At 53.5% G+C, this 115,343-nt stretch carries 98 protein-coding genes, 2 tRNA genes and 1 pseudogene (1 of these 101 running past the window's edge); 44 read left to right on the forward strand and 57 right to left on the reverse strand.

Features of this window, described 5'->3' with window-relative positions; translation table 11 throughout:
* Positions 1-335: pseudogene (locus CRO33_RS24685) on the forward strand (IS4 family transposase); the annotation flags it as partial.
* A gap of 45 nt (positions 336-380) precedes the next feature.
* Here the strand turns inward: CRO33_RS24685 and agp are convergent.
* The 3 genes from agp to CRO33_RS19645 all read right to left on the reverse strand — a co-directional run bounded on the left by agp (position 381) and on the right by CRO33_RS19645 (position 2,470).
* Positions 381-2,003, reverse strand: a complete 1,623-nt coding sequence (agp, locus tag CRO33_RS19635) for a bifunctional glucose-1-phosphatase/inositol phosphatase (RefSeq protein ID WP_097119293.1) — start codon at positions 2,001-2,003, stop codon at positions 381-383.
* A 256-nt stretch (positions 2,004-2,259) separates the two neighbouring features.
* A tRNA-Ser gene (locus CRO33_RS19640) sits at positions 2,260-2,347 on the reverse strand.
* A 35-nt stretch (positions 2,348-2,382) separates the two neighbouring features.
* Positions 2,383-2,470: transfer RNA gene (locus CRO33_RS19645), tRNA-Ser, on the reverse strand.
* Positions 2,471-2,694: 224 nt separating this feature from the next.
* Here CRO33_RS19645 and yccA point away from each other — a divergent pair.
* Entirely contained in the window at positions 2,695-3,351 is a 657-nt protein-coding gene (yccA, locus tag CRO33_RS19650; protein WP_034820380.1) for an FtsH protease modulator YccA, read from the forward strand.
* Between the two features lie 100 nt (positions 3,352-3,451).
* Positions 3,452-3,778: a sulfurtransferase TusE gene (gene tusE / locus CRO33_RS19655; RefSeq protein WP_038647738.1), complete on the forward strand. Its 327-nt coding sequence runs from the start codon at positions 3,452-3,454 to the stop codon at positions 3,776-3,778.
* Here the strand turns inward: tusE and yccX are convergent, their stop codons facing one another.
* Positions 3,779-4,057 carry an acylphosphatase gene (gene yccX, locus CRO33_RS19660; RefSeq protein WP_097119294.1) on the reverse strand — a complete coding sequence of 93 codons (279 nt, stop codon included), beginning with the start codon at positions 4,055-4,057 and terminating at the stop codon, positions 3,779-3,781.
* An 82-nt stretch (positions 4,058-4,139) separates the two neighbouring features.
* On the opposite strand from yccX, the gene rlmI reads away from it, so the two are divergent.
* Positions 4,140-5,330 (forward strand): 23S rRNA (cytosine(1962)-C(5))-methyltransferase RlmI, encoded by a 1,191-nt coding sequence (rlmI, locus tag CRO33_RS19665; protein ID WP_097119295.1) that lies wholly within the window; start codon positions 4,140-4,142, stop codon positions 5,328-5,330.
* Between the two features lie 58 nt (positions 5,331-5,388).
* Positions 5,389-5,706 carry a heat shock protein HspQ gene (gene hspQ / locus CRO33_RS19670; protein WP_034820407.1) on the forward strand — a complete coding sequence of 106 codons (318 nt, stop codon included), beginning with the start codon at positions 5,389-5,391 and terminating at the stop codon, positions 5,704-5,706.
* Positions 5,707-5,738: 32 nt separating this feature from the next.
* On the opposite strand, the gene CRO33_RS19675 is transcribed toward hspQ, so the two are convergent.
* Positions 5,739-6,161 carry a CoA-binding protein gene (locus CRO33_RS19675; RefSeq protein ID WP_034820410.1) on the reverse strand — a complete coding sequence of 141 codons (423 nt, stop codon included), beginning with the start codon at positions 6,159-6,161 and terminating at the stop codon, positions 5,739-5,741.
* A 175-nt stretch (positions 6,162-6,336) separates the two neighbouring features.
* On the opposite strand from CRO33_RS19675, the gene CRO33_RS19680 reads away from it, so the two are divergent.
* Both CRO33_RS19680 and CRO33_RS19685 read left to right on the forward strand, forming a co-directional pair.
* Complete coding sequence (locus tag CRO33_RS19680) at positions 6,337-6,963, forward strand: YccT family protein (protein WP_097119296.1); 627 nt, start codon at positions 6,337-6,339, stop codon at positions 6,961-6,963.
* 67 nt (positions 6,964-7,030) lie between these two features.
* Positions 7,031-7,492 carry a methylglyoxal synthase gene (locus CRO33_RS19685; protein WP_034820416.1) on the forward strand — a complete coding sequence of 154 codons (462 nt, stop codon included), beginning with the start codon at positions 7,031-7,033 and terminating at the stop codon, positions 7,490-7,492.
* Positions 7,493-7,495: 3 nt separating this feature from the next.
* Here CRO33_RS19685 and helD read toward each other — a convergent pair whose 3' ends face one another.
* Positions 7,496-9,550 (reverse strand): DNA helicase IV, encoded by a 2,055-nt coding sequence (helD, locus tag CRO33_RS19690; protein ID WP_097119297.1) that lies wholly within the window; start codon positions 9,548-9,550, stop codon positions 7,496-7,498.
* Between the two features lie 123 nt (positions 9,551-9,673).
* On the opposite strand from helD, the gene CRO33_RS19695 reads away from it, so the two are divergent.
* Both CRO33_RS19695 and yccS read left to right on the forward strand, forming a co-directional pair.
* Positions 9,674-10,117 (forward strand): YccF domain-containing protein, encoded by a 444-nt coding sequence (locus tag CRO33_RS19695; protein WP_034820431.1) that lies wholly within the window; start codon positions 9,674-9,676, stop codon positions 10,115-10,117.
* 12 nt (positions 10,118-10,129) lie between these two features.
* Entirely contained in the window at positions 10,130-12,268 is a 2,139-nt protein-coding gene (gene yccS, locus CRO33_RS19700; protein ID WP_097119298.1) for a YccS family putative transporter, read from the forward strand.
* A 1-nt stretch (position 12,269) separates the two neighbouring features.
* Here yccS and CRO33_RS19705 read toward each other — a convergent pair whose 3' ends face one another.
* The gene (locus tag CRO33_RS19705) at positions 12,270-12,893 is read right to left on the reverse strand and encodes a TfoX/Sxy family DNA transformation protein (RefSeq protein ID WP_097119299.1); all 624 of its coding nucleotides are present in this window, start codon (positions 12,891-12,893) and stop codon (positions 12,270-12,272) included.
* Positions 12,894-13,114: 221 nt separating this feature from the next.
* Between CRO33_RS19705 and sulA the strand changes: the two genes are divergently transcribed.
* Positions 13,115-13,606: an SOS-induced cell division inhibitor SulA gene (gene sulA, locus CRO33_RS19710; RefSeq protein WP_097119300.1), complete on the forward strand. Its 492-nt coding sequence runs from the start codon at positions 13,115-13,117 to the stop codon at positions 13,604-13,606.
* 349 nt (positions 13,607-13,955) lie between these two features.
* On the forward strand, positions 13,956-15,029 hold the full coding sequence (ompA, locus tag CRO33_RS19715) for a porin OmpA (protein WP_097119301.1): 1,074 nt from the start codon (positions 13,956-13,958) through the stop codon (positions 15,027-15,029).
* 90 nt (positions 15,030-15,119) lie between these two features.
* On the opposite strand, the gene matP is transcribed toward ompA, so the two are convergent.
* The gene (gene matP / locus CRO33_RS19720) at positions 15,120-15,587 is read right to left on the reverse strand and encodes a macrodomain Ter protein MatP (RefSeq protein WP_141399037.1); all 468 of its coding nucleotides are present in this window, start codon (positions 15,585-15,587) and stop codon (positions 15,120-15,122) included.
* Positions 15,588-15,640: 53 nt separating this feature from the next.
* Between matP and CRO33_RS19725 the strand changes: the two genes are divergently transcribed.
* Complete coding sequence (locus tag CRO33_RS19725) at positions 15,641-17,503, forward strand: AAA family ATPase (RefSeq protein ID WP_097119302.1); 1,863 nt, start codon at positions 15,641-15,643, stop codon at positions 17,501-17,503.
* A 67-nt stretch (positions 17,504-17,570) separates the two neighbouring features.
* On the forward strand, positions 17,571-18,089 hold the full coding sequence (gene fabA, locus CRO33_RS19730) for a bifunctional 3-hydroxydecanoyl-ACP dehydratase/trans-2-decenoyl-ACP isomerase (RefSeq protein WP_034820448.1): 519 nt from the start codon (positions 17,571-17,573) through the stop codon (positions 18,087-18,089).
* A gap of 66 nt (positions 18,090-18,155) precedes the next feature.
* On the opposite strand, the gene rmf is transcribed toward fabA, so the two are convergent.
* The 6 genes from rmf to rlmKL all read right to left on the reverse strand — a co-directional run bounded on the left by rmf (position 18,156) and on the right by rlmKL (position 26,107).
* Positions 18,156-18,323, reverse strand: a complete 168-nt coding sequence (gene rmf, locus CRO33_RS19735; RefSeq protein WP_007887362.1) for a ribosome modulation factor — start codon at positions 18,321-18,323, stop codon at positions 18,156-18,158.
* A gap of 269 nt (positions 18,324-18,592) precedes the next feature.
* Positions 18,593-19,159, reverse strand: coding sequence for a membrane integrity-associated transporter subunit PqiC (pqiC, locus tag CRO33_RS19740; RefSeq protein ID WP_034820450.1), 567 nt, complete (start codon positions 19,157-19,159; stop codon positions 18,593-18,595).
* A complete protein-coding gene (pqiB, locus tag CRO33_RS19745) occupies positions 19,156-20,799 on the reverse strand; it encodes an intermembrane transport protein PqiB (RefSeq protein WP_097119303.1) in 1,644 nt (547 codons plus the stop codon). The genes pqiC and pqiB overlap by 4 nt, the downstream gene beginning before the upstream one ends.
* A complete protein-coding gene (pqiA, locus tag CRO33_RS19750) occupies positions 20,771-22,054 on the reverse strand; it encodes a membrane integrity-associated transporter subunit PqiA (protein WP_034820456.1) in 1,284 nt (427 codons plus the stop codon). Before pqiA ends, pqiB begins: the two co-directional genes overlap by 29 nt.
* Positions 22,055-22,070: 16 nt before the next feature.
* The gene (locus tag CRO33_RS19755) at positions 22,071-23,984 is read right to left on the reverse strand and encodes an ABC transporter ATP-binding protein (RefSeq protein ID WP_097119304.1); all 1,914 of its coding nucleotides are present in this window, start codon (positions 23,982-23,984) and stop codon (positions 22,071-22,073) included.
* Positions 23,985-23,989: 5 nt separating this feature from the next.
* Complete coding sequence (gene rlmKL / locus CRO33_RS19760) at positions 23,990-26,107, reverse strand: bifunctional 23S rRNA (guanine(2069)-N(7))-methyltransferase RlmK/23S rRNA (guanine(2445)-N(2))-methyltransferase RlmL (protein WP_097119305.1); 2,118 nt, start codon at positions 26,105-26,107, stop codon at positions 23,990-23,992.
* Positions 26,108-26,204: 97 nt separating this feature from the next.
* On the opposite strand from rlmKL, the gene CRO33_RS19765 reads away from it, so the two are divergent.
* Positions 26,205-27,314, forward strand: coding sequence for a YcbX family protein (locus CRO33_RS19765; RefSeq protein WP_058959667.1), 1,110 nt, complete (start codon positions 26,205-26,207; stop codon positions 27,312-27,314).
* 4 nt (positions 27,315-27,318) lie between these two features.
* On the opposite strand, the gene CRO33_RS19770 is transcribed toward CRO33_RS19765, so the two are convergent.
* The 5 genes from CRO33_RS19770 to CRO33_RS19790 all read right to left on the reverse strand — a co-directional run bounded on the left by CRO33_RS19770 (position 27,319) and on the right by CRO33_RS19790 (position 32,562).
* Positions 27,319-27,861, reverse strand: a complete 543-nt coding sequence (locus CRO33_RS19770; RefSeq protein ID WP_034820471.1) for a cell division protein ZapC — start codon at positions 27,859-27,861, stop codon at positions 27,319-27,321.
* A gap of 149 nt (positions 27,862-28,010) precedes the next feature.
* Positions 28,011-29,021 carry a quinone-dependent dihydroorotate dehydrogenase gene (gene pyrD, locus CRO33_RS19775; RefSeq protein WP_034820474.1) on the reverse strand — a complete coding sequence of 337 codons (1,011 nt, stop codon included), beginning with the start codon at positions 29,019-29,021 and terminating at the stop codon, positions 28,011-28,013.
* A 117-nt stretch (positions 29,022-29,138) separates the two neighbouring features.
* Positions 29,139-30,140, reverse strand: coding sequence for a glycosyltransferase family 2 protein (locus CRO33_RS19780; protein WP_255253300.1), 1,002 nt, complete (start codon positions 30,138-30,140; stop codon positions 29,139-29,141).
* A gap of 2 nt (positions 30,141-30,142) precedes the next feature.
* Positions 30,143-31,660: a lipopolysaccharide biosynthesis protein gene (locus CRO33_RS19785; protein WP_034820480.1), complete on the reverse strand. Its 1,518-nt coding sequence runs from the start codon at positions 31,658-31,660 to the stop codon at positions 30,143-30,145.
* Between the two features lie 95 nt (positions 31,661-31,755).
* On the reverse strand, positions 31,756-32,562 hold the full coding sequence (locus CRO33_RS19790) for a hypothetical protein (protein ID WP_097119307.1): 807 nt from the start codon (positions 32,560-32,562) through the stop codon (positions 31,756-31,758).
* A gap of 744 nt (positions 32,563-33,306) precedes the next feature.
* Here CRO33_RS19790 and ssuE point away from each other — a divergent pair.
* Genes ssuE through ssuB form a run of 5 tightly spaced genes read left to right on the forward strand, consistent with a single transcriptional unit; the run spans position 33,307 to position 37,572 of the window.
* Entirely contained in the window at positions 33,307-33,858 is a 552-nt protein-coding gene (gene ssuE / locus CRO33_RS19795) for an NADPH-dependent FMN reductase (protein WP_097119308.1), read from the forward strand.
* 10 nt (positions 33,859-33,868) lie between these two features.
* Complete coding sequence (locus CRO33_RS19800) at positions 33,869-34,828, forward strand: sulfonate ABC transporter substrate-binding protein (RefSeq protein WP_141399038.1); 960 nt, start codon at positions 33,869-33,871, stop codon at positions 34,826-34,828.
* Between the two features lie 11 nt (positions 34,829-34,839).
* Positions 34,840-35,985, forward strand: a complete 1,146-nt coding sequence (gene ssuD, locus CRO33_RS19805) for an FMNH2-dependent alkanesulfonate monooxygenase (RefSeq protein WP_034820486.1) — start codon at positions 34,840-34,842, stop codon at positions 35,983-35,985.
* Between the two features lie 10 nt (positions 35,986-35,995).
* On the forward strand, positions 35,996-36,784 hold the full coding sequence (ssuC, locus tag CRO33_RS19810; RefSeq protein ID WP_034820490.1) for an aliphatic sulfonate ABC transporter permease SsuC: 789 nt from the start codon (positions 35,996-35,998) through the stop codon (positions 36,782-36,784).
* Complete coding sequence (ssuB, locus tag CRO33_RS19815) at positions 36,781-37,572, forward strand: aliphatic sulfonates ABC transporter ATP-binding protein (RefSeq protein ID WP_058959672.1); 792 nt, start codon at positions 36,781-36,783, stop codon at positions 37,570-37,572. Before ssuC ends, ssuB begins: the two co-directional genes overlap by 4 nt.
* Before the next feature lie 98 nt (positions 37,573-37,670).
* Here the strand turns inward: ssuB and pepN are convergent, their stop codons facing one another.
* Positions 37,671-40,286 carry an aminopeptidase N gene (gene pepN / locus CRO33_RS19820; protein ID WP_097119309.1) on the reverse strand — a complete coding sequence of 872 codons (2,616 nt, stop codon included), beginning with the start codon at positions 40,284-40,286 and terminating at the stop codon, positions 37,671-37,673.
* Between the two features lie 244 nt (positions 40,287-40,530).
* Here pepN and pncB point away from each other — a divergent pair, with 244 nt between their 5' ends.
* From pncB to CRO33_RS19840, 4 genes are all read left to right on the forward strand, one after another.
* Positions 40,531-41,736 (forward strand): nicotinate phosphoribosyltransferase, encoded by a 1,206-nt coding sequence (gene pncB / locus CRO33_RS19825; protein WP_176505803.1) that lies wholly within the window; start codon positions 40,531-40,533, stop codon positions 41,734-41,736.
* A 149-nt stretch (positions 41,737-41,885) separates the two neighbouring features.
* Entirely contained in the window at positions 41,886-43,286 is a 1,401-nt protein-coding gene (asnS, locus tag CRO33_RS19830) for an asparagine--tRNA ligase (protein ID WP_034820510.1), read from the forward strand.
* A 300-nt stretch (positions 43,287-43,586) separates the two neighbouring features.
* Complete coding sequence (ompC, locus tag CRO33_RS19835; protein WP_097119311.1) at positions 43,587-44,693, forward strand: porin OmpC; 1,107 nt, start codon at positions 43,587-43,589, stop codon at positions 44,691-44,693.
* 198 nt (positions 44,694-44,891) lie between these two features.
* Positions 44,892-46,082 carry an amino acid aminotransferase gene (locus tag CRO33_RS19840; RefSeq protein WP_097119312.1) on the forward strand — a complete coding sequence of 397 codons (1,191 nt, stop codon included), beginning with the start codon at positions 44,892-44,894 and terminating at the stop codon, positions 46,080-46,082.
* 42 nt (positions 46,083-46,124) lie between these two features.
* On the opposite strand, the gene CRO33_RS19845 is transcribed toward CRO33_RS19840, so the two are convergent.
* The 7 genes from CRO33_RS19845 to cmoM form a co-directional block, all read right to left on the reverse strand.
* Positions 46,125-46,754: an MBL fold metallo-hydrolase gene (locus CRO33_RS19845; RefSeq protein ID WP_097119313.1), complete on the reverse strand. Its 630-nt coding sequence runs from the start codon at positions 46,752-46,754 to the stop codon at positions 46,125-46,127.
* Positions 46,755-46,790: 36 nt separating this feature from the next.
* Positions 46,791-47,342, reverse strand: a complete 552-nt coding sequence (locus tag CRO33_RS19850; protein WP_034820522.1) for a YcbK family protein — start codon at positions 47,340-47,342, stop codon at positions 46,791-46,793.
* Positions 47,343-47,530: 188 nt separating this feature from the next.
* Positions 47,531-49,321: a L,D-transpeptidase gene (gene ldtD, locus CRO33_RS19855; RefSeq protein WP_441339622.1), complete on the reverse strand. Its 1,791-nt coding sequence runs from the start codon at positions 49,319-49,321 to the stop codon at positions 47,531-47,533.
* A gap of 180 nt (positions 49,322-49,501) precedes the next feature.
* The gene (gene mukB / locus CRO33_RS19860) at positions 49,502-53,968 is read right to left on the reverse strand and encodes a chromosome partition protein MukB (RefSeq protein ID WP_097119315.1); all 4,467 of its coding nucleotides are present in this window, start codon (positions 53,966-53,968) and stop codon (positions 49,502-49,504) included.
* Positions 53,965-54,699, reverse strand: coding sequence for a chromosome partition protein MukE (gene mukE / locus CRO33_RS19865; protein ID WP_097119316.1), 735 nt, complete (start codon positions 54,697-54,699; stop codon positions 53,965-53,967). The genes mukB and mukE overlap by 4 nt, the downstream gene beginning before the upstream one ends.
* Complete coding sequence (gene mukF / locus CRO33_RS19870) at positions 54,680-56,002, reverse strand: chromosome partition protein MukF (RefSeq protein WP_097119317.1); 1,323 nt, start codon at positions 56,000-56,002, stop codon at positions 54,680-54,682. The genes mukE and mukF overlap by 20 nt, the downstream gene beginning before the upstream one ends.
* A gap of 11 nt (positions 56,003-56,013) precedes the next feature.
* Positions 56,014-56,787, reverse strand: a complete 774-nt coding sequence (gene cmoM / locus CRO33_RS19875) for a tRNA uridine 5-oxyacetic acid(34) methyltransferase CmoM (protein WP_097119318.1) — start codon at positions 56,785-56,787, stop codon at positions 56,014-56,016.
* Positions 56,788-56,911: 124 nt separating this feature from the next.
* On the opposite strand from cmoM, the gene elyC reads away from it, so the two are divergent.
* Positions 56,912-57,697, forward strand: a complete 786-nt coding sequence (gene elyC, locus CRO33_RS19880) for an envelope biogenesis factor ElyC (RefSeq protein WP_097119319.1) — start codon at positions 56,912-56,914, stop codon at positions 57,695-57,697.
* Here the strand turns inward: elyC and CRO33_RS19885 are convergent.
* From CRO33_RS19885 to serC, 12 genes are all read right to left on the reverse strand, one after another.
* Positions 57,677-58,570 (reverse strand): YcbJ family phosphotransferase, encoded by an 894-nt coding sequence (locus CRO33_RS19885; RefSeq protein WP_097119320.1) that lies wholly within the window; start codon positions 58,568-58,570, stop codon positions 57,677-57,679. The two genes, elyC and CRO33_RS19885, sit on opposite strands and share 21 nt — an antisense overlap.
* A 110-nt stretch (positions 58,571-58,680) precedes the next feature.
* A complete protein-coding gene (kdsB, locus tag CRO33_RS19890; RefSeq protein WP_034820546.1) occupies positions 58,681-59,430 on the reverse strand; it encodes a 3-deoxy-manno-octulosonate cytidylyltransferase in 750 nt (249 codons plus the stop codon).
* Entirely contained in the window at positions 59,427-59,609 is a 183-nt protein-coding gene (locus CRO33_RS19895) for a Trm112 family protein (protein WP_007887424.1), read from the reverse strand. Before CRO33_RS19895 ends, kdsB begins: the two co-directional genes overlap by 4 nt.
* A 94-nt stretch (positions 59,610-59,703) precedes the next feature.
* Positions 59,704-60,921 carry a winged helix-turn-helix domain-containing protein gene (locus CRO33_RS19900; RefSeq protein ID WP_097119321.1) on the reverse strand — a complete coding sequence of 406 codons (1,218 nt, stop codon included), beginning with the start codon at positions 60,919-60,921 and terminating at the stop codon, positions 59,704-59,706.
* 23 nt (positions 60,922-60,944) lie between these two features.
* A complete protein-coding gene (lpxK, locus tag CRO33_RS19905) occupies positions 60,945-61,946 on the reverse strand; it encodes a tetraacyldisaccharide 4'-kinase (RefSeq protein WP_097119322.1) in 1,002 nt (333 codons plus the stop codon).
* A complete protein-coding gene (msbA, locus tag CRO33_RS19910; protein WP_097119323.1) occupies positions 61,943-63,691 on the reverse strand; it encodes a lipid A ABC transporter ATP-binding protein/permease MsbA in 1,749 nt (582 codons plus the stop codon). Before msbA ends, lpxK begins: the two co-directional genes overlap by 4 nt.
* Positions 63,692-63,725: 34 nt before the next feature.
* Positions 63,726-65,984: a DNA internalization-related competence protein ComEC/Rec2 gene (locus CRO33_RS19915; RefSeq protein ID WP_097119324.1), complete on the reverse strand. Its 2,259-nt coding sequence runs from the start codon at positions 65,982-65,984 to the stop codon at positions 63,726-63,728.
* A 200-nt stretch (positions 65,985-66,184) separates the two neighbouring features.
* Positions 66,185-66,469, reverse strand: coding sequence for an integration host factor subunit beta (ihfB, locus tag CRO33_RS19920; protein ID WP_003849360.1), 285 nt, complete (start codon positions 66,467-66,469; stop codon positions 66,185-66,187).
* Between the two features lie 86 nt (positions 66,470-66,555).
* Positions 66,556-68,229, reverse strand: a complete 1,674-nt coding sequence (rpsA, locus tag CRO33_RS19925; protein WP_034820570.1) for a 30S ribosomal protein S1 — start codon at positions 68,227-68,229, stop codon at positions 66,556-66,558.
* A gap of 122 nt (positions 68,230-68,351) precedes the next feature.
* Positions 68,352-69,032, reverse strand: coding sequence for a (d)CMP kinase (cmk, locus tag CRO33_RS19930; RefSeq protein ID WP_034820574.1), 681 nt, complete (start codon positions 69,030-69,032; stop codon positions 68,352-68,354).
* 197 nt (positions 69,033-69,229) lie between these two features.
* Positions 69,230-70,516 (reverse strand): 3-phosphoshikimate 1-carboxyvinyltransferase, encoded by a 1,287-nt coding sequence (gene aroA / locus CRO33_RS19935; RefSeq protein ID WP_097119325.1) that lies wholly within the window; start codon positions 70,514-70,516, stop codon positions 69,230-69,232.
* A gap of 81 nt (positions 70,517-70,597) precedes the next feature.
* The gene (serC, locus tag CRO33_RS19940) at positions 70,598-71,683 is read right to left on the reverse strand and encodes a 3-phosphoserine/phosphohydroxythreonine transaminase (protein ID WP_097119326.1); all 1,086 of its coding nucleotides are present in this window, start codon (positions 71,681-71,683) and stop codon (positions 70,598-70,600) included.
* Between the two features lie 313 nt (positions 71,684-71,996).
* Here serC and ycaO point away from each other — a divergent pair, with 313 nt between their 5' ends.
* From ycaO to pflA, 4 genes are all read left to right on the forward strand, one after another.
* Positions 71,997-73,757 carry a 30S ribosomal protein S12 methylthiotransferase accessory factor YcaO gene (gene ycaO, locus CRO33_RS19945; protein ID WP_097119327.1) on the forward strand — a complete coding sequence of 587 codons (1,761 nt, stop codon included), beginning with the start codon at positions 71,997-71,999 and terminating at the stop codon, positions 73,755-73,757.
* Between the two features lie 354 nt (positions 73,758-74,111).
* Positions 74,112-74,972, forward strand: coding sequence for a formate transporter FocA (gene focA, locus CRO33_RS19950; RefSeq protein ID WP_034820596.1), 861 nt, complete (start codon positions 74,112-74,114; stop codon positions 74,970-74,972).
* Between the two features lie 67 nt (positions 74,973-75,039).
* The gene (gene pflB, locus CRO33_RS19955; RefSeq protein WP_097119328.1) at positions 75,040-77,322 is read left to right on the forward strand and encodes a formate C-acetyltransferase; all 2,283 of its coding nucleotides are present in this window, start codon (positions 75,040-75,042) and stop codon (positions 77,320-77,322) included.
* 160 nt (positions 77,323-77,482) lie between these two features.
* Entirely contained in the window at positions 77,483-78,223 is a 741-nt protein-coding gene (pflA, locus tag CRO33_RS19960) for a pyruvate formate lyase 1-activating protein (protein WP_097119329.1), read from the forward strand.
* Positions 78,224-78,271: 48 nt separating this feature from the next.
* On the opposite strand, the gene CRO33_RS19965 is transcribed toward pflA, so the two are convergent.
* A complete protein-coding gene (locus CRO33_RS19965; RefSeq protein ID WP_058961785.1) occupies positions 78,272-79,423 on the reverse strand; it encodes an MFS transporter in 1,152 nt (383 codons plus the stop codon).
* Between CRO33_RS19965 and CRO33_RS24645 the strand changes: the two genes are divergently transcribed.
* Positions 79,371-79,598 carry a hypothetical protein gene (locus CRO33_RS24645; protein WP_176505802.1) on the forward strand — a complete coding sequence of 76 codons (228 nt, stop codon included), beginning with the start codon at positions 79,371-79,373 and terminating at the stop codon, positions 79,596-79,598. The genes CRO33_RS19965 and CRO33_RS24645 overlap by 53 nt on opposite strands.
* Positions 79,599-79,735: 137 nt before the next feature.
* Here the strand turns inward: CRO33_RS24645 and serS are convergent, their stop codons facing one another.
* From serS to lrp, 5 genes are all read right to left on the reverse strand, one after another.
* Positions 79,736-81,028 carry a serine--tRNA ligase gene (serS, locus tag CRO33_RS19970; protein ID WP_058961786.1) on the reverse strand — a complete coding sequence of 431 codons (1,293 nt, stop codon included), beginning with the start codon at positions 81,026-81,028 and terminating at the stop codon, positions 79,736-79,738.
* A 96-nt stretch (positions 81,029-81,124) separates the two neighbouring features.
* Positions 81,125-82,471 (reverse strand): replication-associated recombination protein A, encoded by a 1,347-nt coding sequence (locus CRO33_RS19975; protein WP_097119330.1) that lies wholly within the window; start codon positions 82,469-82,471, stop codon positions 81,125-81,127.
* Between the two features lie 7 nt (positions 82,472-82,478).
* On the reverse strand, positions 82,479-83,090 hold the full coding sequence (gene lolA, locus CRO33_RS19980) for an outer membrane lipoprotein chaperone LolA (RefSeq protein ID WP_097119331.1): 612 nt from the start codon (positions 83,088-83,090) through the stop codon (positions 82,479-82,481).
* 175 nt (positions 83,091-83,265) lie between these two features.
* Positions 83,266-86,733 carry a DNA translocase FtsK 4TM domain-containing protein gene (locus tag CRO33_RS19985; RefSeq protein ID WP_097119332.1) on the reverse strand — a complete coding sequence of 1,156 codons (3,468 nt, stop codon included), beginning with the start codon at positions 86,731-86,733 and terminating at the stop codon, positions 83,266-83,268.
* Positions 86,734-86,852: 119 nt separating this feature from the next.
* A complete protein-coding gene (gene lrp / locus CRO33_RS19990; RefSeq protein WP_006118610.1) occupies positions 86,853-87,347 on the reverse strand; it encodes a leucine-responsive transcriptional regulator Lrp in 495 nt (164 codons plus the stop codon).
* A 520-nt stretch (positions 87,348-87,867) separates the two neighbouring features.
* On the opposite strand from lrp, the gene trxB reads away from it, so the two are divergent.
* The 5 genes from trxB to infA all read left to right on the forward strand — a co-directional run bounded on the left by trxB (position 87,868) and on the right by infA (position 93,773).
* Positions 87,868-88,833 carry a thioredoxin-disulfide reductase gene (trxB, locus tag CRO33_RS19995; RefSeq protein ID WP_045834092.1) on the forward strand — a complete coding sequence of 322 codons (966 nt, stop codon included), beginning with the start codon at positions 87,868-87,870 and terminating at the stop codon, positions 88,831-88,833.
* A gap of 146 nt (positions 88,834-88,979) precedes the next feature.
* Positions 88,980-90,749, forward strand: a complete 1,770-nt coding sequence (gene cydD / locus CRO33_RS20000) for a heme ABC transporter permease/ATP-binding protein CydD (RefSeq protein WP_097119333.1) — start codon at positions 88,980-88,982, stop codon at positions 90,747-90,749.
* Positions 90,749-92,479 carry a heme ABC transporter ATP-binding protein/permease CydC gene (gene cydC, locus CRO33_RS20005; protein ID WP_097119334.1) on the forward strand — a complete coding sequence of 577 codons (1,731 nt, stop codon included), beginning with the start codon at positions 90,749-90,751 and terminating at the stop codon, positions 92,477-92,479. The genes cydD and cydC overlap by 1 nt, the downstream gene beginning before the upstream one ends.
* Before the next feature lie 33 nt (positions 92,480-92,512).
* On the forward strand, positions 92,513-93,205 hold the full coding sequence (gene aat / locus CRO33_RS20010) for a leucyl/phenylalanyl-tRNA--protein transferase (RefSeq protein WP_097119335.1): 693 nt from the start codon (positions 92,513-92,515) through the stop codon (positions 93,203-93,205).
* 349 nt (positions 93,206-93,554) lie between these two features.
* Positions 93,555-93,773 (forward strand): translation initiation factor IF-1, encoded by a 219-nt coding sequence (gene infA / locus CRO33_RS20015; RefSeq protein WP_002211347.1) that lies wholly within the window; start codon positions 93,555-93,557, stop codon positions 93,771-93,773.
* Positions 93,774-93,868: 95 nt separating this feature from the next.
* Here the strand turns inward: infA and clpA are convergent, their stop codons facing one another.
* Both clpA and clpS read right to left on the reverse strand, forming a co-directional pair.
* Positions 93,869-96,148 (reverse strand): ATP-dependent Clp protease ATP-binding subunit ClpA, encoded by a 2,280-nt coding sequence (gene clpA, locus CRO33_RS20020; protein ID WP_034820660.1) that lies wholly within the window; start codon positions 96,146-96,148, stop codon positions 93,869-93,871.
* A gap of 55 nt (positions 96,149-96,203) precedes the next feature.
* The gene (gene clpS / locus CRO33_RS20025) at positions 96,204-96,524 is read right to left on the reverse strand and encodes an ATP-dependent Clp protease adapter ClpS (RefSeq protein ID WP_034820663.1); all 321 of its coding nucleotides are present in this window, start codon (positions 96,522-96,524) and stop codon (positions 96,204-96,206) included.
* Between the two features lie 322 nt (positions 96,525-96,846).
* On the opposite strand from clpS, the gene cspD reads away from it, so the two are divergent.
* Positions 96,847-97,068 carry a cold shock-like protein CspD gene (gene cspD, locus CRO33_RS20030; protein ID WP_038647847.1) on the forward strand — a complete coding sequence of 74 codons (222 nt, stop codon included), beginning with the start codon at positions 96,847-96,849 and terminating at the stop codon, positions 97,066-97,068.
* Between the two features lie 89 nt (positions 97,069-97,157).
* On the opposite strand, the gene CRO33_RS20035 is transcribed toward cspD, so the two are convergent.
* Positions 97,158-98,798 (reverse strand): ATP-dependent nuclease, encoded by a 1,641-nt coding sequence (locus CRO33_RS20035; protein WP_097119336.1) that lies wholly within the window; start codon positions 98,796-98,798, stop codon positions 97,158-97,160.
* A gap of 135 nt (positions 98,799-98,933) precedes the next feature.
* On the opposite strand from CRO33_RS20035, the gene CRO33_RS20040 reads away from it, so the two are divergent.
* From CRO33_RS20040 to ltaE, 3 genes are all read left to right on the forward strand, one after another.
* A complete protein-coding gene (locus CRO33_RS20040) occupies positions 98,934-99,830 on the forward strand; it encodes a lysine exporter LysO family protein (RefSeq protein WP_097119337.1) in 897 nt (298 codons plus the stop codon).
* A gap of 110 nt (positions 99,831-99,940) precedes the next feature.
* Positions 99,941-101,662, forward strand: coding sequence for a ubiquinone-dependent pyruvate dehydrogenase (gene poxB / locus CRO33_RS20045; RefSeq protein WP_097119338.1), 1,722 nt, complete (start codon positions 99,941-99,943; stop codon positions 101,660-101,662).
* A gap of 69 nt (positions 101,663-101,731) precedes the next feature.
* Positions 101,732-102,730 (forward strand): low-specificity L-threonine aldolase, encoded by a 999-nt coding sequence (gene ltaE, locus CRO33_RS20050; RefSeq protein WP_097119339.1) that lies wholly within the window; start codon positions 101,732-101,734, stop codon positions 102,728-102,730.
* Between the two features lie 229 nt (positions 102,731-102,959).
* Here ltaE and CRO33_RS20055 read toward each other — a convergent pair whose 3' ends face one another.
* Positions 102,960-103,784, reverse strand: coding sequence for an N-acetylmuramoyl-L-alanine amidase (locus CRO33_RS20055; protein ID WP_097119340.1), 825 nt, complete (start codon positions 103,782-103,784; stop codon positions 102,960-102,962).
* The gene (locus tag CRO33_RS20060; protein WP_038647859.1) at positions 103,784-104,104 is read right to left on the reverse strand and encodes a heavy metal-binding domain-containing protein; all 321 of its coding nucleotides are present in this window, start codon (positions 104,102-104,104) and stop codon (positions 103,784-103,786) included. The genes CRO33_RS20055 and CRO33_RS20060 overlap by 1 nt, the downstream gene beginning before the upstream one ends.
* 97 nt (positions 104,105-104,201) lie before the next feature.
* Here CRO33_RS20060 and CRO33_RS20065 point away from each other — a divergent pair, with 97 nt between their 5' ends.
* The 6 genes from CRO33_RS20065 (at position 104,202) to artJ (CRO33_RS20090) (ending at position 108,766) form a co-directional block, all read left to right on the forward strand.
* The gene (locus CRO33_RS20065) at positions 104,202-104,741 is read left to right on the forward strand and encodes a lipoprotein (protein ID WP_097119341.1); all 540 of its coding nucleotides are present in this window, start codon (positions 104,202-104,204) and stop codon (positions 104,739-104,741) included.
* Between the two features lie 239 nt (positions 104,742-104,980).
* Positions 104,981-105,709: an arginine ABC transporter ATP-binding protein ArtP gene (artP, locus tag CRO33_RS20070; protein WP_097119342.1), complete on the forward strand. Its 729-nt coding sequence runs from the start codon at positions 104,981-104,983 to the stop codon at positions 105,707-105,709.
* A gap of 15 nt (positions 105,710-105,724) precedes the next feature.
* Positions 105,725-106,456 (forward strand): arginine ABC transporter substrate-binding protein, encoded by a 732-nt coding sequence (gene artJ, locus CRO33_RS20075; protein WP_034820697.1) that lies wholly within the window; start codon positions 105,725-105,727, stop codon positions 106,454-106,456.
* Positions 106,457-106,462: 6 nt separating this feature from the next.
* Positions 106,463-107,176 carry an arginine ABC transporter permease ArtQ gene (artQ, locus tag CRO33_RS20080; protein ID WP_097119343.1) on the forward strand — a complete coding sequence of 238 codons (714 nt, stop codon included), beginning with the start codon at positions 106,463-106,465 and terminating at the stop codon, positions 107,174-107,176.
* Positions 107,177-107,179: 3 nt separating this feature from the next.
* Entirely contained in the window at positions 107,180-107,848 is a 669-nt protein-coding gene (artM, locus tag CRO33_RS20085) for an arginine ABC transporter permease ArtM (protein ID WP_097119344.1), read from the forward strand.
* Between the two features lie 186 nt (positions 107,849-108,034).
* Positions 108,035-108,766: an arginine ABC transporter substrate-binding protein gene (gene artJ / locus CRO33_RS20090; RefSeq protein WP_097119345.1), complete on the forward strand. Its 732-nt coding sequence runs from the start codon at positions 108,035-108,037 to the stop codon at positions 108,764-108,766.
* 63 nt (positions 108,767-108,829) lie between these two features.
* On the opposite strand, the gene rlmC is transcribed toward artJ (CRO33_RS20090), so the two are convergent.
* The 7 genes from rlmC to CRO33_RS20125 form a co-directional block, all read right to left on the reverse strand.
* Positions 108,830-109,966 carry a 23S rRNA (uracil(747)-C(5))-methyltransferase RlmC gene (gene rlmC / locus CRO33_RS20095; RefSeq protein WP_097119346.1) on the reverse strand — a complete coding sequence of 379 codons (1,137 nt, stop codon included), beginning with the start codon at positions 109,964-109,966 and terminating at the stop codon, positions 108,830-108,832.
* A gap of 48 nt (positions 109,967-110,014) precedes the next feature.
* Positions 110,015-110,479 (reverse strand): YbjO family protein, encoded by a 465-nt coding sequence (locus CRO33_RS20100; RefSeq protein ID WP_097119347.1) that lies wholly within the window; start codon positions 110,477-110,479, stop codon positions 110,015-110,017.
* Between the two features lie 73 nt (positions 110,480-110,552).
* On the reverse strand, positions 110,553-111,398 hold the full coding sequence (gene potI / locus CRO33_RS20105; RefSeq protein WP_097119348.1) for a putrescine ABC transporter permease PotI: 846 nt from the start codon (positions 111,396-111,398) through the stop codon (positions 110,553-110,555).
* Positions 111,395-112,351: a putrescine ABC transporter permease PotH gene (potH, locus tag CRO33_RS20110; protein ID WP_034820712.1), complete on the reverse strand. Its 957-nt coding sequence runs from the start codon at positions 112,349-112,351 to the stop codon at positions 111,395-111,397. The genes potI and potH overlap by 4 nt, the downstream gene beginning before the upstream one ends.
* A gap of 9 nt (positions 112,352-112,360) precedes the next feature.
* Positions 112,361-113,494, reverse strand: a complete 1,134-nt coding sequence (gene potG / locus CRO33_RS20115; RefSeq protein ID WP_156102820.1) for a putrescine ABC transporter ATP-binding subunit PotG — start codon at positions 113,492-113,494, stop codon at positions 112,361-112,363.
* A gap of 119 nt (positions 113,495-113,613) precedes the next feature.
* Entirely contained in the window at positions 113,614-114,723 is a 1,110-nt protein-coding gene (gene potF / locus CRO33_RS20120) for a spermidine/putrescine ABC transporter substrate-binding protein PotF (RefSeq protein ID WP_097119349.1), read from the reverse strand.
* Between the two features lie 373 nt (positions 114,724-115,096).
* On the reverse strand, positions 115,097-115,343 hold the 3' portion of the coding sequence (locus CRO33_RS20125) for a YbjN domain-containing protein (RefSeq protein ID WP_038647881.1). The gene runs 233 nt beyond the window's last position; only the last 247 of its 480 coding nucleotides appear in the window; the start codon falls outside the window, past its right edge — the gene reads right to left on this strand; the stop codon is at positions 115,097-115,099.

The following is a 115,343-nucleotide window of genomic DNA, read 5'->3' on the forward strand; positions in this document are numbered from 1 at the left end:
TGACGCTGAGAAGCAAAAAGCCAGAACTTGTGCGTCAGGAGCTGTGGGGCGTGGTCCTGGCCTATAACCTTCTGAGGTTCATGATGGCGCAGATGGCGTACAGCCTGAAAGGCGTGGAACCTTATCAGATGAGTTTTAAGCAGTCCGCACTGTATCTGAGAAGTCATCTGAGCCTGCTACCGGGCATCTCAGGGGGAAAAATACCGCGGATAATGGAAGAGATAATGGCGATGGCGCCAGGGCTGGTGCTGCCGGAAAGAAGAGTGCGGCATTACCCAAGGGCGGTAAAAAAGAAGCCGCAACGTTATCCGCTGCGGCCTCCATTAAGATCTTAACTGACAAGCATTACGTCGAGGCGGGGTTTTTTCATTACAGCGACGTTAGTTGCTGGCGGGAGCGGCTTTTGCCGCCTCACCTTCCGGCTTGGCTGGCGTCGCATCTGACTGCGCTTTCTGCGCTGCAGCGGCATCAGCTTTCGCTTTGTCCTCCGCCGCTTTCTGTGCAGTGGTTTTCTCAGCTTTCGCTTTATCCTCAGCTGCTTTTTGGGCAGCCGCTTTGTCAGCCTTCACTTTCTCTTCAGCGGCTTTAGCATCAGCCGCTTTCTGCGCAGCTGCTTTGTCCGCTGCGGCTTTGTCGGCGGCCGCTTTATCTGCAGCGGCTTGATCCGCTTTCGCTTTAGCGTCGTCATTGGCGGCAGCAGGCGCTGTTTGTGCCGCTGGCTGTGCTGCTGGAGCCGGAGCAGCCGGCTGCAGCGGGGTACCCTGCAGTGCAGTATTCAACGCGGTAGCAAACTGATCCCAGCTGCAGTAGCCGTTAGCATCGGCATCACAGCCTGCCAGTTGCAGCGTGACACGCTTCGGCGGGTTTTTCAGGCTCAGCACATCAGCATTGCGCAGCTGTTCCGCTGTCTGATAAACGTATTCCACTTTCAGCAGATCTTTGTTGTTTTTAGCATCGTGCCAGCGCTCAAACACCACCTGACCACCGATTGGCGTCTTCTCATCGTTACCCGGCAGCTCGTATGGCTTAACCTGCAATGCGCTCAGCAGTGAGGCAATATTCGAATCGTGCCCCACCATCACCGTGACTTTCGGTGCGTTCGCTTTGTCCTGGTCCACTAACTGGCTGCGGATGTAATCCACCAGCGGTGCGGCCACTTCACGCGCGACATCGGGAGAAGTGAACAGCGCATCCTGATAACCATTTTTGATTGCCGCGAGGGATTTCCACTGCTCAGGAGTTTTAATCTGGCCCCAGGCCACCTGATCGGCCGGGAAACCTTCGTAATATTGCAGCGTGAAGGCATCAACCAGCGAATTGCCGATTTTCAACGGTCCATTCACGTTAGGCTCTTTGCCATTTTCTGCGCTGAATGTGTTGTCACCGCCGCTCAGATCACACTGTTTTTTACCGTTACAGGCCGGTGCCGATTTGTAATCAACAATTTTTTCTAACTGCTGGAAAGCCGGTTTCAGCGCCAGCTTCTCATTCGCAGCCGTCATCGCCGCCAGCGCTTTCTTATTGAATTCGTCGCTGCCGTCCGTGATCACCGGATTAAAGATAGGATCCATGGTGCCCATCGCATCCTGATGCGTCACGGAAATATCACAACCCGGGAAAGCGCCAGTAATGAAGTATTGCGCGGTGGCGACCGTACGTTGCAGGCTGTTGGCATAGACAAAGATGTTGCTGCTGTCCGGGCAGGTGCCGCTTTCCACCAGGCCCTGCTGTGACAGCCACTGACGGGTATAGTTACCCATGTAGACTTCCAGCACGCCGCCTTTGGTGGTTAACTCGCCGCCGGGCACATCCCACTGCGGCCAATTCTTCTTGGTCGATTGTTCCAGCACGCTGCCGTTGTTGGCTAACGGTGCGCGCAGATTGTGACGGCTCAGCATCAGCACTTGCTGTAACTGCATATCTCCATCTGCCGCGTAAGCAGACATACCGATCGGGAGCGCAGCGATAACTGACAACGCGCAAAGACTCAGTTTCTTGATCATTGTGCCTATTCCATAATTCATCAGTGAAACACTCTGGCATTCAAACGATTAGCTCGCCATTGAGCGAATTACCGCACAGTGTAACCCAGCTTGCCTCGGAAAATCGCCAGATGTTTACAAAAACCGTGAATGGAATATAGCAGTAAACACGGGTGCCGTCGGGTAACGGCAGCAGATTGAAAAGCAACGGGATGTTTTTCGGAATTCCGGAACGCAGAAAAGCAAAAAGCCCGCATTTCTGCGGGCTTCTTTAATATGGCGGAGGAACAGAGATTCGAACTCTGGGATGGTTTCCCATCGACGGTTTTCAAGACCGTTGCCTTAAGCCACTCGGCCATCCCTCCGGAAATCTTTTTGTCACTTCACTCTGCAAGAGTGATGGCGGAGGAGGAGAGATTCGAACTCTCGGATGGTTTCCCATCGACGGTTTTCAAGACCGTTGCCTTAAGCCACTCGGCCACCCCTCCGCAATGAGGCGCACTATAAACATCCCCCCGAACGATGTAAAGCGCGGATTGAATCGTTCGCCTGAAAAACAGCCAAAATCCATTTTTTCGCTGTCAAAATCACCATTCTGCTCAGTGAAACAGCAATTTATCGCGTAAAGATGGGTAAAACGACTTTGCTGTCTGGTAGCCGTTGCGTATCCTCAGGCCATATTTGGTGTTCTCTCTCTATAATGGAGCGCATGATGGATAGAATAATTAGCTCGTCACAGCAGCAATCGCTGATCAGCACCCACAAAGTGCTGCGCAATACCTACTTCTTACTTGGCCTGACGCTGGCGTTCTCCGCGGTCACTGCCACGCTCAGCACCGTTTTTGCTCTGCCCTCTCCCGGATTGATTTTGATGCTGGTCGGTTTTTACGGTCTGATGTTCCTGACCTACCGTCTGGCGAATAGCCCGGCAGGTATTCTGGCGGCCTTCGCCTTTACTGGTTTCCTCGGTTATTGCCTTGGCCCAATCCTAAGTTCCTTCCTTGCGGCAGGCATGGGCGATGTGATTGCCATGGCGCTGGGCGGTACGGCGCTGGTGTTCTTCTGCTGTTCGGCCTACGTCCTGACCACGCGTCGTGACATGTCCTTCCTTGGCGGTATGATGATGGCTGGCTTCGTGGTGCTGCTGGTTGCGGTCGTGGCGAATATCTTCCTGCAACTGCCAGCGCTGCATCTGGCGATCAGTGCGCTGTTTATCCTGTTCTCAGCGGGTGCGATTCTGTGGGAAACCAGTAACATCATTCATGGCGGCGAAACCAACTATATCCGCGCCACCGTGAGCTTGTATGTGTCGCTGTATAACATCTTTGTCAGCCTGCTGAGCCTGTTAGGCTTCGCCAGCAAAGATTAAGCTGCAGACATAAATGTCCAAAACCCCGCTTCGGCGGGGTTTTTGCTTTTTAGCCGTTGGCGAACTTACAATACGCCGATTGATGCTGTGAGGAATGACTGTGATTTTTGCCGGTAAAGAGATCGCCACCGATGCGGAAGGCTACTTAAAAAATAGTGCGGACTGGAGCGAAGCACTCGCTGCGGTGATTGCTGAGAATGAAGCCATTGTGATGAGTGAGGCTCACTGGGAAGTGGTACACTTTGTGCGCGCCTTCTATCAGGAGTTCAATACTTCCCCTGCGGTGCGCATGCTGGTGAAAGCCATGGCGCAGAAATATGGCGAGGAAAAAGGCAATAGCCGCTACCTGTTCCGACTGTTCCCTGAAGGTCCGGCAAAACAAGCCACTAAAATTGCCGGTCTGCCAAAACCTGCCAAGTGTCTGTAATCAGCCAGTGGTAAATCGCGTGGGCATCGGCGTGGGTTGATGAGGTTCCACCAGCACCTTATCGACCCGTGCACTGGTTGGCCCACCTGCTTTTAGCCAGGTGATGAGCGCCTCCACTTTTTGTTCATCGCCAGCGGCCAGCACTTCAACACTGCCATCGCGCAGGTTGTGCGCATAACCGGTAACGCCCAGTTTATTGGCCTGTGACTGGGTGTAATAACGAAAGCCTACCCCTTGCACCATACCGTGCACCCAGATTTTGTAGCACGTGTTCGCCATGGCTATCTCCCCATTGTGCGTTGCAATTTGCCGCCATCCACCGGAAAATGGCGCCTCATTTTTTCAGGTAAGCATAGCAAACATGACCGTTCGATTGATTCTCGCTAAGGGACGTGAAAAATCCCTGCTCCGCCGCCATCCGTGGGTGTTCTCAGGTGCCGTTGCCCGTATGGAAGGTAAAGCCCAGTCTGGTGAAACTATTGATGTCTGCGACAGCAATGGTAAATGGCTGGCCCGTGCCGCTTACTCTCCACAGTCACAAATTCGCGCGCGCGTCTGGAGCTGGCAGCAGGATGAGTCAATCGACATCGCCTTCTTTGTCCGCGCTTTTGAAAAAGCGCAGCAGTGGCGCAAATGGTTGGCGCAACGTGATGGCCTTGATAGCTATCGCCTGATTGCCGGTGAGTCGGATGGCATGCCTGGCGTGACCATTGACCGTTTCGGCAACTTTATGGTGCTGCAGCTCCTGTCCGCCGGTGCTGAATATCAACGCCCGGCGATTCTCTCTGCCTTACAGCAGTGCTTCCCAACTTGCGCGATTTACGATCGTTCTGATGTTGCCGTGCGCAAAAAAGAAGGACTGGAACTGACACAAGGCCCAGTCACTGGTGAACTGCCGCCGCCGTTACTGCCGATTACCGAACATGGCATGAAATTGCTGGTCGATATTCAGGGTGGCCATAAAACCGGTTACTACCTTGATCAACGTGACAGCCGTTTTGCCACGCGCCGCTACGCTGAAAACGCTCGCGTGCTGAACTGCTTCTCTTACACCGGCGGATTTGCCGTGTCGGCTCTGATGGGTGGCTGCCGCGAAGTGATTAGCGTGGATACGTCACAGGATGCGCTGGATGTGGCGAAACAGAACGTTGAGCTCAATGGCCTCGATCTGTCTCGTGCACAGTTCGTGCGTGATGATGTCTTCAAACTGCTGCGTCGCTACCGTGACAGCGGCGAAAAGTTTGACGTGATCGTGATGGATCCGCCGAAATTTGTTGAGAACAAGAATCAGCTGATGGGCGCCTGCCGCGGATATAAAGATATTAATATGCTGGCGATGCAGTTGCTCAATCCTAACGGTATTCTTCTGACATTCTCTTGCTCAGGACTGATGGCCACCGATCTGTTCCAGAAAATTATCGCCGATGCCGCAGTGGATGCGGGTCGTGATGTACAATTTGTAGAGCAGTTCCGTCAGGCAGCCGATCACCCAGTGAGCGCCAGCTATCCTGAAGGTCTTTATCTGAAAGGTTTTGCCTGCCGCGTGCTGTGACTTGAAAATCTGTACCCTGCCTCCATATTAGAGACAGGGCACAGTTTTGGGAGGCACCATGATTACCAGTAAATTTGGCATTGGACAGCAGGTCCGTCACCGTCTCTCCGGGGTGCTCGGCGTTATTGTGGATGTCGATCCGGAGTTTTCGCTCGATGAACCCGAGCAGGATGATGTGGCGGCCAGTGAAACGCTGCGCGCCGCACCCTGGTATCACGTAGTGATGGAAGATGAAGAAGGCGAACAGGTGCACACCTATGTTGCTGAAATTCAACTCGCCGGTGAAACGTCGTATGAGCATCCTGAGCAACCTTCGATGGATGAACTTGCTGCTTCCATCCGGCAGCAGTTGCAGGCACCTAGCCTGCGCCATTAATGACAACGGCGACCTCGGTCGCCGTTTCAGCTTTACGACGCGATGGGCGGAATACCCAGACGCGGAATTTCAATCTTAGGACAACGATCCATCACCACCGTCATGCCCGCATCGCGCGCTAGCACTGCCGCCTGCTCATTGATCACGCCCAATTGCAGCCACAGCGTATCGGCACCAATGGCAATCGCTTCCTGCGCCACACCCCACGCGGCCTCAGCATTGCGAAACACATCTACCATATCCACTTTACCCGGAATTTCTGCCAGCGTGGCGTAAGCGGTCTGCCCCAGCAACTGCTGCCCCGCCAGTTTTGGACTCACCGGAATAACCTCATAACCCTGATCAAGCAAAAACTTCATCACACCATAGCTTGGGCGATCGGCGCGATCGCTCGCCCCTACCAATGCAATGCGTTTGGTGCGGCTCAATACATCACGAATCGTTTGATCATTCATTTTTTTCTCCTTGTTCGTTCGCCTGAGTGTAGTTGCCATTTCGTGACACAGTGCAAGCCCCTCAGATAAAAACTTTGCGCCTCAGCACGAATAAATATGTGAAAATGTAAATTTACTGCCATAATGTAATAATTTGCTACACATCACCCTTAATCCCCATCCTCCGGGAGTTGAAATGAAGCTGTCTTTAGCTGTTACGAGTTTACTCGTGTTACTCGTATCGGCATCCTGCCATGCCATTACCCTCAAACTCGATCCTGAAATCGACTTGCTGGTGCTCGATGGTCGCAAAATCTCAGGCTCGTTGCTGAAAGGCGCGGACAGCCTGGAGCTGGAGCGTGGGCAGCATCAATTCCTGTTTCGCGTTGAAAAACCTTGTGCGGATGCCACGCATTTTCAGTCGGTGCCGATGATCGTCACGTTCAATGCCAGCGCCACCTCAGTCGCGATTCGTTTACCCGTTCTGGCCAACCGCCGAGAACGCAGCACGTTCGATAAGGCGCTAAATTTCCAGCTCGTTGATGAACGAGGGAATGAAATCACCAGCGTGCGCGATCGCTTACCACAGGGTAGCGATAGCGATCTGGAAAAGGCCATGCTGAATTATAACCGTACTGCACAGGCGGCATCGGTTCCTCGCTTTGCGCTGCAATCGGTGAGTGCGCCGGATGCCCAGATGAGTCTCGATTTTGCCTGGCAGGATGCGGGAGAGTTACCTTATCTGCAACAGTGGTTTCAGCGTTTCGATGCTGCTACACGCCTGAGATTTATCAGTTGGATGAAAACCTTACGCGCAAGTTGATAGTGTTGAAATGTCAGGGGTACACTCATGCCTTAAAATTAATGCATGAGAAGAAACAGGAAGCCCTATGGAGCAGACCGTTCGTACCCTTAACGTTCAGAAACACATTGCCCTCGTTGCCCACGATCACTGTAAAGCGACGCTACTGGAGTGGGTTAAAGCCAACCAGAGCGCGCTGCAACCGCATGTGCTCTATGCCACCGGCACCACAGGTAATCTGATTAATCGCCACACCGGTTTAGACGTCAACGCCATGCTAAGCGGCCCGATGGGTGGCGATCAGCAAGTGGGTGCTTTGATTTCCGAAGGGAAAATCGATGTGCTGTTCTTCTTTTGGGATCCGTTAAATGCGGTGCCGCACGATCCCGATGTCAAAGCCCTGTTACGTCTGGCCACCGTGTGGAATATCCCGGTGGCGACCAATCGCGCCACCGCGGATTTCATTATTCAGGCACCGATGTTTGCCCAGCAGTTTGAGATCCAAATCCCCGATTATCAGCGCTATCTTGCCGACCGCCTGAAAGCGTAATGTTCAGGCCTTCCGACTTAGCGGCACGCCCAATTCGCGGAAGTGTTCGACAAAAACGGAAGGCCGATCTTTATCAAACAGCATCCACACTTGCTGACGTGCGCGGGTAATCGCCACATAGGCCAACCGTCGCTCTTCAGCGTCAGGGAAATCTTCCGGCTGGGGTAATAACCCCTCTTCCATAATCGATTCACGCGCCTCAGCGGGGAAGCCATCACGCCCCTCATGCAGGCCCAGCATAATGACAAAATCTGCCTGCTGCCCTTTGCTGGCATGAATGGTCATAAAATCGATCTGCAATTTCGGCCAGCGCGTTTTGGCTTTATCGAGGATGGCAGGACGCAAATGGTGATAGCGCGCCAGCAACAGCACACGCTCTTCCGGTTTCGCATAGCCACTTAATTTATCCAGCAACGGTTCCAGTTGCTCCTGCGGCAGCAGCGTGACTGACTTCTTATTCCCCTTGCTCAGACTGTTGAGCGGCTTGCGCAGCTGATGTGGATTCTGCTGCACAAAGCGGTTGGCAATCTCACCGATGCGATCGTTGAAACGATAGGTGGTGTCCAGCACACAGCGATCGCCGTCACCAAAGTAGTGGTGGAAAGCCGTGGTCAGACTCATCTCGGCGCCGCTGAAACGGTATATTGCCTGCCAGTCATCGCCCACCGCGAACAAACTGGTGCGCTTATTCTGCTGACGTAACGCAGTCAATAAAGCGGCACGCTGTGGCGAGATATCCTGAAACTCATCCACGAGAATATGCTTCCACGGACTGATAAAGCGCCCTTTTTCGAGAATGGCAATCGCCTGATGGATCAGTCCGGAGAAATCGACTGCCCCCTCCTCTTTCAACGCACTTTTCCAGGCTTTTAATAGCGGCGCCATCAGTTTGACGCGTTTACTGAAATTATCGCGGAAATCTTCTGGTACATCGGCAATCATCGCCGCCTGCGCACCGCCGTGCATGCGCATCAGTCCCAGCCAGCGCTCCATGCGTGAGGCCAGCCGTTGCGCCAACTTGTCATCCTGCCAGAATGGGCCTTCAGCGACCTCCCACTTCAGTTCCTCCTGCAACCATTGACGCCAACCGCTCGCCTGCGCTTTTTTACTGTTGCACTGTTCGCGCCAGGTGTCGATCAGCAGTTGCCGCCGCGCCTTGCTGTCACTTTCAAGCTTGCTGATCACCGGCTGCTTATTGCTGCCTTCGCGGATGATGTGCAATGCCAGCGCGTGAAACGTTCGCGCCTGAATCGCACTCTCACCTAAGCGTTGCTGAATACGATCGTTCATCTCTTCGGCCGCCTGGCGACCAAATGCCAGCAGCAGAATCTGCTCCGGCTGTGACAGCTTGCGTTTCAGCAACCAACCGGCGCGTGCCACCAGCACCGAGGTTTTACCACTTCCCGCACCGGCCAGCACCAGTAAGGCGTCTTCACCGTTGACCACCGCTTCGCACTGGGAAGCATTAAGCGGTGTAGTTTCGACAGTGGAGAAAAATTCGTGGTAGTCCTTGATGACCTTCGTCGTCCATTCACGGTTGCGCTGGCGAATGGCGGTTTCACCTTGTTCTAACCACTGCTGGCAAAACTGCCAGCGCGCACGGCAATTATCAAACTCATTCAGGCGCGAAAGTGGCAGCGGTAAGGCGGAAAATTGGCGTTGAATGCTCTCCTTTACCGTAGCCAGTTCGCTGCGCTTTAACCAGCGATCCTGTTGCGTGTAGGCGATAATCTCCTGTTCCAAAGCCATCAGGACTTGTGCACTGACTTCGCTCATTTCCTGGCTCCACTGCTGCCAGGCATGCTGCAAGTAATGGAAAAAACGCTGCGTCTCCTGCCATTCCGTGCCGTGCAGGCGTACAACCTTATCTTCTGGCAAGTGAAATTCCAGCTCTCCCCAAACCATGCCGCGTTTACAAGCAATACTGATTAACTGATTGAACGGGATAAGATATTCGTGACGATCGCCACTGACTTCCACGCCAGCGGCCAGCAGACGCACCCGATTATAGGGATGCTGAGCCAGACGTTTGCCCATTGATGTTGCTTTCAGTTCCATGTCCGCACCGTCTTGTGGAATTCGATTATCGCGCAGTTTACCTGTCAGACTCTTGGCGCTCCAGCCTTAAAACAGGCTAAACTGGGCGACACATATTGCGGATTGCAAAAGGAAAATCGTGTTATGCGCACCGTATTGAATATTCTTAACTTCGTTTTGGGTGGCGTGTTCACCACGCTAAGCTGGCTGTTTGCCACGCTTGTCAGCATCGTGCTTATCTTTACCCTGCCTTTAACGCGATCCTGCTGGGAAATCACTAAACTTTCACTTCTGCCCTTTGGTAATGAAGCGGTGCATGTCGATGTGCTGCGACCTGACAGTAAAAGCCATGTGCTGAATGCTGGCGGAACCTTCCTCAACATTTTCTGGCTGGTGTTTTTCGGCTGGTGGCTGTGTCTGATGCATATTTCTGCCGGCATCATCCAATGCCTGACCATCATCGGTATCCCCGTCGGTATCGCTAACTTTAAAATTGCCGCTATTGCACTCTGGCCAGTGGGTCGCCGTGTGGTTTCGGTGGAAGAGGCTCAGGCCGCGCGTGAAGCGAATGCGCGCCGTCGTTACTAAGGCGGACGATTGATGCTTCTTAACGCGATGCCGGGATGGCGACGTTATCTGTTTAATAGCAGTCTGCGTTATTTACTGCGCATCTTCTTCGCGCTGGCAGGCTGCGCCGCCGTTCCGTGGTGGTTGCAGCAGATAGAATGGACAATACCTTTAACGCTCGGCGTGGTGGCGGCTGCGCTGGCCGACCTGGATGACCGATGGACCGGGCGCTTGCGCAATCTGATGATTACGCTGGTCTGCTTTTGCATCGCTTCGGTATCGGTTGAATTGTTATTTCCCTACCCATGGGCATTTGCCATCGGTTTGGCGCTCTCCAGCTGGGGCTTCATTCTGCTTGGCGCTCTGGGACAGCGTTATGCCACCATCGCGTTTGGTGCGCTGCTGATTGCGGTTTATACCATGTTGGGGATTGGCCTGTTCCCTGAGTGGTGGATGCAACCCGCCCTGCTGCTGATTGGTGCTCTGTGGTACAACCTGCTGACATTTATCGGGCATTTGATCTTCCCGGTGCGACCGGTGCAGGAGCAACTGGCAGCCAGTTTTGCTCAGCTGGCAAGTTATCTGGAGGCCAAGGCGAATCTGTTCGATCCGGATGCCGGTGAACAGGATGATGCCAGTACCATTGCCACGGCGATGGTGAACAGCCAGTTGGTGGCGCAACTTAATCAGACGAAAACCACCATTCAGAGTCGCTTGCGCGGCGACCGTGGATCGCGCAGCACACGTCGCAGTTTGCACTACTATTTCGTTGCGCAGGATATTCATGAACGCGCCAGCTCATCCCATCTTCAATATCACCTGCTGCGCGATAACTGGCGCTATAACGAAGTGCTGTTCCGCTTCCAGCGCCTGTTGAATATGCAAGCTCAGGCCTGTCGCAAGCTGGCTGAGAGCATCTTGTTAAGACAGCCGTGGCATCATGACAGCAGCTTTGAACGCACTTTTTCCCGGCTGGAAACGGCTTTGGAGAGATTGCAGCAGAATGACCCGCAGGACCCTCACAATCGTGCGCTGTTTTGGCTGCTACGCAATTTGCGTGCGATTGATGCGCAACTAGCCTCGATTGAGTCTGAACAAGCGCTGGCCGAACCGACTTCCTCCGCAGATAACCATCTTTCTCGTGAAGGGCTGAGTGGATGGGCGGACATTCGGCTACGGCTGAGCCGTCATCTGAGCCCCGGGTCGGCGCTGTTCCGTCATGCTGTGCGTATGTCTCTGGTACTTTGTGTCGGATACGCTTTTATTCAAATTACCGGTCTTCATCGCGGCTACTGGATTTTGCTCACCAGTCTGTTTGTCTGCCAGCCTAATTACAACGCCACGCGCCGCCGACTCGCCTTACGTATTGGCGGGACGCTGGCCGGTATCGCCATCGGCTTGCCAGTGCTGTGGTTGGTGCCCTCCATCGAAGGGCAGCTGATTTTAATCGTGCTAAGCGGCGTACTGTTTTTTGCCTTTCGCCAGATTCAGTATGCGCAAGCCACACTGTTTATCACCTTACTGGTACTGCTCTGCTTTAACCTGCTGGGCGAAGGCTTTGAGGTGGCGCTGCCGCGTATTGTTGATACGTTGCTAGGGTGCGGTCTGGCCTGGCTGGCCGTGGCATTTGTCTGGCCCGACTGGCAATTCCGCAAGATTAGCGCCGTTGCGGATCGCACACTGAATGCCAATTGTCGCTATCTCGATGCCATTCTGGAGCAATATCATCAGGGCAAAGATAATCGTCTGCCCTATCGCGTGGCACGCCGCGATGCTCACAATGCCGATGCTGAATTAGCATCTGTGGTCTCGAATATGAGCAGCGAACTCAAGCTTCAGCAACCGTTGCGTGAAAACGCGTTCCGGTTGCTGTGCCTGAATCACTCCTTCCTGAGCTACATCTCGGCGCTGGGCGCTCATCGCGAACGCCTCTCTGACCCTGCACTGCTCAAAGTTTTAGATGATGCAGTCTGTTTTGTTGAGGATGTGCTGCAGATTGAACGCGTTGACGACCAGCAGGCATTAGCCATGCAGCAGCAGGTAATGCAACAATTAAGTGAAGTTAAAAACAGTTCGGACGTGCAGGCGCCGCTGGTGATGCAGCAGCTAGGATTACTGATTGCCCTGCTGCCGGAAATTGCCCGCCTGCGCCGCACACTATCCAGTCATTAAGTTAACTCGGCTCCACCATGTTTTTTTGGTGGAGCGTTTTGACATACCACGCATGCAGTTCTTCTCTGATCGCCGCAGGCAATGCAGCCTGGTGATGTCCGGAAATCGCCCCTTCCAATGCCATTAACGTTTTCAGCCCGATATGTTTGTTAACGGCACGCAGTTTGAGCCAGCTCTGGCGCGATCCCATTTCATGCAGCACTTTCACCGAACTGATGCCAACTTTATGCAGCATCATCTCCATGCGCAGGCTAAGGTTAGGCAGATCCTTCAACCGTAGGGTCACTGTCCGGTTTGCTAACTCATGCTGTGCTGCGTGCAGTGCACTGGCCGACAACCGCAAGAGTTGCTCAGTATCCTGCCAAAGCTTCGCATCCACCTTGAAGTAATTCAGTTGCACTGGGATGCCGCGTTTGCGATAAACCAGCGGTTCAAGAGCACGTTGGGTGTGGTAAGTCTGCAATGCCTCACTGGCACGCAGGTAAAGCGCGTCTTCATTGATATACGCAAAAATGACCTTTTCTACTGTCAGAGCATAGCCACCAAATTGCGTTCGGGATTCGATCTTTCCCAGCGGTGCCAGCTGTGTTTTGGATTGTTTAACGAGTGGATTGTTGGTTTTCATTACAGCTCCTTTCCGTGAATTCTCATTCGAGAAAATTCCTTAAAATCCTGGGTTTTCATCTGGTTAGAAGATAGAAAAAACCCATTAGCTGTTCAACGAATAAAAGCATTTGCTGTGTGCGATGTGCACAATTTGCGAGGTGTTTTCAGAAATTGAGGTTGATCTTTATCCAGGAAGACATTACTGTACATCCATACAGTTCATTACTGAGTGATTAAAACATGCGTACTCAATTCTCTGGCCTTGCTGATCGTTCTCAACGTTTTGCTTCTACAAGCCTGACGCAGCCTTCTCTGGGTGGAATTACTGAACTACGTTACAGCGAACAACCTGGCATGATGCAGTTACTGCTGTTGCCGGTGTTAAAGCAACTCAGCGAACAGTCCCGCTGGCAGCTGTGGTTAACACCTGCGCATAAGCTGAATCGCAACTGGATGCAGCAGTCAGGATTACCGCTTGAGAAAAGTATGCATATCACCGAATCTGAACGACTCACGACAGTGGAAAGTATGGTGAAGGCTCTGCGCACGGGAAATTATAGTGTGGTTTTGGCCTGGATACCGTACGAATTGAATGATGAAGAGCGGTTTGAACTTGAAATGGCAGCGGCAGAAGGTGAAGCACTAGGTTTAATTATGCGTCCGCAAGGTCACGATCGCGTCTTGTCAAGACAACCAAATACGCCAAAAATTCCGTCGGATTTGTTTCATTAAGTAAAACCAGGAATTTTCTCACGCTTTTTTTTCTTAAGGATGCTGCTAAGCCACTGATTCTTTTCCCGCCAGCTTTGACAATGGTTTAGCCGCATTTTCTCAATTCGCTGGCGAAGATTTTGCCATGTGATTTGTTAAAATGTGTGTATAAATCCCTGTTTTTTTGCTGGCTGGCCTCACATCATACTTGTAACTTTCCAATCTCGTTGTAGACTTTATCTCGCCAGGGTGCTCAATAACCTCCGTTTTTTCGGTAGAGTCAAAAGCGAGCGTTTAGACCCGGCGAAGGATTAACACAAAGAGCAACCTTTTTGCTCATTGCCTATTTGGATGATAACGAGGCGCAAAAATGAAAAAGACAGCTATCGCAATTGCAGTGGCACTGGCTGGCTTCGCTACCGTAGCGCAGGCCGCTCCTAAAGATAACACCTGGTACACCGGTGCTAAACTGGGCTGGTCTCAGTATCACGATACTGGTTACTACGGTAACGGTTACGAGAACAACGACGGTCCAACTCACGAATCTCAGCTTGGTGCTGGTGCATTCCTGGGCTACCAGGCTAACCCATACCTGGGCTTCGAGCTGGGCTACGACTGGTTAGGCCGCATGCCTAACAAAGGCGACCAAGTTAACGGCGCATTCAAAGCACAAGGCGTTCAGCTGGCAGCTAAACTGAGCTACCCAATCACTGACGATCTGGACGTGTACACCCGTCTGGGCGGCATGGTATGGCGTGCAGACTCTAAACAAGTTGATCTGCGTGATGGTAATCGCATCAGCAACCACGACACCGGCGTTTCTCCGCTGGCTGCAGTTGGTGTTGAATACGCACTGACCAAAAACTGGGCGACTCGCCTGGACTATCAGTGGGTTAACAACATCGGTGACGCAGGTACCGTTGGTGCGCGTCCAGACAACAGCATGCTGAGCGTCGGCGTGTCTTACCGTTTCGGTCAGGATGAAGAAGCAGCACCAGTTGTTGCTCCAGCACCAGCTCCAGCGCCAGTTGTAGAAACCAAGCGTTTCACTCTGAAGTCTGACGTGCTGTTCAACTTCAACAAAGCGACTCTGAAACCAGAAGGCCAGCAGGCTCTGGATCAGCTGTACAGCCAGCTGAGCTCAATGGATCCTAAAGACGGTTCTGTTGTTGTTCTGGGCTTCACTGACCGTATCGGTTCAGAGCAGTACAACCAGAAACTGTCTGAGAAGCGTGCTCAGTCTGTAGTTGATTACCTGGTCTCTAAAGGTATCCCTTCTAACAAGATCTCTGCACGCGGTATGGGCAAATCTAACCCAGTGACTGGCAACACCTGTGACAGCGTGAAAGGCCGTAATGCCCTGATCGACTGCCTGGCGCCAGATCGTCGCGTTGAAATCGACGTGAAAGGTATCAAAGACGTTGTAACTCAGCCACAGGCTTAAGTTATCACGCAATAAAAAACCCCGCTCTTGCGGGGTTTTTTTATCTCTTTTCAACTGGCTAACAACACCATCATAGTGCACACATCAGCGCTATTCGTTCTCTGATCCGCCTTTACCCAAAATCGCCTGCAGATCCTGCTTAAGCGTTGACATCTGGCTGGCATACTTCTCTTTGCGCTCGGCATCTTCAATCAACTGCACAATGGTTTCTGATAGCGTGTTGCTGCGACGCTGTGCCAATCCTGCCAAACGCTGCCACACCAGATATTCCAGATCGATCGACTTCTTACGCGTATGCTGATGTTCCGCATTAAAGTGCCGCTTACGGCGCGCACGAATAGTCTGCTTCAGACGGTTCTCGAGATCGGGGTGAATGTGCTGAGCTATCCATTCCGCTACCTCAACTGGACTATTTTCCATCGCCAGTAAGGCATCCACCGCAGCCTGCGCGGCGCTGAGCTCAAGATGACGGGTGATCAATTCACCCTCCCGATGCTTTTTCACCAGGTATTTCCACTTCCATCCACTTTCAAGATTTTCGAGTTGCTGGTATTTCATCGGAATCTCATCGTGATCACGTAACAAACTAAGAATAACAGCTTTTTTCCCGGATGCAGCAAGGAAAAACATGTAGCGGTCATCACATTTTGGGCTGGAACTCCGCAGTGCTTAACAAGGTTGATTCCTGTATAATCGCGCTTTTCCTAAATCTGACTAATGCGAATATTTTGACCAGCACTCAAATTACGTGGCAAGCCCTGCAGCCGGATAGCATCCGCTACCAATCCATTTTCTCAAACGTCTCACTGGAAGATAGCGATAGTCTTGCCGCGGTTCAGCCGCGTCTGCTGAATGCGCTGGCGCATTTGCATCATCAAACCTTAGGTTTTCCTCTGTTGCTATTACGCAGTCAGGAAAACAGCGATTATCTCGCGTGCATCGCTGAAGCCGCACAGCGCTTCCAGCCAGAAGAGATTGCGCTGTATGGCGGTGACTATCATGTCATGGGCGACACGGTCAGCCTGATGCCGCCCAGCGATGCTAACCGGCCATTCACCAGTCAGGGCGGTGTTCACTTTGCCGACTGGATTGAAGCAGAACAGCTGTTTGGTTGTGTGCGTCAGTACAAAGATCGTATTCAGCCCGAGCCGGGATTGATTCATCAAGCCAATGGCGGCACTTTAATCCTGTCCGTGAATACGCTACTGGCTCAACCACTGCTATGGCTGCGTCTGCGTAAGTGCATCGAGCAAGGCCGCTTTGACTGGTATTCGCAGGACGAACGCCAACCGTTGCCAGTGGCCATCCCTTCCCTGCCGCTGCAACTGCGCCTGGTACTTTGTGGCGATCGTGATGCGCTAGCCAGCTTCCAGGAATTGGATGCAGAAGTGCATGAAATGGCACTCTACAGCGAGTTCGAAGAGAACCTGCAGATCACTGATGAAGAGGACATGACCTTCTGGTGCCAGTGGACGCTCACGCAAGCTGAACAAGCCGGTCTGGACCAGCCTGCAGCCGATTTCTGGCCGCTCTTGATCAATGAGGCGGTTCGCTTCACGGGCGATCAAGAAACCCTGCCGCTCTGCCCGCGCTGGTTACGCCGTCAGCTGCAGGAAACCGCGCTGCACGGTGACGTCATGAATGCTGAAGCATTGAAAGAAGCACTGGAAGCGCGCGAATGGCGTGAAAGCTACCTGGCCGACCGCATGCGTGACGAAATTCTGCTCAATCAGATTATGATTGAAACTGAAGGTGAAGTGGTGGGACAGATTAACGGTCTGTCTGTAGTGGAGTTTCCTGGTCATCCGCGTCCGTGGGGCGAGCCGTCACGTATCACCTGTGTTGTTCATCCGGGGGATGGCGAATTCACTGACGTTGAGCGTAAAGCCGAGCTGGGCGGTAATATTCATGCGAAAGGCATGATGATTATGCAAGCTTATCTGATCGCTGAACTTGAACTCGAGCAACAGCTGCCCTTCTCAGCCTCGTTAGTGTTTGAACAATCCTATTCCGAAGTGGATGGTGATAGCGCCTCACTGGCCGAACTCTGCGCGCTGATTAGTGCACTGGCCAATCAGCCACTAAGCCAGCATATTGCGGTGACCGGTTCCGTGGACCAATTTGGTAATGTGCAGCCTGTTGGCGGCCTGAATGAAAAAATCGAAGGCTTCTTCAGCATTTGCCAGTCACGCGAGCTGACCGGTAAACAAGGCGTTATTCTGCCAGCCAGTAATGTGCGCCATTTGAGCCTCAGCGAAGCTGTGGTTGATGCGGTGAAGCAAGAGCAATTCCACATCTGGGCAATTGAAAGCGTGGATGAAGCGTTACCCTTATTAACCGGTATCGCATGGCAAAGTGAGAGCGGCGAGTCACTGCTCAATACCATTCAGGAACGTATTGCACAGCTGAACCAGCAGGAAATTCGTCATCGTCCGTGGCCATTGCGCTGGCTCAACTGGTTTAACCACAGCTGATTGATTTGCCCAGCGTACAACTGTTCGCTAATATTCGGGCTTCACTAAAAGAAGGCATATTGAGAACATGGTAGATAAACGCGAATCCTATAGCAAAGAAGACCTGGTTGCCTCAGGTCGCGGCGAACTGTTTGGCGAAAATGGACCGCCGCTTCCCTCTGATAACATGTTGATGATGGACCGCGTGGTCATGATGACCGAAGACGGCGGTAAATTTGACAAAGGTTTTGTGGAAGCCGAACTGGATATCCGCCCTGACCTGTGGTTCTTCGATTGCCACTTTAAAGGCGATCCGGTCATGCCAGGCTGCCTCGGCCTTGACGCCATGTGGCAGTTGGTTGGCTTCTACCTCGGCTGGTTAGGCGCTGAAGGTAAAGGCCGCGCACTGGGTGTGGGCGAAGTGAAATTCACCGGTCAGGTACTGCCAACCGCGAAGAAAGTCACTTATAAAATTCACTTCAAGCGCGTGATCAACCGCAAGCTGGTGATGGGCGTGGCTGATGGTGAAGTCTTCGTTGACGGTAACCTGATTTACACCGCGACAGATTTGAAAGTGGGTCTGTTTAAAGACACCTCTGCTTTCTAATTCCCCAAACGAAAACCTCCGCATTCAGCGGAGGTTTCTTCCTTCAATTATGGACATCCGACAGTGCTAGGCCACCGCCGACCTGTCCTCCATGGCTTGACGCCAACCTCCCAACCAGTAAGACCGCGCATCGATCATTTGATAGGGGCATATCTCTTTTGAGCGGCCAGTAATACCCGCTTGATAGCCTCGTGAGTGTGCACGTTCCAGGCGGTCTCTTTTCTGTCTCTTCATGCCTCGATTCCCTCATTTCAGGTCTGGTGGATTCTGGGTGGAAAGAAAGAGTGGCGATATAATGTTCAACCACAGTAATGTTCTAACTCCTGGCAGAAGAAAGATCAATGCGCAAAATTCACGCCAATGTCATCATTTTGACGTTAAAACGACATCTATAATTGTCAATTCCGTGTATATCTGGCTGATTAGACGATAAAAAAAGCCCCTGATTTGATGTCCGTCACACAACGGCAAATCAGGGACTTAGCATAAGCATCGAACAAATCTTAATTTAGCGAAATGACACTTTTTGCGATTTGTTGTGCTGTTTGCTGCCAGCCGATAGCCAGAGTACGCACCAGCGCATCATAGCCATCTTCATTTTGCGGCAGAGTCAGATTAAAGCCATGTTTGATTAAGCGCCCTTGATGTTGCAGGAGCCATTCTCCGCTCACCACAACCTGGCCATCATAGCGACCCTGGAAACCGGTCACATTTACCGTCAAAGTATCGTGGCTCTCACCTAACGGAGCACTGGCAACAATTCGGCCCGGCAGTGCTTTGCTGAGGTTACTGATCAATGTCTGTTGTAGTTGTTGATCCAGCGGACTGGCCCACAAGTTATTGGCAGCAATCACATACTTTACATCGCTGGTTTGATACACCAAACCATTCCCTGCCATATAATCCGGAACCGATACCTGCTCGACCCAAATCATTGGCTGGTTGCCGCTGGATGCGCTGTCTACACGCGCGACATTGCTGCCCGCAGGCAGTTGATAATAGGTGTTTTCGATGGTGCTGCTACAACCTGCCAGGAGCAGCATCGCACCAATAATCAGCCCTTTTTTCACTGTTTCGCCCTCTTTGGCTGGGGATCCTGGCCCGGTTTGGCTTCAAACACCAATGCATTGCTCTTGGTATTGAGCGTTTTCAGCACCGGCTGCAATTCGCGCAGCACCTGGTCAAGTCGCTGCATGTCTCCCACCAGTTTGTTATAAGCCGGTGAACCCGGCTGCAAGCCTTTCATGCTGCGATTCAACTCGCGCAGCGTCTGCTGCATATCTTCTGGCAGCGTTTTCACCGCCGGGCTGGCAGTGATGTGATTGAGGTTATCCAGGGTTTTCTGCAATTGCTGCATCGTACGCTGGCTCTCTTTCAGGGTGCCTGTCGCTTCGGTGATCATCGGGTTCAATGGCAGACCGTTGATCTTATCCAGCGCTGCTGTGAGCTTCTGCTGAATCTGACTTAATCCACCACTGACCGTCGGAATCACCTCCAGGCCCGCAATCTCATTTGGACCTTTATACGCCGGTGCGTTGTCATAGAAGTCCAGATCGATATACAGCGCACCCGATAAGAGGTTACCGGTTTTCAGCGTAGCGCGCAGACCCCGCTTCTTGCCATCCTGCAGATGCTGCTCAAGATTGAAATCTCCGCCCAGACGGCTGATAAAGCGATCCGGTTCGATACGAATCAATATCGGAACACGATAATCGTTATTCAACGCCTGATTGACACCTGGAATGGTGTAAGGCACTTGCGAGACGGTACCCAGACGAATGCCGCGGAACTCAACCGGTGCGCCTACCTGCAAGCCACGAATCGAATCGGTAAAGAACAGCAGGAAATCGGTGTGGGTGGTATATAACGAATCCTGGATGCTGCGCTGATCGTCAAACAGATGGTATTCCGCTTTATTTTCGGCGATTTGCCCCAGCTCCGCGCCATCTGGCACATCAAAACTAACGCCACCGCTAAACAGCGTCGTCAGTGAACCCATTTCCACCCGCATGCCCGAGGCAGACATATCGACGGCGATACCGCTGTCTTTCCAGAAACGGACATTGGTCGTGATCAGACGATCGTACGGAGCGGCGATGAACAGTTGATAGGTCATCATGCGTTTATCGGTATCAAAGGTGCTGGATTCCACCGTACCCACGCGATAGCCACGGAACAGCACCGGATCGCCCGCATTAAGCTGTCCGGCTTTTTTACTGTCGAGTGTGATGCGAATGCCTTTGGCATCCGGCGGTGCCAGAGGTGGCGCATCCAGCAGTTGATAGCGCTCCGGTTGATCGCCCTTCGTACCTGGCTGCAATTCAATATAGGCACCCGAGAGTAATGTGCCGAGACCGGTAATCCCTTCGCGCCCGATTTGCGGTTTCACCACCCAGAATACGCTGTCGCCATGCAACAGTTTTTCCATCCCAGAATTGAGGCGTGCTTTGATCTCCACATGGTGCAGATCGTCAGTTAATACTGCACTTTCCACTACGCCAACATTGACACTGCGGCTCTTAATGGTGGTTTTTCCGGCTTCTATACCCTCAGCGCTTTCGGTGATCAACGTCACCTCCGGACCCTGATGGCTGAAATGATAAAATAAGATCCAGCCACCAATGAATAGCGTGACGATGGGTACGATCCAGACCGGTGACCAGCGTTTAATCTGGTCGACCTTAGCAGTCCCGTGATGGTTGTCCGTCAAGACGCGGCTCCTTTCGTTCAGTTTCCCGTAATCGATCCCAAATCAGGCGCGGATCAAACGTCATCGCTGCAAACATGGTAAGAATCACTACCATGGCAAACAATAGCGCGCCTGGCGCAGGGTAAACACTCATTAGCTGCCCCATCCGCACCAACGCGGATAACACAGCGATGACAAACACATCAATCATTGACCAACGGCCAACAAATTCCACCACCTCATACACCACGTGCATTTTCTCATCATCACGTCGACCGCGACCACTGGCGTGCCAGCAAAGCCAGGCAATCGCCAGCATCTTGAGTGAAGGCACCATGATACTGGCGATAAAGATCACCAGCGCCACTGGCCAGGAACCATCGCTCCACAGCAGAATCACCCCGGCCATAATGTTCGAGGGATACTGCGAGCCAAGCGTTTCGGTGACCATAATCGGCATGATGTTTGAGGGAATGTAGAGCATCACCGAGGTGATCAAAAGTGCCAGCGTCCACTGCAAGCTGTGCTTACGTCGCGGTGCAGCGACCACGCCACAGCGAGGACACTCAGCCTGCCCGACAGATAAGATAGCGGTACAGCAAGGGCAACTGCGCAATCCCTGCTTCAACCCACTGATTCCGGCTTGCGGCACCATAGGCAATGCCGGGAGTGGACCCATGCTCTGCCACACCCATCGCCGATCCACACACTGAAATGCGCGCAGCTGTAATACACAGAATAGACACCACGGCCAGAAACTGCTTCCAAGGCCAATTTCGCCGTAGGCCATCAGCTTCACAAAGCTCACCAGCACGCCTGCCATAAAGATCTCGGCCATGCCCCAACTGCGCAGCTGGAATAAAATACGCGCCAGCCCAAGGCGCAGACTGTGCGGCATACGCACGCGATTCACCAACAGCAGAATGGTGATCATGCAGAATGCGGGAATCCCCTGTACAAACAGCAGAAACAGTGTCGCCAGGCTGCGGTAATCTTCACGATCCATCACCGCGGGAATTTCGAGCAGCGAGATTTGGCTGCTCAGCCCGGCCACATGCATATTGATAAAGGGAAATAGATTCGCCAGCACCAGCATAAACAGTGCCGCGAAAGCGTACCCGGTAGGACGTTTTCGCGGCTCATGCCAGTTAGCGGTCAGCGTGGTATGACAACGTGGGCAGCGCGCGCGACTGCCCACCGGCACGGCAGGCAATTTTACGGTTAAATCACACTGTGGACAGAGCATCCACTGGTGCGCCTGATCCGTTGCACACATACTGACTTCCTCTGTGTTACGCGCCGTTTTTCAGCGCTTCCAACTCTTCCCAGCGCTCAAACGCCACTTCCAGCTCTTTTTCCGTCTGCGCTAACGCATCCAGAACCGGTTGAGTTTTGTCGTGCGGCTGGCTGAAAAAGTCCGGATGGCTCATTTTCGCCTGCAGTTCGCCGATACGTGTTTCCAGTTGCTCCAGTTTTTGCGGCAGCTGTTCCAGTTCACGCGTCAGGTTATAGCTGAGTTTGTTCGCGCTACGTTTTGGCTCCTGATTTTTCTCTGCCGCTTTGGGCGCAGCGGATGCGGTTTTCACCGTAGCGGACTTGGTTTGCTTATAGGCGCTACGCTGCAACTGCGCATCGTGATAGCCGCCGACAAAGGCACCAATCTCACCGTTGCCTTCAAAGATCCAGCATTCGGTCACGGTGTTATCGACGAATTGACGATCGTGGCTCACCAGCATCACGGTGCCCTGATAACCATCCACCAGCTCTTCCAGCAGCTCCAGCGTTTCCACGTCAAGGTCGTTGGTCGGTTCATCGAGAATCAACAGGTTGCTAGGTTTCAGGAACAAACGCGCTAACAGCAGGCGGTTACGCTCACCACCGGATAACGCACGCACTGGCGTCATCGCACGCTTCGGATGGAACAGGAAGTCCTGCAGATAGCCCAGCACATGGCGCGGCTTACCGTTGACCATCACTTCCTGTTTACCTTCCGCGAGGTTATCCATCACGGTACGATCCGGATCCAGTTCAGCACGGTGCTGGTCGAAGTACGCGATCTCCAGCTTAGTCCCGCAGTGTACGCGACCACTGTCCGCTTTTAACTCATCCAGCATCAGACGCAGTAAGGTGGTTTTACCACAGCCGTTCGGGCCAATCAGGGCGATCTTATCGCCGCGCTGCACCTGAGTGGAGAAATCGCGCACCAGCGTTTTGCCATCCACGCTGTAATTGACGTTTTCCATCTCAAATACAATCTTACCTGAGCGAGCGGCTTCGCCGACCTGCATGTTGGCTTTGCCCATCACATCACGGCGTTCTGAACGTTCACGACGCAGCGCTTTTAATGCGCGCACGCGGCCTTCATTACGGGTACGGCGCGCTTTGATGCCCTGGCGAATCCAGACTTCTTCCTGCGCCAGCTTGCGGTCAAACTCCGCGTTCTGCATCTCTTCGACGCGCAGTGCTTCTTCTTTACCCAGCAGGAATTGATCGTAATCGCCCGGCCAGGAAACCAGTTTACCGCGGTCGAGATCGACAATACGCGTCGCCATATTGCGGATAAACGAACGGTCGTGCGAGATAAACACGATGCTGCCGGTAAAGGCCTTGAGGAAGGTTTCCAGCCAGTTGATAGTTTCAATATCGAGGTGGTTAGTCGGTTCATCAAGCATCAGCACGCGTGGATTGCTCACCAGCGCACGGCCCAGCGCGGCTTTACGCAGCCAGCCACCGGAGAGTGAGGAAAGCTCAGTGTCAGCTTCCAGACCAATCTGCTGCAATACGTCATTGATACGGCTATCGAGCTGCCACAAATTCTGATGATCCAGAATGGTTTGCAGTCGACCCATTTCGTTGAGGTTTTTCTCGCTCGGATCTTCCATCACCAGATGAGAAATCGCGTGATAAGCTTTCAGATGCTCAGCCTGCTCCGCAACGCCCTCCGCCACAAAATCGTAGACTGAACCGGTAATGTTGCGCGGTGGGTCCTGTTGCAGGCGCGCCACCACTAAATCTTGTTCGTAAATAATGCGGCCATCATCCAGCGGTTGTTCGCCATTGATGATTTTCATTAATGTGGATTTACCGGCACCGTTACGGCCCACCAGACAGACGCGTTCGCCCTCTTCGATGTGCAGTTCGGTGTTATCCAACAGCGGCGCATCGCTGAATGAGAGGTAAGCGCCATGGATACTGATCAGTGACATAAAACTTATTCCTTACCGGCGTGGCTAACCAGCCAGCAGTTGTGAATTTGACGGTTGCGTGCGAAATCTTGCGACAACGTTTTTTGGGTAATTTCCTGCGCCTGTAAGCCCAGAGCGGCTAAACCGTCCAGGTCCATTTTGAAACCGCGCTTGTTATTCGAGAACATAATGGTGCCACCGCGACGCAGCAGACGTTTCAGATTCTGCATCAGCATCATGTGGTCACGCTGCACGTCAAAATCGTCTTCCATTCGTTTGGAATTCGAGAAAGTCGGCGGATCGATGAAGATCAAATCAAATTGTTCGTCACTGTCACGCAACCAGCTCAGACAATCGGCGTGCATCAGTCGATGCTGACGTCCGGTCAGACCGTTAAGACGCAGGTTGCGCTCGGCCCACTCCAGATAAGTGCGAGACATATCCACGGTGGTGGTGGTTTTCGCGCCGCCTAACCCGGCGTGCACGCTGGCGGTGCCGGTGTAGGCAAACAGGTTAAGAAAGTCTTTACCCGCGCTCATTTTGCCCAGCATTTGGCGGGCCAGACGGTGATCCAGGAACAAACCGGTGTCGAGATAATCGGTCAGATTCACCAGCAGACGCGCGTCAAACTCCTGTACTTCGAAGAAGTCGCCCTTTTCTCCCAGCTTCTGATACTGATTTTTACCCTTCTGACGCTCACGGGTTTTCATCACCAGTCGATTGGCCGGAATCTCCAGCACGCTCAGCGTCGCGCTGATCACATCAAACAGACGCTGACGTGCTTTATTGGCATCCACGGTTTTCGGTGGTGCATATTCCTGAATCACCACCCAGTCGCCGTAGCGGTCTACCGCGACGTTGTATTCCGGCAAGTCGGCATCATACAAGCGATAGCATTCAATGTTGGATTGCTTCGCCCACTTTTCCAGCTTCTTGATGTTCTTACGCAGACGGTTGGCAAAGTCTTCGGCAATTTGCGCGCTACCTTCACCGCTGGTTGCGGCCAGCTGATAGTTTTTCTGCACACATTCCAGTGGGCCGTTTTTGGCTTTGAACTGGCGATCGGCGCGCAGCTGCAGACAGCTCAGCAATTCCGGCGACGCACTAAACAGAGACAGATTCCAGCCGCCGAACTGCTGTTTCATAATGCGTCCCAGCAGGCTGTGCAACGCAATCAACGCGGGTTCGCTTTCCAGACGTTCACCGTAAGGCGGGTTGCTCAGCACGGTGCCGGTGATCTCCTGGCCCGCCAGCGGGTTCTTCAGCTTAATCACATCCTGCTGGGCAAAAGTGAACAGCTCGAACACGCCAGCACGACGCGCATTGGCTCGCGCGGATTCCAGCACGCGGCTGTCATTGTCGTAACCGAAGAAGCGCGCGGTTGTGGCCGCCGTCCCCACACGGGCACGCTCTTTCGCCTCAGCCAGTACTTCCTGCCAGACCGCCTGATTATGGTTTTTCCAGCGGTTGAAACCCCAATGAGTACGCAGCAAGCCCGGCGCGCGATCGGTAGCGATCAGCGCCGCTTCCAGCAGTAAAGTACCAGAACCGCACATCGGATCGATCAATGGCGTGGTGCTCTGCCAACCAGAACGCATCACAATCGCGGCCGCCAGCGTCTCTTTCAGCGGTGCCTGGCCGGTTTGCTGACGATAGCCACGCTGATGCAGCGCATCGCCACTCAGATCCAGTGCGATGCTGACACGATCTTTATTCAGCCACGCATTAATGCGAATGCCAGGCTGTTCACGGTCCACGCTCGGACGCTCCAGATTCTGACGCGTAAAGCTGTCAACGATCGCATCTTTAATACGCAACGCGCCGAACTGGCTGTTACGGATCACCTCATTGGTGCCGCTAAAGTGAATCGCAAAGCTGGTGCTGCTGTCGAACATCTCGGACCAGGGAATGCTCTGCGCGCCCACATACAGGTCGAGATCGCTCCAGACGCCAAATTCTCCCAGCGGCAGCAAAATACGCGAAGCCAGTCGGCTCCACAGCAGGCTTTGGTACATCACACGGTCATCGGCACGGAAGTGGACGCCGCCCTGCACCACCTGCAAATCCTGCGCACCCAGCGCGTCCAGCTCAGTTTTTAACAGCTCTTCGAGCCCACGCGCCGTACTGGCAAACAGAGAATTCATATCGTCACTTTTTACTCTTGCTAAAATTGTTGCGCATTATAGCGAATCAGAGTCCTATGTCATAAAGTTAGCTTCTTTTTGTCCTGTTGGAGTTTCGATGATTACGCTTTCTCGCCTCTATATTCATCCGGTCAAATCGATGCGCGGTTTGCAACTGTCTCATGCACAGGTGCTGGAGAGTGGTCTGGCGTTTGATCGCATCTTCATGGTGACCGAACTGGACGGCACTTTTATTACTGCGCGACAGTATCCGGACATGGTGCGCTTTACTCCTGCGCTGTTACCGGATGGCTTATTTTTAAATGCCCCGGATGGCAGCCAGGCCTTAATTCGCTTCAGCGATTTCACGGCACAATTGTCACCCACTGAAGTGTGGGGGAATCATTTCACCTCGCATATTGCGCCCGCCGAAATCAATGATTGGCTGAGTGAATTCTTTCCGCGTCCGGTGCAATTGCGCTGGACCGGTGTGGCTCCCACGCGACGGGTGAAAAAATTTGATGAGGTATCGCTGAGTTTCGCGGATGGTTTTCCCTTCCTGCTGGTGAATATGTCGTCACTGCAGGATCTGCAGCAGCGTTGCCCGGCCAGCGTTCGCGTTGAGCAATTCCGCCCTAACCTGGTGGTCAGCGGCGCAGCCGCATGGGATGAAGACAGCTGGAAGCAAGTTAAAATCGGCGAGATTGTTTTTGATATGCCCAAGCCCTGCAGCCGCTGTGTATTCACCACCGTGGGTACCGAAAGCGGGCGCAAACATCCCGAAGGTGAACCCCTGGCCACGTTACAACGTTTCCGCAGCGGTCAGGACGGCAGCGGAGATATCGATTTCGGTCTGAATCTGATCGCCCGCAACAGCGGCGTGATCCGCGTCGGCGATGAGCTCACGGTTTTGGCTCGTCAGACACCGCGAGCTTACGGAGCGGGCGCGGTGGTGGAAACCCTCAAACCGGCTGCCAGCCAACAGGCAGAAGTGATCATTGGCTATCAGGGCAGTGAATTTACCGGCGACAACCAGCAAGTGCTACTCGAACAACTGGAGATGCAGGGCTTTCGCATTCCCTACTCGTGTCGTGCCGGGATATGTGGTAGCTGCAAGGTGACGCTGGTATCGGGCGAAGTGAAAGCGCTGAAACAGAGCGCAGTGCGCGCAGACGGAACGATTCTCAGTTGTAGCTGTATTCCCGCAGGCGATATTGTTTTGGCTTAAACGCTTAAACCGCCCGCGCAAAGTGGGCGTTTTGTTCCTGCTGATGCGGCCGCAAACGATCGTTCATGATCTTAATGGCATCGCCTAACTGCATACCTTTACCGGCTACCGATAATGTATTTTGCGCCAGCAGACACAACGCCGCATTTTCGCCACTCTCGACCACCAGCAATTGCGCCTGTTCGCCGCTATCGGCCAGCGTCACGGCTACCATATCGCCTGATGCGGGTTGCCAGCTCTGGGTATGGCTGGTGAAATGCCAACTTTTTGGCATCAGCGGTTTTAAAAAACGACTCGCCACTAATGCGTTTAAGACTAATTCAGCGCGCTGATCGCCTTTTAATCCACTCTGTCGGCAACGCTCTTCAAACGTAAAATACAGGGCAGCGTCATCGACACAAAAACCACTGACATTAAAGGCATCCGGTGTCAGCATTTTACGCGAGAAGCGCGAACGAAATAGCATGCCATCGGCCAAATCCAGCATCATACGATCGTGTTCTGCGTCAAAATACCAACGCCAGTTATCATCAGGTTTGATTTTCATGATGTGCCCTGTGGTTAATCGCTGCGCTAAATGGCGCTCAATGAAAAAATAAAGCTCTAAGGAAAAGCTGAAAAAAACATCAGCAGGACAAAATATAAACGAGCCGAAGGGATAAATAAACCCCCCGGCGCGGGAAAGTGGGAAATGTCTTAGAGATGGGTCACGATATCTTTAATTAAACCTGGGCCTTTATAAATAAAGCCAGAGTATATCTGCACCAATGTGGCCCCTGCGGCCATTTTTTCACGAGCGGAAACCAGTGAATCAATACCACCGACGCCAATAATAGGTAAGCGGCCTTGCAGCTCTTGCGACAAGCGGCGAATCACTTCAGTGCTGCGTGACTGTACCGGACGGCCACTTAATCCACCCATCTCATCGGCATATTTAAGTCCAGCAACTAAAGCACGATCGAGCGTGGTATTCGTGGCAATGACACCGTCAATTTCATGGCGCACCAAACTGTCGGCAACCTGGATCAATTCTTCTTCAGAAAGATCCGGCGCGATCTTCACCGCGACCGGCACATATTTAAGGTGCCGTTCCTGCAGCTCTTTTTGTTTTAATTTGATCGCCGAAAGCAGATCGTCCAGCGCTTCGCCATATTGCAGCGTGCGTAATCCAGGTGTGTTTGGCGATGAAATATTGATGGCGATATAACCGGCATGGGCATACACCTTTTCCATGCAGATCAAATAATCGTCTTTGCCTTGCTCCACTGGCGTATCTTTATTTTTGCCAATATTGATACCGAGGACACCTTTGAAACGCGCTTTTTTAACGTTCTCGACTAAGTGATCGACGCCGTGATTATTAAAGCCCATGCGATTAATAATCCCTTCCGCTTCCACCAGACGGAACATGCGCGGCTTATCATTGCCAGGCTGTGGACGTGGCGTCACCGTCCCGACTTCCACGAAGCCGAAACCCATCGCACCAAAGGCATCAATGCACTCTGCGTTTTTATCGAGGCCTGCAGCAAGCCCCAGCGCGTTAGGGAAAGTCAATCCCATGCAGGTCACCGGGCGTGACGGCAGCGACTGGCGAATCAGTCCTTCCAGCGGCGTTCCGCTGATAAAACGTAATTGTTGAAAGGTGAGTTCGTGCGCACGCTCTGGATCGAGCTTAAACAGCGCCGGCCGGACGATAGGATATAACATGCACTCTCCTGAATGGCGGAAGCGAAGAAGTCGGGTGCACGGAAATTTGTGCGCCAGAATGGTAAAGGCCTCTGGCGCAAAAGTAAATTTAATCAGCAGCGGGAGAATTGATCACGGTCAGCGACGTGCAGAATAGCGCCCGACTTGTTCACGAACATTTTGCAATCCGAGGTAAATCGACGGGCAATACCACAGCAGCTTCAGGCGCGCATCCTGTTGCAGCATCTTACTTACCACTTGATTCACCGGAGCCTGCCATTCATTGGGCACGGTCATGTGATTTTTACGGATTTGCGCGAGACAGCCCTTCATCACCGTCTGGTAGTAATCATCCAACAACAACTCATCAACGGGTTGCTGCTGGTCGCGTAAAAACTGCTCGCTGCTTTGTCGCGCAATGAAGTAATTTTTTACCCACGAAAAGTCACGCGTGCTCTGTGACAATGAACTGAGCATGAAGCGCTTGTAGTAGTAGCTTTGGCTGGTGCAGTAGATTTGACGCGCGGCCATATAGAGCGCAAACATCCAGGGCGCATCTTCATGGTTCTGAATGGGAAGGAACTGCAACGCCAGCTGATCGATTAAACGTCGCGACATGATCGAGCTCCACACCACGCGATGTGCCGACTGGTGTTGCAGCAAAATGTGCAGACTTGCCCTGCCCCCGGGCAATAAACCACTGACATGACGTTGATGAATACGTTGATACTGGCGCTGCGCCACAGGCAGATCAAGAAACATCTTCGCGCCAAAACAGAACAGATCAATCTCCTGATGCCTGGCCTGTACCCGTCGAAAATCAGCAAACAGTTCAGTCGAAACGAAATCATCCGCATCCATGAAATAGACAAAATCACCGGTGGCTGCGGCGAGTCCTTTCATACGCGCGGCGCTGACGCCGCCGCGTTCACCGCTCAGCAGAGTGATCTGCGGATGCGCAGCAGCGAAAGCGGTGAGCCAGGCCACACTGCTATCACTTGAACCGTCATCAATGATAATGATCTCATCGGGCGGTGATGATTGACGTAACAACGAACCCATCGCCTCTGGCAGCCACGGGGCACAGTTCCAGTTTGGCACGATGACAGAAACGGTCGGCACGCGGCGAGATGTCAACATTCTCATCCTCTCTCCTCAACATTGAATAACGGCAAGCGCAGGCGCTTTAGCACCAGGCTATGCAGCAAACAGCACACACCAAGATTGATTGCGCCAATCAGGCCTAACCACAGCAGGTTGATCCAACGGTTTTGATTCCAGTCGATAGGCAAGAAGGTGCTTAACCAGGCCATCAGCGCGGATGCCGCCCAAATCAACATCACATCACGCGTGAGCCAGGTGAAATGCAGACCGGGCGCGAAACGGCGGTGTACCAGCCATGCCCAACCCACTAAATAGAAGATGTTTTGCCCCAGCCACAACCATCCGGTACCCAGCGCGCCAAAATGCATCGCGCACCAGATGTTGAGCGGTACCAAAATCAATGCGAACACGCTGAAGCCTTGCATATGCAATTTGAGATTGCCGTTGATGTATTGCAGGTGATACAGCAGGCCACAGATGGCCTGAATGCCGCTGCCCAGCGCGTAAAGACTGAGCACAAATGACATCTCATCAACAATCTGGGTTTTCTGGGTCCAGGCCCAAAGCAGCGGTCCGGCATAGCAGGCAATGGTGATACTGAGCGGCGCCATAAATATCGCGACGGCCTGAGTAGTATAGCGATAGAGTTTGAGCGCTTCCGCATCGCCTTCATTACGGGTTTTCATGCCGGTCATGCGCGGCACAATCGCCTGCATGATCGGGCTGCTGAGCAGCAGGATGCCGGTAGCCGCGGTCGCCACCACGGTAAACGAACCGTATTGGCTCAGCGGCAGGGTTTTGGACAGGACCAGTCGGTCAATCTGTGAAATAAAGGTCCAGACCGCACTGGAGTAGGCCGCGCTGAGCGCAAAACGAATAAAGGGCCGCAATACTCCTTTCAGGTCATCACGCTTCTCTTTGCGCGCGGAACGTGGGACCAGTTGGCAGGATTTGTAGATACAGCATGCCGCTTCGGCAATCGATACCAGCAATTGCCAGATAAAGAAGGTCAGCACAGGGTTAGGGAAAAACTGAATCACCACCACGGCACCAAAAGTACGCAATGTGGTGATGATCAGGTTAACGCCATTTAGCCAGACCTGATGTTCAAATCCGACAATCACGCTACGATACGGGCTGGTACGCCAGCGTATGGCCGCGGTAATGACCATAATGCCAACCGCAATCACCACATCCCTGGCTGGCAGATGTTGCGCATTTAGCCAATGAGCGGCAATCCACGGCGTGGCAATCCAACCCAGTACCACAAGGATCAGCGTTGAAATCAGAAAGAATCGCGTCAAGGTGGCAAACAGCGCCGGGAACCAGACAAATTCGGCTTGATTGGCACGATAGCGCGCAGCTTCACGCATCAAGGTAGTAGAAACCCCGGCATCCAGCAGTTGTAACCACGTCAATAAAATAGAAAAGAAGCCGACCAGACCGTAGGCTTCCATTCCTAAATGTTGAATATAAAGTGGTACCACCAAAATACCTGACAGCGTCAGATAGATTTGGCCAACATAGTTGGCAATCGCGTTACGTTTAATCGACATAAGTGTTTTGGTGTCAGTTTTTTCTCAAGGAGAATTAGCGTGGCATAAAAAAAGCTCGGCGCACACGGGACTAATTCTTAAAACCAACGTTGGTCTCATACAACAGAGGTTTTTCTGACTTTCATCAGATTGAAATAGATGTCCGGTTGTTTCAACATGAGTTTTTCCATGACACCCTGTGCAGGAAACTGCTCTGAGAAATAGTGAATGGCGTGCCGCACATTATCAGAGAGTTTGTCTGTATGATTTAAGTCCTGCTGAATCAGGTTCAATAATCCGCCCCTTAAATAACTTTGCCGATAAGCATTCCTTTCAGGCAGATAATGCGTCATTCGGGTCAATTTTTCATACTCTTGCATAAACTGTTGATAGCTTAACGTGGCACACTCTTTCTCGTCACTGGCGCTATTTAAGGTATCCAGTACCCAGACGGACTCCGTATTAATCAACCCAGCAAGCATCACATCCCGCATGCGATTCAAAGGTGTTGCGGCGTAAACAAGCGCAACACGCAGGATGACGAGGTAATGTTGGCACCAATGCTGCCCGGTCTGTAACTGCTGAAAGAGTTGTAATGAAGACTGCAATCCCGTTTTAAGGGTGTGCTGAGGGAACAGAGGTTGGATAAAACAGTTTAGCTCAGGACGCTGATCGTTGCATTTAGCGACCTCCAGCAACAGTGCGTCTGCAGGCGTAAAGCCAGCGGTTGCAAACAGTAAGAAGTCATCCTCATTCAAACCTGCAATCCTGTCAGGGTCTGTATTGACCAAATTAAAGCGTTGAGAGGTGATAACCGATTGGAGCTCATAGCAGCGAAGGGTTGAATCTGATATCAGTCGATCTTCTTGCCCTGCGTTCATCGCTGGGCCAGACACATCGTGATCCGGAGAAAAGCGTTCCATATTTTATATCCCCAATAAAAGATGAAAACCTGAACCTTTCCCAATGAAATGCTCAAGTAAAAAAAATAACAGACAAGCTGATGAAGATTTTTAGCGCAATTAATCTCAACAGATTATAAACAGGCTAAGGGCAGAGAATTCATTTTTTATCGGCCTTCCAGACGTCACCCTAATCATAATTGTTAAAACTTTCTGAACCAGGGCTAAAGCATCGAGAATAAAGATAACAATTTTTAGCCAGAACAGAAGTAAGGCATGCCTTGTTTTTAATGTTTGCACGCTTTTGGAAACACTTAATCACGAATCAATCCATTATTTACCAGAGTGCCCCCCCCTCCTGAAATGACTTGCCGCTCAAAAAAAACACTTCGGTCTGTTCGCTCCCCCACTACCCTTTCATTCGTAAAAGAAAAATATTCTTTTATCGTTTGAAAGGTTGATTCATCCTTCATTTTCTCTCTCAAACACTCTATTAATAAGAAACTTCATCCAAATTAATCATTCCCCTGAGTGATACTCACGCCCGTGCTTAAGTGAGAAGCATTCACCTCACTGAGTTTTCAGAATATCCTTAGCCCAGAACACGGCATGCCATTCTCATAAATATCTCTCTCCCGCCTATCCCATATTTCGGCTTAAGTTTGCCAGATAAATCATTTATACCCGTGAGCGCGCTCTGCCAGTATTGAACGTATCAGTTCTCAATTTCAGATAATCAATAACTTTCAGTTATAAGGAGTGACCATGCGAGTTATTACGCTGGCGGGCAGCCCTCGCTTCCCATCGCGCTCTACTGCACTGCTCAGCCTGTGCCAACACGCGTTGGAAGCACGCGGTGTTGAAGTCATTCCCTGGAATATTCACAACTTTCAGGCGGACGATCTGCTCTATGCGCGCTTTGACTCCCCAGCCCTCAACGCGTTGAAAGCCGACCTGGCGCTGGCAGACGGACTGATTGTTGCCACCCCTATTTATAAAGCTTCATTTTCGGGTGCGCTGAAAACCCTGCTTGATTTACTGCCAGAACGTGCCCTGGAACACAAAGTGGTGTTGCCATTGGCCAGCGGCGGTAGTGCATCCCATTTACTGGCCGTGGATTACGCGCTCAAGCCGGTATTGAATGCGCTGAAAGCCCAGGAAGTGCTGCATGGGGTGTTTGCCACCGATACGCAAATAGTGAATTACGACCGCCAGCCAGAGCTGGATCAACAACTGGCCGATCGCATTGATGATGCGCTCGACACCTTCTGGCATGCACTGCATCGTCGCCATCAACCTTACGCTCAAGCGGTATAAAGGAAGAATCATGAAAAGGATGTTTACGGGTTTACTGCTGCCAGCCTTTGCTGCGCTATTTGCCCTGAGTGCCAACGCCGTTGCCGCTGATGCCCCGGCGCAATTGCGTGTGGGGTATCAAAAAGGTTCGGTGAGCATGGTGTTAGCAAAATCTCACCAGATGCTGGAACAACGTTTCCCCCATACCCAGATCAAATGGATTGAATTTCCCGCGGGCCCGCAGATGCTGGAGGCGCTGAATGTCGATAGCATTGATTTAGGCAGCACCGGTGATATTCCACCGCTGTTTGCACAGGCAGCAGGCGCGGATCTGCTGTATGTCGGTTCCGAACCACCGAAACCTCAGGCTGAGGTGATTCTGGTGCCCAAAGACAGCCCGATTAAGCGTGTTGCCGATTTGAAAGGTTATAAAGTGGCCTTTCAGAAGGGCTCCAGTTCACACAACTTATTGTTGCGTGCGCTGGAGCAGGCTGGCCTGAGCTTTAAAGATATCCAGCCCACCTATCTGACCCCCGCCGATGCGCGAGCCGCTTTCCAGCAGGGCGATGTCGATGCCTGGGCTATTTGGGATCCCTACTACTCTGCCGCCTTACTGCAAGGCAACGTGCGCGTACTGGCTGATGGCAGCAAGCTCAACCAGACCGGTTCCTTCTATTTAGCCACACGCAAATATGCCGAAGCCAACGGTCCATTTATCCAGCAAGTGCTGCAAACCTTCAGCGATGCTGACGCGCTCACCCGCAGCCAACGCGAGCAAAGTATTGATCTGCTGGCACAAGCGATGGGCTTACCCAAGCCGGTGATTGCCAGCTATCTCGACCATCGTCCACCCACCACGATTACGCCGGTCAGCGCACATACTGCGCAGGCCCAACAGCAAACGGCCGACCTGTTTTATGCCAATCATTTGATGCCGGTAAAAGTGAACATCACTGACCGCATCTGGCATCCACAGTCCGCCCAGCCATAAGGAATTGAATCATGAGCATATCCGTATTTTGGTTTCTTCCCACCCACGGTGATGGGCACTATCTTGGCACCGCCGAAGGTTCGCGTCCTGTCGATCACGGTTATCTGCAGCAGATTGCTCAGGCCGCCGATCGCCTTGGCTTTGGCGGCGTGCTGATCCCCACCGGCCGCTCCTGCGAAGATGCCTGGCTGGTGGCCGCGTCACTGATTCCGGTGACGCAACGTTTGCGCTTTCTGGTGGCGCTGCGTCCGGGCGTGATTTCACCGACGCAGGCAGCGCGCCAGGCCGCGACGCTGGATCGTCTGTCCAACGGGCGCGCGCTGTTTAACCTGGTCACAGGCGGCGACCCTGAAGAGCTGGCGGGGGACGGCGTGTTCCTCGATCATCGGGAGCGTTATGAAGAATCAGCGGAGTTCACCCGCGTATGGCGTCGCGTTTCAGAAGGTGAAACCGTGGATTACGAGGGTAAACACGTCAAAGTGCGCGGTGCACGCCTGATGTTTAAACCGGTACAACAGCCACGTCCACCGCTGTGGTTTGGCGGTTCATCCGATGCCGCGCAGGATCTCGCCGCTGAGCAGGTCGATGTTTATCTCACCTGGGGCGAGCCTCCGGCATTAGTCAAAGAGAAAATTGATCAAGTGCGTGCCAAAGCGGCGGCACAGGGCCGTAAAGTGCGCTTTGGCATTCGTCTGCACGTCATCGTGCGTGAAACCAATGAAGAAGCCTGGCAGGCAGCGGATCGCCTGATTGCTCATCTTGACGATGCCACTATTGCCAAAGCGCAGGCGGCCTTTGCCCGTACCGATTCTGTCGGACAACAGCGCATGGCTGCGCTGCATGGTGGCCGCCGTGACAAGCTGGAGATCAGCCCGAACCTGTGGGCAGGCGTGGGTTTGGTGCGTGGCGGTGCCGGTACTGCGCTGGTGGGCGATGGCCCAACCGTGGCTGCACGTATGCAGGAGTACAGCGACCTCGGCATCGAGACCTTTATTCTCTCAGGTTATCCGCATCTTGAAGAAGCCTATCGTGTCGGTGAGCTACTGTTCCCACACCTTGATTTGGCCATCCCAGAAGTGCCGAAACCTCGTGTGGTACAAGCGCACGGTGAAGCGGTAGCCAATGATTTCACCCCGCAGAAAGTGTCTCAGAGCTAAGGAGTTCAGGATGGCAAAGTTTCAAAAACAGCTGAGTAATGCCCTACTGCCCTGGGCTTTACCGGTGCTGCTGGTTGCGGTGTGGCAGCTTGCCTCTCAGGTGGGCTGGCTCTCAACACGTATTCTGCCATCACCGGAAAACATCATTATTACGTTCTGGAAGCTGACGGTGAGTGGTGAACTGTGGCAAAACCTCGCCATCAGTGGCTGGCGCGCAGCGATTGGTTTTGCCATTGGCGGCTCGATCGGTTTGGTGCTCGGCTTGATCACCGGCACCTCACGCGTGGGCGAACGTTTGCTGGATACCTCTGTGCAGATGCTGCGCAACGTGCCGCACCTGGCATTAATCCCGCTGGTGATTCTGTGGTTTGGCATCGATGAGTCAGCCAAGATTTTCCTGGTGGCACTCGGCACCTTATTCCCGATTTACCTCAACACTTATCACGGCATCCGTAATATCGATCGTGGTCTGGTGGAGATGGCGCGCAGCTATGGTCTTTCAGGCTGGAGCCTGTTTATTCAGGTGATTCTGCCAGGTGCGCTGCCTTCGATCATGGTGGGCGTACGCTTTGCCCTCGGCCTGATGTGGCTGACGCTGATTGTGGCTGAAACAATCTCGGCCAACTCTGGCATTGGCTATCTGGCGATGAACGCACGCGAATTCCTGCAAACCGATGTGGTGGTGGTCGCCATCATTCTCTATGCGCTGCTCGGCAAACTGGCCGATGTCGCCGCTCAACTGCTGGAGCGCGTATGGCTGCGCTGGCATCCGGCTTATCAATTGAAGGAGAACGCATGAGCAACGCAACTTTGAGCCCGTCGCGTCTGAACAGCGGCACCCCCGTTGGCGTTAACGGCGTCAGTAAGCAGTATGGCGACCGCACCATCCTCAACAATATCAATCTGCATATCCCTGCCGGGCAGTTTGTTGCCGTGGTGGGCCGCAGCGGATGCGGTAAAAGCACCCTGCTGCGCCTGCTGGCGGGACTGGAATCCACTTCGCGCGGTGAGCTGCTGGCAGGCACTGCGCCGTTAGCGCAAGCACGCGAAGACACACGTCTCATGTTCCAGGATGCACGTCTGCTGCCGTGGAAGAAAGTTATCGATAATGTGGGTCTGGGTTTAAAGGGGCGTGAATGGCGGGCTGCCGCACTGGAAGCTCTGGAGGCGGTGGGTTTAGCCGATCGCGCTAACGAGTGGCCAGCGGCACTATCGGGTGGGCAAAAACAGCGCGTGGCGCTGGCTCGCGCGTTGATTCATCGACCCGGTTTGTTGCTGCTGGATGAACCCCTCGGAGCGCTGGATGCACTGACGCGTATTGAGATGCAGGGATTGATTGAATCGCTATGGCAACAACATAACTTCACGGTGTTGCTGGTCACCCACGATGTCAGTGAAGCGGTAGCGATGGCCGATCGTGTATTGCTGATTGAAGAGGGACAGATTGGGCTGGATTTAACCGTGGATCTCGCGCGACCACGTCGCCGCGGATCGGCGCGTCTGGCGGAGCTGGAAGCAGAAGTGCTGGATCGCGTGATGAAGCGCAGTCCGGCAGATCAGCCGCTGAAATTCGCCCAGCAGCGTTAGTCGAAGTCGATACTGCCACTGCCAATCCGGGCAGCGAAGGGAAGTGGCAGCGAGTTCAGCAAAAAAAGCCGCATCATCGTGATGCGGCTTTTACCTTATCAGGCATTCAACGCTTTGGTGATCTTCTCGTACAGATCGCCCGACAGCTTATCCAGCCCTTTCAGGGTTTCCAGCGCCTTGCGCATCAACGCCTGACGATCGGCATCGTAACGCTTCAGACGGATCAATGGCTCGATCATGCGCGCCGCCACCTGCGGATTACGCGTGTTGAGATCGGTCAGCATCTCCACCAGGAACTGATAGCCGCTGCCGTCTTTGGCGTGGAACGCCGCAGGATTGCCGGCAGCAAAAGCCCCAATCAGCGAGCGGATGCGGTTCGGGTTACCCATGGTAAAGGAACGGTGGTTCAGCAGTTCACGCACCTTGCTCAACACGTTGTCCGCCGGGCTGGTGGCCTGCAGCACAAACCATTTGTCCATCACCAGACCATCCTGATGCCAGCGCTCGTCGTAGGCGGCCAGCAAGGCTTCACGGCACGGCAACTGCGCTGACACCGCTGCCGAGAGCGCGGCCAGCGCATCCGTCATGTTGTTGGCTTGATAATACTGCGCCTGTACCAGTTTATCTGCTTGCTCCACATCGGCGAACGCCAGATAGCTCAGGCAGACATTTTTCAATGCACGCTTGCCGATTTCCGCATGCTCAACCTTGTATTCGTGACTCTGATTCGCCAGATACACAGCATACAATTCATCGCTCAGTTCGGTTGCCAGCGCATGCACCAGCGCCGCACGCACCGCAGAAATCGCCAGCGGATCGATCACTTCAAATAGCTCGGCGATTTCATTCTCGCCAGGCAGTGACAAAATCAACGCGGTTAACGCCGGATCGCCCTGCTCTTCCAGTAACACCGCGCGGAAGGCATCCGCCACGTGCAACGGCAGCGACAGCGGTTGTCCCTGCTGATGGCGCGCGACATTCAGACGGATATAAGTCGCCAGCAAACTTTGCGCCGCATCCCAGCGGGAGAAATCGTTGCGGGCGTGGCGCATCAGGAAGGTGAGCTGCGCATCGCTCCATTTATAATCGAGCTTCACGGGCGCCGAGAATTCACGCAGCAGCGAAGGCACTGGCTGGAAGTGCACGTTATCGAAAATAAAGGTCTGGAACTCCTCGGTGACATTCAGCACATGATGCACCGGATGGCCGTTATGCTGCAGCGGAATCACCTTGCCGTCGTTGTCGTACAGTTCGATATCCAGCGGGATATGCAGCGGCAACTTCTCTTTCTGCTCGGCCGTTGGTGGCGTGTGTTGTGTCACGTGCAGCGTGTACTGCTCCAGCTCAGGATTGTAGTCATCACGCACCGTCAGCACCGGTGTACCCGCCTGGCTGTACCAGCGACGGAACTGTGACAAATCAACATTGGAGGCATCTTCCATCGCCTGCACAAAATCGTTGCAGGTGGCCGCACTACCATCGTGACGCTCAAAATAGAGCTGCATGCCTTTCTGGAAATTGGCTTCGCCGAGCAGAGTATGCATCATGCGAATCACTTCAGAGCCTTTTTCGTACACCGTCAGGGTATAGAAGTTGTTCATCTCGATCACCTGATCCGGGCGGATCGGGTGCGCCATTGGGCTGGCATCTTCGGCAAACTGTGCGCCGCGCATCACGCGTACGTTGTCGATGCGGTTAACCGCACGCGAGCCCAGGTCAGAGCTAAACTCCTGGTCGCGGAACACGGTTAGGCCCTCTTTCAGGCTGAGCTGGAACCAGTCACGGCAGGTGACGCGGTTACCGGTCCAGTTATGAAAGTATTCGTGTCCAATCACCGCCTCAATACCGAGATAATCTTTATCAGTGGCGGTCTCGGCTTTCGCCAGCACATATTTGGAGTTGAAGACGTTGAGGCCTTTGTTCTCCATTGCGCCCATATTGAAAAAATCCACCGCGACAATCATAAATATGTCGAGGTCATATTCGAGGTTAAAGCGCTCCTCATCCCATTTCATGCTGGCTTTCAAAGAGGTCATCGCCCAGTCGGCACGATCGAGATTGCCACGATCGACGAAGATCTCCAGCGCCACATCACGGCCGGAACGCGTGGTAAAGCTGTCGCGCAGCACGTCGAAATCGCCCGCCACCAGCGCAAACAGATAGCACGGTTTCGGGAACGGATCCTGCCACTTCACCCAGTGACGACCATCTTCATGACGACCGCTCTCTAATTTATTGCCGTTGGAGAGCAGGAACGGATATTTTGCCGCATCGGCAATGATGGTGGTGGTAAAGCGCGCCAGCACGTCCGGGCGATCCAGATACCAGGTGATATGGCGGAAGCCTTCAGCTTCACACTGGGTACAGAGTGCATCACCCGACTTGTACAACCCTTCCAGCGCGGTGTTGGTATCCGGATGGATGTCATTAATTATGGTCAGGGTAAAGTTGTCGGGCAACTGGCTGATGACCAGCGCGCCCTCTTCTTCACGATAGTGTGACCAGGGATGGCCATCCACCGCCAGCGACACCAGCGTGAGGTCTTCGCCATCCAGACGCAGTTCGGCATCCGCAGCACCGAGACGCTTCACCAGGCTCGCCGCCGTCACGCGTGTGCTGGAGGCATCGAGGTCAAAAGTCAGATCGATATCGGTGATGGTGTAATCCGGCGCACGGTAGTCGTGGCGATATTTGATTTGCGGCTGTTGCGTCATAAGTCCTTCTCGCATCGTTAATATGTTGACCCGTCAAAGTCTAAGCGGGTTGTGCCTTCGTTGCCACGCACAATGCGTGCCTTTGCTGAAAAGGCTACAATTCATTAACAATGGCACAAATGACCCTCGACCTGCCACCCGCAATTATGGTGTGATCGTGGTCATTACTGTTTTATACTCCTGCGTCTTTATGACTTTGTTGACACCGGGCTCTGCTCCGCGGAAGAGGATGCTGAAACGCACCATGACTGGACATGCTTCCCCGATTTTGACCACGCTGCTTGATACCGATGCGTATAAGCTTCATATGCAGCAGGCCGTTTATCATCGTTACTACGATGTCCCGGTAACGGCAGAATTTCGTTGTCGCGGCGATGAATTGCTCGGCCAGTATGCCGATGAAATTCGCGTGCAACTCGATACGCTGCCTTCTCTTGCCCTGAGCGACAACGAATATCACTATCTCAGCGGCTTACCTTTCTTTGAATCCGATTACCTCAACTGGCTGCGTCAATTCCGCTTTGATCCCTCTCAGGTCAGGGTGCGCAATGAGAATGGCCGTTTGTCTATTCAGATCAGCGGGCCATGGCGCGAAGTTATTCTTTGGGAAGTGCCGCTGCTGGCGCTGATCAGTGAAGTGGTGCATCGCCATCGCACACCGGAGATCGGTGTGGAACAAGCGGTCACTCAATTGCAGCAGAAGCTGGTCGATTTCCGTCAGCAGGTGGGCGATCTCGATATGTCTCGCTTCCAGCTGATGGATTTTGGTACCCGTCGCCGCTACTCCAAAGCGGTTCAGGAAGCGATCGTCAGTACGTTAAAAGCGGAATTCCCGTGGTTAGTGGGCACCAGCAATTACGATCTCGCCCGGCGCTTGCAGCTTAATCCGGTGGGCACTCAGGCCCATGAGTGGTTCCAGGCACATCAACAGATCAGCCCGGTGCTGGCGAATAGCCAACGCGCGGCGCTGCAATCCTGGCTGGATGAGTATGATGACCAACTCGGTATCGCGTTGACAGACTGCATCACCATGGATGCCTTCCTGCGTGATTTCGGCCCGGGCTTTGCCCATCGCTATCAGGGTTTGCGCCATGACTCGGGAGATCCCGTGGAGTGGGGTGAAAAAGCCATTGCACACTATCAGCGTCTGGATATCGATCCGAAGAGTAAAACGCTGGTGTTCTCAGATAACCTCAATCTGGATAAAGCGCTGGCGTTATATCGTCACTTTGGTCAACGCGCCAACGTGGTATTTGGCATTGGTACGCGCCTGACCTGCGATATTACTGGCGTCACACCACTGAACATCGTGATTAAGCTGGTGAGCTGCAATGGCAAACCGGTGGCGAAACTCTCTGACAGCCCAGGCAAAACTATCTGCCAGGACAAAGCCTTCGTGCGCGCCCTGCGTAAAGCATTCGACCTCCCGCTGGTGAAAAGAGCCAGCTAATCATGGATGCAGGGTGCCCGCACCCTGCTCTTTCACAACAAATCTCCCTTTTTCCCCTGCAAAATTGCTTGTTTCCTGATGGCTCGCAAGTAACATAGCAAAACCCCGAAATGGGGCTTTTATCCACTTCTATATATAGAGAGATATTTATGAGCGTAGTGCCTGTAGCGGATGTACTGCACGGCCGTGTCGCGGTTGACAGTGAGGTCACCGTACGTGGTTGGGTGCGTACCCGAAGAGATTCCAAAGCCGGTCTTTCCTTTATCGCCGTTTATGACGGTTCCTGCTTTAATCCCGTTCAGGCCGTCGTCAATAATTCTCTGAATAATTATCAGGATGAAGTGCTGCGTCTGACCACGGGCTGTTCTGTGATTGTCACCGGTAAAGTGGTGGAATCACCGGGCGAAGGCCAGGCCTTTGAACTGCAGGCGACCAACGTAGAAGTCACCGGCTGGGTAGACGATCCGGATACCTATCCCATGGCGGCAAAACGCCACAGTATCGAATACCTGCGTGAAGTCGCACACTTGCGTCCGCGCACCAATCTGGTCGGTGCCGTAGCGCGTACACGTCATACTCTGGCGCAGGCGCTGCATCGCTTCTTCCACGAAAATGGCTATTTCTGGGTTTCTACCCCGCTGATCACCGCATCGGATACAGAAGGTGCGGGCGAGATGTTCCGCGTCTCTACGCTGGACATGGAAAACCTGCCGCGCGATCCGCAGGGCAAAGTTGACTACGACAAAGATTTCTTTGGTAAAGAAGCCTTCCTGACCGTTTCTGGCCAGCTGAATGCTGAGACTTATGCCTGTGCATTGTCAAAAGTCTATACCTTTGGCCCGACCTTCCGCGCAGAAAACTCCAACACCAGCCGTCACTTAGCGGAATTCTGGATGCTGGAACCGGAAGTCGCTTTCGCTAACCTTGACGACGCTGCTGCACTGGCTGAGGCCATGCTGAAGTATGTGTTCAAGGCGGTGCTTGAAGAGCGTGCTGACGACATGGCGTTCTTTGCTGAACGCGTAGACAAAGATGCGATTGCGCGCTTAGAACGTTTTGTCACAACCGATTTCGCCCAGGTAGACTACACCGATGCCGTCGACATTCTGCTGAAAAGCGGTCAGACGTTTGAAAACCCAGTGTCATGGGGTGTGGATCTCTCCTCCGAGCACGAACGTTATCTGGCGGAGAAACACTTCAAAGCGCCGGTGGTGGTGAAGAACTATCCGAAAGACATCAAAGCGTTCTACATGCGCATGAATGAAGATGGCAAAACCGTTGCAGCGATGGATGTCCTGGCGCCGGGCATTGGCGAGATCATCGGTGGTTCACAGCGTGAAGAGCGTCTGGATGTACTGGATGCGCGTCTGGCTGAAATGGGTCTGAATAAAGAAGATTATTGGTGGTATCGTGACCTTCGTCGTTACGGCACCGTGCCACATGCTGGCTTTGGATTGGGTTTTGAACGATTAATTGCCTATGTCACCGGCGTACAAAATGTAAGGGATGTTATCCCCTTCCCACGTACTCCACGTAACGCTAATTTCTAAAATTCGCGATTAAATATAAGTAATTCATATATATAACGAGGTCGGCCTAGCCGGCCTTTTTTTATTTTTGTAAATTTTGAGTTCTCTCACAAAGTTCCCGATATTTTACAAATTGTAATACAAAATTTCTTTTTGATACTTAATTGCGAGATTTGAATCATTTTCGGGCTAGAAATAGCAACCCTGTGATGGAAAGATGCGTGCAGACACAGGAGACATCAAACTTCTTTCAAGGTTCCCGTAAAGGTTTCTTGACGGCAGTGGCAGATGTCCAAATAACTCCAATGAGGGTAATAAAAAATGATGAAGCGCAACATTCTTGCAGTGGTTATCCCTGCTCTGTTAGCTGCAGGCGCAGCAAACGCAGCAGAAATCTATAACAAAGACGGCAACAAACTGGATCTGTACGGTAAAGTTGATGCGCGTCACACTTTCTCTGACAACGCTGGCAGCGACGGCGATGCCACTTATGTACGCTTCGGTTTCAAGGGTGAAACTCAGATCAATGACCAACTGACCGGTTACGGCCAGTGGGAATACAACGTCCAGGCTAACAACACCGAAGGTGCTGACGCGCAAGACGGCAACAAAACCCGTCTGGGCTTTGCTGGTCTGAAATTTGGTGACGCAGGTTCATTCGACTACGGTCGTAACTATGGCGTTATCTATGATGCAATGTCTTACACTGACCAGCTGCCAGTATTTGGTGACGATACCCTGTATCAGGATAACGACAACTTCATGATTGGTCGTTCAAGTGGTCTGGCAACTTACCGTAACAGCAACTTCTTTGGTCTGGTTAACGGCTTGAGCTTCGCTGTACAGTATCAGGGTAAGAACGAAGGTTCTCGTGACCCACTGGCACAGAACGGTGACGGCTGGGGTACTTCTGTAGCTTATGACACTGGCATGGGTATTAGCGCTGTAGGTTCTTACTTCTCTGCAGACCGTACTAATGCACAGGTTGCTGACGGTAACGGCGACAAAGCTGACGCATACGCTTTCGGTCTGAAATATGACGCGAACAACGTATACCTGGCAGCCTTCTACGGTGAGTCAAACAACACCACCGCTTACGGCAGCACCGCACGTCAAGTTGCTAACAAAACTCAGAACTTTGAAGTGGTTGCACAGTATCAGTTCGACTTCGGTCTGCGTCCATCTATTGCTTACCTGCAGTCTAAAGGTAAGGACCTGAACGGTAACACCGCTAACGGTGCTACCTTCGCTGGCGGCGATGCTGATCTGGTTAAATACATCGAAATCGGTACTTACTACTACTTCAACAAAAACATGTCTACCTATGTTGATTACAAAATCAACCTGCTGGACGACAACAACTATACCCGTGCTCAGGGCGTAAGCACTGACGACGTGGTTGGTGTTGGCCTGCAATACCAGTTCTAATCTTCGATTAGAGACTTGTTTTGCTTAAAAACGGAGCCTTCGGGCTCCGTTTTGCTTTTCAGTGATCAGCTTCTCAATTAGCGCCACTACTTTATACACGCGGCTTATTTCTTTTTTATGTCAGCGGTTGGCAAGCGTATCATCTGACGCTAACCTGATAGCTCATTTCGCTAAAGTTCACCCAAACGGAACTGACTCATGTTTGAATCGATCTCTGCCGCACCCGCCGATCCTATTCTGGGACTGGCTGACCTGTTTCGCGCCGACGACCGCCCGAATAAAATCAACCTTGGCATTGGTGTCTATAAAGATGAAACCGGTAAAACACCGGTACTCACCAGTGTTAAAAAAGCTGAGCAGTATCTGCTGGAAAATGAAACCACCAAAAATTATCTGAGCATTGATGGTCTGGCCGACTTTGCTCGCTGCACTCAGGAATTGCTGTTCGGCAAAGAGAGCGCGCTGATTTCAGCGGGCCGCGCGTGCACAGCACAAACTCCAGGCGGCACCGGTGCATTGCGCGTCGCTGCGGATTTCCTCGCGACGCAGACCAATGTGAAGCGTGTGTGGGTAAGCAACCCTAGCTGGCCGAACCACAAAAACGTATTCAACGCGGCGGGTCTGGAAGTTTGTGATTACCAGTATTACGACGCGGCCAACCATAGCCTCGATTTCGCAGGCATGGTCGCTTCGTTGCAGGAAGCCAAAGCCGGCGACGTGGTTCTTTTCCACGGCTGCTGCCACAACCCGACTGGCGTCGATCCTTCCGCGGACCAATGGCTACAGCTGGCGAAGCTGTCCCAGGAAAAAGGTTGGCTGCCGCTGTTCGACTTCGCTTACCAGGGCTTTGCACGCGGTCTGGATGAAGATGCCGAGGGCCTGCGTATTTTCGCCGCGTCTCATCAGGAGCTGATTGTTGCCAGCTCTTACTCCAAGAACTTTGGCCTGTACAACGAGCGTGTCGGTGCACTGACGCTGGTTGCCGCCAACAGCGATGTCGCGAAAACCGCCTTTAGCCAGGTGAAATACAGCATCCGTGCTAACTACTCTAACCCACCGTCACACGGTGCCGCTGTGGTCGCCACCATCCTCGGTAACGACGCGTTGCGTACCATCTGGGTGCAGGAGCTGACAGACATGCGTCAGCGCATCCAGCGCATGCGTCAGCTGTTCGTGAATACCCTGGCAGAGAAAGGCGCGAAACAGGACTTCAGCTTTATCATTAAGCAGAATGGCATGTTTTCGTTTAGCGGCCTGACCAAAGATCAGGTTGTGCGCCTGCGTGACGAGTTCGGCGTGTATGCCGTTAACTCTGGTCGTGTGAACGTGGCCGGGATGACGCCAGACAATATGTCTGCGCTCTGTGAAGCGATTGTCGCTGTACTTTAAACAAGTCAGTAGAATGAGAAATGGGCCTTAATGGCCCATTTTTTATTGCAGGAACGGATTACTGATACGCTCCCGACCCAAGGTGGAAATCGGACCGTGGCCCGGCACAAAGGTCACATCATCACCCAGCGGTAACAGCTTAGTGTTAATCGCATTGATTAAATCGCTGTGGCTGCCCTGCGGGAAATCGGTACGTCCGACACCGCCATTGAAAATCACATCACCCGATATCAATAAGCGCCCAGCCCGGTCAAAGAAAACAATGTGTCCCGGCGTATGACCCGGGCACAGCAGCACTTCCAGCGTGACATTGCCAACCTGAACCGTTTCGCCCTCTTCCAGCCAGCGATCCGGCGCCAGTGGCGCACATTCCGGCAGGCCAAACATACGGCTTTGCGTCGGCAAATTATCCAGCCAGAACGCATCCAGCTTGTGAGGGCCAACAATAGGAATTTGATAGTGTGCGGCGAGTTCAGCGGCGGCCCCCACATGATCAAGATGACCATGCGTCAGCAGAATTTGCGCGGGGGTTAATCCCCGCTCAGCTAATACGGCAATAATCGTCTCGGCATCGCCGCCGGGATCCACCAGCGCCGCCTGCTGAGTTTCGTCATCCCAGATGACCGAGCAGTTTTGAGAAAAGGCCGTAACCGGAATAATGTGGTAATTCATAGCGCTCCATGACCGACACACGCAGCGCTGCCGGTATCAGGACCAGTGCCTTGCAGGCCCGGTATCTATGTGTACGAAGTTGCTGCGCGGGTAATATCCTACACCACCGGCGCGCATAGATAACGCCGCTTTGCGAACATTGCTCAATGAAATTCCCTCGATATGGAAATCCATCGCCTGCCCTTTGGTGTGATAACTGTGTTTGGCCACGCCAGGACCCGATTCGCGCAGCATGTTGTTAGTGGCCAGCGTACGGTAGCCTGAGATCAGCTGCACCGGTTTGCGGGTGTTGAGCACCATCTGTAAGCGATAGAGCTGATCAAACAGATGCGGATCGATGTGTTTCACTTGATTGGCGCGGTAATCACGGAAGAAGTGATTTAAGCGGGCTAACTCATCCTTGTCATAACTCTTGCCGTTAAAAAACTCCGTTTTAAGGGTTTCACCGGTGTGAAGGTTATTAAGCGTCAATACTCGGGGGCGCGAGGTGGAAAGCGAAGCCAGCGCTGAACCAGGAAGCAGAGACAAACCTGCCGCTGCGCCTCCAATCAGGAGCAATCGACGACGTTGAGAATCAAAATTAGCCATGTAGCGGGGTTACCTAATCTAAAGCGATAAAAAAATGTGTAAAAAGTACACAAGGCCGAACAGTAACCGCAGCCTGGAGGTCAGTCAACCCGCAATGTGTCACAGAATGACCAAAACCCGCGCAAAACCGAAATTTTGCGACGAGCCCTGATCTTTTCGAAGAGAGGTGAAATCCGGCAAATCAATGACTAGAGGAGAAGTTTTCCTGCTTTTGACAGAACCTGGCTACCGGAGCGCGCAGGGTTATCATAATTGTAAATATCTGTACGATATTGCGGCTGTCCATCCGCCGCGACCCATGCGGTTAAATAATAGAGATTAACCGGGATGCGGTGGCGAATCGGCACATAGCGCGTGTCGCCCTGTTTCAGCGTGTCGGTGATGCGGCTGTCATTCCAACCCACATCCTGCAGCAGCAGGTCGGCCAGTTCAGAGGCCTTATTCACGCGCACACAACCAGAGCTCAGTGCGCGAATATCGCGCTGGAACAAGCCATGGTTAGGCGTGTCGTGCAAATAGATGGCATCGGAACTCGGCATATTAAACTTATATCGACCCAGCGAGTTCATCGCGCCCGGCGCCTGACGAATGCGATACGGGAAACTGGCTGCAGAAACCATATGCCAGTCAATCATCGACGGATCGATCACTTCGGCATCCGCACTCCAGCCCGACAGTAAGGTATAGCCGTGCTTGTAGAGGTATCCGGGATCCTGTTTGACCTTCGGCACGATATCCTGACGCACCAAAGTGGTAGGTACATTCCACGGTGGATTGAGCACCACATTGTTCAACGCACTGCGCATCAGTGGCGTTTTACGATCGGGACGACCGACAATCACCCGCGATGACAAAATCGTGGCTCCGTTGTTGTAATAGGTGAGTGAATAGTTGGGAATGTTCACCATAATGCCGTTATGCATATCATCCGGCAGCAGACGCAGGCGCTGGATATTCAGTGCCAGTAACGATGCGCGCATCTGCGGTGACACATTCAACCACTCACGCGTGCGAGGGCCTATCGCCCCATCATCCGCCAGACCTTGCCAGTGCTGGAAGCGTTTTACCCCTTCCACCAGCGCGGCGTCATACACATTGTCGCCAGCAGGCGTGGCATTCGCCACCACGTTGCCGGTTGCAGCTGGTGCCTGTGCAGACAAATCATTGACGCTGGCCGCCGATGGACTCACCGCGATCGGCTGATTGCTCTGGCTGACCGGCACAGGTGCTGTCGGCACGGCATCATCAGCTGGCGTCGGTGTGCTGCTGTGCGTTGCGGCAGTCAGCATGCCGGTCCGCTGCAAAATCTCTCTGAGCGCAGGCACATCGTTGCTAATTTGGCCGGGGCGGAGCGTCCCGCTGTCGCGCAGTTGTGGCCATGGACGGTTATCGGTCAGCAGCGCTTTGAGCGCACTGTGCATCGGCGCATATTGAGGATGTTGCGGTGCCAGCGAGATGATAAACGCGCGACTGCCACCACCGTTTACCGCATTTTGCCACTGGTTAATGGCAGCTACGCCCGGCATCGTCAATTTGTAGGGAACATTACTGTACAGCCAGGTTTCACCCTGCGTCGGCACATTAGCGACAAACTGCAAATAGCCTAACATGGCATCGCTCAGCACGATGTCGCGCGCCATGCCGGTAATCGTGGGATTAGTCAGTAATTCAACCCAACGAGTAAACTGTGGCTGGACGCCGGAAAGCGCCACCTCCGCCAACTGTTGCTGGAAAGCCTGCACCGCTTGCTGATCCTGCCAGAGTGGCGCCATATTACGCGCGGCGTAGATACCGGCTAAACCCGGCAGATAGAAAGGCTGCTGACTGGGGCTAAAAGCCTGCTGAATTTGATGCTGACTCGCCGCCACTGACATGGCGCTATGTGAAGTTCCGGGTAAAGCGGCAATGATCGCGGCATGGCTGGTGGCCAGCGGCGACAATACCAGTGAAACACTGAGTGCGAGTACCGCACGATTCATTCTGCTTCTTCTATTCAGCCACATCCCTGCCCCCTTCTCACCTAAGACACAGCGCCCTGTTTTCGCTATGTACAGCCTTACTCTTATTGTTGAGTATACAAATAAAAAACGGCATCTGCCTCAGTGTGCAGATGCCGCTTACAGATTAAACGGTGCGCTGTTTTTTAACCAGATTCAGCGTCAGGTATTTTCTGTTTCTAAATCGATATCACTGGTGTCGCGTTTTGCTGGCACAGGATCTGCCGAGAATCCACGCAGCCCCACCACATGCACGTGTTCAGTGTTGTTAAACACTTTACGCACCAGCTTGTAGGTGGTGCCTTTCTCCGGGCTGATGTTCTCTGGCGCAGCAATCACCAGCTGCATCTCCAGACGCTCACACAGTTCGAACAGGGTGGCGATGGAGCGGGCATCGAGACGCGCCGCTTCATCAAGGAACAGCAGTCGGCATGGCGAAATATCTTTACCGCGCAGACGACGTGATTCCTCTTCCCAGCTTTGCACCACCATCACCAGAATTGACATACCGGTACCGATCGCTTCACCGGTCGACAACGCTCCACTCTCTGCGCGCAGCCAGCCATCGGAGCCGCGGTTCACTTCCACTTCCATCTCAAGATAGTTGCGGTAGTCGAGCAGCTCTTCACCGATGGTTTGTGGTGTGCGCTGCCCCATATCAATTTGTGGATTCAGACGTTGATAGAGTTTCGCCAGCGCTTCGGAGAAGGTCAGACGATTGCTGGTAAACAGATCCTGATGCGCTTCATGTTCTTCAGACAAGGTATCGAGCAGCGTAGAGTGCGCTTCACGCACGTTAACATTCAGACGTACACTGCGCACCTGACCAAAGCTCACGGCCTGCAAGCCCTGGTTCAGCTGACGAATACGATTCTGCTCACGCTGAATGGTTTTACGAATGATATTCGCCGCGCTGCGTGAACTGATGGCCAGCGTCTGCTCGCGTGCCGTCAGCTCTTCCGTCAGACGATTCAGCTCAATCTCCATCTGCTCGATGGCTTCAACCGGATCGTCAGTACGAATGATGTCCTGACGAATACGTTCGCGCAGATGCTGATACACTGCGATAAAGAACTGTACTTTGCGTTCTGGACATTTTGGATCTTCCGACATGCGCAGCACATCACGCAGATGTTCGTTATCCGCCACCGCCAGACGCAGTGCACCCAATGCCTTATCCGACATTGAACGCAGTTCATCTCCGCCCAGATAGGCCATCTCACGACGATGCAGGCGACGCTCCATGCCGTTCTCTTTGACCAGACGCAGCACCGTACACCAGCCTGCTTTAGCGCTGACGACCTGCTCACGAATCTGGTGATAATCACGCTCCAGCTTGCGCAGTTTCTTCTGCAGGCCGTCCATTTCGGCTTCGCAGAACGTGAGCTGTTTCTCCAGCTGATTACGACGAGCACGGTTATGGCTTAATGCGGTATAAAGTTCGTCGCGTCGGGCGCGGGCGCGCTCTTCGGCGCTGGCATCGGCATGCACGCCGATATCCTGCATCTCCTGCTGCAACTCTTTCAGCATGTCACGCTTGGCGTCATAGGAACTTTTCAGTGATGCCAGCACTTGTGAATATTGTGTCAGCTGCGCCTGATGTTCGCGCAGACGTTCACGCGCACGACTGCGCTCACCCTCCGCCTGATCCAGACGCTGGCGCAGTTTTTCATTGAGATCGCTGTTGCCGGTCAGCATGCCGGCAGAATCTTCATAGCTAAAGTGGGCGCGACGTTGCACCACCTCCGTCAGGGCAAAGGCCTGCTGACGCGCATCACGCTGCTGCTGCTGTGCTTGCTGGTAATCGCGCTCCAGCTGATCATGCTGCTGCGGATCGCTTTGCAACACCGACACCAGCGGCTCCAGCTTGCTGATTTTAGCGCCATGCTGATGCAGGAAGCGCGCCGCTTCCTGAGCTTCTTCGACGCGTTCACGGATCTCTTCGCAGCGATCGCCAAGTGAATCATCCAACAGCAGATTCACGCGTGGCAGCAGGCGGTTGAGCTGGCTGACGCCCTCTTTAGCCTGTTCAAACTGGGCACGCTGCTGCTGGTTATCATTCTCATGCTGTGCCAGACCCCGTTCCAGCTCGCCACGACGGATGTTTAGCTGGCGGATCAGCGCTTCAGGATCCTCATCAAAGGCCACCGCTAAATGGCTACCGATAAAGCGGCTGAAGGATTGATGCAAGCGCTGCGTTTTCTGCACGTCAAAGGACAAAGTGGCAAACCGTTCTGCCAGCTGGTCGCGTTCATTGTTCAGCAGTTCCAGCTGGTTTTCACGCGCAGCGCGGCCAAACAGCGGCACTTTAGGGAAGCGGGAGTAGCGCCATTGACGCTCAGCCACTTTCACTACCACGGCGTTTTCCAACTCATCAACACTGAAGACGCTGTCATCAAACGCCTGCGGATCCCCTTCAATCAGATAGAGGTCTTCCGGGCAATCCTCCAGGCCATCCAACAGTTCACGCACCAGAGATAAATCGGGTACCACAATCGCATGACGCGATGGGCCATACAGCGCCGAGAAGTACGGTGCGTCATCCAGTGTGACGTCATCGTAAATTTCCGACAGCAGTACGCCGCCAAATCGTTCCGCCAGTTGCGTCAGGCGAGCATCTTCCGCACCACCAGGTTGACTTAAACGCTCGATCTGCTGCTCGACTTCACGTTTACGTGCCGCCACATTGTCACGTTCAACGGTGGTTTCACGCTCACGTTCCAGCAACTGCTGCATGAACTCAGTGATCTGCTGGCTGTTAGTCAGCGCCTGACCCGTTTGCTCGCTAAGCTGCGTCAGGATTTCCTGCGCGGCCAGCCAATGTGGCGCACGCGCCGTCAGTGCAGTGATGCGTTCACGCAGCTGTTCCAGTTCCTGGCGCATCAGCATGCGGCGTTCACCGGCATCGGACACGCTTTCGTTCAGCTGTTCAATCTGTGCTTCCAGCTCGCGCTGCAGCCCTTCCAGCGCGTCGGCATCGTACTGTTGCCCCTGACGCTTGCAGAAATCGGCTAACAGGCGCTCGGCATCATGCTGCTCGCGCAGGCGAGTTTCCAGCTCATTGAGACGCAGGCGCAGCGAAGAGAGCTGATCGGCATGATGACGCTGGTTAGCCGCATCACGCAGTAAGTCGCGTCCCACTTGCCATGCATCCTGACGGCTCACTTCTCCGGCAATGCTGGTCACCAGCGCTAAGGCCTGCTCAAACTGGCTGTGCGCCGCTTCGGCCACGCTGAGTTTCTGTTCCAGACGCAAAAGCTGCTCAGTGGCTTCTTCTTCGCGTGCCTGGAAGGTTTCCTGCCACTCCGTTGCATTATCGATGGTCAGATCGGGCAACTGACACTGCGCGCGCGCTTTATCCAGCGCCTGCAACGCTTGCTGATACTGAATGGCCCGCGTTTGTTGCACATCGAGTGCCTGCTGGAAATCGGCTAACTGGCTTTTCAGCTCATCCACTTCAATTTCAGCCGCTTCGGCACGCGCTTCATTCTCTTCCTGCACTTCACGGGCTTCCGCCACCACTTCATTCTGTTCTTCGAGGCGGTAAGTCAGCTCTTCGAGATCGGCATCATAGCGCTCGATCTTCTCCTGCTGACGCATGGCTGTCTGGACCAGATTCAGGTGATCGCTGGCGCCTTGATAGTCAGTTTCCAGATCGCTTTCTGCACCGTTGTGCTCAGAAAGTTCACGCGCCATTTCGATGTGGCGATACTGCTCCGAAGCCAACTGGTTACGGCTGGTAAACAGCTCATTGCGCAGTTGCAGTGCCCCATCGAGATGAATGCGACGCTCGTTGGCGTGACGCATATAATCTGCCGACACATAGCTGGTGGCTTCAGAGATCAAATGCTTAAACAGGTCGCGATCGGACTGCGTAACGCGAATCGCTTCCAGCGTCATGCGGTTTTCACGCAGCGCGGCTTCCATATCCTGGAAGGCTTTGCGCACGCCACCATTTTCTGGCAACAGATAATCACGCAGTGAACGGGTGATAGCGCTGGAGATACCGCCGTACAGCGAGGCTTCAATCAGACGATAGAACTTACTGCGGTCGCTGGCGGTGCGCAGACGACGCGGCACCACGCCCAGCTCGAACAGGACGGCGTGGTAATCCGTAACCGAGTTGTACTGACGGAACTGCACGCCTTCCTGCGCTTCAACGCGTTCTTTCACTTCCGCCAGCGGTAATACGCGCGCCTGGCGGCTGTTAAGGATTTCGGTCAGCATATCGGTCGGCTGCGAATCGGTCGGCAGGCCATGAATACTGAAGGGTTTGATATCGACTTTTTTATCGCGTCCAGCAACCTGTTGCAGACGCACGCCGACCACCACGCGCTGATGGCGCGAATTGACCACATCCAGCACCGCATAGCAGACACCCGCGCGCAGTTTACCGTGCAGACCTTTATCGCGAGAGCCCGAGGTGGCCCCCGCTTCGGTGGTGTTACGGAAATGCAGCAAGGTGAGGTCGGGGATCAGCGCCGTGACAAAAGCCGCCATGGTGGTGGATTTACCCGCACCGTTACCGCCGGAGAGCGTGGTCACCAGCTCATCGAGATCAAAGGTACGGGCAAAGAAGCCGTTCCAGTTGATCAGCGTTAGCGAACGAAACTTACCGCGTTCAATCATTCCTGTTCATCCTCCGCGTTATCATTCGCATCGCTTTCAACGTCATTGTCGTTATCTGCATCATCACTCTCGTTGGCCGCGGCTTTGTTCTCCAGCATCATGGCTTCGCCGTCGCGGATCAGACGCAGCTGTGCTTCACGCGCATCGTCACCGCTGCGCACATCCGCACCGAAGCGGAACACCGACTCCATGATGCGGAACTTGCTGCTGTCGTTGCCCGTGTACCACACCATACCTAAGCGGCGCAGGCGGCTGATCGAAGCACGCATTTTTTCCTGCAGCTTGGCACGATCCAGGTCAGAACCGGTCGAACGCTGGTTTACCAGCTTGAGCAGTTTGCTCTCATCCGCCAGTGACAGCAGTTCGTCATACAGCTCCTGCTGGGTGAAAATCCCCTCATTGGCCAGACGCTCCGGGCTGAGGTAGAGGTAACACAGGATCTTACCGACCATCATATCCAGCTCGGACAGCACCGAGCGTGGAATCAGCGTGGTGGAACGTGGACGCAGATAGAAGAAACCTTCCGGCGCGCGCATCAGCTCAACGTTGTAGCGCGCATAAAACTCTTCCAGGTACTCCTGGTAATCCATCAGAAAAGCGTGATTATCCAGTTCTTCAATACCAATGTGGCGTCCCGCGCGTAACTGGCTATCGAGCGCCGGGAAAATCGGGTTTGCCAGTGCCAACGCCAGTTTAACTGGCATCACTTGTTCAATATTTGTCGATGACATGTGCCTGCACCTTGGCTCCGTAATCATTAATAGTCTGCCATTCTGCCGGCAGACCGGCTAAATCAGCTTCGGCGACACCGAGGCGTACTGCCTGATCGATGACGATACGCGCCAAATCAAAGTGGCGCGCACGCGGGTATTCCGCCAGATAATCGCGCATCACCGTAGCGAGATGGAGCGGCTTTTGCTCCAGCTTATAAATCTGCAATGCTTCTTCGATCATCGCGGCAAGCTGCTCACGAATCTCGTTAAACTCTTCGTACTCCATCTCTGGCGGCAGTTCGCCCATCACCTCATCATTACGCAGCGTCATCTCTTCATCGCGCATATCGTAAAGACGGTCGGCATTCGCGTAGGTCAATGCCCAAGGCTGGTCGAAGTAGTTCTGCACCGACAGGCGTAAACGTTGCGCGAAGACGCGGTTCTTATCCATGTCGATAGCGGTACGGATAAATTTATGTACGTGGCGGTCGTAGCCAATCCACAAATCGATGGCCTGCTGACCCCAACTGATGATGCGGTCCAGCTTATTTTGCAGGTCAAACACCAGCTTATCGACAAAGCCCAAGTCGGGGCTGCTCAGCGTAGCATCCTGAATGCGCAACAGATTGGCCTGCAATTTGTCACCCGCCGCTTCCAGCGTATCCTGCAGTTCACGCAGTGTGCCGGAGGTTTCGGACAGCAGCAGTTCACAGCTTGAAATCGCGGCACGCCAGTCTTTGTTGAGCAGGTCCGCAATATCGGTTTTCACCGCTTGTTGCTGCTCATCCATCAGACGTTGCGTCATGTCGATGCTGTCAAAAATCTCGGCCACGGAATATTTCAGCGGGGCAAAGACATTGCGATGCCAGTGGAATTCATCACCGTCTTCTTCAGCGGCATCCGCAGCGCGCTTCAGTTCCTGCGCCACAATCGACAGCTGCATTGACAGGCGCAGCGTGGAAAATTCACGCTGGCGAATGTAGTAGTCGGTAATGCCGATGGCCAGCGGCGTCAGACGGTAAATCGCGTGGCCTTCAGTGAGCTCACTGGTAAAGCGATTGAGCAGACGCTGACGCACCATGTCATTGATGGCGTTGTTGGCACGCACCTGCACGGTTTCATGGGTTTGCTCAAAGGCTTTACTGACGTGACGAAACGCATCGATCAGTTCACCTTCACTCATTTCACCGTCCATGCGCTCACCGTTTAAGGTGGCGATAGCCAGCAAAAAGGCCAGACGTTCTACCGGCAACGCAAGTGAAAAGTCATTCTTGCGCGCCCATGCCACCAATTCGGGGACCGTCTGGGAAAATTCGCTCATAGTTGATCCTTCTACCTGGGTTTGCGCGCGGTCACGTGGATATAGCGCCCTAAACTTAAAAAGGGCTCCTGACGACAGTAGCGCCGTTCCATCTCAATAATCTCTTCAACGCTTTTGACGACGCCGGGCGGTGGCGGTTTCATGTAATCACAAAACACGCGAATGCCTGCACGCTGTTCAATTTCAAAGCCCGCATCACTTAACCAGCGATTGACGTCCTGAGGATCGCGCGGGAAATCCGGTGACAGCGTACGCTTTTTGCGTTTGGTCATATTGGCACGCAGATAGCCGAAATTGCCGAGTTGCAGGGTGCGGAACATCAGGGCATGCGCATTGTAAAACATCAACGACAGCACGCCACCGGGCTTCAGCGTGTGCCACAAGGCACGCAGCACCACTTCCGGTTCTGCCACCCACTCCAGCACAGCGTGAAACAATACCAGATCAACCGGCTGATCCAAATGTTCGCCCACCTGCTGCGCGCTAATTTGTTTGAATTGCATGTTGTGGCTCACACCCTCGGTGTGCGCATGCGCTTCAGCCAGCTTTAACATCTCCGCGGAGAGATCGCACAACAGCACCTGATGGCCACGTGCCGCTAATCCACAGGAGATTTGTCCTACGCCACCGCCGGCATCCAGCACTGACAGTGCGCCTTCAGGCAGTGTCGGTAACAGCGCATCCAGTTCGTCCCACAGGATCGCCTGCCGTACCTGCCCTTTGCGGGTGCCATAAATGTTCTGCGAAAATTTGTCCGCCAGATCGTCAAAGTTACGATCCTGCATGATGATGGCTCCACTGTGCTGCATTCAACTTGTGCTATTTTGTCACAGGCTCAACAAGAATGAACCTTTCACGCCACAGTAACTGTCTGGCTGCTGTTTTTTCGGACAAAAGGAGCAAATTTCGATGTTTTTTGCCTTAAAGAAATGGATTGGCGCGATGTTATTACCTTTACCACTGCTGTTGTTGCTCATGGCAGTAGGACTTTTACTTCTCTGGTTTAGCCGTTGGCAAAAAGGCGGCAAAATCCTGATCTCTCTGAGTTGGCTGCTGCTTTTATTGCTCAGCTTGCAACCCGTTGCCGATCGTCTGTTGCGCCCCATCGAACAGCATTATCCAACCTGGAACGGTAGCGAACCGGTGGATTATATCGTCGTGCTGGGCGGTGGCTACACCTTCAATCCGAATTGGGCACCAAGTTCTAATTTGCTCAACAACAGCCTGCCGCGCGTAACAGAAGGTGTGCGCCAATGGCGTCGGAATCCACAAGCAAAAATGATTTTCACTGGCGCTGCTGCTGGATACAACCCCCGCAGCAACGCCAGCGTGGCGGCAGAGGTAGCCGAAAGTCTGGGAGTGCCACGGTCGGCGATTATCACGCTGGACCAACCACATGATACGGGCGAAGAAGCGCTGGCCGTCAAACAAACTATCGGCAATCACCCTTTCCTGCTGGTCTCATCGGCGAACCACTTGCCACGTGCAATGCATTTTTTCCTGAGCGCAGGTCTGAACCCCATCGCCGCACCGGCCAATCAGCTCGCGATTACCTCGCCAATCAGCGCCTGGGACCGCATGTTGCCATCGCCAATGTGGCTGGGTCACAGTGAACGTGCGATTTATGAAACCCTGGGCCAGATTTGGCAACGGCTGCGTGGCGATGATTTGCTGTCATCCGAGCCAGGGAAGTAACTGCTCGCGGGCATGATCAAAGCGCGGACGGTCAAACTGTCCGCTGCTTACCAACGTATCGACACAATCCCATAGCTGATACAGCCAGCGCCGCCAGATAAAGCCTTCAGAAACCGGCGCGCGTTGCAGGTAATGCTGCAGCAGTGAGGCTTCAGCCCCGCTATCTGCCAGCCGGATTAATTCATACTCACGCGGAGCCCAGAGAATATTGCCTGGCTGCATCATCGCTACCAGTTGGTCACTGCGTGCATCTTTCAGCATGCTGGATAAACGCAGGTTGCCGTGCATCAGCACGCAGGGATCGTCGAAGTCTTTGAAGAGATGAGTTAACTGCTGTCGGCTGCGGTACAGGATCTGCCGATCTTCCAATGTGAAAAATGGCGGTGACAGATAGCCCAACGTGGCCCACAGCACCTCGATGCGCTGGCGATACCAGGCTGGCCAGTTGTTTTCCTGGACACTATCAACCCTTCCCACTAATCCGTGGCTGTCGATACGGTGCCAGCCGAGTACACCCTCGACAATTTGCTCACACAGTTGCTCCCAGCGCACGGCGGTGCGCGCTGGCGCTTCGGCGGAGACGCCATTGAATCGCGCCATCAGTAGCATTTCATGTACCGGCGGCTGCTGACTCAGCACCAGGCCAAAAACCGCAGGTACTGTGACCAGTCCATCATGGCCCAACATGGTGAGTTTTTTGGCTTCCAGCGCCGCACGGCCTTGATGACGAAAATACTTCGCCACCAGCGGCATCGGTTTACCGTCGTTGTCATAGAGTGCGTACAGCCGCGACTGCGCCTGTTCGCTAATGGTTTCGAGGCGGCTGATACCTTCACCCAGTATCAACGTCAGTTCTGAACGGAGCTGTTCCATGCGTTATCCTCCGCAGTCAATTTACTTCACTATCCTGGAGGTCATGGTGGCGCGAAACTTAGCGCCAGATCAAACTTTATGGCCAGCGCGAGCGGCTGGCCGGTCGGGCTTTACCCCTGCATGGCCGCACGAACACGGACCAGATCCTCTGGTGTGTCCACGCCAACACTTGGCACGGTTTGCGCTACGGCAACGTGAATCTTCTCGCCGTACCACAGCACGCGCAACTGCTCCAGCAATTCAATGTGCTCTAACGGGCAAGGTTCCCACGCAATGTAACGACGGATAAAGCCAGCGCGATAGGCGTAAATGCCAATGTGACGCAGCAAAGTGTCACCAATCTGTTCGCGCGATTTCGCATAGCGCTCGCGATCCCATGGAATGGTGGCGCGTGAGAAATAAAGCGCATAGCCTTTCGCGTCCATCACCACTTTAACCGCATTGGGGTTAAACGCTTCTTCAGCGTCGGTAATCGGCACGGCTAATGTCGCCATCCCTGCATCAGCCTGCGCCAGATTATCGGCGACCTGACGTACGATTTCTGCCGGAATCATCGGCTCGTCGCCCTGCACGTTGACGATAATGGTGTCATCGGCAAACTGATATTTCTCAATCACTTCTGCCAGGCGCTCGGTGCCCGACTGGTGATCCGCGCGCGTCATGCACACTTCGCCACCGGCAGCGGTTACCGCTGCAGCAACCTCGGGGTGATCGGTCGCCACAATTACGCGATCGGCGCCCGACTCGCGTGCGCGCTCCATCACGTGTATCACCATCGGTTTACCGTGAATATCCACCAGCGGTTTGCCGGGCAGGCGCGTTGATGCATAACGCGCCGGAATGATGGCGACGAAACTCATGGATGGATCTCTTCAACAGACAGCGTACGCGCTTCCACTTCGAGCAATACCGGAATGCCATCGCGCACCGGGTAAGCCAGGCCGTCTGGTTTACAAATCAGCTCCTGCTGCTCTTTGTTGAAATACAGTTTTCCGTTGCAAACCGGACAGGCAACAATCTCAAGTAAACGGTGATCCATAATTTTCTCCTTTCAGCACCGATTTGTCAGGCGCCTAGCATACCATAGCGCACCCGAAGCACAGTGCGCCGGGCGCGGCATTATTACGATGAACTCAATCGTTGATAACCCAACGATGCGTCCAGGCAGCAAGCAGTTCGGCTGGGACATTTTCAACGATGACCTCATCGGCACCTTGCCACTGTGCAAAGCGACTGATGGCTTTTTGCACATCATTCATAAAGGCCTCGGTAACACGCACGCCGGGCTCAAGCCAAAATGCACGAATAATCAGCTGCTGTGCCTGGCGGTCCATCTTTGCATCAATACGCGCTTTGAGTGCACCTCGGTGTAACACCGGCAGAACAAAGTAACCATAGACGCGCTTCTCAGCAGGGGTATAGCACTCAATGCGGTAATCGAAATTAAACAACTCCAGAGCGCGCCGGCGATCCCATACCACCGGATCGAACGGTGACAACAAGGCCGTGTGGGTGGCGCTGGGCATTTTATCCAGCAGAGGTAACAAGCTCTTATGCAGCCACATCTCACCGAGCTGTTCTACCTCAACGCACACGATTTCGCCTTGTGCTTCGGCATCCTTAATCCAGGATTGCAGGGGTGCACGCTTCAGCCGATAGTAATCGGCCAACCAACTGGCACGAAAAATACCGAGACTGCGGGCACTGTGTCGTAGCATCGCCAGTACCGCATCAGATTCACTCACTGCATGCTGTTCGTCATCCCAATCAGGCATCACGCGGGTGCGCAGATCGTACACCCGCTGGAAGTTACGTCGTTCGACCACCATCAACTCACCCGCGCTAAACAGGTTTTCCAGATGCCGCTTGTGTGGCTTCCAGGCCCACCAGCTGGGTTTGGTATGCTTATCACTGGCAAAATCAGCGGCGCGCACCGGGCCATTTTCAGCGATATGATTCAGCAAGGCAGCGATTTCCTGCTGATGTTCGTTTACCCACTGCTCGTTGTATTTCCACCCCAGCCGCTGCGGCTCCAGCATGCGATGGCGTAGCAACGGGTAATCTTCGAAGGGGATGAAACAGGCTTCGTGCGCCCAATACTCAAAAAGCGCACCGGAGGCCAATGTTTCTTCCAGCCACTGTGTGGGATAAGCGCCAAGGCGGCTGAACAGCACCAGATAAGGGCTACGGGCGACGACATTGATGGTGTCGATTTGCAGTAATGACATCTGCCGCACGCAGGCATGGATATCGGACAGGCGGGCGCGGCGGCTCGGTGGGCGTAACAACCCCTGAGCAGCCAGGTGTAAATGACGAGCAGTTTGGAGTGAAAGGGAAGATGTTGTGGTCATGACTCGATTCCCTTTGAGCAGGTTTAGCGCGAACGGGTGTCGCGCGCAGTCGTGCAGAGTTGGGTCACATCGGCGAGTAAAGCATCCAGGGACGCCCCCGACAGATCGGCATCAACCGGTAGATACCACCAGTTGTCACGTGCAAAACTACGGCATTTCACTGCGTCTTTTTCGGTCATCAGCAGGCATTGATGAGTCTGCGTCAAACGCTGTAACTCTTCTTTGCTATAAGCATGGTGATCGGCAAACGCGATTTCTGCCACCGGCTGGATGCCTTGCTGTTGCAGCGTTTTGAAGAACCGCGGCGGATGCCCAATGCCGGCCATCGCCACCGTTTCTGGCAATTGATCGAGGTTGGCTGTCTCACCGTTCACCAGATTGATCGCCTTGCCGGGACGCAACGTCATGGCGATCTCACCGGCTTGCGCCTCTCCACCATTGACGATGATGGCATTGACGCTTTGCAGCCGGGATGCGCGCTCACGCATCGGACCTGCGGGCAGCCACCAGCCATTACCGAAGCGACGGACACCATCCACTACCACAATTTCACGATCGCGCTGCAACGCGTAATGTTGCAGCCCGTCGTCGGTAATAATTACATCCAGTTCCTGTGCGGCCAGCAGTCCTTCTACCGCCATACGGCGTTGAGGCGCGACGGCTACCGGCGCCTGAGTACGCTGCGCGATTAATACCGGCTCGTCGCCGGCTTGTGATGTCGGGGTATCGGCCGTCACCAGCAGTGGATAACGCTCAGCCTTTCCACCATAGCCGCGTGAGACAACGCCAACGCGCAGGCCACGCTGTTGCAGTGCCTGAACCAGCCAGATTACCACCGGCGTTTTACCGTTGCCGCCAGCCGTCAGATTACCTACCACAATCACCGGACAGGGCGCACGCCAGCTTTTACGCCAGCCACGCTGATAGCTGAGGCGAATCAAACTGCTGATTGCGCCATACAGCAAACTCAGTGGCCACAATAGCAGCCACAGTGGCGAGCGCCCGCTCCAGATGCGTTCAATCATTGACCAAACTGCAGTTTGTGAAGCTGTGCATAGGCACCCTTTTCGGCCAGCAACACGCTGTGCGTACCGCGTTCAACGATACGACCATCCTCAACGACCACGATTTCATCGGCTTTTTCGATGGTCGACAGGCGGTGCGCAATCACTAGCGAAGTGCGGTTTTTCTGCAGCTCATCCAGTGCGGCCTGAATCGCGCGCTCGGATTCGGTATCCAGTGCTGAGGTCGCTTCATCAAGGATCAGAATCGGGCAATCACGCAGCAATGCGCGCGCGATGGCGATACGTTGACGCTGGCCACCTGACAGCAACACGCCGTTCTCACCAATCACGGTATCCAGACCGTTATCCATCTTCTTAATAAAGTCCATGGCGTGCGCCATAGTCGCTGCCTGTTCAATCTGCTCGCGGGTGTATTCTCCATTGCGTGCATAAGCAATGTTATTGGCAATGGTGTCGTTGAACAGATGAACATTCTGAGATACCAGCGCCACCTGATTACGCAGCGAACGCAGGGTGTATTCACGCAGATCGTGGCCATCCAGCAGAATTTCACCGGAGTCGATATCGTAGAAACGGGTCAATAGGCTCGCCATGGTCGATTTACCCGATCCTGAGCGTCCTACCAATGCCACGGTTTTGCCCTCGGGCAGTGACAGATTGATATCACGCAGCGCCGGGACTTCACGGCCAGGATAGGTAAAGGTCACATTGCGGAATTCGACATCGCCTTTGGCACGCGTGATTTCACGCTTGCCATTATCGATTTCCTGTTCGCTATCCAGAATTGAGAACAAGGTCTGACAAGCAGCCATACCGCGCTGGAACTGGGCATTGACGTTAGTCAGCGACTTCAGTGGACGCATCAAGGCAATCATCGATGAGAACACCACAGTGATGGTACCGGCGGTGAGAGTTTCCATCACGCTGGGGAAACTGGCGGCGTAGAGCACAAATGCCAGTGCCAGAGAAGCAATCAGCTGAATGACCGGATCGGAAATGGAAGATGCCGAAACCAGTTTCATGCCCTGCTGGCGCATTTTGTTGCTCACCTGGGAGAAACGCTGTGCTTCAACATCCTGACCACCAAATATCAGCACCTCTTTGTGCCCTTTCAGCATCTGTTCAGCACTGGTGGTGACTTGTCCCATGGTGTTCTGCATGTTTTTACTGATGCTGCGGAAGCGTTTGGACACTGTGCGAATCGCAAAGGAAACAATTGGCGCAAGGACAATCAAAATTAATGACAGCTGCCAGCTGTAGTAGAACATCATGATAAACAGGCCGATGATCGAGGCGCCTTCACGTACGACCGTCACCAGTGCACTGGAAGAGGACGAAGCAACCTGCTCGGAATCATAAGTGATGCGTGACAGCAATGTGCCGGTTGATTGCTGGTCAAAGAACGCCACGGGCATGCCCATCATGTGACCAAACAAGCGGCGGCGCATATTCATGACCACGTTGCCCGATACCCAAGAGATGCAATAACTGGAGATGTAGCTGGTCACGCCACGCACCAGCATCAGGCCAATCACCACCAGTGGCATCCAAAGCATGACGGAGCGGTCGGCCTTGCCGAAGCCATCATCCAGTAAAGGTTTCAACAGCGACAGCATTAAGGTATCGCCGGCCGCATTGAGAATCAGCGCCACCGCAGACACAAACAGTCCTGCTTTGTGCGGCGCAATCATCGGCCAGAGTCGGCGGAACGTCTGCCACGTTGAGAGATCTTTGTCTTGATGCATTATTTATTCACGCTGTTTGAAATAGCCGCTCATTCTACCTGGATTCACGTTTGACGCCAAACCACTGATGATACCAGCGAGGTTTTATTTGCTCCCTCAATCCCTTGATCTGCCATTCACCCTGCCGAATACCAATGTGGACCTGCCCGGATTGTGCCGTGTCATACCAGAGATAGCCCTGCTGGCGATAGCGTTCAACCACCGCTACGGCAGGCATGCGCCAGGCGTTATAGCGCGCCACCGACGCCACCGCGCCCTTTCCTGCAACACTACGTAACAGTAAAGGCCCCGAAGAGGTTCGGCTACCATGATGAGGGACCTGCATTAACGTGCTGGTGAGCTGGGTTTTCTCTAATGCCACCAATTTTCTTTCTGCTTCTGACTCAATATCCCCGGTGAGCAGCAGGCTGACAGCTCCATCGTCTACGCGTACGACACAAGAGTCATTATTTTGCCCTTGCGTATTCCCTGCGGGCGGCCAGAGTGCCGTAAAGGTCAGTTTGCCCCATTGCCACTGCTCTCCTCGCTGACAGGGTAAATGTCCCGCTTCACCCAATGCACTGCGGATCATCGTATTGGGATTTGCCTGATGCAGTGAATTCAGCCCACCCCGATGATCCAGATGCTTATGACTTACCACCACCGTGTTTAGCTGTCGTCCCTTATACAGTAACCATGGCAGTATCACACGCGCGCCCGCATCATCTTCATTCCAGCGTGGACCCGCATCGTACAACACCACTTCATTACCCTGTGTAATCGCGATCGCCAGACCATGGCCCACATCCAGCACATCAATCTGCCAGTCATCTTGTTCAGACTGATGACGCCATAACAGAAATGCCAGTGCGCAGCCGCAGCAAAGCATCAGCGTGTTATTCAGCAAACCACTGCGCCACATAAATAAACCGCCCCATAGCAGGGCCACTGCCGGCAAGGCATCATTTAACGGCCACCATCCTGCTGGCAAGTATGCCAGGCCCTGCATCACCTGATTGACAGAAAAATCCGCCAACCGCCACAGTACCGAAGCGATGGGTTGTATGGGCAGCAAAAGCGCCAGCAGTATCAATGGCACGGTGAAAAGCGATACCACAGGCACCGCGATGAGGTTAGCGGCCAGTGCACTGAGGCTGATTCCCTGAAATAAAAAAATCTGCAGAGGAGCCATCAGTATCATCATGCCGAGCTGTAAGTGCAGCAATCTCAGCGGCAGCCAGCGCCAGGCCTGACGGTATCGATCCGGCAAGGCAAACCACTGGAACCAGATGATTAACATGGCGACGGCAAGAGCAGAGAGCCAAAAGCTTTCAGATAAGACTGTGAGGGGATCAAGCCAAAGCAGTACACCCATGCACAGTGTCCAAATCTGCCAGCCTGTTAACTGCCAGCCAGCGATTCTTATCGTTGTCCACAGTAGTAGCGCGACCAGCGCGCGCTGTGCTGGTGCATGGCTGCCCGACAGCCAGCAGTAGATTGTCGCGGTAATGATGCTCCCCATTAGTGGCAGCAGATAACCGATGGTGTGCGCAGGCTGCAGCAGCTGCAAGCCACGTACTATCATCCAGCCAACGCTGGCCGCTAGCGCAATATGCATACCGGAAATCGCCATTAAGTGTGCGGTTCCGGTCTCACGTAATAATTGTCGCTGGGTTTTGGTCATGTTCTCACGTTCGCCAAAAGCCAGCGCCTGCAAAATGGCCGGTTGTTGCAGGTGTTCAAAAAGAGGTTGATGATGGCGCATAACCTGCGTTCGCAAATTACAATCTACCGATTCCGCCAGCTGGTTAATGGTTCTCCCCTGCAAAGGTGTATGGTTTGCCAGCGCAAAACGTTGGGCATCAAACCCGCCTTCATTCAAGCGACCATGCACTGCACGCAAGCGTAAGGTCATTTTCCAGCGTTGCCCTGCACAATACCCCGATTCACCTGGCTCCGCATTGATACTGACAAACAACGGCGGGAACTGATATCGCTCACCCACACGGATAATCTGGGCTTTAAATTGCTGTTGATTTTCCTTCACATCAACAATACGCAGCGTCACTTCGGCTGGCGCCATTGAAAGCTGGTCAATCACATTCAGCATCTGTCTCGCTTCCAGTAGCGCCCACGCCAGAAGCAGGATACCCATGCCAATAAGACGCAGCCCATCCCAAGGCAGGGATGCCACAATAAGTGCTAGTAGCACCATCACAGCGATCATTTCCATGGTCGGTATTTGAGGTAACAAACCCAATGGTAGCGCCGCCAGGATCATGATTCTGGCTACTGTAATCCCTGTTATACGCATCACTTTTCTCCCGCAATGGGCACCAGTTTGCGTGCAATTGGCAGGAATAGCTTTCAGGAATGGGGAGAGCTGGATTGCGGATGCCAAAAAATCGAAGTGGCTTTCATTGTTGATGTGGGTTTAGGAATCAGATTCACAACAACGAATTTTGAGCAAAAAAAACGACACCCAGAGGTGTCGCTTTGTCGTTCGGTAACGGCTTAGCCGTAGATATTTGCACGGTCACGCAATTCTTTGCCCGGCTTGAAGTGGGGAACGTATTTACCTTCCAGATCCACTTTATCACCCGTTTTCGGGTTACGACCAGTGCGCGGTGCGCGGTAGTGCAAAGAAAAGCTGCCGAATCCCCGGATTTCAATGCGCTCGCCCTGTGCCAACGTGGTGGCCATGTGCTCGAGCATCTCTTTAACTGCATCCTCAACGACTTTCGCCGGAATATGAGTATGCTGTCCAGCAAGTCTTTCAATAAGTTCTGACTTGGTCATGTAACCTCCGGTTAATCCTTAATGGGAAAGGTATGACAGCTTTTACCGAAACCGGACGACTTACATCGTCCGGTGCCTCGGGTCGATTACTCGCCTTTAGCCGCTTTGAACGCTTCAGCCATAGCGCTAGAGAAGTTGCTTTCTTCCTGTTTGGTGTTAACAGTGTTGATAGCTTCTTTCTCATCAGCCTGGTCTTTAGCACGAACAGACAGGCTTACAACGCGGTTCTTACGGTCAACGCCGGTGAACTTAGCTTCAACGTCGTCACCAACACTCAGAACCAGAGTTGCGTCTTCGATACGGTCCAGTGAAGCTTCTGAAGCGCGCAGGTAACCTTCAACGCCATCAGCCAATTCTACTGTAGCACCTTTAGCGTCTACTGCAGTTACTTTACCGTTAACGATAGCGCCTTTCTTGTTCAGGGTGATGTAGTTGTTGAATGGATCTTCAGCCAACTGCTTCACGCCCAGAGAGATGCGCTCGCGCTCTGCATCAACCTGCAGTACAACAGCAGCGATTTCGTCGCCTTTTTTGTACTCACGAACGGCTTCTTCGCCAGTCGCGTTCCAGGAGATGTCTGACAGGTGAACCAGACCGTCGATGCCACCGTCCAGGCCGATGAAGATACCGAAGTCAGTGATTGACTTGATTTTACCTTCAACGCGATCGCCTTTGTTGTGGGTCTCAGCGAACTGCTGCCATGGGTTGTTTTTGCACTGCTTCAGACCCAGGGAGATACGACGACGTTCTTCGTCGATGTCCAGAACCATAACTTCAACAACATCGCCCACGTTAACAACTTTAGATGGGTGAATGTTTTTGTTGGTCCAGTCCATTTCAGAAACGTGTACCAGACCTTCAACGCCTTCTTCGATTTCAACGAAGCAGCCGTAATCAGTCAGGTTGGTTACACGGCCAGTCAGCTTGGTGCCTTCTGGGTAACGCTTAGCGATAGCAACCCATGGATCTTCGCCCAGCTGTTTCAGGCCCAGAGATACACGAGTACGCTCGCGGTCGAACTTCAGCACTTTAACAGTGATTTCGTCGCCCACGTTGACGATTTCGCTTGGATGCTTAACGCGTTTCCAGGCCATATCGGTGATGTGCAGCAGGCCGTCAACGCCACCCAGGTCCACGAATGCGCCGTAGTCAGTGAGGTTCTTAACGATACCTTTAACTTCCATGCCTTCCTGCAGGTTTTCCAGCAGCTGATCGCGTTCAGCGCTGTTTTCAGATTCGATAACTGCGCGGCGAGAAACCACCACGTTGTTACGTTTCTGATCAAGCTTGATAACTTTGAACTCAAGCTCTTTGCCTTCCAGGTGCAGAGTATCGCGAACCGGACGAACGTCAACCAGTGAACCTGGCAGGAACGCACGAATACCGTTCAGCTCAACTGTGAAGCCACCTTTAACTTTGCCGTTGATAACACCGGTAACAGTTTCAGCTTCTTCGTAAGCTTTTTCCAGCGTGATCCAAGCTTCGTGACGCTTAGCTTTCTCACGGGACAGCAGGGTTTCACCGAAGCCGTCTTCAACTGCGTCAAGCGCAACGTCAACTTCGTCGCCAACCTGGATTTCCAGTTCGCCGGCTGCGTTCTTGAACTGCTCTGCAGGAATTGCAGACTCAGATTTCAGACCCGCATCAACCAGGACTACGTCTTTATCGATAGAGACAACAACGCCACGAACGATGGAACCCGGACGGGTTTCGATTTCTTTCAGTGATTCTTCAAATAGTTGAGCAAAAGATTCAGTCATATTGATAATCTTAGGATTCTTCAATTTAACGTCCACCTGACGTCATTGTCGGATGGGGTTGTTTCACATGCCCAGCACCGGATCCGTGGTACAGGGTTACTACAATTCAGTTACCGAATAGATTAAATGCCCAGCTTTTGGCGGGCATAATCAAGTGCCTTTTCAATCACTTGCTCAATGGACATACTGGTTGAATCCAGCACCAGAGCATCAGCGGCAGGCACTAAAGGCGCAATTGCACGATTACGATCGCGGTCGTCGCGTTCCTTTATCTCGGATAAAAGGCGATCAAAGTTAACATTAAAGCCCTTCTCCTGCAACTGTAGCATACGACGGTGAGCACGCTCTTCCGAACTTGCATCCAGGAAGATTTTTACCGGTGCATCGGGGAATACCACGGTGCCCATATCGCGGCCATCCGCAATCAAACCCGGCTCTTCACGGAATGCTCGCTGGCGACGCAACAGCGCTTCACGCACGCGTGGGAAAGCAGCAACCCGCGAAGCCGTATTGCTCACCTCCTGCGTACGGATTTCACCGGTCACATCCTCACCTTCCAAAATGACCTGCATTTCGCCTTCAACAGACAAGAAACGCACGTCGAGGTGAGCCGCCATAGGCACTAATGCTTCTTCGGATTCAATATCCACCTGATGATGAAGTGCAGCCAATGCAAGTACGCGATAAATGGCACCAGAATCCAGCAAGTGCCACTGCAATGACTCCGCCATCGCTTTACACAAAGTCCCTTTACCTGCGCCACTTGGGCCATCAATGGTAATTACCGGGGCGATTGCCGTCATTGTTCTCTCCTGTTGCTGCGTGCTTATTATCAGCCTTCTTGGCTGTTTGAATGCGCGGCATTATACGCTGCCCGCGTCAGGTTAGTTACCCTTTAGCGTAGACAGCGCCAGAATTTTCGACAGATTCAGAAGAATTTCCGCCCAACAAGACCAGAAGAGAGCGAGGAAACCCGGCACAAGCGTACCGGGTAGCGTGATCAAGAGGTCTGGCTGATTTTCGCCAACTGCTGGAAGTAATCCGGGAAGGTTTTCGCCGTGCAGCCGGGATCAAGAATGGTGACAGGCGTGTCCGATAACGACACCAGCGCAAAGCACATCGCCATGCGGTGATCGTTATAAGTGCCAATATCCGCATGCTGAAGCTGAGCCGGTGGAGTGACACGAATAAAATCGTGACCTTCTTCTACTTCCGCACCCACTTTGCGCAATTCGGTCGCCATCGCCGCTAAGCGGTCAGTCTCTTTCACACGCCAGTTGTAGATATTTCGCATCAAGGTGGTGCCTTCCGCGAACAACGCCGTGGTGGCAATGGTCATCGCCGCATCTGGAATATGGTTCATGTCCATATCAATCGCGGTCAGAGAACCTCGTGTGCAGGCAATATAGTCATCACCCCACTCGATCACCGCACCCATTTTTTCCAGCACATCAGCAAAGCGGATGTCGCCCTGAACGCTGTTGCGGCCAATCCCGGTTACGCGAACCGTTCCACCTTTAATGGCGGCGGCGGCGAGGAAATAAGAGGCAGAAGAGGCATCGCCCTCCACCAGATAATCGCCCGGAGATTGATACTGCTGCTGGCCTTTCACCACAAAGCGCTGGTAGTTCTGGTTATCGACTTCGACACCAAAACAACGCATCAGGTGCAGTGTAATATCAATGTACGGCTTAGAAACCAGATCACCTTTGATGGTAATCACAGTGTCTTTCGGTGCCAGCGGAGCGGTCATTAGCAATGCGGTCAGGAACTGGCTAGAAACACTACCGTCCACACTGACATCGCCACCTACAAACCCGCCGTTCAGACGCAGCGGCGGATAATCCGTCTGCTCCAGGTAATCAATTTTGGCTCCGCCCTGACGCAACGCATCCACCAGATGACCAATTGGGCGCTCTTTCATGCGAGGTTCGCCAGTCAGCACAATCGACTGTTGACCCAGGCATAGTGCGGCAGCCAGCGGACGCATAGCAGTACCGGCGTTGCCCAGAAAGAGTTCCAGGGCCTGGTCACTGTGCAGCGGACCTGCATTTCCCACCACTTCGCACACGGTACGATCGGCAGAGAGCGTGTAATTGACGCCCAGCGCCTTCAGCGCATTCAGCATGTGTTTAACGTCATCGCTGTCCAGCAAATTGGTCAGGCGAGTCGTGCCGTTGGCCAGCGCGGCCAATAACAATGCACGGTTAGAAACGCTTTTTGAACCCGGTAAGTTTACCGTGCCGTCAACGCGAGCAATCGGTTGTAGAGTCAGGGAGTCCTGCATGTGAAACCAAATCTCCAGAAAAGACAAAACCCCGTTGTTTAACGGGGCCAGTGGCCAGCCAGGCTGGCCGATGATGAGTAATTAGCCGTGACGACGTTCGAAGTCGATCATGAACTCAGTCAGGGCTTTCACCCCTTCCAGCGGCATCGCATTGTAGATCGACGCACGCATACCGCCAACCACGCGGTGTCCTTTCAGTGCATGCAGGCCTGCCTGCAGAGACTCGTCCAGAAACACTTTGTCCAGCGCGGCATCAGCCAGCTGGAACGGCACGTTCATACGTGAACGGTTCGCAGCGGCAACATCGTTACGGTAGAAGCTGCTGTTATCAATGACGCCATAGAGCAGGTCTGCTTTCGCCTGATTGACCTTATCCATCTCAGCAACACCGCCCTTCTCTTTCAGCCATTTGAATACCAGACCAGAGAGGTACCAGGCAAAAGTCGGCGGTGTGTTGAACATGGATTCGTTTTCAGCCAGCACCTTGTAATCAAGGATAGAAGGCACATAACGCTGCGCTTTGCCCAGCAGATCCTCACGCACCACCACCAGCGTTAATCCCGCTGGACCGATGTTTTTCTGTGCGCCTGCGTAGATCACACCGTAACGGCTGACATCGATTGGGCGAGACATAATGGTTGAAGAAAGATCAGCCACCACGACTTTGTCACCAAAGTCAGGCTCTTCATCGATAGCAATACCATCAATGGTTTCATTCGGGCAGAAATGCACATAGGCAGCATCATCGTTGAGCTGCCATTCACGCATCGGTAACAAAGCACGTTTACCGTTAAGCGTGGTTTTGACGTCGATGGTGTTCGGGGTGCAATATTTTTCAGCTTCTTTGATCGCGCTGTGTGCCCAGTAGCCGCCATCAATATAGTCAGCGGATTTCGCATCACCTAACAGGTTACCCGGGATAGCTGCGAACTGCGCGCGAGCGCCACCATGGCAGAATAAAACTTTGTAGTTCGATGGGATCTTCAGCAGATCTCGAAAATCCTGTTCTGCGGCTTCAGCGACAGCAATGAACTCTTTACTGCGATGGCTGATCTCCATTACAGAGGTGCCTAATCCGTGCCAGTTTGTCAGTTCTTGTTCTGCACGACGGAGCACTTCTACCGGCAGCATCGCTGGGCCGGAGCTAAAATTATAAACCTGCGTCATTTCCCCTCACCACTGTCATATCGAACGGTTATGAATACCGTATCGGTTTTATCATTGCCTCCGAATGGCTGCAATCATTAATCCGATAGCGATCACAATTCCGGGGCGGGCTCCACCGCAGCTTATGTCATAAATGCAATAAGCCACGGAATTTTGTGAGGGAGATTCCCGATGTAAAATCAGAATGCTGCCAGGTGATGAAATAGCCATGACAATACCGCGATAAATTTAGACCACTGAATAGCGAAGCAGGCGCAAAACCCGTATCATTGCGCGCTTTACGCCCACCCCATCGACTTGAGAGAGCGCCAACATGACGCAAACGTTTATTCCAGGAAAAGACGCCGCACTGGAAGACTCCATCGCACGTTTCCAGCACAAACTGCAGGACCTGGGCTTCAACATTGAAGAAGCCTCCTGGCTGAACCCGGTTCCACACGTCTGGTCTGTGCATATACGCGATCGCGACTGCCCGCTGTGCTTTACCAATGGTAAAGGTGCCAGTAAGAAAGCGGCACTGGCTTCGGCGTTAGGCGAATATTTTGAGCGTCTCTCAACCAACTACTTCTTCGCCGATTTCTGGCTCGGTCAGTCCATCGCCAACGGCGATTTCGTTCACTACCCGAATGAGAAGTGGTTCCCATTGACCGACGATGACAGTTTACCAGCAGGGATTCTGGATGCGCGTCTGCAGAAATTTTACGATCCAGAAGATAGTCTGAGCGCCTCAGATCTGATTGACCTGCAGTCAGGTAATGTTGACCGTGGTATCTGCGGCCTGCCATTTACTCGTCAATCCGACCAGCAGACGGTGTACATCCCGATGAACATCATCGGCAACCTGTATGTTTCTAACGGCATGTCTGCCGGTAACACCGCGAATGAAGCGCGTGTACAAGGCCTGTCTGAAGTCTTTGAGCGCCACATCAAAAACCGCATTATCGCTGAGTCAATTAGCCTGCCAGAAATTCCTGCTGAAGTGATGCAGCGTTACCCCGGCGTGATTGAGGCGATTGAACGTCTGGAAGCCGAAGGTTTCCCGATCTTCTCCTACGATGCTTCACTGGGCGGCAAGTACCCGGTTATCTGCGTAGTGTTGTTTAACCCGGCCAACGGCACTTGCTTTGCTTCATTCGGCGCGCACCCTGACTTTGGTGTGGCATTGGAACGTACCGTTACTGAACTGCTCCAGGGCCGTGGGCTGAAAGACCTGGATGTCTTCACCCCACCGACCTTTGATGATGAAGAAGTGGCTGAACACGCCAACCTGGAAACCCACTTTATCGATTCCAGTGGTTTAATCTCCTGGGACATGTTCAAAGATGATGCGGATTATCCTTTCGTCGACTGGAGTTTCTCAGGCAGCACGCACGAAGAGTTTGATACGCTGATGGCTATCTTCCGCGCGGAAGATCAAGAGGTTTACATCGCGGATTATGAGCATCTGGGCGTTTACGCCTGCCGTATCATCGTACCGGGCATGTCAGATATTTATCCGGCAGAAGACCTGTTATTGGCCAACAACAGCATGGGCGCGCCGCTGCGTGAAACGTTGCTGGCGCTGCCAGCCAGTGAGTGGGAACCGGAGGCGTATTTGAACCTCATCGAGCAGTTGGATGAAGAAGGTCATGACGACTTCACTCGCGTCCGTGAGCTGCTGGGTCTGGCGTCAGGTAAAGACAATGGCTGGTACACCCTTCGTATTGGCGAGCTGAAAGCCATGCTGGCATTGGCGGGCGGAGATTTGGATCAGGCTCTGATCTGGACGGAATGGACCATGGAGTTCAACCAGTCAATCTTCAGCGCTGAACGCGCCAACTATTACCGTTGCCTGCAAACCCTGCTGTTGCTCGCCATGGAGGAAGAACGCGATCCTCTGCAATATCATCGTGCCTTTGTGCGGATGTATGGCGAAAACGCCGTTGATGCCGCTTCTGCAGCGATCAGCGGTGAAGCACCATTCTACGGCCTGCAAGCGGTAGACCTGGATCTGAAAGCCTTCCCGGCTCATCAGGCCCTGCTGGCCGCCTACGAAAAACTGCAGGCAGCAAAACGTAACTATTGGTCAAAGTAATATTCACGGGCGCTTAGCGCGATATTTTTGCTAACGTTGAGAATGGCACTGATTAATCCCGGTGCCATTTTTTTTGCCTCAAATTGTCATACTCAACATTGAATATTGATAATTAACAATTCAGTTTCATTGATTAAACTGAATTAACATTAAGTCAATTTCAAAGACCCCCATTAAACTTATTTTGCATAAATTAAAAATTTTTTAGTTGTTATAATTCAAATTGTTACATGAAAATTCCTTAGCTTAACGCCTCGCTTACCCCGTACCTCCCTGCCATTTATGATCCACATCAATTCCTGACCTATACTCCTTTGTTAGTATCTTTACAGACAATTTCAGGAGAGCGTTAGTGTGAAAGCTGACAACCCTTTTAATGCATTATTACCCGCGGCCATGGCGAAAGTTGCTGAAGATGCCGGCGTCTATAAAGCCACTAAACATCCTTTAACCACCTTCTTCTTAGCCATCACTGCTGGCGTATTTATTTCTATCGCATTTGTTTTCTACATTACTGCCACCACCGGTAGTGGCGCGATGCCCTATGGTATTGCGAAACTGATTGGCGGTATCTGCTTCTCTCTGGGTTTGATGCTGGTTGTGGTATGTGGCGCGGACCTTTTCACTTCGACGGTTTTGATTGTGGTGGCGAAAGCCAGCGGGCGCATCACCTGGATGCAACTCGGTCGTCATTGGCTGAATGTCTATATCGGTAACCTGTTTGGTGCGCTGTTCTTTGTCGCGCTGATTTGGTTAGCAGGTGAACATATGGTTGCCAACGGTGCGTGGGGGTTGAACGTCCTGCAAACCGCCGATCACAAAATGCATCACACGTTTATTGAGGCCGTTAGCCTCGGCACACTGGCTAATCTGATGGTTTGCCTGGCCGTATGGATGAGTTACTCCGGCCGCAGTCTGTTTGACAAAATGTTTGCCATGATATTGCCGGTCGGGATGTTCGTTGCCAGCGGATTTGAGCACAGCATCGCCAACATGTTTTTAATCCCTATGGCCATTGTCATTCGCGACTTCGCCAGCCCGGAATTCTGGCAACTGGCCGGCTCCAGCGCCGCACAGTTCCCCTCTCTCAGCGTTGGCGACTTTATTGTTAACAACCTTATTCCCGTGACAATCGGCAACATTATCGGCGGCGGATTGTTAGTCGGTTTGACCTACTGGGTCATCTATCTTCGTGGTGATGAGCCGGTTCACTAAGCAATTGATACGGGCGTGCTCAAGGGCACGTCATCGTCAGAGTCTCCCTAAATAAGGCAGGTATATCATGTCCGAACTTAACGAAAAAATGGCGTCAGCCTGGGAAGGATTTAGCGCCGGCGAATGGCAGAACGGTGTCAACGTACGTGACTTTATCCAGAAAAACTACACCCCCTATGAAGGTGACGAATCTTTCCTCGCAGGCGCCACACCCGCCACCACTAAACTGTGGGACAGCGTGCTGGAAGGTATTAAGATTGAGAACCGCACCCATGCACCGGTTGATTTCGATACCGACCTGGCTTCTACCATCACGTCACATGATGCGGGTTATATCAATAAATCGCTGGAGACCATCGTAGGTCTGCAGACTGAAGCTCCACTGAAACGCGCCATTATACCGTTTGGCGGCATCAAAATGGTCGAGGGCTCTTGTAAGGTTTATGGCCGTGAACTCGACCCAGCCCTGAAAAAAGTCTTTACCGACTATCGTAAAACTCATAACCAGGGTGTGTTCGATGTCTATACCCCTGATATTCTGCGCTGCCGTAAATCCGGTGTCTTAACCGGTCTGCCAGATGCTTATGGTCGTGGTCGTATCATCGGTGACTATCGCCGCGTGGCGCTGTACGGCATCGATTATCTGATGAAAGATAAAGTGGCGCAGTTCAATTCACTGCAAAGCGATATGGAAAATGGTGTCAATCTTGAAGCCACCATCCGCCTGCGTGAAGAAATCTCCGAGCAACACCGTGCGCTTGGCCAGATTAAAGAAATGGCTGCCAAATACGGCTCTGATATTTCTCTGCCCGCTACCACAGCGCAAGAGGCTGTACAGTGGACCTACTTCGGCTATCTGGCCGCGGTGAAATCACAGAACGGCGCCGCGATGTCATTCGGTCGCGTATCCACCTTCCTCGATGTTTATATCGACCGTGATATTAAAGCGGGCAAACTGACTGAAGAAGGCGCGCAGGAGTTAATTGACCACCTGGTGATGAAACTGCGTATGGTACGTTTCCTGCGCACTCCAGAATATGACGAACTATTCTCAGGTGACCCAATCTGGGCAACCGAGTCTCTGGCCGGTATGGGTGTCGATGGCCGTACTTTAGTCACCAAAAGTACCTTCCGCTTCCTGAACACCTTGTACACCATGGGCCCATCACCGGAACCTAACATGACCATTCTGTGGTCAGAAAAGCTGCCGGTTAACTTTAAGAAATATGCGGCCAAAGTCTCTATCGATACGTCTTCATTGCAGTATGAGAATGACGATCTGATGCGTCCTGACTTTGATAACGATGACTACGCGATCGCCTGCTGTGTGAGCCCAATGATTGTCGGCAAACAGATGCAGTTCTTCGGCGCCCGCGCCAACCTCGCTAAAACACTGCTGTATGCAATCAACGGTGGCGTGGACGAAAAACTGAAAATGCAGGTTGGCCCGAAAGAAGCGCCAATCACTGATGAAATTCTGGATTTCGACACGGTGATGGCACGTCTGGATCACTTCATGGATTGGCTGGCTAAACAGTATGTCACTTCATTGAATATCATCCATTACATGCATGATAAGTACAGCTATGAAGCTTCACTGATGGCGCTGCATGACCGTGACGTCTATCGCACCATGGCGTGTGGTATCGCAGGCTTGTCAGTGGCGGCGGATTCCCTGTCTGCCATTAAATATGCCAAAGTAAAAGCCGTGCGTGATGCGGATGGTCTGGCCGTAGATTTCGAGATTGAAGGCGAGTATCCGCAGTTTGGTAACAACGATTCACGCGTCGATGATATGGCGTGTGACCTGGTTGAACGTTTCATGAAGAAAATTCAGAAACTGCAAACCTATCGTAATGCAGTACCTACCCAGTCGGTGCTGACCATCACCTCTAACGTGGTGTACGGTAAGAAAACCGGTAACACCCCTGATGGTCGTCGTGCAGGTGCGCCATTCGGTCCAGGTGCTAACCCTATGCACGGTCGCGATCAGAAAGGTGCCGTTGCCTCACTGACCTCTGTTGCCAAACTGCCGTTTGCTTACGCGAAAGATGGTATTTCCTATACCTTCTCCATCGTGCCAAATGCACTGGGTAAAGATGACAACGTGCGTAAAACCAACCTTGCGGGCCTGATGGATGGTTACTTCCACCATGAAGCCAATATCGAGGGCGGTCAGCACCTTAACGTCAACGTCATGAACCGTGAGATGCTGCTGGATGCGATGGAACATCCGGAGAAATATCCACAGCTGACCATTCGTGTTTCCGGTTATGCTGTGCGCTTTAACTCGCTGACCAAAGAGCAGCAGCAGGATGTGATTACCCGTACGTTCACTCAGTCCCTGTAATCCTCCCCTGAAATGTAAAGGCTCCTGCGGGAGCCTTTTCTCCACAAGTCTGTTTTGCCAGTTTGCTTTCGCTGGCAGCCTGGCAAAATCGACTTTAATCCAAGAGCACAACACAGATTGTGCCGCCTGTTGTTAAGGCTAACCCGGAGAATACATCGCAATGTCAACCATCGGTCGTATCCACTCATTCGAATCCTGCGGCACCGTTGACGGTCCCGGCATCCGTTTTATCACCTTCTTTCAGGGCTGCCTGATGCGCTGCCTCTACTGCCATAATCGCGATACCTGGGACACGCATGGAGGTAAAGAAGTCACGGTGGATGACCTGATGAAAGATGCGTTGTCGTATCGCCACTTTATGAATGCCTCTGGCGGCGGTGTGACAGCATCTGGAGGGGAAGCGATCTTACAGGCCGAGTTTGTGCGCGATTGGTTCCGTGCCTGCAAGGCGGAGGGCATTCATACTTGTCTGGATACCAACGGCTTTGTACGTCGTTACGATCCAGTGATCGACGAACTGCTGGATGCCACCGATCTGGTGATGCTCGACCTAAAACAAATCAATGATGATGTGCACCAGATTCTGGTTGGCGTCTCTAATCATCGCACCCTCGATTTCGCGCGCTATCTGCAGAAGAAAGGCAAACGTACCTGGATTCGCTTTGTCGTGGTGCCTGGCTATTCCGATGATGATGACTCTGCCCATCGCCTCGGCGAATTTACGAAGGATATGGAGAACGTCGAGAAGATTGAGCTGCTACCCTACCATGAACTGGGCAAGCACAAATGGATTGCCATGGGTGAAGAGTACAAGCTGGATGGGGTAAAACCACCCAGTAAAGAGACCATGGAACGGGTCAAAAGTATTCTGACAGGATATGGTCACGAAGTGATGTACTGACAAAAAAGGGAGCTTAACGCTCCCTTTTTTCATTTGTTCATTCAGATATTATGCATGTGCAATTGGCGTGGCGTGCTGATCGGCCTTACGCAGCAGCATCACCAGATACACTAACGCGACGGCCGCAATCATCACAAACAGCAATCGGTCAGAGTAATTTTGCATCAGCATCGATGTCATACCCGGCCCGACCAGGCTGCCGATGGTGTAGCTAAACAGCAGCGCCTGATTCATCGCAACCAGTTCATGGTGCGCAACGGTTTCACATGCCCATGACATCGCCACTGGATAGAGCGTGAAGCCAGCCAGCCCCAGCACAAACAGCGCAGGCGCCATGGCAGTATCGCCCAACATGGCAATCGCCCCTAAAATGACCACAAACACCTGAACGCGCAACACCATCAGACGGCCAAAGCGGTCGGCAAGACGTCCCACTGGCCATTGACCGACGATGCCTGAACTCACCAGCAACGCCATCCAGTAACCGACGTTAGCATCACTCATTCCCCGATGGGACAGATATAGCGGCATCAGTCCATACAGTGAGCCCAATACAATACCGGAAATAATGCAGCCGTTAATGCCCAGACGTGAGCTGCGACGGCGCAACATGGTCCAGATGCGACCGGTAGAAGCCTCTTCAGTCGCGGAGCTGGCATTAACACGCAGGAAGACCACCGGCAGCACGGCACAGACGATCAGCGCGGTAACCCATGGGATCACCTGCAGGAGCTCAGTCGAAACGCGACTCACCAGCAACTGACCCGCTACCGTGCCGAGATAGTAGATGATCATATAGGCAGCCAACAGTTGACCGCGATTACGCACTGTACCGCTGCACAGCAACGCACTCTCCACCACCACCCAGATCAGCGCGCAACCAACACCCGCAACAAAACGCAGCGCAGTCCAGCTGTAGAAGCCTTCTAACAACACCATTCCCATGGTTGCGACGGCAAACAGGGCGCTGGCCAGATAGAAACAGCGATTAAAGCCATAGCGGTTGATTAACCAGCCCGCCAGCAATGTCCCCAGCAGATTCCCGGTGTAATAGGCTGAGCTGGCCATACCCACCTGCCATGTCGGCAGTTGATCGTGAGTAAGCCAAAGCGGTACCAGCGTATTAAGCACAGCAATAGACACCGTCATGAGCATTAAGCCGCAGAGCAGCAACACGACGGGGCGTGACCAGGTAGACATAGGGATTAAAAACCAAAGAAATGGAGATAATTGCGCGCAGTTTGCCATTCGCTATTTTAAAGTCAACGGGCAAAAAATCACCACAGCACAATTTGCTGCTGAACAATTTATTATTTTTATCTTCAGCAGCTTAGAGGAGATATATCATCACCATAACTCATCGCTATCTTCATGAATTTATGGATTTTAGTGTTTTGAGAGACTCTGCTGACGATGACGTTTATTTCTGATTAATTCTTACTAAAAAATAATCGCTCGCTCCTGAAAATAAAAAACCCGGCATTGCCGGGTTTGACTATCAGAAAGCTGGGGTTAACCAATGATTTCCAATCCGCCCATATAGGGACGCAGCACTTCTGGTACTTCGATACGGCCGTCAGCCTGCTGGTAGTTTTCCAGCACCGCCACCAATGTACGTCCAACTGCCAGGCCTGAACCGTTCAGCGTATGCACCAGGCGAGGCTTCTTGTCGGTTTTACTGCGGCAGCGAGCCTGCATGCGACGCGCCTGGAAATCCCACATGTTGGAACAAGAAGAGATCTCACGATAGGTATCCTGCGCCGGCAGCCACACTTCCAGATCGTAGGTTTTGGCGGAACCAAAGCCCATATCACCAGTACACAGCAGCACCTTACGGTACGGCAGGTTCAGCAACTGCAGGACTTTCTCAGCATGACCAACCAACTCTTCCAGTGCGTCCATTGAAGTCTCAGGCGCAACAATGTGCACCATCTCAACTTTGTCGAACTGGTGCATACGAATCAGACCACGCGTGTCGCGTCCGTAAGAACCTGCTTCAGAGCGGAAGCACGGCGTGTGCGCGGTGAGTTTGATCGGCAGATTTTCTTCTTCCACGATCTCATCACGCACCAGGTTGGTCAGCGGCACTTCCGCCGTCGGGATCAGTGCGTAGTTGCTGCTGCCCGCTTCTTCACCCAAAGGCTTGGTGTGGAACAAGTCTTCACCAAACTTAGGTAATTGGCCCGTACCAAACAGCGTCTCATGGTTGACCAGATACGGCACGTAGGTTTCCAGATAACCGTGCTGTTGAGTGTGCAGATCAATCATGAACTGGCTGAGCGCACGATGCAGGCGAGCGATCTGCCCCTGCATCACGATGAAACGTGAACCGGTCAGTTTCACTGCAGCGGCAAAATCCAGCCCTTTAACGGCTTCACCCAGCTCAACGTGGTCTTTTACCGGGAAATCGAACTGGCGCGGCTGGCCCCAGCGGCTGACTTCCTGATTCTCGCTATCGTCTTTACCCAGCGGCACTTCATCGACCGGCAGGTTAGGCAGCGAGAGGGCAAAATCGCGGATGGTGTTTTGCAGTGTATCCAGCTCAACCTTCGCCGCATCCAGGCGTTCGCCTAGCACGTTCACTTCCTGACGCAGTGGCTCGATGTCTTCCCCACGCGCTTTGGCCTGACCGATGGATTTGGATCGGGAGTTACGCTCTGCCTGCAGATTTTCAGTTTCTACCTGCAGTACTTTACGACGCTCTTCGAGCGAACGCAGCGTTTCCACATCCAGTTTGAATCCTCGGCGTGCCAGTTTTTCAGCGACTGCGTCTGGCTCATTACGCAGCAGATTGGGATCGAGCATGCTTATCCTGTGTAATTAAGGTTGGTTGAACGAATGAAGGGATGCATCCCACTGGAATGCATTGAAATACTTGCTCACCTTACCGTAAGGCGTTTATCAGCGGTAGCGTTTTATCGGGCTATTTTGATCCTGTTCAGCCAACCAGGCGAGTTTTTCGCCGATTTTCCCTTCAAGCCCCCGATTGGTGGGTTGATAGTAGCGCGTTTGCGCCATTTCAGGTGGGAAGAACACCTCTCCGGCAGCGTAAGCATTGGGTTCGTCATGTGCATAACGATACTCTTTGCCCAGCCCCATCTCTTTCATTAATTTGGTGGGCGCATTGCGCAGGTGCTCTGGCACATCATAATCCGGGAATTCTCGTGCGTCGCGCATGGCCGCCTTGAACGCCGTGTAAACCGCATTACTTTTGGGCGCGCAGGCCAGATAGACGATCGCCTGTGCGATGGCGCGCTCACCTTCTGCAGGCCCGACGCGAGTGAAACAGTCCCAAGCCGAAATAGCCACCTGCATACCGCGTGGATCGGCGTTGCCCACATCTTCCGAAGCGATCGCCAGTAAACGGCGTGCAACATACAGCGGATCACCCCCGGCCGTGATGATGCGGGCATACCAGTAGAGAGCGGCATCTGGCGCCGAACCGCGCACGGATTTATGCAGCGCCGAAATCAGATCGTAGAAACGATCGCCTTTATTATCAAAACGCGCCGCCCTTTCTCCCGAGACTTCATTCAGCAGCTGTGGCGTCAGCTCACGCTGACCTTGCGCGTTGCTCTCTGCCATATCCGCCATCATTTCCAGCGTATTCAGCGCACGACGTGCATCGCCGTTAACCAACTCAGCAATCATGCGCCGGGTGTTTTCTGGGAGCAGAATGTCGCTGTTACCGTAACCCCGCGCACTATCCTCCATCGCCTGGGTGAGCACCTGTTCAATATCTTCCGTGGTGAGCGATTTCAGCAGATAGACACGAGCACGCGATAGCAGTGCCGAGTTGAGTTCAAACGATGGATTCTCGGTGGTCGCACCGATAAAGGTAATGGTGCCATCTTCAATATGGGGCAGGAATGCATCCTGCTGGCTTTTATTAAAACGATGAACCTCATCCACAAACAGGATGGTACGGCGGCCCAGTTGACGATTCTGCCGCGCGCGCTCGATGGCTTCACGGATCTCTTTCACGCCGGATGTCACGGCAGAAATTCGCTCGACATCCGCCTTGCCATAGTGCGCAATGATCTCTGCCAGTGTTGTTTTCCCTGTTCCTGGCGGCCCCCACAAAATCATTGAGTGCAAATGCCCGGCTTCAATCGCGCGCGGCAGCGGTTTACCCGCCGCCAGCAGATGCTGTTGCCCGATATACTGCTGCAATGTGCCTGGCCGCATACGCGCGGCCAGCGGCTGGAACTCATTTGAAGAGGCGAAATCCAGGGACAGGTTACTCACCGCGACCTCACTGACGTTGATCGTCCACCGTTACCCCTTTTGGCGGTGTAAAGGTGAACTTATCTGGGCTAATCGCACCGTTTTTCTGGCTCTTCAGCTGATAATCACTGTGTTGACCATCTTGCTCAATCGCACTGAATTTGTTGATGGTGCCGGATGTAGAGACGTTGATGGTGAATTGCTTCAGGTTGCCATCGCTGCTTTTTGGCGTCAGTTCGAAATTATCACCCTGCTGCTTGATGTTGTACTGCTGCCAGTCGCTTGGCTGATTTCGGGCAATCAGCATGAATGGCGTATTGCTGGTGGCGTTCTGCAGCAGGCTAACGCTGGCTTGCTCGACGAACGGATTATAGAACCACAGGTTTTTACCGTCGGAGATAATCACGCTTTCGTCTGGCGCGGTCATATGCCAGTTGAATAAGCTTGGGCGTTTAACCCACAGCTCACCTTCACCATCCTGTACATTTGCACCGCTGCCATCTGTCACTTTCTGGCTAAAGCTGGCATGGAAGCTGTTCACTTTGTTCAGACGCTGCTGCAAATCGCTCGACGCATCCGCCAATACCGACGAAGAAACAAAACCGGCCAGCAGGCCGCAGGCAATAACGCGTAATTTCATCTGATTCGATTCCTTATTCATGGTTTCCCGACACTTACTGCATTAAACGTAGTTGCCGCTCTGTCTGTTCGACAGAAGAAAAAGCCGAAAGCTCCCAACGATATGGGGATCGTTCTGCAGATAAACAACGGGCCAGTGTTAACTGGCCCAGAAGTAAGTCATGGCGTGCGCTAGATTACATCTCATGCGGCGGCGGTGATAGCACCTCGCGGTTACCATTATGGCCCGGTTCAGAGACAATACCCTGCGCTTCCATCTGTTCAATGATGCGCGCTGCACGGTTGTAACCAATACGGAACTGACGCTGAACCCCGGAGATAGAGGCGCGACGTTTCTCGACCACAAATGAGACCGCCTGATCGAACAGCGGATCAAGCTCTTCATCACCATCAAGACCGCCCGCTGTGCTCTCGCTCTCTTCACCCGCGGTAATGCTGTCGATGTATTGCGGACGTCCACGTGCTTTCCAGTCCTGCACCACCGCATGCACTTCCTGATCGCGCACGAAGGCACCGTGGACACGCACCGGCATTGAGGAGTTAGGCGGCATGTACAGCATGTCACCCATCCCCAGCAGTGATTCCGCGCCGCCTTGATCAAGAATGGTACGTGAGTCAATTTTACTGGACACCGTAAAGGCGATACGCGTTGGGATGTTGGCTTTGATCAAGCCGGTAATCACATCCACCGACGGACGCTGGGTTGCCAGCACCAGGTGAATACCCGCCGCACGCGCTTTCTGTGCCAGGCGAGCAATCAACTCTTCAACTTTCTTGCCCACCGCCATCATCAGATCGGCGAATTCATCGACCAACACCACGATATACGGCAGTTTTTCCAGCACTGGCGGCGTAGTGTCCATGCTGTCACCCGGCTTCCAGAACGGGTCTGGAATTGGACGCCCCATGGCAGCAGCCTGCTCAATTTTCTCGTTGTAACCGGCAAGATTACGCACGCCCAGCGCAGACATCAGTTTATAGCGGCGTTCCATCTCACCCACACTCCAGCGCAGCGCGTTCGCTGCATCTTTCATGTCGGTGACCACCTCAGTCAGCAAATGCGGAATGCCTTCGTAGACGGAGAGCTCCAGCATTTTCGGGTCGATCATGATAAAGCGCACTTCTTCTGGTGTGGCTTTATACAGCATGCTGATGATCATGGTGTTCACACCAACCGACTTACCGGAACCGGTCGTACCGGCAACCAGCAGATGCGGCATCTTCGCCAGATCGGCCACCACCGGCTGGCCCGAAATGTCTTTACCCAGCACCACTGACAACGGTGACGGGTTATCACGGAACTTGTCGCAATCCAGCACTTCGCGCAGATACACGGTTTGGCGATGTTTGTTCGGTAATTCCAGGCCGACGTAAGGTTTGCCTGGAATCACTTCCACCACACGCACCGCGACGGCAGAGAGCGAACGGGCCAAATCGCGCGACAGGTTAGAGATACGCGCGGCTTTCACGCCAGGAGCAAGATCCAGCTCAAAGCGGGTGATAACCGGGCCAGGCGAGATGCCCACCACCTCAGCCTTCACACGATAATCGGCCAGACGCGCTTCAACCAGACGTGCTGTCTGCTCAAGCGCGAACATATCCACCGGTTCCTCTTCCGAAGGCGGAGAGGTCAGCAAATCAAGCGTCGGCAGCGGCGTAGAAGGCTTTTCCAGCGGACGTTCATGACGAACCAGGAACGGATGGAACAGGCTATCTTGCGCAGGTGCGACCGGTTGAGGCGCTTCTGCTGGCGCAGCATAGCTTTCGGTCTCGGGCGATGACCATGGGCTATTGTGCTCATTCAGCGATGGCATGGCTTCCGGCTGGGGTGCTGCAGGTTGTTGCCACTGCGCAGGTGCTTCAGATTGCGGTGCGGCAGGCTGCTGCCACTGCGCAGGCGCTTCAGGTTGCCGTGCGACAGGCTGCTGCCATTGCGCAGGCGCTTCCGGCTCAGGCGTGGCAGCGATGGTAAACAATGGCTCGCTTGGGCCGTCATCGACCAAATCTTTCATTGGCGAAAAATCAAAGGCTGATGAAGTATCAAGGTTAAATACTGGGCCTTCATTGGTTTTTGATTGCTGATAGCGTTGTTGCTGCTGAGCGGCAAACTGATTAGCCAACTGCGCCTGATGTAAAGCCTCTTCATCTTCTTCGACTTGATGCTGTCCGGTCTCTGCATAACGCTGCTGTTGCTGAGACGCAAACGCTTCACGCAGTTGGGCTTCCTGCAACGCGGCATCCTCTTCATGATCCTGTAACGGTTCATGATAGGTCGCGGTCATTTCAGGCAGTTGCTGTTCGGCTTCTTCTCGCGCTTTGTCTTCCGCCATACGCTGTGACGGCAACTTAATGCCGTAAGAAGCCAGTTCACGACGTGTTGGCAGTTTAACTTTGTTCGGACGCGGCAATTCAGGGCCAATACCCTGCTTCACCTGCGGGTTGTAATCGCGCTCCGGCACCACATCGAAAGCGGGTGTATACGCAGAAGCCGTTTTCGCTGCAGCTGCCCCCACTGCTGCGGCTGCCGCAGTGTTCAGAGAAGCAGATGATTGAGCGGCATCCTGCCAGTTCCCCATGCGTGGCCCTTCATCGTCATCAACGGGTGAAAACGCTGAAGGTGCAGGTTCGCCCGGAACTTCAAAGCGATACAGCGGCGGTGCTGGTTGAATAACCGGTTCAGGCGCAGGCGGTACCGCAACAGGTGCTTCTGCCGCTCGCACTTCCGGGGTATGAACAACAGGTGCCGCTTCGGCTGGTGCATTGAACACGGGGGAAGGCACAACTGGCGCCTGGTGTGCTGCTTCGGCGGTCACAGCAATGGCTGCAGCTGTCGCGGCACTGGCTTTGGCTAGCAGAGGATCATCCGGCAGCTGTTCGGCGATAGGCTCAGCCACCTTACGTGGCTTAGCCAGTAGAACGTCATCATCGTCATCATGCGATTGCGCAGCACGCAGTTGAGGCGCAGCATGTTCGGCATGCTCTTCCTCTTCTTCGTACTCATCTTCTTCCTGCCAGGGTTCGTCATGACGAGAGCGGTTGCTGGCGAAGGTCAGCACGCCCATCACCACGCTCCCGATTTTTTCGGCGATCGTCAGCCACGACCAGCCTGTGTACAGGGTTATGCCTGCCGCCCAGACGCAGATCAGCGTTAAAGTACCGCCGGCAGAACTAAACCAGGGTGCCATCGCATTACTGACGAGGCTGCCAATCACACCGCCCGAAGCAAAGTACCAGATGTCATCGACGTTCAGCGCGGCTAAACCACAAGTGGTCACCACCAGCGCCAGCACGCCAATCAGGCGTAAGCCCACCGCAAAGTAATCGATGTAATCCTGGCGATCGCGCTGACGGAATGTAATCCAGCACAAACCAATGATGACCGGAGGTATGGCATACGCCATCACGCCGAAAATGAATAAGAGCGTATCCGCCAGCCATGCGCCGACACTACCACCCAAATTATGGATCGGTTCATGCCAGGCGGTCTGAGACCAGCTGGGATCGGAAGGGTTGAAGCTAACCAGCGACACCATCAAATAGATGGCGAACAGGGCCACAAGGATGAGCAACGCTTCCAGCAGCCTGCGTCCACTGCTCAGCGGTTGTAACGAAACGTCTTTATCTTCTGTATATTCCTGGCTCAAGAGAACTCTCCAGGTGCCTGTAAATTAAGAAGGCAACAGCGCCGGGCAAGCCCGACGCTGGTCCTGTATGAATTCACAGGAGTGTACCGAATTCCTGCAAGTTTTGCACCTGCCCTGCATTACCGGGTTTTGATCACCAGACGATTGCTCTGTTTGACCTCTTCCATCACCACGTAAGTACGGGTGTCGTTAACGCCCGGCAGGCGCAGCAAGGTTTCACCCAAAAGCTTACGGTAGGCGGACATGTCCGGTACACGGGTTTTCAACAGGTAGTCAAAGTCACCGGAAACGAGGTGACACTCTTGAGTTTCCTCAAGTTTTTGCACAGCGGCGTTAAATTGTTCAAACACATCTGGCGCACCACGATTCAGAGTAATCTCAACAAATACCAGCAGTGAAGCATCCAGATAATGTGGGTTCAGTTGTGCGGTGTAACCCAAAATGAAGCCCTGACGTTCCAGGCGACGCACACGCTCAAGACACGGCGTAGGTGATAAGCCAACACGTTTTGAAAGCTCAACATTAGAAATACGACCGTCTTTTTGCAATTCATTCAGAATGTTTCTGTCGATACGATCCAGATCTTTTCCGGGGCGTTTCTTATTGTCTACCATTATTATTGTCTCTCTTAATTCCTTCCCTTTACCTGCCACACCCTGAAAACGCTCATTGTTCAGGGCCTTACTGAAGTGAAGACGATAAGTCTGTGCAGTAACGCTTCCATCCGTATGACGCATGTTGTCTGTCCACATCATGCGTCATTACCAATGTCAGACTGAGTTTATCCGGCAAAAACGTGCAAAACAGAAATGAAATTCTGTTTTGAACCGCTAAATATTCTCCGCTTCTGGTAATGTTTTCGCAAAACAGCAGGCGATTGTCAAAGTAAAACATCCAAATTCAGTACAAGATGCCAGATAGAGTTCTGGGTTGCTGTTTTTAAATGAGAATTTTTATGCTGCTGCACCAGAATTTGCCGAGCATTGCCCCCTTTTGGCGCAATCGACGTGCAGAATTTGCACTCATCGACTACGCCGCTTGCAGCGATTGTTATCAAAATTGCTGAAACCTTTTTTTGCTGCGCTAATTTCCCTACAATCAAAAACTATGTTGTCGCAAAAAACTGAGGAACGCATGAGTACGGCCAAACACAGTAAGCTGCTCATTTTAGGCTCCGGCCCTGCCGGATATACTGCGGCAGTCTATGCCGCCCGCGCTAACCTGAATCCGGTATTGATTACCGGGCTGGAAAAAGGCGGTCAGCTCACCACCACAACTGAAGTGGAGAATTGGCCAGGCGATCCGAACGATCTGACAGGCCCGGCGTTGATGGAACGTATGCAAGAGCATGCCGAGAAATTCAACACCGAAATTATTTTCGACCATATTCATACGGTAGATTTGCAGAATCGCCCGTTCCGTTTAACGGGGGACAGTGGCGAATACACCGCTGACGCGCTGATCATTGCTACTGGCGCCTCCGCACGTTATCTCGGCCTGCCCTCTGAAGAAGCGTTCAAAGGCAAAGGCGTTTCCGCCTGTGCGACCTGTGACGGTTTCTTTTATCGCAATCAAGAAGTCGCGGTGATTGGTGGCGGTAATACCGCGGTGGAAGAGGCCCTTTACCTGGCAAATATCGCGGCGAAAGTCCATTTGATTCACCGTCGTGATAGCTTCCGTGCGGAAAAAATCCTGATCGATCGTCTGATGGATAAAGTGCGCAACGGCAACATCGTACTGCACACTGATCGCACACTGGAAGAAGTGGTCGGCGATCAGATGGGTGTCACCGGTGTGAAACTGCTTTCCACCAAAGGTGAAGAGCCGGAAACGCTGGATGTTGCCGGGCTGTTTGTGGCGATTGGTCATAGCCCGAATACTGCCATTTTCGACGGCCAGCTGGCGCTGGAAAACGGCTATATCAAAGTGCAGTCCGGTCTGCAGGGCAATGCGACCCAGACCAGCATTCCTGGCGTGTTTGCGGCGGGTGACGTGATGGATCATATTTATCGCCAGGCGATCACCTCTGCCGGCACCGGCTGTATGGCGGCGCTGGATGCAGAACGCTATCTTGACGGGCTTGTTAAAACCGATCTGTAACTTGTTAATAAGCTGATCATAATTGCAAAGAGGCGACCTGTTTAGGTCGCCTTTTTTATTGCCTGCATGCTAAAGTTCATGCGCTTACTATTTCCGGATACTTTATCCGGTTTTGCCTCTCTCCATCAGTGATCAAACGGCTTCGCATGGAAAAATCACGGCAGCAACATCTTCTTCGCTGGCTCCGCCAGCAACGTCTTCATGGCGCACGAAGTTTACGTGCCGCATCGCTATTCGGTTTTGCCGGTGCACTGGTGATTATTGCTCAAGCCTGGTTGCTGGCCTCGCTGCTGCAGAATCTTATTGTCGCCCAACAACCGCGCGGTACCCTGCTGACTGATTTCATCCTGCTGCTGTTGTGCTTTGCTCTTCGCGCAGGTCTGCACTATGCACGAGAAATGGCGGGTTACCGTGCTGGCGTTGCCATCCGTCGCGCTCTGCGCAAGCAGGTACTGGATAAGCTGAATGATTTAGGTCCTGCCAGGGTTCAGGGCAAACCAGCGGGAAGCTGGGCAACGCTGCTGCTTGAGCAAATTGAAGAGATGCAAGAGTATTACGCGCGGTATCTGCCACAGATGTCACTGGCCGTTTTTATTCCCTTCGCCATCCTGATAGCCATCTTCCCGATTAACTGGGCGGCAGGATTGATCCTGCTCGCGACCGCACCGCTGATTCCGATTTTCATGGCGATGGTCGGCATGGGTGCCGCCGATGCAAACCGTCGCAACTTCCTCGCACTGGCACGTCTGAGCGGCGATTTTTATGACCGCCTGCGCGGGCGTGAAACCTTGCGCCTGTTCTACAGGGCTGCCGCTGAACAGCAGGCGATTGCTGAAAGCACCACGGATTTTCGTCAGCGCACCATGGAAGTGCTGCGCCTTGCTTTTCTCTCTTCCGCAGTGCTGGAATTCTTTGCCTCACTGGCGATTGCCGTGGTCGCGGTCTATTTCGGCTTCTCCTACCTTGGCGAACTCAATTTCGGTCATTACGGCACTGGCGTGACCTTGTTTGCTGGATTCCTGGCACTGATATTGGCGCCTGAGTTTTTCCAGCCGCTGCGCGATCTGGGTACTTTTTACCACGCTAAAGCGCAAGCTGTGGGGGGCGCCGATGCACTGGATCGTTTTCTTAACGAAAGTCCGGAAATCCCAGCTTCCGCCTCCAGCCTGTCAGTCGCTTTCGATACCCCTTTAAGCCTTGAAGCACAAGATTTGGTGGTGATGACAGCCAAAGGTGAAGCGTTATCACAGCCGCTGAATTTTACGCTTGAGGCGAATAAACGCGTGGCGCTGGTGGGTCAGAGTGGAGCGGGTAAATCAGCACTGATGAACGTGTTGCTCGGTTTTCTGCCCTATCAGGGATCGCTGCGGGTCAATGGGCATGAACTGAGGGATATCAGCCGTGAGAACTGGCAGCAGCATCTGGCGTGGGTGGGTCAAAATCCCCATTTGCCCGCGACCACGTTGCGCGAAAACCTGTCTCTCAACAGCAGCATGGATGAAGCAACACTGCGCAGCGTTTTGCAACAGGCGGGCGTGGATGAGTTTCTCGCCCGTTTACCGCAAGGCCTCGACACATCCATTGGCGATGGTGGAATGGGCCTTTCTGTTGGCCAGGCACAACGCGTCGCCGTTGCGCGTGCACTGTTGAAACCGGCACAACTACTGCTGCTGGACGAGCCCGGTTCAGGTCTTGATAGCCAAAGTGAACAGCATGTGTTGCGCGCATTAAACCAGGCCGCCACACAGCAAACCACCCTCATGATCACCCACCAACTTCACGATCTTGCCAGTTGGGATGAAGTTTGGGTGATGCAATCCGGGAAACTGGTGCAGCAGGGGCAGTGGCAACAACTGATTGCTCAGGACGGGCCGTTGCGTGCCATGGTGCAGCATCGCCAACAGGAGATTGTCTGATGAATCCACTATTGCCGTTTCTGCGCCTGTTTCGTCGTCATCCCTGGCGTTTAGGTCTGGGCATCGTGTTAGCCATTGCGACTTTGCTCGCCAGTATCGGCTTGCTCACCCTATCTGGCTGGTTCCTTGCCGCCTCATCGCTGGCTGGCGTGGCTGGCCTTTACAGTTTCAACTATATGTTGCCCGCAGCAGGGGTGCGTGGCGCGGCCATCACTCGCACTGCGTCGCGTTACTTCGAACGCTTAGTCAGTCACGATGCCACTTTCAGGGTGTTGCAGCATTTGCGTGTGTTCACCTTTAGCAAACTGATCGCACTGGCCCCCGAACAACTGGCCTGTTTCAGACAGGGCGAACTGCTTAACCGCTTTGTCAGTGATGTCGATACGTTAGACCATCTCTATCTGCGCGTCATTTCACCGCTGGTCGGCGCGGCGGTAGTGATAGTGGTAGTCACTTGCGGTCTGGCGATATTGGATGTGCCACTGGCGCTGCTGTTGGGCGGGATGATGTTGCTGACGCTTTTGCTCATGCCGCCGCTGTTCTGGCGATTAGGCACCTCAGCCGGGCATCGCATCGCCCAGCACCAAGCCAGTTGGCGTTTGCAACTGACGCAATGGGTAACCGGACTCGCTGAATTGCAAATTTATGGTGCTGCGGCCTTATGGCGTCAAAAACTGGATGCGGAGGAAATGCGCTGGCAGCAGGCACAGCAGCGTCAGCATCGTCTGCAAGCGCTGGCACAAAGCCTGTTATTGTTAACTAGTGGATCAACCGTCGTCTTGCTGCTGTGGATCTCCGCAGCGGGCGTGGGCGGCGATAGCGCACCTGGCGCATTCATCGCACTTTTCGTGTTCTGCGGCCTGGCGGCATTTGAAGCGCTGGCACCGGTAGCAGGCGCCTTTTTGCCGCTTTCGCAGGTCACTGGTGCGGCGCAACGCGTACAGGAAATCATTGAGCAAGCGCCTCTGATTCGTTTTCCATCCTCGACCGTGCCCTCTGATTCGGGCATCAGCCTGACGCTGGAAAAAATCACTTTCAGCTATCCGCAGCGACCGGAACCGGTACTCAGGCACTTCTCGCTGACACTGCGAACCGGTGAGCATCTGGCACTGCTCGGCCCCACCGGCTGCGGCAAATCCAGTTTGCTGGCACTGATCACGCGTGGCTGGCAGGCGCAGCAGGGTGACATTCGACTGAATAATATTCCCCTAGCTGAGTGGGACGAAAAAAGTCTGCGTCAACGTATCAGCATGGTCACGCAGCGCGTGCATCTGTTTAGTCAGACGTTACGCGATAATTTACTGCTGGCACACCCTGCCGCCAGTGATGAACAACTGAATGCAGCACTGCATCAGGTTGGACTCACCCATTTGGCGGAACATGATGAAGGGCTCAACGCATGGATGGGCGAAGGTGGCCGCCCGCTGTCGGGAGGCGAACTGCGCCGCCTGGCCATTGCACGCGCCCTGTTGCACAACGGCGATCTATGGTTGCTTGATGAGCCCACCGAAGGCCTGGACGCCACCACCGAACAGCAGATATTGACGCTGTTGCGCCAGGTCAGTCAGGGTAAGACGGTTATCATGGTGACCCATCGCCTCAGCGGCCTGGCAACAATGGATCGTATTTGCGTGATGGACCAGGGACAGATTATTGAGTCGGGCACGCATGACGAATTAATCTCAAAAGCAGGACGCTATTGGCGTTTCCACCAGCGCTTTGCGCTATAGTCTTAGCGAGCAGCCCGAAGGGTAATTGACGCAATGAGACTGGTACAACTTTCACGGGATTCATTAAATTTTCCTCCGCCGGAGATGGCGCTGCGCGAGCCGAATGGATTATTGGCGATGGGCGGCGACCTCTCCCCTGCCCGACTGATGAACGCCTATCAGCGCGGCATTTTCCCCTGGTTTTCGCCCGGCGATCCGATTCTATGGTGGTCGCCCGATCCGCGTGCCGTGATGCTTCCTGAATCTTTTCATCTCAGCCGCAGCATGGCGCGTTTTCATCGCCGTTCACCTTTTCGCGTTACCATGAATCATGCTTTCCCGCAGGTACTGGAAGGCTGTGCCAGCGGCAGACAAGAAGGCACCTGGATTACCTTTGAGGTGAAACGCGCCTGGCTGCGTTTGTACGAGCTGGGTCACGCGCATTCGATTGAAGTCTGGAATGATAATCGGCTGGTAGGCGGCATGTATGGTCTGGCGCTTGGGCAGATTTTTTGTGGCGAGTCGATGTTTAGCCGCCAGGAAAATGCGTCAAAAACTGCGCTGTGGGTGTTCTCTCAGCATTTTCTCGCTCATCAGGGACGCTTGATTGATTGCCAGGTGCTTAACCCACATACGGCTTCGTTGGGCGCCGTTGAAATCCCGCGTGTCGATTATTTACAGTACGTGCAAACACTGGCGTGGCAGCCTGTTTTAAGCGGTTGCTGGCAAACACAAACCCTTTTTTGACCCTGCTCGCAGATGTTTTGCACACAATTCCCGACAAAAGTGATACAATAAGCGAGTTTGGTATGTCGTCCGCGCTTCGCTGTGGCGAGCCGGAATTGCCAGGTTGGGAATCTCATCCATTTCCCGAAGCTGTTACCGTTGTGCACTTGATGCCAATTGCGACAACTTCTTAGCCCGCTAATCCCCCGCAGACGTCAATAAAAACACCCGAATTTTTCCGTAATGCACGCGCAATGGCGCGACGCACGGCGAAGCGTTGGCAAAATCGCCAACGGTTCTTTACATAAATCATGGAATTCGGCATTATCTTGCCGGTTCAACAGTTTGGTAGTTCACCCCAGAGGATTCGATGGCCAAAGAAGACAATATTGAAATGCAAGGTACCGTACTGGATACGTTACCTAACACCATGTTCCGCGTAGAACTTGAAAACGGGCACGTGGTTACCGCTCATATCTCCGGTAAAATGCGCAAAAACTACATCCGCATCCTGACGGGCGACAAAGTGACTGTCGAGTTGACCCCGTACGACCTGAGCAAAGGCCGCATTGTCTTCCGTAGTCGCTAAGTTGTTGTCCACATCTCGCGTTTGTGGCAATTAACTGAGCGCGAAAAAAAAGGCCGGATTTTCATCCGGCCTTTTCTTATCTGCAACTCAGCACATCAGTGCACAGTCCCTTCGGTTTTCCGTTTTTCCGCACTCAGGAAATGGTAGGTCAGCTGGTTTTTTTCTTTATCCAGCGCCACCGAGACTGAACCGCCATCCACTAATGAACCAAACAGCAGTTCGTTAGCCAGTGGTTTCTTCAGATTCTCCTGCACGGCACGTGCCATTGGACGGGCACCCATCGCTTTGTCGTAACCTTTATCCGCGAGCCAGTCACGAGCATCATCACTGACTTCCAGCGAGACGCCTTTTGCATCCAGTTGCGCTTGCAACTCGACGATGAACTTATCCACCACCTGATGGATCACCGCGGTATCCAGATGACGGAACCAGATAATGTTATCCAGACGGTTACGGAACTCAGGCGTAAAGATCTTTTTGATCTCTTCCATCGCGTCGGTGCTGTTGTCCTGCTGAATCAAACCAATCGACTTACGCTCAGTTTCGCGAACACCGGCGTTGGTGGTCATCACCAGCACCACATTGCGGAAGTCCGCTTTGCGGCCGTTGTTATCGGTCAGCATGCCGTTATCCATCACCTGCAGCAGCAGGTTAAAGACATCCGGGTGCGCTTTCTCGATTTCATCCAGCAGCACCACCGCATGCGGATGCTTAATCACCGCATCGGTGAGCAAACCACCCTGATCGAAACCAACATATCCCGGAGGTGCACCGATCAAACGGCTAACGGTGTGGCGCTCCATATACTCGGACATATCGAAACGCAGCAGCTCAATCCCCAGGGCCTTCGCCAACTGAACCGTCACTTCGGTTTTACCGACGCCGGTTGGCCCAGCAAACAAAAATGACCCCACGGGTTTGCGATCCTGACCGAGACCGGCACGGCTCATCTTGATAGCTTCAGTCAGTGCTTCAATCGCGTTATCCTGGCCAAACACCAGCATTTTCAGACGATCGCCGAGATTTTTCAGCGTGTCGCGATCGGTGGCTGACACACTTTGCTCTGGGATACGCGCAATACGTGCCACCACAGATTCAATATCCGACACGTTGACCGTTTTCTTACGCTTACTCACCGGCACCAGACGCGCACGCGCACCTGCTTCATCTATCACGTCAATCGCCTTATCCGGCAGATGACGATCGTTGATGTATTTCACCGCCAGTTCCACGGCTGCACGCACTGCCTTCGCGGTATAACGCACATCATGGTGAGCTTCATACTTCGGTTTCAGTCCGTTAAGAATCTGCACGGTTTCTTCGACAGAAGGTTCGGTAATGTCGATCTTCTGGAAACGACGCGCCAGCGCACGATCCTTCTCAAAGATGTTGCTGAACTCCTGATAGGTGGTTGAACCCATCACGCGGATTTTCCCGCTGGAGAGCAACGGTTTGATCAGGTTAGCGGCATCCACCTGTCCACCGGACGCGGCACCCGCACCGATAATGGTGTGAATTTCATCGATAAACAGGATGCTACTGGTATCTTGTTCCAGCTGTTTGAGCAGCGCTTTGAAACGTTTTTCAAAATCACCACGGTACTTGGTACCCGCAAGCAGCGAACCGATATCCAGCGAGTAGATGGTGCAATCTTTCATCACTTCCGGAACATCGCCCTGCACAATGCGCCAGGCCAGCCCTTCCGCAATCGCGGTTTTACCCACGCCAGATTCACCCACCAGCAGCGGGTTATTCTTACGGCGACGGCACAATACCTGAATGGCACGCTCCAGCTCTTTATCGCGGCCGATCAGCGGGTCGATTCCGCCGACACGAGCAAGCTGATTAAGATTGGTGGTGAAGTTTTCCATACGTTCCTCCCCGCCTGCTTGCTCTTCGTTAACCGGATTCTCCGCATTGTTCTGCGGCTGGCCCGGCTCATCTTTACGCGTACCATGGGAGATGAAGTTCACCACATCGAGGCGGCTGACTTCGTGTTTGCGCAGCAGGTAAGCCGCTTGAGACTCCTGCTCGCTGAAAATGGCGACCAGCACGTTCGCGCCTGCCACTTCGCTGCGACCGGATGACTGGACATGGAATACCGCACGTTGCAACACGCGCTGGAAGCTGAGCGTTGGTTGAGTATCACGCTCCTCTTCACTGGCTGGCAGCACCGGCGTGGTTTGTTCGATGAAGGCTTCGAGTTCCTGTCGCAGAGCCACGATATCCACCGTACAGGCTTCCAGTGCCTCTCTGGCCGACGGGTTGCTAAGCAATGCCAGCAACAGATGCTCGACGGTCATAAATTCATGACGGTGCTCGCGCGCTCTGGCGAAAGCCATGTTTAAACTGAGTTCCAGTTCTTGATTGAGCATTTGGCACCTCCCCCAATTATCGCTCTGACGACCTTTCCCCTATATGGAGACGGGCTCAGGCTTTTTCCAGCGTACACAGCAACGGATGTTCATTCTCTCGTGCGTAATTGTTCACCTGGGCGACTTTGGTTTCCGCCACTTCTGCAGTGAATACACCACAAATCGCCTTTCCGTGGTAGTGAACTTTCAACATCAGTTGCGTTGCACGTTCAACATCATAAGAAAAGAACTTTTGCAGAACGTCAATAACAAATTCCATAGGTGTATAATCGTCATTATTCAGAATGACTTTATACATTGAAGGCGGCTTTAACCCTTCGCGTACTTTATCTTCGGCTAGATGTTCAAAATTAAGCCAGTCGTTTGTGTTTGCCATAATGTTCCGTCGAAATTCTGCGTTACGATTGCGCGCATTTCTGCGCCCATTCCTAAGTTTAACATGTCTGTCAAGCCACCTTTCCCTTAAGAAAAAACGGCCCTAAAAGCCCATGCGCGACCTGTATCACAAAATTTGCAATAGCGTTAACTGCCTCAAATTTTGATGAATTTCTCCCCGTGCGCCAGGGCCGTTTGCTTGACGATAAGGACCGTTTCTCTACATTCTACTTACACAAGCTGATTGAGTTTTAAACAAACTCGACTCACAGCTTCAATGACCTCACCTACTGTTCAAAATGTCTTGCGAGGGAAGTAAAAGCATGGAGACGGGTACTGTTAAATGGTTCAACAACGCCAAGGGCTTCGGCTTTATCTGTCCGATTGGCGGCGGCGACGATATCTTCGCACACTACTCCACGATTCAGATGGAGGGATACAGAACGCTGAAGGCCGGCCAGCAGGTTCAGTTCGATGTCCATGAAGGGCCAAAAGGCAATCACGCCAGCTTGATTGTGCCCTGTGAAGTCACGCAAGTCGCCTGACGCGCGCCTCTTCATTCATTCTGACCACTCCCGAAAAAAAATGCCAGCCGCAGACGCTGGCATTTTTCTTTTGCGGATTTTCCCGCCCCTCAATCTGCACGTCCGCGAGCTAACCACATCACGCGAGCAAAAAGCTGATCCAGTAACGAGGGAATCGCCTGCGGCCCACGCTCTGCCGCCGCCATGGCTACCGCAATCGCCAATTCGGGTTTTGAGCTGTGATGAATCGCTTTAGTAATAATACGCCGCGCATTCATCGGCACGTTTAACGGCAGGTGCGCCATGTCGTGATAAACGTCGCTGAACCCCTGCTTATAGAGAAAATGTTCTATATCCGGAGCCGGGAACTGCGTCAGATGATCGTCTTGCTGCTCATGCTCCTGCAGTTGGCTCCGTGCGCTGGCTGCATACTTATTGCCCGCTTCGTCGCCGTCAGTCAATACATGCCAGGCAATGCCCATGCGTCTGGCAAACTTCAACAGCGGCTTAAGACCAGACTGCGCAAATTCGATGACTTTGACCCCTTCGGCCGCAAAATGGTAACCGCGCTGCCGTGCCAGTTCATTGATGATCCACACTTCCGTCTCCCCCTCCACCAGCAACCAGCAGCGGGCAAAGAGTGCCGAGGGGCGATTCACGCGGATATGAAAGCCAATACGGCGGCTCTCCTCAGCGCTCAATCCTTCAGGACCAATCCGCCATGCCGCAACGCGTGTAGGTTCACGCACCAGGCGACAAATATTCTCTAACGGCACCTGAGATAACAGCTCCCCCGAATTGGTGGTGGTGATTTTTTGCAGCGGCATTAAATCCAGCAGATTCCACGCCACTGACAGCATAATTGGATGCAGTCGCGTTTCCGGATCCTCCACCAGCAACAATGGATGAGCGCCCGGCGGCAGCGCTTCATTGCCGTGCGCCTGAATCAGTAAAGAGAACATGCGCAATAAAATGACCTGCCGACTGCGTGATTCCGTTCCCGCAATCAGGTGGTTAAGCTTGTCAAGTGAACGCCAGCCTTGCGAACCATCGCGTAATTCAGGTGCGACACGCGCCGCGCTGACCCCCGGTTGCTGCACAAGGAAGTAGTGCTCCAGCAATTGCTGCATGGTGTGCAAGCCCTGACGCAGTAAATCGTCGCTCAGATTCTGCGGCTGCACCACCAAATCCCGGGTTAATTTCTCGACTTCCTGTGACAATTCACTCAGCGTCGTGGCCCGGCGGTCCGCATCGGTGCTGCTGTGCCGTCCACGCCGGCCAAAGCGCGCATCGCGTAGTCTGAGCACGGGATAGAAGGCACGCAGATGGGCCAGCGCCGCCTCAGTGCCTTCCATCGCCAGCACATCGCCATTTTGGTCGATGAAGCGCCAGGTGGTTTTCACACCATGCTCGTTGCGGCGCGCACGGGTGCTGAAGCGGATAAAACGCCCGTTTTCATCGCGCTGCCAGAAAGGCTGGAACACCGCTTCATCATCGCCCGCTTCTGCTCGAAAGCGAAACACCAGTTGCAGCTGGCGCAGGCGTGCTTCCAGATCGCCCGGTGGGAAGTGAAAATCATGTTCGGTAAACTGATAAGGTTCAGCCGCAGGCGCCAGTAATAACGTCAGCGCATCCAGCAAGCTGGATTTACCCCAGGCATTTTCACCAATCAGCAGATTGGTATCAGTAAGCGGCAACGACAGCCGATTGATGCCACGAAAACCGCGAATATCGATATGTTCCAGAAACATCATGCTATCCCTTGAGTGCTTTGCCTGAGCATGGTTCGCCTCGTTAAGTTGGTCAAGTTAATGCACGGGTAAAAGGTTTACACTTCAACTGTTTTCCGTTAGCTTGCGGCCCTCTCCCACGGATGGAAACGCGCTATGTATGGCTTGATCATCATTCTGCTGCCACTGATTGCTGGCTATTTACTGCATGTGACCCGTGCCAATCTGCTGCGCGGCGTCGCCCGCATGCTGAGCGCACTGGTGTACATCATCCTGTTTTTTATGGGCACCAGTCTCGCTTTCCTCGATAACCTCAGCAGTAATCTGCTCACCATTTTTCATACCGCGTTGATCAGTATGCTGTGCATTATCGCCTGTTCTCTGCTGGCTTTCTGGCTACTGGAGAAGCGCGTGCCGTGGCATCACCCGCACAAGCAGCAAGCCCTGCCTTCACGTCTGCACATGGCGCTGGAATCCCTCAAGCTGTGCGGCTCGGTACTGGGCGGATTCCTGTTGGGATTAAGCCAGTGGTCAGTTCTGCGCCACGCATCAACCATCAGTGAATATGCCCTGATGCTGATGTTGTTCCTGGTCGGCATTCAACTGCGCAGCAGCGGCATGACCTTGCGTCAAATTACGCTCAATCGTCGCGGCATGCTGGTAGCCGCGGTGTCGCTGTGCAGCGCCTTAATCGGCGGAATGCTGGCCGCATTATGGCTCGATTTGCCAATCAAAACCGGCCTGGCGCTTGCCAGTGGCTTCGGCTGGTACTCGCTGTCCGGTATTCTGATGACCGAATCCTTCGGCCCGGTGATTGGCAGCGCGGCCTTCTTTAACGACCTGCTGCGTGAGCTGATCACCATCATGTTAATTCCGCTACTGATCAGCCGTCAGCGCAGCATGACGCTGGGATTGAGTGGTGCCACCTCAATGGATTTCACCCTGCCGATTCTGCAACGCACTGGCGGCATGGAGATTGTTCCAGCGGCGATCGTGCACGGTTTTATCATGAGCTTATTAGCGCCGATTCTTATCGCGTTGTTCTCAGCCTGACCGCAGAGCGCATTTTTTCACGGCTGCGCGTCGTCTCCATCGTCTACGCTTTCTGACTGACACGTTTCCGCCATCGGGATGGATGGCAAAACACCAGAAAGGAGCGAATGATGAAGCAAACTGTGGCAGCACTGTTGGCCAAAACCCTGGAAAATGCGGGCGTAAAGCGCATTTGGGGCGTGACGGGCGATTCGCTCAACGGGCTGAGCGACAGCCTCAACCGCATGGGAACCATCGAATGGATGCCCACGCGCCATGAAGAAGTGGCGGCTTTTGCTGCCGGCGCTGAGGCTCAAATCAGCGGCGAGCTGGCGGTATGTGCCGGTTCCTGTGGCCCCGGAAACCTCCATCTGATTAACGGACTGTTCGATTGTCATCGCAACCACGTTCCGGTACTGGCGATCGCCGCACATATCCCTTCCAGCGAAATCGGCAGCGGCTATTTTCAGGAGACGCATCCGCAGGAGCTATTCCGCGAATGCAGCCATTACTGCGAATTAGTCTCTAACCCAGAGCAGTTGCCGCAAGTGTTGGGGATTGCGATGCGCAAAGCCATCCTTAATCGTGGTGTATCCGTGATTGTCATTCCCGGCGATGTGGCGTTGAAACCGGCACCGGAAGGCGCACGCAGTGAATGGTATCCACCGCAGTTGCCACATATTGTGCCCAACGCCAGCGAGATTGCCCGCCTGGCTGAAACGCTGAACGACGCAGAAAATATTACCTTGATGTGCGGCAGCGGCTGTGCTGGCGCGCATGCAGAAGTGGTGAAGCTGGCAGAAACGCTGAAAGCGCCCGTGGTGCATGCCATGCGCGGAAAAGAGCACATCGAGTACGATAATCCTTACGACGTCGGCATGACCGGCTTAATCGGCTTCTCATCCGGTTATCACGCCATGATGAACGCCGACACGCTGGTGCTGCTGGGCACACAGTTCCCTTATCGCCCGTTTTATCCGGCTGATGCCAATATCATCCAGATTGATATCAATCCCGCCAGCCTTGGCGCACACAGCCATGTCAATATGGCGCTGATTGGGGATATCAAAGCCACATTGCAGGCGCTGCAGCCGCAGCTCAACAGCAAAAACGATCGTCATCATCTCGACAGCGCGTTGGAACACTATGTGGATGCGCGAAAAGGTCTGGATGAGCTGGCCACCGCCAATGATAAACAGGCGATTCATCCGCAATATCTGGCGCAGCAAATCAGCCATTACGCGGCTGAAGATGCCATTTTCACCTGTGATGTCGGCACGCCCACCGTTTGGGCCGCACGTTACCTGAAGATGAATGGCAAGCGCCGTTTGCTGGGATCGTTCAACCACGGTTCGATGGCTAACGCGATGCCACAGGCGCTCGGCGCTCAGGCAATCGATAAGCAGCGTCAGGTCGTGGCGCTGTGCGGTGATGGCGGCTTCAGTATGTTGATGGGCGACTTTATTTCGGTGGCACAACTGAAACTGCCGGTGAAGCTGGTGATCTTCAATAACAGCGTGCTGGGCTTCGTGGCGATGGAGATGAAAGCCGGTGGTTACCTTACCGACGGCACCGATCTGGAGAACCCGGATTTTGCCGCCATTGCCACCGCCTGCGGCATTAAAGGCATTCGCGTCGAGAAAGCCTCTGAACTCAACAGCGCGCTGGAACAGGCGTTTGCGCATGATGGCCCGGTACTGATCGATGCGATCACCGCTAAGGAAGAGCTGTCGATGCCGCCGCAGATCAAAGCCGAGCAGGCCAAAGGATTCAGCCTGTACATGCTGCGCGCGATTCTGAATGGACGGGGTGATGAGATTGTTGAACTGGCGAAAACCAACTGGCTGAGGTAAAACGGATAACCAGGCCAGATAACTCACAACGCGGGCGCTCAGCCCGCTTTTTTGTTTCAGGAGAGCGATGTGATCGATTTACGCAGTGATACCGTAACCCGCCCAAGTGCCGCCATGCTGGATGCGATGATGGCCGCCGAAACTGGCGATGATGTCTATCGTGACGATCCCACCGTCAATGCGCTGGAAATCGAGGCCGCCCGCCTGAGTGGCAAAGCCGCAGCGCTGTTCTTCCCGACCGGCACGCAAGCCAACCTGGTGGCGCTGCTGTGTCACTGCCAGCGCGGCGATGAATATATCGTCGGTCAACAGGCACATAACTACAAATACGAAGCGGGTGGCGCGGCGGTACTGGGCAGTATTCAGCCACAACCGATCTCGCACGCCGAGGATGGGTCGCTGCCGCTGGCGGATATCGTTGCCGCTATCAAACCCGATGATATCCACTTTGCGCGCACGCGCCTGCTGAGCCTGGAAAACACCCATCACGGCAAAGTGCTGTCGCAGAGCTATCTGGAACAAGCGTGGAAGTTAACGCGCGAACACAAACTGGCGCTGCACATTGATGGTGCCCGTATCTTCAACGCCGTGGTGGCGCAAAATGTTGAGCTAAAGGATATCGCGCGTTATTGCGACACGCTGACCATCTGCCTGTCCAAAGGACTCGGCACCCCGGTGGGTTCACTGCTGTGCGGTGATGAAGCCTACATTGAGCAGGCGCGTCGCTGGCGTAAGATGACCGGCGGCGGCATGCGTCAGGCGGGCATCCTGGCGGCGGCGGGTCTGTACGCGCTGAAGCACAACGTGGCGCGCCTGAAAGAAGATCACGACAATGCCGCGTGGCTGGCTGAACAGCTCAGCGCCATAGGGGTTGAGGTACTGAATCAGCACACCAACATGTTGTTTGTGAAAGTACCGGCGGATCAGGTTGACGCACTGAAAAGCTGGATGCACTCCGGCGATGTGCTGATGAGCGTGGGTCCGGTCACGCGCATTGCCACCCACCTCGATGTCAGCCGCCAGGATTTACAACGTCTGGTTGCGCACTGGCAGGCGTTTTTAGCGTAACAGGCCGCAAAGTGTCTTGCAGGGACGGCTTTCGGGCCGTCCACAAGCTCACCAACGCGAGGCCCTGTTTCAGCCGCACCGTATTTCACCAGCAGCGCCCGAGCTATCGCCAGCGTTTCCGCATCGGCGATGCCATACACCGTCTCTTCACTGCGCTGCGCCGTATTTCGCCAATAGCGCCCGAGCTATCGCCAGCGTTTATGCATCGGCGGTGTCATACACCCTCTCTTCACTGTGCTGCACCGTATTTCGCCAGCAGCGCCCGAGCTATCGCCAGCGTTTCCGCATCGGCGATGCCTCGATAATCCCGCGCACGGAAGTGCATCTGAAACGCCGCAATCAGCTTACGCTGCATTGTCGGGGTATTCGCTGAATTGACGTCATAACCATAGCGCTGCAGCACATCCAGCAGTTCGGCCTGATCGATGGGCGCATCCGCTGCGAGCCCATTGAGATAGCGCTGCACGGTGGCGCGATCGGGCCATGCGCCCAGCCCCTGCTCCGCCAACTGCTGCCACGGGAACAACGGGCCAGGATCCTGTTTCCGCTGCGGCGCGATATCGCTGTGCCCCACCAGATTTTCAGGTGTGATGGCATAACGCTGCGTAATATCCTTCACCAGCGCCACCAACACGCTGATTTGCGCAGGCGTAAAAGGCTGCCACTTCACTCCGGTTAATGTCCGCGTGTAGCCACGATTGACGATCTCAATGCCAATCGAGGTGTCATTGATACGGGTCGCACCGCGCCAGAAACTCGGCCCGGCATGCCACGCCAGTTCGCGCTCCGGCACCAGTTGCCAGATGACGCCCTGGCCGCCTTTTTGCGCCGGCTGCTGCGGGATCAAATAGTGGGCACTGACTTCACGATCGGTGAGCGTGGCCAGCGAGGATGGCAGATCTTCGGCGGTATAATGGATCACCACCACTTTAATGCGTGGCCGCGCACCCTGCGCCGGATGCGCGGTATCGACCCAGTAGCCGTTGCGCGGCTCAACAGACGACTGACAGGCACTCAGTAAAAACGCCAGCGCCAACAGAACAGCAAAACGCATCAGCGAATAATCACTGCGGTACCGGTCACACTGACCATCAGCATGCTGCTGTCTTTGCCCACGGTTTCATAATCGATATCAATGCCGACGACCGCATTCGCGCCCAGCGCCTTTGCCTGCTCTTCCAGCTCTTCAAACGCGATCTGTCGCGCTTTGCGCAGCTCTTTTTCATAAGCACCGGAACGACCACCGACGATATCGCGAATCCCGGCAAAGAAGTCACGGAAAATGTTGGCCCCGAGAATCGCTTCACCGGTAACCACACCGCAATATTCACTGATGCTGTGCCCTTCTAAGGTGGGCGTGGTGGAAAATTTCATTTTTCTCTCCTGAGGTGAACAGCTCGTACGGCGTAAAAGCAAGACTATACTCTATGCTAAAAATGACGCTTTGCCAGTGAACAATAAGGAAATCGAGATGAGAAACAATGCCTTTGCGCTGCTTGTTCCCGCTGCGTTACTGCTCAGTGCCTGTACCACCGTTGAACCAGTGATCAAGGATAACGGACCGCGCACTGCCAGCTGTGCCGACGGTGGCCCAGATAGCGTCGCGCAGCAGTTTTACGATTTGCGCATCAGCCAGCCCGGCCAGGGTCTGCCCGATAGCACCGCACTGGCGAAATATCGCCCTTACCTGAGCGATCGCCTGTATCAGAAACTGCTGAGCGCCAGCACGCAGAGCAGCAAACCTGCCTCATGGAGCCAGGGCGATCTGTTCTCCAGCCTCGCGCAGGGTCCAACATCCGCCGATGTTGCCAGCGCCTCAACCATTCCTAATCGCGATGCACGTAACATCCCACTGCGAGTCGATTTGAGCCGTGATGGCAAAAGCTGGCATGACGAGGTATTGATGATTCACGAAGGAACCTGCTGGGCGGTGGATGATATTCGTTACGTCGGTGACTGGCCGCACGCAGGCGGCGGATCGCTCAGCCAGCTGCTGGAAGAGAAGAAATAGCTGTTCAATTTTACAGCACTCAGTTCTAAACATAAGCGCGCCGCATCTTTGCGGCGTTTTTTGTTAATTTTTCATCAATAAATTGCAGCCAGCGAGCCCTTCCAGGCGTTGACCTGCGCAATATTGTGCTACGCTTTTGGGACTTCACTGCTGTTTAATAAATTTTAACCCACCACAATTGCATAACTATTCTGGTGACGTTAAGATTCGCGGCACTAATTACTATTCATTTTTTGCGCATGGGTATTCAACTAAACGCCATAAACTGTTTTTACGGTGCCCATCAGGCACTGTTCGATATCAACCTGGCTTGTCCGCAGGGAGAGACGCTGGTGTTGCTCGGGCCGAGTGGCGCGGGTAAAAGTTCGCTCCTGCGCGTCCTCAATCTGCTGGAGCAGCCGCGTTCAGGCAGCCTGCAGATTGCCGGGAATCACTTCGACTTCAGCAAAGCGCCGTCAGACAGCGCAATCCGTGAACTGCGCCAAAACGTGGGCATGGTGTTCCAGCAATACAATCTGTGGCCTCACCTCACCGTGGTGCAGAATCTGATTGAAGCACCGTGCCGCGTGCTCGGCCTCAGCAAAGACGCCGCGCGTGCGCGTGCCGACAAACTGCTGGAACGTCTGCGTCTGACCCCCTTTGCCGATCGTTTTCCATTGCATCTTTCTGGTGGCCAGCAACAACGTGTGGCGATTGCCCGAGCGTTGATGATGGAGCCGCAGGTGCTGTTGTTCGACGAACCCACCGCCGCGCTCGACCCTGAAATCACCGCGCAGATCGTCAGCATCATTCGTGAGCTGGCACAAACGCAGATCACCCAGGTGATTGTAACCCACGAAGTCGAGGTGGCGCGCAAAACCGCCAGCCGCGTGGTGTACATGGAGAACGGCCATATCGTTGAGCAAGGCGATGCCAGCCACTTTACACAGCCGCAAACCGAAGCGTTTGCACATTATCTTTCGCACTAAGTCAGGATGCATCTAATGAAAAAAGTCGTACTTGCTGCACTGCTTGCCGGTCTGAGCCTCAGCGCTTCTGCTGCGCAGACCCTGCGTTTCGCCACTGAAGCTTCATATCCTCCATTTGAATTTGTGGATTCTGACAACAAAATTCAGGGCTTCGATGTCGATCTGGCCAATGCGCTGTGTAAAGAGATTGATGCGACCTGTACCTTCACCAACCAGGCATTTGACAGCCTGATCCCCAGCCTGAAGTTCCGTCGTTTTGACGCCGTGATGGCGGGTATGGATATCACCCCAGAGCGTGAAAAGCAGGTGCTGTTCTCCAAGCCTTACTACGATAATTCCGCGATCTTTATTGCCCAGAAAGGCAAGCTGGCGAATGTGGATGCGCTGAAAGGTAAACGCGTTGGCGTTCAGAACGGCACCACGCACCAGAAATACCTGTCTGATAAACACAACGACATCACGGTTGTGCCTTATGACAGCTACCAGAACGCGGTTCTGGACCTGAAAAATGGCCGTATTGATGCGGTATTCGGTGACACCGCCGTGGTGAACGAATGGCTGAAACAGAATGCCAACCTCGCACCACTGGGTGAGAAAGTGACCGATAAAGATTACTTCGGTACCGGTCTGGGTATCGCCGTCCGTCAGGGCAACACTGAGCTGCAGGGCAAATTCAACACCGCTCTGGAGAAGATCAAAGCTGACGGCACTTACAAAACCATCTACAACAAATGGTTCCAGCAGTAATCTTTGATGAATGAAATGATTCCACTCGCAAGCGCCGCCGGCATGACCGTCGGGCTTGCTGTTTGTGCACTGATCGCCGGCCTTGTGCTGGCGATGATTTTTGCTGGCTGGGAAACCGTCCGCTGGAAACCGCTGGCGTGGATCGGTACCGGGCTGGTGACACTGATCCGTGGCCTGCCGGAAATTCTGGTGGTGCTGTTTGTCTACTTTGGTGCCTCACAGCTGCTACTGACCTTATCCGATGGCTTCCATATCAATCTGGGCTTGTTTAGCATTCCCGTGCAGGTTCAGATTGAAAACTTCGACGTCAGCCCTTTCCTGTGCGGCGTCATTGCCCTGGCAATGCTTTACTCGGCCTACGCCTCCCAAACGCTGCGTGGCGCGCTGAAAGCAGTGCCTGTCGGCCAATGGGAATCTGGCCAGGCGTTGGGTATGAAGAAATCGGCGATTTTTTTCCGCCTGATCATGCCACAAATGTGGCGTCATGCGCTGCCGGGCCTGGGCAATCAGTGGTTGGTGTTACTGAAAGATACTGCGCTGGTGTCGCTAATTAGCGTGAATGACATCATGCTGCAAACCAAAAGCATTGCCACACGCACCCAGGAACCCTTTACCTGGTATCTGGTGGCTGCGGCCGTCTACCTGATCATCACGCTGTTCAGTCAGGCGATACTGCGCCGTATTGAATCACGCACCACGCGTTTCGAGCGGGGGGCCTGACGCATGCTGGATTACTTACCCGAACTCCTGAAAGGGCTGCACACCAGCCTGACCTTAACCATTGCGTCACTGATTGCCGCGCTGGTGCTGTCGCTGCTGTGTACCATTGTACTCTCACTGAAAGTCCCGGTGCTCAACTGGCTGGTGAAAGGCTACATCACGGTGTTCACCGGCACGCCGCTGCTGGTGCAAATCTTCCTGATATATTACGGTCCCGGCCAGTTTCCCAGCATTCAGAACGTGCCGTGGTTATGGCATCTGCTATCACAGCCCTGGCTGTGCGCGCTGATTGCACTGTCGCTCAACAGTGCAGCCTATACCACTCAGCTATTTTACGGTGCAGTACGCGCCATCCCTTCGGGTCAATGGCAATCCTGCGCTGCGCTGGGGATGAACCGTAAAGACACGCTGCGTATCCTGCTGCCGTATGCGTTTAAACGCGCCCTCTCCTCTTACTCTAACGAAGTCGTTTTAGTGTTTAAGAGCACTTCACTGGCGTACACCATTACGCTAATGGAAGTGATGGGGCATGGGCAATTGCTGTATGGCCGCACTTATGACATCACGGTGTATGCTGCTGCCGGGCTGATCTATCTGGTGGTCAACGGTTTGCTCACGCTGATGATGCGTTTAATCGAAAAGCGCGCATTGGCATTCGAACACCGTAATTGAGTGTTGTAGTGGCGCGAAGTATCGCGTTTGTCTGAGGTGAAAGTGCTGCGGACAAACGCGTCATATCTCGCGCTGCTACGCCCCAATAACGCATGTAATTTTTTAATCATATTATTTGCATATAAATTCATTTACTGGCATCGTGTAACCCGTTCTATCTCTGGCATGGTTTACAGGAGTCACATAATGAAAAAATGGATTGTTGCTGCGGCGCTGGCAACACTGGCAATGAATGCTTATGCGGCGGAAAAAATCCGCTTCGCCTCTTCTGCGACCTATCCCCCGTTTGAATCCCTCGACCACGACAACCAAATCGTTGGCTTCGATATCGATCTGGCAAAAGCCTTATGCCAGCAAATGAAAGCGGATTGCACCTTTACCAATAACGCGTTTGACAGTCTGATCCCTTCGCTGAAGTTCCGTCGTTATGATGCGGTTATCTCGGGTATGGATATTACCGCCGAGCGCAGCAAACAGGTCGATTTCACTCAGCCCTACTACGCAAATTCCGCGATTGTGATTGCACATAAAGGCCAGTACACCGACTTCAGCCAACTGAAAGGCAAGCGTGTCGGCGTGGAGAATGGCACCACGCATCAGAAATACCTGCTGGAGAAACATCCTGAAGTGATCGCCGTGGCCTATGACAGCTATCAGAATGCGATTCTCGATCTGAAAAATGGTCGCCTGAACGGCGTATTTGGCGATAGTGCGGTGGTCAATCAGTGGCTAAAAGCCAATGAAGACCTCAGCCCAGTGGGTGAACATATCACCGATACCGAATACTTCGGCACCGGCTTAGGCATTGCGGTGCGTAAAGGCAATGCAGCGCTGTTAAAAGAGATGAATGACGCGCTGGTGGCGTTGAAAGCCGATGGCACCTGGCAGCAAATCAACCAGAAGTGGTTCCCGGAATAAGCATTATGGAGCCTCGTGGCGTGCCACCTGACAGGTTCTGCACGTCCTCCGTTCAGGCGGTGGCTACGTGGCTCCACCCTTCTTAATCAGTAATGTCAGCACTTCAAAATGTGCGGTGTGCGGGAACATATCAAACAGCTGGACGCGGCTCACCGCGTAATCGGCCAGACGTGCAATATCCTGCGCCATCGTGCTGGGATTGCAGCTTGAATAGAGAATGTAGTCTGGCGCCATTTCACTGAGATAAGCACACAGCTCAGCACCAATCCCGCGACGCGGCGGATTGACCAGCACCAACTGTGGCACCTGCTCACGCGATGTGGCGAACTGGGTCGAATCCAGCGCGGCGAAACTCACCTTATCGAGTCCTAACTGTTCAGCCGACTGCTGCGCACAGGCAATGGCTTCCGCACTGATCTCAATACCGGTCAGCTGCATCTCGGGCGTGGCACAGTGCAAGCCGAAACCGCCCACGCCGCAGAACAGATCCCACATGCTGGACACCGGCAGCTCCGCGACCCAATCACGCGCCGTGGCATACAAATCGGCGGCGACCTGCGGGTTAGTCTGGAAGAAACTCTGCGGGCGAATATACAGCGGCACCTGATTGAAACACTCCGCCAGCGCCTGATCCGGCGTCAACGCAATCTCTTCATCCCCTTCCAGAATCGCCATATGCACCGGCTGAATATTGGCGGATATCACTTTCAACTGCGGCAACTGCTGCTGCAGCCAGGGTAAAGCCGCGCGTAACTGCTCAAGTTTGCTGGTGGATCGCAGCACAAACCGCAGCATCATGCCACCTTGCGAACTCTCGGTCAGCAGCAAGAATTTCAGTTCACCGCGTTTTCGCGCCACGTTGTAGGGCGTTAATCCGGCGCGGGCAATAAAGGGTTTCAGCACATCGAACACCGGCGCAAAGCTGGCGGGATAGAGCGGGCAATCACACAGATCAACTGGATCGCCATCACGCGCCACCATGCCAAAAATCGGCCGCTCAACGCTGCCGCTCACCACCATTTTGGCTTTATTACGAAAACCTTGCAGTGCGGAGGTCACCGGCGGTAAATACTCGGCCACTGCGGTCTGCGACAGTAACTGCTCGAGTAGCGACTGCTTCTCGCTGAGCTGCTGCGGATAGGGTTTCTCCAGCCACTGGCACGAACGACAGCGACCGGCATCATAAAGCGCGCAATGCATGGAAAGGCCTGTATTCAGAATCGGGAGAAAAATCGGGGGCAGATTGTATCACCGGGCGCGGAAAAATGCGCGACTGCTGGCCGGCACAAACAACAGCAGTACCACCAGCGCATCCGGCACTTTCTGCATCAGCGTGTGATGTATGATCTGTGCATTAGTCTCACCGGGAATACTGAAGATTTCCGGGTAGATCCACCCAACGGACGCCATCAGCATATAACCGAGCACGATAATTTGCGCCATCACATAACCCCATCGTCCGCGATTGCTACCGCGCAACAGGGTAAAGGCACAGCGTAGTTCAAACAGAAAGATCAGCTGACTGGCGATAAAAATTAGCGTGGAATCCCACGCCTGCGCGCTACGGTGGACAAAGTTAGCCATTTCGTCGTAACCCAGTTCATTGGCCAGCATCAGCACGCTGAGACAGCGCGTGGCAATAATGGCGATCCCCGCCACCATCACCGGTGCAGGCGTAGAATTTGCCATCGCGTTTTTGAGGGTTTCCGACATGGTTTGACTCCGTAACCATAAAAAAACGGGCCATTAAACCGGCCCGTTCTTATATTGGCAAATGTTACGGCTTTCAGCCACGTTTAGCTTTCTGAATATCGCGTAAACGTTGCTTTTCTTCGTGCGCCATAAAGCGCCAGGCGATGAAACCGACCAGGCCGACGACAAACAAAATCAACGAGGCTAACGCATTGATCTCTGGATTGACGCCGCGTCGCACGGTAGCAAAGATCGCCATTGGCAACGTGGTAGCGCCTGGCCCGGTGACGAAGCTGGCAATCACCAGATCATCGAGTGACAGCGTAAAGGCCAGCAGCCAGCCGGTGACAATTGCCGGAGCAATCATGGGTACGGTTATCACGAAGAATACTTTCAGCGGCGTCGCCCCGAGATCCATTGCCGCTTCTTCGATGGAACGATCCAGCTCGCGCAGACGGGAGTTGATCACCACCGCCACATAAGCGGTACAGAAGGTAACGTGCGCCAGCCAGATGGTGAGCATGCCGCGATCGCTCGGCCAGCCAAAGGTGTTGCCCATTGCTACAAACAGCAGCAGCAGTGACAACCCGGTGATCACATCCGGCATCACCAGCGGTGCAGTGAGCATAAATGCAAAACCGCTATGCCCACGGAAACGGCCGAAACGCACGATGATCACCGCCGCCATAGTGCCCAACACCACCGCCATGGTGGCCGAGAGCGCGGCGATAGTCAGGCTGAGGCCAACGGCATCCAGCATCGCATCGTCCTGGAACAGCACTTTGTACCAGTGGAATGAGAAGCTCTCCCACACGGTGACCAACTGCGAGCTGTTGAAGGAGTAAACCACCAGCAGCAGCATCGGCGCGTACAGGAACAGGAAGCATGCGGCCAAAATCGCCGTACGCCATGGAGAGCGAATGGTCGGTAACTGATTCATTCCTTCTCTCCTAACTCACGATTTTGATGCTTGTGGAACCAGATGATCGGCAGAATCAAAATCAACAGAATGATCACCGCCAGCGCTGAAGCCACCGGCCAGTCACGGTTATTAAAGAACTCCTGCCATAGAATACGGCCAATCATGATGCTGTCCGGCCCTCCCAGCAGTTCTGGGATCACGTACTCCCCTACCGCCGGGATAAACACCAGCATCGAACCGGCGATAATCCCGCCTTTGGTCAGCGGCACAATCACGCTAAAGAAGGTTTTAAGCGGACGCGCGCCCAGATCCAGTGAGGCCTCGACCAGCGAGTAGTCGATACGGGTTAGCGCGGTATAGATCGGCAACACCATAAACGGCAGATAGCAGTAAACGATACCGATATACACCGCGGTATTGGTGTAAAGAATCACCAGCGGGTGATCGATAACCCCCAGCCACATCAGGAAGCGGTTAAGAATGCCGTTGTTGTTCAGCAAGCCCATCCACGCGTACACGCGCACCAGGAACGAGGTCCAGGAGGGCAAGATCACCAGCAACAGCAGGATGGTGCGCATTGAAGGTTTGCTGTGCGCTACCGCCCACGCCAGTGGATATCCGATCAGCAGACAGATCACGGTAGAAATTGCCGCCACCTTGAGTGAAGTCAGATAGGCTTCGGCATACAGCGGATCATCCGTCAACGTGATGTAGTTACCGAGATTCAGCACCAGATTGAGCTGGTCATCGGCCCAGGTCACCAGATCGGTGTAAGGCGGAATGGCACGCGCAATATCGGCGAAACTGATCTTCAGCACGATCAGGAACGGCAGCAGAAACAGCAGGATCAGCCAAAGATAAGGCAAGGCGATCACCAGCTTGCGGCCATGCAGCATTTTAATGCGCGTGCCCCAGCGCTGCAGCGGTGTGCCCACCACTTCCGGCTCGCTGCGTTGAGAAATCTGGCTCATTACGCCTCCTTAAACCGTCAGAACCACACAGCTGTCGGCGTCCCAGCACAGGCGAACTTCATCACCCCATGTTGGCGCACCTTTGCGGTAGCGATGTGCATTCTGCAGCTGCGCGCTGATCATCTGACCGCTGCGCAGGCGAACGTGATAAATCGACAGGTCACCGAGATAGGCAATATGCACCACTTCGCCGACGGCAAAGTTGCAGCCATCCGCCGGCACCTCTTCGCACAGCATCACTTTTTCCGGACGTAAAGCGACATGCACGGGCACGTTATCGATGATAGAGACATCGGTCTGCACTTTAAGCGGATGTACCAGGCCCGGCGCATCAATGACCACGCCCTCTTCCGTGCGCTCACGCAGCAGGCCGTCAAACACGTTGACCGATCCAATAAACTCGGCACTATAGCGGCTGGTAGGATGCTCGTAGATCTCTTCCGGCTCACCAATCTGCACGAACTTACCGCGGTTCATGATGGCAATACGACCGGCCATGGTCATGGCTTCTTCCTGGTCGTGCGTCACCATCACGCAGGTCGCGCCGACGCGCTCCAGAATATCCACCACTTCATGCTGCATGCGGTCGCGCAGTTTCTTATCCAGCGCGCCCATCGGCTCATCCAGCAGCAGCAGTTTGGGGCGTTTCGCCAGGCTACGCGCCAGCGCCACGCGCTGACGCTGACCGCCGGAAAGCTGATGCGGTTTACGCTTAGCAAATTCCTGCATATGCACCAGCGTCAGCATTTCGGCCACGCGGCTGCTGATTTCGCCTTTCGGCAATTTATCCTGCTTCAGTCCAAAGGCGATGTTCTGCTCCACCGTCATGTGCGGGAACAGCGCGTAGGACTGGAACATCATATTGATCGGGCGCTGATAAGGCGGAACGTGCGACAGGTCTTGCCCATCCAGCACAATCTGCCCGCTGGTCGGTGGCTCAAAGCCCGCCAGCATGCGCAGCAAGGTCGATTTACCACAGCCGGAAGCACCCAGCAGGGCAAAAATCTCACCTTTATAAATGGTCAGGCTGACATCATCTACGGCGTGCTGGCCGTCAAAAGATTTGGTCAGGTTGCGAATTTCCAGCAGCGGCGTTAACGCCTTAGCCGTTTTATTTGGGGGGCGGGGAATCGCGTCGTTCACTAACATTTCTCCGGCGCTAAGCGGTGTAGCGCGGCACAGCCAGCCGCTAAAATGGCACAACAGAGGCCATCACCGCACCTCTGTTGTCGTCTTCAGGTAAGTAATCCGTTTAGAACGAATTACTTACCACTTTTTACTTTAGTCCATGCACGGGTGCGCGCACGATCCAGTTTCGGATCCTGGACTTTGAGCACAAACAGCTTGGCCATCGCATCCGGCGTTGGGAAGATGCCCGGATTGTTACGCACATCCGCATTAATCAATGGCAGTGACGCCTTGTTGCCGTTGGCGTAGTTCATCTTGTTAGAGACATCCGCGATCACTTTTGGATCCATGATGTAGTTCAGCCACTGATAGGCTGCGTCGAGGTTTTTCGCGTCTTTCGGAATCGCCATCATGTCGAAGAAGGCCAGAGCGCCCTCTTTCGGCACGCTGTAACCCAGGTGCACGCCGTTGTTGGCTTTGGCTGCACGATCTTTCGCCTGCAGGATATCTCCAGACCAGCCGATCGCCACACAGATGTTGCCATTCGCCAGGTCGTTAATGTACTGAGACGAGTGGAAGTAGCGGATATTAGGACGCAGCTTCAGCAGCAGATCGGTCGCGGCGCCGGTGTAATCTTTGGCGTCTGAACTGTTTGGATCTTTGCCGAGGTAGTTCAGCACGGTGGCGAAGATCTCTTCCGGCGCATCGAGGAAGGAGACACCACAGCTTTTCAGTTTTTCCAGGTTCTCAGGCTTCAGCACCAAATCCCAGCTGTTGACGGGCGCATCAGTACCCAGCGCGGCTTTTACCTTATCGAGGTTATAGCCGATACCGGTGGTACCCCACAGATACGGAATCGCATATTTGTTACCCGGATCGTGCTGCGCGACTTTCGCCATCAAATCAGGATCGAGGTTTTTATAGTTTGGCAGCTTGCTCTTATCCAGCTCCTGGAAAACGCCGGACTGTAGCTGGCGAGCAAGGAAGCTGGAAGATGGCACCACAACGTCGTAGCCGGTAGAACCCGCCATCAGCTTACCTTCCAACACTTCGTTGGAATCGAACACGTCGTAGACCACTTTGATACCGGTCTGCTTTTCAAAATTCGGCACGGTGTCGGCCGAAATATAATCGGACCAGTTATAGACGTGCAGCGTTTTATCCTCTGCCTGAGCACTAACGGCCGTCGCCATCAGTACACCTGCAACCACACCTGGCAACCATTTTTTACGTTGGTTGATCATGTTTTACTTCCTCCTGAGGGGGTCATCACAACGCTGCATACACGCGATCCGGACGTTGCGTTTTTTCTGTTTAATCACAGACACACAATGAATCAATATTCAGCGGGAGTTTAATAGCAAAAACCTATAGTTGTGCTGAGGTTGCATGTCTCAAGCAGCCCCGCAAGAATAGCCCCCCTGCTTCAGGCGTGCCAGATCCCAGCGTAAAAAACGCCTTTTTGCGATATTTTATGCATGTTTCTGCTATGGGGTTTGGCACTAGCGGCATAAAGCACGACTAATATCTGGCAATAAAGGGCAAAATGCAGAATAAAAAGTGGTAGGGCTAAAATGAAAACTGCCGCAAAAAGCGGCAGTTAGCGAGGCGGGGAACTCAGTGCAGCATCGCGTGGCTGCTGGAGCTGGGTTGGCGCTCCTCTTCTTCGCCCATCATCAGCAAATTATTGGCAAAGGCTTCCATGATCACCATGGAAACGCCCTCTTCACTTTGCTTCATAAAGTGCGAGAACTGACCAAACGTCAATCCGGCAGTGGTACTGATCGACTGGCAGACAATCAGCTTGGGCAGATTGTCATCCTGGATATCGATAAAGGCCTTCACCGTAAGCGAACTGGCATTG

The sequence above is a fragment of the Pantoea sp. GL120224-02 genome, from assembly GCF_900215395.1.
Classification (GTDB): domain Bacteria; phylum Pseudomonadota; class Gammaproteobacteria; order Enterobacterales; family Enterobacteriaceae; genus Pantoea; species Pantoea communis.

Coding starts and splice junctions, on each gene's coding strand:
- agp (WP_097119293.1), bottom strand. CDS start 2,003: ATGATCAAGAAACTGAGTCTTTGCGCGTTGTCAGTTATCGCTGCGCTC.
- yccA (WP_034820380.1), top strand. CDS start 2,695: ATGGATAGAATAATTAGCTCGTCACAGCAGCAATCGCTGATCAGCACC.
- yccX (WP_097119294.1), bottom strand. CDS start 4,057: ATGGCGAACACGTGCTACAAAATCTGGGTGCACGGTATGGTGCAAGGG.
- rlmI (WP_097119295.1), top strand. CDS start 4,140: ATGACCGTTCGATTGATTCTCGCTAAGGGACGTGAAAAATCCCTGCTC.
- hspQ (WP_034820407.1), top strand. CDS start 5,389: ATGATTACCAGTAAATTTGGCATTGGACAGCAGGTCCGTCACCGTCTC.
- CRO33_RS19675 (WP_034820410.1), bottom strand. CDS start 6,161: ATGAATGATCAAACGATTCGTGATGTATTGAGCCGCACCAAACGCATT.
- CRO33_RS19680 (WP_097119296.1), top strand. CDS start 6,337: ATGAAGCTGTCTTTAGCTGTTACGAGTTTACTCGTGTTACTCGTATCG.
- CRO33_RS19685 (WP_034820416.1), top strand. CDS start 7,031: ATGGAGCAGACCGTTCGTACCCTTAACGTTCAGAAACACATTGCCCTC.
- helD (WP_097119297.1), bottom strand. CDS start 9,550: ATGGAACTGAAAGCAACATCAATGGGCAAACGTCTGGCTCAGCATCCC.
- CRO33_RS19695 (WP_034820431.1), top strand. CDS start 9,674: ATGCGCACCGTATTGAATATTCTTAACTTCGTTTTGGGTGGCGTGTTC.
- yccS (WP_097119298.1), top strand. CDS start 10,130: ATGCTTCTTAACGCGATGCCGGGATGGCGACGTTATCTGTTTAATAGC.
- CRO33_RS19705 (WP_097119299.1), bottom strand. CDS start 12,893: ATGAAAACCAACAATCCACTCGTTAAACAATCCAAAACACAGCTGGCA.
- sulA (WP_097119300.1), top strand. CDS start 13,115: ATGCGTACTCAATTCTCTGGCCTTGCTGATCGTTCTCAACGTTTTGCT.
- ompA (WP_097119301.1), top strand. CDS start 13,956: ATGAAAAAGACAGCTATCGCAATTGCAGTGGCACTGGCTGGCTTCGCT.
- matP (WP_141399037.1), bottom strand. CDS start 15,587: ATGAAATACCAGCAACTCGAAAATCTTGAAAGTGGATGGAAGTGGAAA.
- CRO33_RS19725 (WP_097119302.1), top strand. CDS start 15,641: ATGCAGCAAGGAAAAACATGTAGCGGTCATCACATTTTGGGCTGGAAC.
- fabA (WP_034820448.1), top strand. CDS start 17,571: ATGGTAGATAAACGCGAATCCTATAGCAAAGAAGACCTGGTTGCCTCA.
- rmf (WP_007887362.1), bottom strand. CDS start 18,323: ATGAAGAGACAGAAAAGAGACCGCCTGGAACGTGCACACTCACGAGGC.
- pqiA (WP_034820456.1), bottom strand. CDS start 22,054: ATGTGTGCAACGGATCAGGCGCACCAGTGGATGCTCTGTCCACAGTGT.
- CRO33_RS19755 (WP_097119304.1), bottom strand. CDS start 23,984: ATGTCACTGATCAGTATCCATGGCGCTTACCTCTCATTCAGCGATGCG.
- rlmKL (WP_097119305.1), bottom strand. CDS start 26,107: ATGAATTCTCTGTTTGCCAGTACGGCGCGTGGGCTCGAAGAGCTGTTA.
- CRO33_RS19765 (WP_058959667.1), top strand. CDS start 26,205: ATGATTACGCTTTCTCGCCTCTATATTCATCCGGTCAAATCGATGCGC.
- CRO33_RS19770 (WP_034820471.1), bottom strand. CDS start 27,861: ATGAAAATCAAACCTGATGATAACTGGCGTTGGTATTTTGACGCAGAA.
- pyrD (WP_034820474.1), bottom strand. CDS start 29,021: ATGTTATATCCTATCGTCCGGCCGGCGCTGTTTAAGCTCGATCCAGAG.
- CRO33_RS19780 (WP_255253300.1), bottom strand. CDS start 30,140: ATGTTGACATCTCGCCGCGTGCCGACCGTTTCTGTCATCGTGCCAAAC.
- CRO33_RS19785 (WP_034820480.1), bottom strand. CDS start 31,660: ATGTCGATTAAACGTAACGCGATTGCCAACTATGTTGGCCAAATCTAT.
- CRO33_RS19790 (WP_097119307.1), bottom strand. CDS start 32,562: ATGGAACGCTTTTCTCCGGATCACGATGTGTCTGGCCCAGCGATGAAC.
- ssuE (WP_097119308.1), top strand. CDS start 33,307: ATGCGAGTTATTACGCTGGCGGGCAGCCCTCGCTTCCCATCGCGCTCT.
- CRO33_RS19800 (WP_141399038.1), top strand. CDS start 33,869: ATGAAAAGGATGTTTACGGGTTTACTGCTGCCAGCCTTTGCTGCGCTA.
- ssuD (WP_034820486.1), top strand. CDS start 34,840: ATGAGCATATCCGTATTTTGGTTTCTTCCCACCCACGGTGATGGGCAC.
- ssuC (WP_034820490.1), top strand. CDS start 35,996: ATGGCAAAGTTTCAAAAACAGCTGAGTAATGCCCTACTGCCCTGGGCT.
- ssuB (WP_058959672.1), top strand. CDS start 36,781: ATGAGCAACGCAACTTTGAGCCCGTCGCGTCTGAACAGCGGCACCCCC.
- pepN (WP_097119309.1), bottom strand. CDS start 40,286: ATGACGCAACAGCCGCAAATCAAATATCGCCACGACTACCGTGCGCCG.
- pncB (WP_176505803.1), top strand. CDS start 40,531: ATGACTGGACATGCTTCCCCGATTTTGACCACGCTGCTTGATACCGAT.
- asnS (WP_034820510.1), top strand. CDS start 41,886: ATGAGCGTAGTGCCTGTAGCGGATGTACTGCACGGCCGTGTCGCGGTT.
- ompC (WP_097119311.1), top strand. CDS start 43,587: ATGATGAAGCGCAACATTCTTGCAGTGGTTATCCCTGCTCTGTTAGCT.
- CRO33_RS19840 (WP_097119312.1), top strand. CDS start 44,892: ATGTTTGAATCGATCTCTGCCGCACCCGCCGATCCTATTCTGGGACTG.
- CRO33_RS19845 (WP_097119313.1), bottom strand. CDS start 46,754: ATGAATTACCACATTATTCCGGTTACGGCCTTTTCTCAAAACTGCTCG.
- CRO33_RS19850 (WP_034820522.1), bottom strand. CDS start 47,342: ATGGCTAATTTTGATTCTCAACGTCGTCGATTGCTCCTGATTGGAGGC.
- ldtD (WP_441339622.1), bottom strand. CDS start 49,321: ATGAATCGTGCGGTACTCGCACTCAGTGTTTCACTGGTATTGTCGCCG.
- mukB (WP_097119315.1), bottom strand. CDS start 53,968: ATGATTGAACGCGGTAAGTTTCGTTCGCTAACGCTGATCAACTGGAAC.
- mukE (WP_097119316.1), bottom strand. CDS start 54,699: ATGTCATCGACAAATATTGAACAAGTGATGCCAGTTAAACTGGCGTTG.
- mukF (WP_097119317.1), bottom strand. CDS start 56,002: ATGAGCGAATTTTCCCAGACGGTCCCCGAATTGGTGGCATGGGCGCGC.
- cmoM (WP_097119318.1), bottom strand. CDS start 56,787: ATGCAGGATCGTAACTTTGACGATCTGGCGGACAAATTTTCGCAGAAC.
- elyC (WP_097119319.1), top strand. CDS start 56,912: ATGTTTTTTGCCTTAAAGAAATGGATTGGCGCGATGTTATTACCTTTA.
- CRO33_RS19885 (WP_097119320.1), bottom strand. CDS start 58,570: ATGGAACAGCTCCGTTCAGAACTGACGTTGATACTGGGTGAAGGTATC.
- kdsB (WP_034820546.1), bottom strand. CDS start 59,430: ATGAGTTTCGTCGCCATCATTCCGGCGCGTTATGCATCAACGCGCCTG.
- CRO33_RS19895 (WP_007887424.1), bottom strand. CDS start 59,609: ATGGATCACCGTTTACTTGAGATTGTTGCCTGTCCGGTTTGCAACGGA.
- CRO33_RS19900 (WP_097119321.1), bottom strand. CDS start 60,921: ATGACCACAACATCTTCCCTTTCACTCCAAACTGCTCGTCATTTACAC.
- lpxK (WP_097119322.1), bottom strand. CDS start 61,946: ATGATTGAACGCATCTGGAGCGGGCGCTCGCCACTGTGGCTGCTATTG.
- msbA (WP_097119323.1), bottom strand. CDS start 63,691: ATGCATCAAGACAAAGATCTCTCAACGTGGCAGACGTTCCGCCGACTC.
- CRO33_RS19915 (WP_097119324.1), bottom strand. CDS start 65,984: ATGCGTATAACAGGGATTACAGTAGCCAGAATCATGATCCTGGCGGCG.
- ihfB (WP_003849360.1), bottom strand. CDS start 66,469: ATGACCAAGTCAGAACTTATTGAAAGACTTGCTGGACAGCATACTCAT.
- rpsA (WP_034820570.1), bottom strand. CDS start 68,229: ATGACTGAATCTTTTGCTCAACTATTTGAAGAATCACTGAAAGAAATC.
- cmk (WP_034820574.1), bottom strand. CDS start 69,032: ATGACGGCAATCGCCCCGGTAATTACCATTGATGGCCCAAGTGGCGCA.
- aroA (WP_097119325.1), bottom strand. CDS start 70,516: ATGCAGGACTCCCTGACTCTACAACCGATTGCTCGCGTTGACGGCACG.
- serC (WP_097119326.1), bottom strand. CDS start 71,683: ATGACGCAGGTTTATAATTTTAGCTCCGGCCCAGCGATGCTGCCGGTA.
- ycaO (WP_097119327.1), top strand. CDS start 71,997: ATGACGCAAACGTTTATTCCAGGAAAAGACGCCGCACTGGAAGACTCC.
- pflB (WP_097119328.1), top strand. CDS start 75,040: ATGTCCGAACTTAACGAAAAAATGGCGTCAGCCTGGGAAGGATTTAGC.
- pflA (WP_097119329.1), top strand. CDS start 77,483: ATGTCAACCATCGGTCGTATCCACTCATTCGAATCCTGCGGCACCGTT.
- CRO33_RS24645 (WP_176505802.1), top strand. CDS start 79,371: ATGAGCATTAAGCCGCAGAGCAGCAACACGACGGGGCGTGACCAGGTA.
- CRO33_RS19965 (WP_058961785.1), bottom strand. CDS start 79,423: ATGTCTACCTGGTCACGCCCCGTCGTGTTGCTGCTCTGCGGCTTAATG.
- serS (WP_058961786.1), bottom strand. CDS start 81,028: ATGCTCGATCCCAATCTGCTGCGTAATGAGCCAGACGCAGTCGCTGAA.
- lolA (WP_097119331.1), bottom strand. CDS start 83,090: ATGAAATTACGCGTTATTGCCTGCGGCCTGCTGGCCGGTTTTGTTTCT.
- lrp (WP_006118610.1), bottom strand. CDS start 87,347: ATGGTAGACAATAAGAAACGCCCCGGAAAAGATCTGGATCGTATCGAC.
- trxB (WP_045834092.1), top strand. CDS start 87,868: ATGAGTACGGCCAAACACAGTAAGCTGCTCATTTTAGGCTCCGGCCCT.
- cydD (WP_097119333.1), top strand. CDS start 88,980: ATGGAAAAATCACGGCAGCAACATCTTCTTCGCTGGCTCCGCCAGCAA.
- cydC (WP_097119334.1), top strand. CDS start 90,749: ATGAATCCACTATTGCCGTTTCTGCGCCTGTTTCGTCGTCATCCCTGG.
- aat (WP_097119335.1), top strand. CDS start 92,513: ATGAGACTGGTACAACTTTCACGGGATTCATTAAATTTTCCTCCGCCG.
- infA (WP_002211347.1), top strand. CDS start 93,555: ATGGCCAAAGAAGACAATATTGAAATGCAAGGTACCGTACTGGATACG.
- clpA (WP_034820660.1), bottom strand. CDS start 96,148: ATGCTCAATCAAGAACTGGAACTCAGTTTAAACATGGCTTTCGCCAGA.
- clpS (WP_034820663.1), bottom strand. CDS start 96,524: ATGGCAAACACAAACGACTGGCTTAATTTTGAACATCTAGCCGAAGAT.
- cspD (WP_038647847.1), top strand. CDS start 96,847: ATGGAGACGGGTACTGTTAAATGGTTCAACAACGCCAAGGGCTTCGGC.
- CRO33_RS20035 (WP_097119336.1), bottom strand. CDS start 98,798: ATGTTTCTGGAACATATCGATATTCGCGGTTTTCGTGGCATCAATCGG.
- CRO33_RS20040 (WP_097119337.1), top strand. CDS start 98,934: ATGTATGGCTTGATCATCATTCTGCTGCCACTGATTGCTGGCTATTTA.
- poxB (WP_097119338.1), top strand. CDS start 99,941: ATGAAGCAAACTGTGGCAGCACTGTTGGCCAAAACCCTGGAAAATGCG.
- CRO33_RS20055 (WP_097119340.1), bottom strand. CDS start 103,784: ATGCGTTTTGCTGTTCTGTTGGCGCTGGCGTTTTTACTGAGTGCCTGT.
- CRO33_RS20060 (WP_038647859.1), bottom strand. CDS start 104,104: ATGAAATTTTCCACCACGCCCACCTTAGAAGGGCACAGCATCAGTGAA.
- CRO33_RS20065 (WP_097119341.1), top strand. CDS start 104,202: ATGAGAAACAATGCCTTTGCGCTGCTTGTTCCCGCTGCGTTACTGCTC.
- artP (WP_097119342.1), top strand. CDS start 104,981: ATGGGTATTCAACTAAACGCCATAAACTGTTTTTACGGTGCCCATCAG.
- artJ (WP_034820697.1), top strand. CDS start 105,725: ATGAAAAAAGTCGTACTTGCTGCACTGCTTGCCGGTCTGAGCCTCAGC.
- artQ (WP_097119343.1), top strand. CDS start 106,463: ATGAATGAAATGATTCCACTCGCAAGCGCCGCCGGCATGACCGTCGGG.
- artM (WP_097119344.1), top strand. CDS start 107,180: ATGCTGGATTACTTACCCGAACTCCTGAAAGGGCTGCACACCAGCCTG.
- artJ (WP_097119345.1), top strand. CDS start 108,035: ATGAAAAAATGGATTGTTGCTGCGGCGCTGGCAACACTGGCAATGAAT.
- rlmC (WP_097119346.1), bottom strand. CDS start 109,966: ATGCATTGCGCGCTTTATGATGCCGGTCGCTGTCGTTCGTGCCAGTGG.
- CRO33_RS20100 (WP_097119347.1), bottom strand. CDS start 110,479: ATGTCGGAAACCCTCAAAAACGCGATGGCAAATTCTACGCCTGCACCG.
- potI (WP_097119348.1), bottom strand. CDS start 111,398: ATGAATCAGTTACCGACCATTCGCTCTCCATGGCGTACGGCGATTTTG.
- potH (WP_034820712.1), bottom strand. CDS start 112,351: ATGAGCCAGATTTCTCAACGCAGCGAGCCGGAAGTGGTGGGCACACCG.
- potF (WP_097119349.1), bottom strand. CDS start 114,723: ATGATCAACCAACGTAAAAAATGGTTGCCAGGTGTGGTTGCAGGTGTA.